The organism is Bradyrhizobium sp. SZCCHNR1017 (assembly GCF_032381375.1).
Lineage (GTDB): Bacteria > Pseudomonadota > Alphaproteobacteria > Rhizobiales > Xanthobacteraceae > Bradyrhizobium.
This window is the reverse complement of record NZ_JAUHIR010000006.1, coordinates 1-113955: the sequence shown is the minus strand read 5'-3', so window position 1 is coordinate 113955 and position 113955 is coordinate 1. Positions and strand designations below refer to the sequence as shown.

Sequence of the window (113955 nt, the reverse complement as noted above, 5' to 3'; positions counted from 1 at the left end):
ATGTCGGTCGCGCAGGCTACCAGAAGGGGAACGGTTTCATCCAACATGTTCGCATCGGCCTTGCAAGCCCGTCGGGCAGACTGGGCAGCTCGCCTTGGCTCGGGGGACGGAACAGGATGCCTTTGAAAGCAGCAGGGGCTGGGTTAGAAGCCTGGAGATGACCGACACGACGCAACCCGCACCCAGCCCAGCCGCTCCGGAGGCCGCGATTCTCGCAGGCCTCGGCAAGCGGCTGATCGTGCTGGTCGGCATGATGGGTGTCGGCAAGTCGACCGTGGGCCGGCGGCTCGCGGCGCGGTTGCGGCTGCCCTTCGTCGATGCGGACACAGAGATCGAGACCGCGGCCGGCATGACCATACCGGAAATCTTCGAGTCGCGCGGCGAGGACTATTTCCGCAACGGCGAGGCCAGGGTGATCGCCCGCCTGCTCGAAAATGGTCCGGCGGTGCTGGCAACCGGTGGCGGCGCCTTCATGCGCGAGGAGACGCGGCGGCGCATCCAGGAGAAGGCGGTCTCGGTGTGGCTCAAGGCCGATGCCGACGTGATCATGCGCCGCGTCCGGCGGCGGGCCGACCGGCCGCTGCTGCAGACCGCCGATCCGGAAGGCACGGTCGCTCGCCTGCTCGTCGAGCGCGAGCCGGTCTACCAGCTTGCCGATCTCACGATCTGCTCGCGCGATGTGCCGCATGATCGCGTTGTCGAGGACTGCATGGAGGCGCTGCAGGCGTTCTTCTCGCCACCGGAGACCGAGGCGGGGCCGGCCGGACCACAACCCGATCCAGTTCAACCCGATCCTCCGCAGGCGATGGGCGCGCTCCGATGACAGCACCACTGAAGCATTCCGATCCGATCATCGTCGACGTCGCGCTCGGCGAGCGCGCCTATGACATCGTCATCGGCCGCGGCGTGGTGGCTTCACTCGGCCAGCGGATCGCGGCACTGCGGCCCGGCGTGCGCACCGCCATCGTCACCGACCGTACCGTGGCCGCGCATTGGCTGAAGCCGGCCGAGGCGATCCTGGCGGAGGCGGGCATCCCGGCGTCCACGATCGTGGTCGATGAGGGCGAGGGCTCCAAGACCTATGCCGGCCTGGAGAAGGTCAGCGAGGCGCTGATCGCTGCCAGGATCGAGCGCAACGATCTCGTCATCGCGCTCGGCGGCGGGGTGGTCGGGGATCTCGCCGGCTTCGCGGCCGCCATCCTGCGCCGCGGCGTCGATTTCGTGCAGGTGCCGACCTCGCTGCTGGCGCAGGTCGATTCCTCCGTCGGCGGCAAGACCGGCATCAATTCGCCCCAGGGCAAGAACCTGCTCGGCGCCTTCCACCAGCCGGTGCTGGTGATCGCCGACACGGCCGTGCTCGACACCCTGTCGCCGCGCCAGTTCCGCGCCGGCTATGCCGAGGTCGCCAAATACGGCCTGCTCGGCGATGCCAGCTTCTTCGCCTGGCTCGAGGCCAACCATGCCGACATCGTCAAGGGCGGTGCGGCGCGTGAGCACGCGGTCGCGACCTCCTGTCGCGCCAAGGCGGCGATCGTCGCCCGCGACGAGCGCGAGACCGGCGACCGGGCGCTGCTCAATCTCGGCCACACCTTCGGCCATGCGCTGGAGGCCGTGACCGGCTTCTCCGACCGGCTGTTCCACGGCGAGGGCGTCGCGGTCGGCATGGTGCTGGCGGCGCAGTTCTCGGCCGAGCTCGGCATGCTGCCGCCCGACGACGTCGTCAGGATCGAGCGTCACCTTGCCGCGGTCGGTCTGCCGACCCATCTGCAGGACATCGCCGGCTTCGCCCAGGAGGGGATCGGCGACGCCGATCGGCTCTTGGCCTTGATGGCGCAGGACAAGAAGGTCAAGCGCGGCAAGCTCACCTTCATCCTGATGGAAGCCATCGGCCGCGCCGTCATCGCGAAGGACGTCGATCCGGCGCGCGTCCGCGACTTTCTCCAGGCCAAATTGCGCAGCAGAAGCTGATCCCGGGCTTTACGCCGTATTGAGCAGTGCCAACGGATCATCGGCGGCCTCCCTACAGAGCGACATCGGCGTCATGGACTGGTTCACACTCTCCGTCGTCATCCTCCTCCTCGCCGCCTCGGCCTTCTTTGCGCTGAGCGAGACCGCGCTGACCGGTGCCTCCCGCGCCTCGATGCTGCGGCTGTCGAAGCAGGGCAATCGCGATGCCGATGTGGTGTCGAGCCTGTTCGACATGCGCGAACGGCTGATCGGCGCCCTGCTGCTCGGCAACAACATCGCCAATATCGGCGCCTCCGCGCTGGCGACCGGTATTTTTACCGCCTGGTTCGGTGAGGTCGGCGTGCTCTACGCGACCGGCGTGATGACCGCGCTGGTCGTGATCTTTGCCGAGGTGCTGCCGAAGACGATCGCGATCAATGCGCCGGATCGCGTCTCGCTCGCGGTCGCCAGGCCGATGCGCGCGACTGTGTTCGTGCTCGGTCCGGTGCTTGCCGTGATCGAGGCGATCGTGCGCGGGCTGATGCGGCTGATCGGCTTCAAGGTCGGGGCCAATCAGCCGATCCTGTCGCCGACCGAACGCCTGCGCGGCGCGGTCGATCTGTTGCATCATGAAGGCAAGGTCGAGAAGCAGGACCGCGACATGCTCGGCGGCCTACTCGATCTGCGCGAATTGCAGGTGTCCGACGTGATGGTCCACCGCACCGAAATGGTGATGGTGAATGCGGACCTGCCGCAGGAGGAACTGGTGCGCGAGGTGCTCGCCACCGAGTACACACGCATCCCGCTGTGGCGCGGCACGCCGGAGAACATCATCGGCGTGCTGCATGCGAAGGACCTGCTGCGTGCGATCCGCGCCGCCGAGGGCGATGTGTCGCACATCGACGTTGCTTCACTGGCGCTCCCGCCGTGGTTCGTACCGGAGATGCGCTCCGTGTCGGAACAGCTCAAGGCGTTCCGCCGGCGCAAGACGCATTTCGCGCTCGTGGTCGACGAGTATGGCGAGGTCGAAGGCATCGTCACGCTGGAGGATATTCTGGAGGAGATCGTCGGCGACATCTCCGACGAGCAAGATGTGCAGGTCGCGGGTGTGCGCCTGCAGCCGGACGGGTCCGTCGTCGTCGATGGCTCAGTGCCGATCCGCGATCTCAATCGCGCGATGGACTGGACGCTGCCCGATGAGGAAGCAACGACAGTTGCCGGTCTCGTCATTCACGAGGCGCGTTCGATCCCCGAGCGCGGCCAGAGCTTCACGTTCCACGGCTTCCGCTTTCGCGTGCTGCGCCGGGAGCGCAATCGCATCACCGCGCTGCGTATCGTACCGGTGCCGCGCGGCGAAACCGAGGAGGCGCGGCCGCGCCGTGCGGGCACGGCGTTCTAATTGGAGATCAAGCCTCGCCCGGCGCCTTCGCATGCAGCGCGAGCGCGTGCACCGAGCCGGCAAGTTCCGCTGCCAATGCGGCGTTGATCAGGCGGTGGCGATCGACACGGCTCTTGCCGGCGAAGGCCTGCGACACAATATACACGCGGAAATGGGTCTCACCGCTCGGCTGATGGCCCACATGGCCTTCATGCAGATGTGATTCGTCTTGAACATCGAGGCTTTCGGGCGAGAAAGCTTCGCGCAACTTTTCGATGATAGCATCTCGGGTCCGCATGGTCTCTGGAAATACGCATCAAATTATTTTTCGTCAATCGGCGGTCCCTGCCTGAGGTATTCGCAATGTCAAGACTTGAAGCTTTTCGCGTTGCGTAGTCAAAGTCCGCCATGCCGATCGATTCAAACAAATTCTTCGACTCCATCCGCATCAAGCCCAAGAAGCAGGCTGCGCGGCAGCCGGTGGTGCGCGAGGAGGCCCAGCCCTGTCAGTGGCCGGACTGCAAGAACAAGGGCTCGCATCGCGCGCCCAAGGGACGCGAGAACGCGCGCGAGTATTGGCACTTCTGTCTCGATCACGTGCGCGAGTACAACCAGTCCTACAATTTCTTCTCGGGGATGAACGCCGAAGCGGTCGCGCGCTACCAGAAGGATGCGCTGACCGGACACCGCCCGACCTGGAAGATGGGTGCCAACACGTCGGCCAAGCGCGGCACCGGCAGCGCCGAGGGCGATCTCGGCGATGCCGCCGATCCGTTCAGCGTATTCGCCGAGATCAACGGCCGCGGCAGTTGGCGTCCGGATCCCCGCTCGGCTCCCAAGGCCGAGACGCGCAAGGTCTTCAACGCCGAGCGCAAGGCGCTGCAGGTGATGGGCCTCGGTCCCGACGCGACGCTCGAGGATGTCAAGGTCAAGTACAAGGCGCTGGTGAAGCAGCACCATCCCGATGCCAATGGCGGCGATCGCTCCACCGAGGATCGCCTGATCGAGATCATCAAGGCCTACAACTACCTGAAGACGGTGGTGAAGGGCTGACGCGCGGCAGCGCGCGAGGCTGCCGCACGGCGCGTTGAAGGTATCAGGGCTTCGGCCCGATATAGGCCGAGCTCGGCCGGATCAACCGCCCGGTGCGCTGTTGCTCGCGGGCATGCGCCGTCCAGCCGGCGGCACGCGCCACCGCGAAGATCGGCGTGAACGCCTGGCGCGGAATCTTCAGCGCATCGAGCAGGATGGCGGTGAAGAACTCGACATTGGTGTCGAGCACGCGCTCCGGATTCTTCTGCCGCAGCGCTTGGCGGATGTAGGCCTCCACCTCGCTCGCAAACGGAAGGTCGGTCCCGCTGCCCGCCAGCCGCTCGATCGCGCTCTTGAGCACGTCGGCGCGCGGATCGCGCACGCGATAGATCCGATGCCCGAACCCCATCAGCCGCTCGCCACGGCCGAGCGCCGCGTCGACCCACGGCCTGATGTTGTCGCGCGTGCCGATCGCGTTGAGCATTTCCAGCACCGGCTCCGGCGCGCCGCCATGCAGCGGGCCGGTGAGCGCGCAATAGCCGGCGGTGACTGACGCGAACAGGTCGGCCTGGGTCGAGGCGACGACGCGCGCGGCGAAGGTCGAGGCGTTCATGCCGTGATCGCTGACGGTGACGAGATACGTGTCCAGCGCCGCCACCTCGCCGCTCTCGGGCGTGTCGCCGCGGACCATCCGCAACGTGTCTGCGGCGTGACCGGCGTCTGGATCGGGCGCGATCGGCCTCGCTCCCTGCGCGCGCTGGACCAGGGCGCCGGCAATCACCGGGCAGGCGCCGACGATCGTGGCTTCGTCGTCGAGCCCGGGTTCGGACCGCAGTGCCGCGACGGCGGCGCGGAAGCCGTCGATGATCGACAGGCCGGAGGTCGCGGCGAGCAGCTCGGGCAGCCGGGCAAAGGCACGCTCGCGGGCACGGCCAAGGCTGGCGCGGACCTCGGCCTCGCCGACGGTGCGCTTCGTCGCCGCGCTCCATAGCCGGGCGGTCACGCCCTCGAAGCCGCTGGCGGCGGCGAGATCGGCCACGTGCGCTCCGGCGATGATGAGCTCCCCCTGCTGGCCGTCGACGTGGCTGAGCACGGTCTCGGCGGCGGCGATGCCGTCGAGGCCGATCGGGGTCTTGCCGAGCTGGATGGTCATGGCGAGGGTCTCCTTCGAGAATGATCACGCTGACAAGATCCGCCCAGTCGACAACTTGATCAATCTTGATTAAGCTGATCAATATGAAAAAAGACAGTGGGCTTTACCTATCTGCCCGTGAAGCTTCGGCAGAGCTCGCGATCTCGCCGGCCACCCTCTACGCCTATGTCAGCCGCGGACTGGTCCGCTCCGAGCCGTCTCCGAATTCGCGCAGCAACCGCTATCGCGCCGAGGACATCCGAGCCCTGAAGGAAAGGCGCGCACCGGCCCCCGAGCCGCGCGCCTTCCGCAGCTTCGATGCGGACCTCCCCGTGTTCGATTCCGCCGTGTCGACGATCACCGAAGCCGGTCCGATCTATCGCGGCGTCAATTGCGTCGACTTGGCCGTGCGCGGCACGCTGGAACATGCTGCGACGCTGCTGTGGGACGTGACCGCGCTCGATCCGTTTGCGCCAGGCAACCTTCCGGCCGTGTCGGAGGAGATGGGTTTCATCGCCGATGCTGCGCGGCGCGCGGCGCCGATCGACCGCGCCATCGCGGTACTGGCGCTGGCGACACATGCTGATCCCGCGGCTTTCAACCGCGCTCCCGACGGTCGGGCGCTGGTCGGCGCGCGCATCGTTCGGCTTGTGGTCGCAACCATGTTGAACCAGCCAGCGTCAGCCGATCCGCTCCATGTTCAGGTCGCGCGGAGCTGGGCGCCCGGACATGAACATGCGCCGGACCTGATCCGTCGCACCCTGGTGCTGCTGGCCGATCATGAGCTGAACGCGTCGACCTTCACCGTCCGCTGTGCGGCGTCGACGGGCCTCAGCCTCTACGATGCCGTCATCGCGGGTCTTGCGGCGCTCAAGGGACCGCAGCACGGCGGCGCCGGCGTCCTGGCGTCGCAGCTGGTGAAGGCACTCATCGATCGCGATGTCGCGCCGCTGATCCGCGAGCGGGTGGCGCTCGGCGAGCGCTTCGCCGGCTTCGGCCACGGCGTTTACAAGCACGGCGACCCTCGCGCCATCTCGCTCCTGGAGGCGCTGACGCGCGCCGGTGCGCCGCGCAAATTCACCCGCGAGGTGCCCGAGCGGATCGCGGAAGCGACCGGTGAATTCGTGAACATCGATTACGCGCTGGCCGTGCTGGTTCACAGCCTGCGGCTGCCCGCGGGAAGCGAGCTGGCGCTGTTCGCGATGGCGCGCTGCGTCGGCTGGATCGCCCATGCCTGCGAGCAGCTGCAGTTCGGCCGCCTGATCCGGCCGCGCGCCCGCTACACCGGACCCATCCCGGGGCGCGGCGCTACCCTGGAGACGCTCTAGCGACCGCCGTCCGCCTATTCCGCCGTGCCGGCCGCCAGCTGAGTTTCGCGTCGCTTCCGCACGAGCCACAGCACGAGCCAGACCACGATCGTGCCCGCGACAGTCGCGATGATCCAGGTGGACTTGGCGATATGGCTATGATGCGGAATGCCGCCATAACGGTGCAACAGCTGCACGGCGAACACTCCGGGCAGGACATGGGCGCCGGCCCACAGCACGATGGCAGGGATGTTCACGGCGTAGAAGCGGGGCGGAGGGATGTCGAGCGCGCCGGCCGTGATCGGTACGACGGCGCGGATCGGCGCGATAAAGCGGGCGAAGAAGATCGCCAGGGTGCCGAAACGGTGGAACAGGGCCTCGCTCTGCGCCACCAGGCGCGGATAGTTCGAGAACGGCCAGCTCGTCAAGATCTCGCGCTGCCTGCGATGGCCGACCCAGAACGCCCCGCCGTCCCCCAGCACCGCGCCCAGGATCGCCGCCGCCAGCACCCATTGCAGGGTCAGCTCGCCGCCCGGAATCAATGCGCTCAGCGCCAGGATGATGGTCGTGCCTGGAACCACCGAGCCCACGATCGGGATCGCCTCCAGCAGGGCGGCCAGAAACAGGGTGAGATAAGCCAGTCCCGCATGCGCTGAGACGAAGGCAATGAGGGGATCGAGCAGATGGGCCACGCGGTTCCTGTTGGTGCAGAGGGTGGGCGGGGAGCTCCTCGATAAGTAGGAACCCCGGCTCCGGGTGCCACGTCGAGATCCTGGGAAGAGCCGGTGGGCGGAAAGGTGGCACGATTCGCAGGGCAGCCTTTCGAAAACGGCCACTCATGCCTATCTCGATGATATAACGACGGAACTTTGATCAAGGCTTAGGCTTCTGCCCGCGCGTGCTCTCTGCTAGGCTGGCGTCGAAGCCCTTCAACCGCAGCCAAACATGAAATCTGGTTTCGGGAATGCCCGGGACCTCGGAGGATGAATGACGACCGCCGCTACGACCAATGCGCAGGAGATGACCGGTGTGCCCGACATGAAGGTGTCGGTGCGGCAGGTGTTCGGGATCGACAGCGACCTTGAGGTGCCGGCCTTTTCCGCAAGCGACCCGCATGTTCCCGAAGTCGACGCCGACTACCGCTTCGACCGCGCCACCACCCTTGCGATCCTGGCTGGCTTCGCCAAGAACCGCCGCGTGATGGTGACTGGTTACCATGGGACGGGCAAGTCGACCCATATCGAGCAGGTCGCGGCGCGACTCAACTGGCCCTGCGTGCGCGTCAACCTCGACAGCCATATCAGCCGCATCGACCTCGTCGGCAAGGACGCGATCGTGGTGAAGGACGGCAAGCAGGTCACCGAATTTCGCGACGGCATCCTGCCCTGGGCGCTGCAGCACAACGTCGCGCTGGTGTTCGACGAATATGATGCCGGCCGCCCCGACGTGATGTTCGTGATCCAGCGCGTGCTCGAAGTGTCGGGCCGCCTGACCCTGCTCGACCAGAACAAGGTCATCAAGCCGCACCCGGCGTTCCGTCTGTTCGCGACCGCCAACACCATCGGGCTCGGCGACACTTCGGGCCTCTATCACGGCACCCAGCAGATCAACCAGGGCCAGATGGATCGCTGGTCGATCGTCACCACGCTCAACTACCTCGCCCATGACGAGGAGGTCGAGATCGTGCTGGCCAAGGCCAAGCACTATCAGAACCCGCAGGGTCGCGACACCGTCAACAAGATGGTGCGGCTCGCCGACCTCACGCGCAACGCCTTCGCCAATGGCGATCTGTCGACGGTGATGAGCCCGCGCACGGTGATCACCTGGGCCGAGAACGCCGAGATCTTCAGTGACATCGGCTTCGCCTTCCGTGTGACGTTCCTCAACAAGTGCGACGAGCTCGAGCGTCCGCTGGTCGCGGAATTCTATCAGCGCTGCTTCAATGCGGAGCTGCCGGAATCCTCCATCAACGTGGCGCTGAGCTGACACACCGGCGTCGTTCTGGCCTCGGGCCGGGACCCATACGCCGCGGCCTCTCTCGTCGGGTGATGCGGGAGAGCGAGTGCGAACAAACGAACGCCGGTGGTTATCGGGCCTGGCGTTCGCCGGGACGATAGCCGCAGGAATCAGATGACCACACCGAGCAACAAGCCCCGTCCTGGCGTCAAGGAAGCACCGACCGAACCTTTCAAGAGGTCGGTCACGGGGTGCCTGCGCGCGATCGCCAGGGCGCCTGAGCTCGAAGTCTCCTTCGCGGCCGAGCGTCCCGGCCTCGCGCCGGGCAAGGCCCGGCTGCCGGAGCCGGCGCGCAAGATGACCAAGCGCGACGCCGCCGTCGTGCGCGGCCATGCCGACTCGATCGCACTGAAGCTCGCCTGCCATGATCCGAAGATCCATCGCAAGCTGATCCCGGGCAATCCGCAGGCGCGTGGCGTGTTCGAGGCGGTCGAGCAGGCGCGTGTCGAGGCGATCGGTGCAAAACGCATGGCCGGCGTCGCCAAGAATCTCACGGCGATGCTCGACGACCATTTCCATCGCGGCAAGTATGACGAGATCACCGACCGCGCCGACGCACCGCTGTCGGATGCGCTGGCGATGCTGGTGCGCGAGCGGCTGACCGGCATGGCGCCGCCGAACGCGGCGCGCAAGGTGGTCGATCTCTGGCGTCCGTTCCTGGAGGACAGGATCGGCCAGCGCCTCGATGAACTCGGCCGTTTCACCGAGGACCAGGCCAAGTTCGGCGACCTGGTTCACGATCTGCTCTCGGCGCTGGATCTCGGCGACGAGCGCAACGCGGATTCGGAAGAGGACGAGGACAACGACGACAATCGCGATGGCGACAATGAGCAGTCCGGCGCCGAGGGCTCGCCGGATTCCGACGCTGCCCAGGAGATGAGCGCCGACCAGGCGCAGACGACGTCGGACGAGATGTCGGAGAGCGCGATGGAGGCGGCCCAGGCCTCGGCGTCTGACACGCTCGACGACGGCGAACTCGGCGACGACGAGACGCCGGGCGAGGCGACGCGTCCGAACCGCGGCGGCGCCAACGAGCCGCGCGGCCCCGAATATCACGCCTTCGCGCCGAAATTCGACGAGGTCATTGCCGCGGAAGACCTGTGCGACCATGACGAGCTGGAGCGGTTGCGCTCCTATCTCGACAAGCAGCTCGCGCATCTGCAGGGCATCGTGGCGCGGCTCGCCAACCGGCTGCAGCGCCGGCTGATGGCGCAGCAGAACCGCGCCTGGGAGTTCGATCTCGAGGAGGGCATCCTCGATCCGGCGCGGCTGTCGCGCGTCGTCATCGACCCCTATCAGCCGTTGTCATTCATGCGCGAGAAGGAAGCGACCTTCCGCGACACCGTGGTGACGCTGCTGCTCGACAATTCCGGCTCGATGCGTGGGCGGCCGATCACGGTGGCCGCGACCTGCGCCGACATTCTCGCGCGCACGCTGGAGCGCTGCGGCGTCAAGGTCGAGATCCTCGGATTCACGACGCGGGCATGGAAGGGCGGACAGTCGCGCGAGGCGTGGCTTGCCGCCGGCAAGCCGGCCAATCCCGGCCGCCTCAACGACCTCCGCCACATCATCTACAAATCGGCCGATGCGCCGTGGCGGCGGGCGCGCAAGAATCTCGGTCTGATGATGCGCGAGGGGTTGCTGAAAGAGAACATCGACGGCGAGGCGCTCGACTGGGCGCACAAGCGCCTGCTCGGGCGTGCCGAGCAGCGCAAGATCCTGATGATGATCTCGGACGGTGCGCCGGTCGATGACTCCACGCTGTCGGTCAATCCCGGTAACTATCTCGAGCGGCATCTGCGCCACATCATCGAGGAGATCGAGACCCGCTCGCCGGTCGAGCTGATCGCGATCGGCATCGGCCACGACGTCACGCGTTACTACCGTCGCGCGGTGACCATCGTCGATGCCGAGGAGCTCGGTGGCGCCATCACCGAGAAGCTCGCCGAATTGTTCACGGAGACCCACGCCGCACCGCAGCCTGCGCCGGGGCAAAAGCGCAGGCTGCATTCGTAAGCGGCCGTCGGCCGGCTGCGTCCCTCCTCCGGCTCGGAGGAGGTGGGGGAGGGGGCTCCGCTAACGATGTCGCTGCAGGCGATTGCCGACCGCAGGCGCTTTCTTGCGCTGACCATCGGCGGAGTGTCGGCATTCGCATGGTCCAGGACGGCTGTTGCGCAGCTTGCGCCGGCGCCGGTTCGCAGACGCGTCACCATTGACGAGCACTCCGTCACATCGGCGGTCAAGATCGAGGTCAACGCGCGACCGCTGCCCTCGTTCGACCTCCGCGATCGGACGCATCTGCGCTTCGGGATGCTGCAATATCGCAGCGGCGTGGCGCTGACCTCGTCCTTTCCCGGCTTTGGCGGCCTGTCCGGCATCCGGCTCGATGCCAAGGGTGAACGCTTCCTCGCGGTCAGCGACAAGGGCGGCTGGTTCACTGGCCGCATTGCCTATTCCGGCCGCGAGATCGCGGGGCTCGCCGATGTCGAAGCGGCGCCGCTGCTTGGTCTGGACGGACGTCCCATCACCGATCGCGGTTGGTATGATTCCGAGTCGCTCGCGCGCGATGGAGACATCGTCTATGTCGGCCTCGAACGCGTCAACCAGCTCTTGCGCTACGACTTCGCCAAGGGTGGAACCGGCGCGCGCGGCGAGATCGTGCCGCTGCCGCCGGCCGCCAAGCGGCTACCCCACAACAAGGGACTGGAGGCGTTGGTGGTCGTGCCGAAGGGCCTGCCGCTCGCCGGCACCCTGATCGCGCTCTCCGAGCGCGGTCTGGACCCGAACGGCAATCTGCTGGCCTTCCTGATCGGCGGACCGGCCGCGGGACAGTTCAGCATCGTTCGCAGCAACGACTTCGACGTCAGCGATGCCGTGCTGCTGCCGTCGGGCGATCTTCTGGTACTCGAACGCAAGTTCTCGCTGTTCAACGGGGTCGGCATTCGAATCCGCCGGCTGACGCTGGCGCAGATTGCGCCGGGCGCGCTGGTCGATGGTCCGGCGATCTTCTCCGCCGATCTCGGCCAGGAGATCGACAATCTCGAGGGCATCGATGCGCATGTGACGCCGGAGGGCGAGACCGTGCTGACGCTGGTGTCCGACGACAACTTCTCGATGATCCAGCGCACGCTCCTGCTGCAGTTCACGCTGATGGAGTGAGCTGCGACACCGCTGCGGCGGCTCGCGTTGACCGCGGCTCGTCCATGATCGACACTCGCGGCCATCAGATCATCGCGTCAACGGTCACAACCTGGAACTCAGCATGAGCGCCCTGTTCACTCCGATCAAGCTGCGCAGTCTCGAACTCGCCAACCGCATCATGGTGTCGCCGCCCCGGCGGTCAATTCCAGGTAGCGTGCGAAGGTGGTGCCGCGTGTGGCGGGTCATGGCAAGCGATGTTCGCCGAGCGGTTAGCGACAGACCAGGATCTCAGTAGCACCTCCAAGCGCGCCGGAGTCTGGCGCCGGCTTGGCGCGTTGCTGATCGACATGGTGGCCATCGCGGCCATTCTGCAGGTCTGCGCGTTGGTCCTTTTTCCGCTGAGCCACGGCCGCGTTCAGTTTGCCGACGGCATCTATGCCATCAGCTGCAGGAAGCTTGACGCGATCCCGCCCGGGGTCGCCGTGCCCGCCGATCTCAAGCCCAACCGGATCGTCGATTGCACAAACAGCGTGTTCGGCCTGCCCTCTGCCCGCATGGTGCGGGTCGCGCAGGTCACGCGGGACGGTCCGTTCACCAAGGAAGTCCACGTCGACAGCATGCTCGATGCGGAGGGCACTCCGGTCAAGGGACTCTCGCTCGGGATTTTCCTGCTGCCGCTGTTGCTGGTTCTGCGCGCCATATTCGACACGGCCGCCGGCACGCCCGGCCGAAGGATTTGTCGTATTCGTCTGGCGAGCGCCGATTGCAGTGCAGTGACGAATGCCGCGGCCGGGCGGCGTTACGGCCTGCTGCTCTTGGTCGTGAGTCCAGCGCTGATCTGGTCGGTCGTGGTATCATTCCTGGACATCGCCGCGTTGCCGGCATCCTTGCTCATTGGCGTGACGCTCGCATCGTATTGTCCGCTGCTGATCGTCGGCCTCGCTGCATGGCGGCAAGTCTACATGCGAAGGGACAGCTGGTACGACCAGTTCGCAACCACTGCCGTCTATTGCGTTGATCGCGGGTGGGCAAGTGCCGAGCCGTCAACTCCGCTCTCGCCCGCGCCGTTGAGCCCGCAGCGGAGCTACCTTGCCCGGCACTGGTGCGGTGAGCTGTCCTTGCCCGTGTCGTACTGGGTCAACGGAGCACTGCTCGGGGTGATTGCGACGCTCGCGATCGAAGTCGTGACCGCGCTGGTCGCGCAGCAGGGATTCGATGCGCAGCCGCTGCCGGCGCTCGTCCTGATGTGCGTGATATGGCTCTGCATCTTGTTGTTCACGCTTTGGCAGACCGTTGGCATCTGGCGCTCGTCGACGCGCTATAGCGGTGGCGACAACGGCGCGTGGGGCGGCCTGGCGAAGATCATGGTCGCGCTCGGCGTCGGAATCTCGGTTTGGCATTTCTTCACGCAAGGCCTGCCGCGGATCGCAGGCATTGCCGAAATCGTCGCCGGCGACAGCTCTCTGGGACCGCACCAATTCAAGGTCCTCGCCTCTGGCGAAATGCTGGAATTCACCGGTGGCATCAAGTACGGCACGGCCAAGGAGCTCGAAGGTTTCCTGAACGCGATGTCGGAGGTCAAGACGGTGCGGCTCGATTCAGCCGGCGGCCGCATCCGCGAGGCGCAACGGATGTCCGACCTGATCAAGGCGCGCGGATTGTCGACCCTGGTCGAGAAGCAATGCCTGTCGGCCTGCACCATTGTCTTCTTGGGCGGCAAGGACCGCATCGTCGTGTCAGATGCACGGCTCGGTTTCCATCAGCCCTCCTATCGCGGAATCACCGCTGCCGAGCGCAGCCGGACCATAGCGATCGAGGAGGAGCGGCTGCAGAACCTGGGGCTGTCCCGCGCCTTTGCCGAACGCGCCAATATGGCGGAGCCGAGCTCGATGTGGTTTCCTGACCATGCCGAACTGCTCAGGGAGCATGTCGCGACCCGCCTCGTGCCTGCGACCGCAACTGCCGCGGCTGCGTCGGCAACGAAGGTTCGAACCATCGCGGTGGATGGCGCCGCCCCGAACAGCGAGCAGTCGGCCGCACCTGCCCCGCCGCGGCCCACGGTTTACCTGCCGCCGGACCTCGTGCAGCGACTCCAGTCGGAGAAACCTCCCGGTCGCTTTCCATCACCCATGACGGGCCTCAAATAGCCGCGAGCTGCGCTGACGTGTGCTCGCCCCTCAAACAGTCGGTGATTGTCGGCGTCTCATGACGTGCTAGACTTCGCAGACCACGTGCGGCGATGCCGACTCGTCTGGTCGTGTTTCGTCTCGCGTGACGATGAGCGCATCACGAAGATGCGCCGCAATACAAACGCGAGAGGAAAGCGCCATGGAAATCGGATATTTCACGATGCCCTCGCATCCGCCGGAGTGCGGATTGAAGGAAGGGCAGGAATGGGATCTGCAGGTCCTGCGGTGGCTCGACGAGCTCGGCTATCAGGAAGCCTGGATCGGCGAGCATCACACCGCGCCCTGGGAGCCGCATCCGGCGCCCGACCTGATTCTGGCGCAGGCCTTCCGTGAAACCAAGAACATCCGGCTCGGGCCGGGCGGCTTCCTGCTGCCCTATCATCACCCGGCCGAGCTCGCCAATCGCGTCGCGATGCTCGATCACCTCTCCGACGGCCGGCTCAATTTCGGCATTGCCGCATCCGGCCTGCCGAGCGACTGGGCGATGTTCAACGTCGACGGCATGAGCGGCCAGAACCGCGAGATGACGCGCGAGGCGCTGGAGATCATCCTGAAGATGTGGTCCGAGGACGCGCCATGGACGTACAAGGGCAAGTACTGGACGGTGACCAAGCCCGACGTGATGTTCGACTTCCTCAAGCCGCACATCAAGCCGGTGCAAGCGCCGCATCCGCCGATCGGCGTCGCCGGCCTGTCGAAGAACTCCGATACGCTGAAGCTCGCCGGTGAGCGTGGCTTCATCCCGATGAGCCTCAACCTCAACCCCGCCTATGTGTCGTCGCACTGGGACTCGGTCGAGGCCGGCGCCGCGAAGTCCGGTCGCAAGCCCAGCCGCAGCGATTGGCGGCTGGTGCGCGAGGTGTTCGTCGCCGATACGGACGAGGAAGCCTGGCGTTTGTCCTCCGGCGACATGATGGGACGGATGATGGGCGAGTACTTCCTGCCCCTGCTCGGTCATTTCGGCTTCAAGGACTATCTGAAGCACTCACCCGACGTGCCGGATTCCGACGTGACGGTGGACTATTGCGCCAGGCGCAACTGGATCGTCGGCTCGCCGGCGACGGTGACCGAGAAGATCGAGAAGATCTGGCATGAGGTCGGCGGCTTCGGTACGCTGTGCGTGTTCGGCTTCGACTACAAGCACAGGCCGGAAGCCTGGCACAACTCGCTGCGCCTGTTGAAGCAGGAGGTGATGCCGAGATTGAGCCACCTCAATGCCGGCCTCACCAAGGCCGCCTAGTCTCTCTTGGCGCCAGCATTCACCCTCCCTTTCGGGCAATGCTGGCGTCAAAAGAAATGTAGCTAAAATTTTCGCGCGAGTGCAGCTTCAGATTTGACGTTTGGGTGACGGTCTTGCCGTTAGGACGGATCCAGGCGTCGAGTCCGCCGCATGCGTGTGGCGGGTCTGACATTTGGGGGCAGGTCATGCGGTTTCGCGTCAGGAAGTTTGCCCATATCCTCGAACGCTCGGGTCTGGCTCTGGCGGGCGCCGCCTGCGGCGTCTTCGTCGGGGCCCATGTCGGCTCCAGCGTTCCGTTGCTGACCACGCAGGGCTTCCTGATCGTGATGATGCTGTCTGGGGCACTGGGCTTCTATCTCGGCATCGACACGCCGCAACTGCCTTTTCATCCTCATGAGGAGAACTCGCCGGAGGCGAAGATCGATACGGCCGAATTTCTGAGCGCCTTCGGGACCTTCCTCGCAACCCTCACGGCGTTCTTCGCCGTTGCCATCATCATCCTGCGCGAAGATCCGCACATCGTCTGGACGTCGCTGATCATGGTCGGCTGGATCATCGGCGTGATCATGCAGATCGTTTCCGGCGCGATCGCCCGCCTGCGGCGCTGATTTTCCCTGTTCAATTTTTGGGCTAACGCTGTCGCGAGTTTCATCTTGCGGCGGCGATTGCGATCGTGCGAGCCCCTGCATCAGGGGCTCGACCTGTGATGCCGCGTCGTTCGTGGGCGCATTGCGCGACCGACGCAGGTCCTGGCGACGTTTCCAAAGCGTTGCCCGCGGTCGTATTGGAGCCATTCTACAGCGCTGCGCGCGGACGATCCAACAGTCCATGCGCCCAGAGCAGGCATCACATCAGAAGCTGCATGGCGATATCGCGCACCTTGGCGCGCTTGATGCATCGCGGCCGGCAATGACATTTGGGAAGTTCATCATGTTGAAACGGGTGCTGCTGGGTGTGGTCATTGGCTGCGGACTGTCCGCGGCGCAAGCGGAGGAGCCGAAGGTCGGCGGCGTGGTCAACGCGGTGATCCAGCCCGAGCCGCCCGGCCTGATGCTGGCGATGGTCCAGAACGGCCCGACGCAGATGGTGTCCGGCAACATCTTCGAAGGCCTGCTGCGCTACAGCCCCAAGCTGGAGCCGCTGCCCGGCCTCGCCGAGGGCTGGACCATCAGCCCGGATGCCAAGGTCTACACCTTCAAGCTCAAGAAGGGCGTGACCTGGCACGACGGCAAGCCGTTCACCTCGGCCGACGTGCTGTTCTCGATCGACATGCTCAAGCAGACGCATGCGCGCGCTCGCAACAACCTCGCGATTGTCGAGAAGGTCGAGGCGCCGGATGATCTCACGGTGGTGTTCACGCTGAAGGAGCCGTTCGGTCCCTTCATCGGCATCTTCGAGGTCGGCTCGATGCCGATGGTGCCGAAGCACCTGTATGAAGGCACCGACTACAAGACCAATCCGAACAACAACGCGCCTGTTGGCACCGGCCCGTTCATGTTCAAGGAATGGCAGAAGGGATCCTTCATCCGGATGGTGAAAAATCCGAACTACCATGAGAAGGGCAAGCCCTATCTCGACGAGGTCTACTGGCAGATCATTCCCGACGCCGCCGCGCGCGCGGTTGCCTTCGAGACCGGCAAGGTCGACGTGCTGCCGGGCGGCTCGATCGAGAACTTCGACGTGCCGCGCGTCTCCAAGCTGCCGGGCGCCTGCGTCACCGGGGCCGGCTGGGAGTTCTTCTCGCCGCTGTCGTGGATGTGGCTCAACAACCGCCACCCGATCCTGGCCAACAAGAAGGTGCGCCAGGCCATCATGTATGCCATCGATCGCGACTTCGCCAAGGACGTGATCTGGAACGGCCTCGGCAAGGTCGCAACCGGACCTTCGGCATCGACCATCAAGTTCTATTCCGACGACGTGCCGAGATATCCGTACGACCCGGCCAAGGCCAAGGCGCTGCTCAAGGAGGCCGGCTACAAGGGCGAGAAGATTCGCATGCTGCCGCTCGCCTATGGCGAGACCTGGCAGCGCTGGGGCGAGGCGGTGAAGCAGAACCTTCAGGACGTCGGCATGAACATCGAGACGATTGCGACCGACGTGCCCGGCGGCAACCAGAAGATCATGGAGTGGGACTACGACATCGCCTTCACCTATCTGTATCAGTACGGCGATCCCGCGCTCGGCGTGTCCCGCAACTACATCACCTCGGCGATCGCCAAGGGCCAGCTCTTCAACAATGTCGAGGGCTATTCGAACCCGGAGGTCGACAAGCTGTTCGCGGAGGGCGCCACGGCGCCGACCGACGCCAAACGCAAGGAGGCCTATGACAAGGTGCAGAAGATATTGGCTGAGGACGTGCCCGTGGCCTGGCTGCTCGAGCTCCAGTTCCCGACCATCACCAAGTGCAAGGTGAAGAACCTGATCACCACCGGCATCGGCGTCAACGACGGGTTCCGAGACGCTTGGCTCGACAAATAGCGGTGCACTCCGGGGCGCGGCCATGATCCCCGCGCTCCGGTGTTTCGCTGTCCCGCCGAGCTGACCTTCACGGACCTTTCATGCTCTCCTTCATCGCCCAGCGCGTCGTGAAAGGCGTCATCGTCCTTCTCGCCATCATCGTGCTGAATTTCTTCCTGATCCGGCTGGCGCCGGGCGATCCGGCCGTGGTCATGGCCGGCGAGGCCGGTGCCTCGGACCAGATCTTCGTGACGCAGTTGCGCGAAAAATTCGGCCTCGACCGTCCGCTGCCGGAGCAGCTCCTCATCTACGTCAAGGGTATCGCCAGCCTGGATCTCGGCTTCTCGTTCCGTCAGCAGGCGCCGGTCGCCAGGTTGATCGCCGAACGATTGCCGGCGACCCTGCTGCTGACGCTCACGGCGTTCGCGATCTCGCTCGGTCTCGGCATCCTGTTCGGCGCGCTCGCCGCGCGCTTCGCCGGCACGATCCTCGATACTGCAATTACCGTGCTCGCGTTGATCTTCTACGCGACGCCGCTGTTCTGGATCGCGCTGATCGCGATCCTGCTGTTCTCGGTCTGGGTCGATTGGTTGCCGAGCTTCGGCTATGAAACGGTCGGTGGCGGCTATACGGGAGTCCGCCACGCGCTCGACGTCGTCGCACATCTCGCGATGCCGGCCGCGACGCTCGGCCTGTTCTTCATGGCGACCTACACCCGCATGACCCGCGCTTCGATGCTCGAGGTCAAGCGGCTCGACTTCGTCAAGACCGCGCGCGCCAAGGGCCTGCGTGACGGCGTCATCCTGCGCCGCCACGTGCTGCGCAACGCGCTGCTGCCGGTGGTGACGCTCGCCGGCGTCCACGCCGGAACGCTGGTCGGCGGCGCGGTATTGACCGAGACCGTGTTCGCGTGGCCCGGCATCGGTCGGCTGATGTATGACGCGCTGATCCAGCGCGACTACAATCTGCTGCTCGGTGTGTTCGTGGTCTCCTCGGCGATGGTGCTGATCTTCAACCTCGTCACCGACCTCGTCTATCGCCTGGTCGATCCGCGCATCGAGTACGCGTCATGAGGCAGTTCTGGCGAACCATGCTGCGCAGCCCGAGCGGCATCATCGGGCTGATCATTCTCGCACTGGCGATCGTCGTCGCGGTGGCCGGCCCGTTCTACTTTCCCAACTCGCCGTGGCGCATGGCGCAGCGGCCGTTCGTTCCGCCGTTCACGCTGTCGAAGGTCCCGCTCGGCACCGATGCGCTCGGCCGCGACGTGCTCGCCGGCCTGATCTTCGGCGCGCGCGTCTCGCTGCTGGTCGGCCTCGTCTCGACATTGGTGGCGTTGATCGTCGGCGTGCCGCTCGGCGCCATCGCCGGCTATTTCGGCGGCCGGGTCGATGACGCGCTGATGCGCTTCACCGAGTTCTTCCAGACCATCCCGAGCTTTGCGCTCGCGATCGTGCTGGTCGCGATCCTGCAGCCGTCGATCTATTCGATCGTCGCCGCGATCGGCCTCGTCAGCTGGCCGCCGGTGGCGCGCCTGGTCCGCGGCGAGGTGCTGAGCCTGCGGACCCGCGAATATGTCCAGGCTGCGGTCGTCACCGGCCAGAGCAATGCCTGGATCATCTGGCGCGAGATCCTGCCCAACGCGCTGTCGCCTGTCATCGTGCTGGCCTCGCTGATGGTCGCGACCGCGATCCTCCTGGAGTCCTCGCTGTCGTTCCTCGGCCTCGGCGATCCCAACCTGATCTCCTGGGGCTATATGGTCGGCGCCGGCCGCACCGTCATTCGTCAGGCGTGGTGGATCACCGTGTTTCCCGGCGTCGCGATCCTGTTGTCGGTGCTTGGCCTCAATTTGATCGGCGAGGGCCTGAACGATGCGCTCAACCCGCGCCTGTCGCGCGAGGGCAGGTGAGCCGTGGCTGATCCCGTCGTTGCCATCCGCAACCTCCGTATCGCTTTGCCGCCGGGCGCCGAGCGCGCCCACGCCGTCGACGGCGTCTCCTTCGATCTTACCGCGGGCAGGATCGTCTGCGTGGTCGGCGAATCCGGCTCGGGCAAGTCGATGTGCGCGCATGCGCTGCTCGGGCTGCTGCCCGATACGGTGAAAGTGGAGAGCGGCGAGATGCGCTTCGAGGGGCGCGACCTGCTTGCCGTCGATGAGGACGGCTGGCGCGATCTGCGCGGCCGCCGCATCGCGATGGTGTTCCAGGAGCCGATGACCGCGCTCAATCCCTTGATGCGGATCGGCGAGCAACTGATGGAGGTGTTCGAGGCGCATGATCTGCTGAGCCCCCGCGAGCGCCGCGACAAGGCGCTGGCGCTGGCGCGCGAGGTCGGCCTGCCCGATCCCGAACGGATCATCCGCGCCTATCCTCATCAGCTCTCCGGCGGCCAGCGCCAGCGTGCGATGATCGCGATGGCGCTGGCGCTCGAGCCTGCGGTGCTCGTCGCGGACGAGCCAACCACCGCGCTCGACGTGACGACGCAGGCGCAGATCCTCAAGCTGATCCGCAACCTGCAGGCCAGCCACAACATGGCGGTGATGTTCATCACCCATGATTTCGGCGTCGTCGCCGACATCGCCGACCAGGTCGTCGTTCTGCGCCATGGCAAGGTGGTGGAGGAGGGTACGGCCGCCGCCGTGCTCTGCCGGCCGCAGCACGACTACACCAAGGCGCTGCTCGCCGCCGTGCCGTCGTTCGACCCGCCGCCGCGGCAGTCACGCGAGGCTGCGCCTCGGGCGGTGGAGGTGATCGGCCTCGACAAGACCTATGTGACGCCGACCGGCTGGTTCCGCCCGAAGCGCGAGACGCGCGCCGCGCATGCGGTCAATTTCGCGATCCACCAGGGCGAGACGCTCGGACTCGTCGGCGAGTCCGGCTCGGGGAAGTCATCCGTTGCGCGTCTGGTGATGCGGCTGATCGAGGCCGATCGCGGCACGGTGCGGATCGGCGATGTCGATCTCACGGCGCTGGAGGGTCGCGCCTTGCGCGCGCAGCGTCACCGCATCCAGATGATTTTCCAGGATCCGTTCGCCTCGCTCAACCCGCGCCGCAAGGTCGGCCGCATCATTGCCGACGGCATGGTCGCGCGCGGCACGCCGCTCGACGCGGCGCTGAAGCGCGCCCAGGATCTGCTCGGCATGGTCGGGCTCGACGCCGGCGCCATCGGCCGCTATCCGCACGAATTCTCCGGCGGCCAGCGTCAGCGCATCGGCATTGCGCGCGCGCTCGCGCTGGATCCGGAGATCATCGTCGCGGACGAAGCAGTGTCGGCGCTCGATGTGTCAGTCCAGGCGCAGGTGTTGCGGCTCCTGGAAGATTTGAAGGCGCGCCTTGGTCTGTCGATGCTGTTCATCACGCATGACCTGCGGGTGGCCGCGCAGATCTGCGATCGGATCGCCGTCATGCAAAAGGGCGAGATCGTCGAGCTGAAGCCGACCGCGGCGCTGTTCGCCAATCCCGAACACGCCTATACGCGCGAGCTGCTCGCTGCCGTTCCCGGCCGCAAGCACGGTACGGCGTGATTTGCGTAAGCCGGCCGCCGGTCGGAACCATGGAGCATCGTGCCGGGTCGGGTTCAAATGCTTGCAACATCTTCGGCGTATTTGGATTATAATAAGACTGGACCCCGATGGGGCCGCAGGGTGGTCGCCCGAGCTGGTACGCGCCAAGACAGCGGGCTCGTGCTCCCTCTACCCGCGGCCTTCATTGAACCGTGCCGTGCTGCGCCAGTCTCGACAGGATGTCGCAGCGGCGTTCACCATCCCAACGAGGACTCTCATCATGTCGGAGCGCAAGCCAACGGCCGCCGTGCGCGAGGCTCAAAAAGCCTTCAAGCCGGCCGAGCCGACGAGAAGCGATTATGAAAAGGCGCAGAGCGCCTTCGATCAGAACCGCGAGCGACTGAAGGCCGAGCGATTGGCGCGTGAAGCGGCTGACGGCGCCGGCAAACAGCCGAAGAAGCTGGCGTGAACCGCCAGCCTCTTCCCGTCGATTTCGGCGGGCATGCCGTCGCTTGCTCAGCTGCGCGGGGGCGTAGCGGTAAGCTGGTCCCGCGGCCGTTCACGATCGGTGTGCGTCGAGGTCGTTGAGGGGAGCGCGCCCGGCCGCGCTGCGGGTACCTTCTTGACCGGCGCCGGCAGCAACCCTTCGCGGATGGCCTGCTTGCGCGCGACTTTGCGATGGCGCCTGATCGCATCGGATTTCTCGCGCGTCTTGCGCTCCGATGGCTTCTCATAGGATCTGCGGCGCTTCATCTCGCGGAATACGCCTTCGCGCTGCATCTTCCGCTTCAGGATGCGCAACGCCTTCTCGACGTCGTTGTCACGAACAAGAACCTGCAAAAGTGTCCTCCTTGTCTTCATCTCTATCGATGAAATTCGGTTGGCAAAGCCGAGCGGCGCTGCGGCGGGGCGAACGGCGCGCTCAGCAGAGCGGCGTCAATGAAACGTGTTGCTCACAATGTTATGAGTCACGATACGTGCGAGACACGGTGATCCCCTTCGTCGGAAGGCGGGAGCACGAGTGTCTCTCAGCCATCGATGGCCATGCCGTTACCGATGGTGCTGTGAAGATAGGGGCAATCTGCTGATATTGCCAGCGCGAGCCGACTCAACGGTTCCGGCCCTCGGCAAACTATATTTGCCGCGCGGCCTTGTAATCCCCGAGAAAATCTCTACCTTGAGGTAGTTCGATTAGCCGCTGTGCCTTTCTGAATGTGCCTGTGGGCTATTTCCAAAAGTCATCGCTCAGTTGAATGAGATCGCGTGATGGTCGCGCGGTGAATGATTTGGAGATAGACATGCAGGGTACGGTCAAGTGGTTCAATGGCCAGAAGGGCTTTGGTTTCATTCAGCCGCAGGATGGCGGGAACGACGTGTTCGTTCACATCAGCGCTGTTGAACGCGCTGGTCTCGCCGGTCTGGCTGAAGGCCAGAAAGTCAGTTTTGAGGTCAAGACGGACAAGATGCGCGGTAAAACCAGCGCAGAAAATCTCGCGCTGGTCTGATCGCACTGATCTGACGTCTCTGACGTCTTGGGCCATTTCACGGATGTACTGAAATGGCCGGTTTGCCCGCTCGATCCTGTATTGAGCGGGCTTTCTGCGTCTCGACGGTAACCCGCGTTTCCGGAAGGATCAGTCGATGGCCACCAAGAAGATGTCAGAACGCTCCCCCGAAAGCATTGCGCGGTCGGAGCGCCAGCGCGTCGCCGCCGAGGACGGGGCGAAGGCGCGCGCCGAATGGGATCAGCGCGCGACCGCGGTCCGCAAGAACATGGAGCGGCTGCGCGTGTTGCGGCTCGCCAAGGAAGCGGAAGCTGCGCAAGCGGGTTCTGACGCGGCGCCTGCGCCGAAGCGGCGGAAGAAGGTCGCTCGCTAGGGCGGTTTCGTCTCGCCTTCCGACGTCGGCTGCCCGGTGGAACTATCGGAACTTCAGATCCGTTGCCGGTGCTCGAACAGACGGGCGATCCATGCCTGATCATTACGTCTCAACCGCGTCCCGCGTACAGACCCGACCTTCGTACCGAGGAGGCTGACGTGGCCAAGTCGACAGCTACAGACGTTCGCATCGCCAAGGACGAGACGCAGCGTGGAGGCCAGACGATCGCATTCGCGCTCGCAATCGGCGCCACGCGGCAGGTCTGTCATCTCGAGACCTGCTTTTGCACCCGCAACCAGGCGTTCGCCTATCTGCAGCGAAACCGCACGGCGTTCGAGCAGATGGCGCGCGAGCAGTTCGCCCGTGGCGAGGTGACCGACGGCGTCATCCATCTGCGCATGATCTGAGGCGATCCGCCACACGCGGGCCTCTGAAGACGCTGCCCGACGCGCAACGCGCCGTTGCTGCTACTCCGCCTTCTGTTTGACCGGAAGCGGGACGCGCTCATAGGACGCGGGCAGATTGACGGGCCGGTAGTCCTGCGATTCCGCGATCCGCATCAGCACGCTCTCGTGGATGAACGCGCCCTCGGGAATGAAGCGCGGCTCGCAATTCGGAACGTACAATCCGAAATGCGCCTTGCGCTCCGGCCACTCCTTGTACGTCGCGCTCTTCGGCAGCCATTCCAGCAGCCGCCAGGCCGGCGTCATCGAATCGTGCAGGGGGCCCTGGACGCTCGGCGCCACATAGGAGAACGGACTGTTCTTGCGCTGCACGCCCCAGGCGAGCTGATTCACCGTGCGCGGATTGACCGTCAGCCCGGCCTCGACCGCCTCGTCGATCATCCACAGCAGCGGATATTTCGAAGCCGCCGACCGCACCTCGGGATAGCCGCCGCCGACGTCGGAATGCACGCCGGCGAACCACACCTGTTTGGCGTCCTGCGGTCGCGCCTGCGCCTTGTTGAAGCGGTTCGGCGTGAAGGTCTGCGGCATCCCCCACGGCTTCAGCCGGAACATGCAGCGGCGCTCGTCGATCGCCGCAGCCTGACGGAAGATCTTCACGCTCGGGTTCTCGATCGTGAAGGCGAGCTCCTCGAGGCTCGGCAGCGCAAACAGCCGGTCGGTGCGCGGCACGATCACGCTCGCCACCGTGTCCCACACGCCGACGAAATGGATCGTCGGCCAGCGCGTCGAGGTGATCCGCGCGAACTGCGCGGCCTGGTCGGCGCGGCTCTCCGGGATCGGCCCGTCCTCCTCGGTGCTCTCGAGCTCCTTGGTGATGCCGCGCCCGGCCTTCGGATTGTCGGAGGAGTACTTCTTGTAGGCAATCACGCCTGGGCCGACGAGATTGATCTGACCCGGCGAGATCAGCCCGATCTTGTGGATCAGCCCGGCCAGCACGCGCACGGTGTAGGCGCCCCGCGAGAAGCCGAACAGGAAGATGCGATCGCCGTCCTGGTACTGCGTGGCCAGGAAAGAGTAGGCGTTGATGACGTTGTCGTCGAGGCCGTAGCCCGTCGCGAGCCCCAGCACCATGTTGAAATTGGCCTTGAAGCGATGCCAGCTGTCGGGCTGCGTCAACGTGCCGACGCCGGGATCGTAGAACACGACCTGATGCGGTGTCGTCTTGTCGGTCTTGCGCAGGCACCGATAAAGCTTGAGCACGTTCGAGATGTTCTCGCTGATCTCGTTGCCGGTGCCGTCGCAGCAGATGACAATATTCTTCATGGCAAAGGAATGTCCGCAATAATGCTACCGCAACGAGTGTAGAGCATCCGGCTGGTGTTGGGGAGGTCGGTTCCCTATGGCACTTCGTCTGGGTCGCTGTTGCGCGCGGCGCGGCGGACATCGCGAAGTGACTGCGGGGCGCCGTTGTACGAACGGATGGTCACCCGACCAGTCCTGCCGCCCCACGCCTGCTGCCCGTGTCCAGAGTTGTCAGTTGGTCACGGCATCCGCAAGCAAAACGGCCGGATCTCTCGACCCGGCCGTTTCGACATCTCGTTCAGCTTGAAGCCGCGCCCGTGACGCGTCCGGCTTCTGCATCAATCCTGAATTTCGGCGCGCTCTCTCAGCTCGCCTTGGCGACCGGGGCAGCGTCCGCCGCCTTCTTCTCGATGGCGCGCTTCAGCTCCAGCGCGCGCGGCGACAGGGTCGCGGCGTTGGCCTTGAGCAGATAGGCATCGAGGCCGCCATTGTGGTCGACGCTCTTGAGCGCGTTGGTGGAGACGCGCAGGCGCACGTTGCGGCCGAGTGCATCCGAGATGAAGGTCACGTTGCACAGGTTCGGCAGGAAGCGCCGCTTGGTCTTGATGTTGGAGTGGCTGACCTTGTGGCCAACCTGGGGACCCTTGGCCGTCAGTTCACAGCGCCGCGACATGGCAATAAATCCTCTCTCATCCCCGCACCCTTCGTCCGCCTGTGTCGGCGGGCCGCGGGGGTCCAAAACTCGTCCAGCTCGTCTCTGGGAGATGCGGTCGTATAGGGGGGATGCGGCTTTTCGTCAAGGTTTTGAAGGCCGCAGCGAATAGAGGGAGCCGGGCCGGCGAACCCGAAGGGCGCGACCCGTGCATCCTCCTGGTCGGGCCGAAATCGCCAACCAGCAGAAAAGCAGGCGTATAATCAATAGTATAGCCGATAGTTTAGACCATATAAAGGGCGCATTCGGACGTGATGGATGGATATCCCGCGAACAGTCCGAAATGCCGGAATGGCGGCATGCTGGCGCGGTCGGAGGTTCGCGGCTCGGTTCCGGCAGAGCTGCGGATGACGGTCTGAGTGCTGTTCAGCTGCAAAGCGCTGGACAAACCGCCATTGTCGGACGGTTCGCGTTGTTTGAAGGCGTTTTTGGCTTAAGTAGCAAGGACGGCGCGTCGGATCGGTCCGGCGCTCAGGCAGGCGGATCGGTAGGATCATTCGTCACGTGACCATCATCTCGGTTCCCTCATTTCTCTCCTGTCGCCTGGCCGCGGCCGGGGCAGCGCTCTGCCTATTGTTGCCGGCGCAAAACGCCCAGGCGCAGGCTCGGTTGGACGCTCAATACGAGGCTTCCCTGGCTGGCATCCCCGTCGGCAAGGGCACCTGGGCGGTCGAGATCGGGGATGATCAGTATGGTGCCGCGGCTCAGGGCGGCACCGCCGGCCTGCTCAAGAGCTTCTCGCAAGGATCAGGCACCGGCTCGGTGCAGGGGCGCGTCGTCAACGGCGCCCTGGTCGGCCAGAGCTACCAGGCCTCGACCACGACGGGAAAGAAATCCGAGCAGATCCGCATCAATCTGCAGAACGGTACTGTGAAGGACTTCGCCATCGAGCCGGCGCCTCCGGTCGATCCCGACCGCATTCCGGTGACGGATGCCCACAAGCGTGGCGTGCTCGATCCGATGACGGCCTCTCTGGTGCGCGTGCCGGGCAACGGCGAGCTGCTGTCGCCGGACTCGTGCCGCGGCGCTGCGCCCGTGTTCGACGGCCGCATGCGCTACGAGCTCAAGCTCGACTACAAGCGCATGGAGAACGTCAAGGCGGACAAGGGTTATCGTGGCCCGGCGCTGGTCTGCGCGATCTACTTCACGCCAGTCGCGGGCTACATCCCGGACCGGCCGGTCATCAAATATCTGGCTCAGGCCCGCAACATGGAGATCTTCTTCGTGCCGATCGCCGGCACCCGTGTGCTGGTGCCGTTCAAGATGGTGATCCCGACCCCGCTGGGGACCGCGATGCTGGAAGCGACGTCGTTCATCACCCAGGCGGCGCCGCACGTCGCCAAGACCCAGTAGTGCGTCGTTTCGCTGCTCCTCCACATCGGAATCTCGTCGTTGCGGCACAGCCCCGTCAGCGGCCGTGGCGTGAAGGCCTGACGGCATGCCGTCCGCTATCGCTTGAATCCGATGGAGATTCGGGGTTCGCGCTGCATGATCTCCGGACTGACGGGCTCATGAGCTCCGATTTGTCGGGACCCCCTATGGATGCTGTCTGCTGCGCGTGAATCCGTTTGACTCTTCCCTGATTCTGATTCGACTCGGGACGCGCTGAACGCGCGCCAGTTCCATCGCGAAAGCGTTGCTTGTGGAGCCCGCGAAAACTTGATCTAGTGCTGGCTTGATGGCAGAGCGCGAGATGTTGCGGTGAACGAAGCCGGAAAGCCGACGGAGTCAGCGATTCCTTCGCGATTCGTTCTCAAGGCGTTCCGAAGCTTAAGCTGCGTCACTATATGCGTCACAATGTGAGACAGGGGTCAGCATCGCAGCCTCTCCAGACACACGATTATTCCGCATCCGTCGCGCGTGAACGGCGCGCTTCCAACGCCGGCTTCGAGACCCACATTTAACGAATGGCTTTTTCGTCCTCTTCGGCTGCCTCGCCTTTCGAGCGCACGTCCGACCGCGCTCCCGGAAGCGGCGTCACCGCCGTGCTCGGCCCCACCAACACCGGCAAGACGCATCTGGCGATCGAGCGCATGCTCGCGCATTCCTCCGGCATCATCGGACTGCCGCTGCGGCTGCTCGCGCGTGAGGTCTACAACAAGATCGCCGATCGCGTCGGCAGCGAGGCCGTCGCGCTGATCACTGGCGAGGAGAAGATCAAGCCGAAAAATCCGCGCTACTGGGTGTCGACCGTCGAAGCGATGCCCAGGGATCTCGACGTGTCGTTCCTGGCCGTCGACGAGATCCAGATCGCGTCCGATCTGGAGCGCGGCCACGTCTTCACCGACCGCATCCTCAATCGCCGCGGTCGCGACGAGACGCTGCTGCTGGGTGCTGCGACGATGCGCCCCATCATCGAGCGCCTGCTGCCGGGCGCGTCGATGGTGACACGGCCACGATTGTCGCAACTCGAATTCGCCGGTGATCGCAAGATCACGCGACAGCCGCGCCGGACCGCCATCGTGGCGTTCTCGGCCGACGAGGTCTACGCCATCGCCGAGCTGATCCGCCGCCAGCATGGCGGCGCCGCTGTCGTGCTGGGATCGCTGTCGCCGCGAACCCGCAACGCGCAGGTGGCGATGTTCCAGAACGGCGACGTCGACTATCTCGTCGCCACCGATGCGGTCGGCATGGGGCTCAATCTCGACGTCGATCACGTCGCCTTCGCGTCCGACCGCAAATATGACGGCTATCAGTTCCGCCGGCTCACGCCGTCGGAATTTGCCCAGATCGCCGGCCGTGCCGGACGCGCGACGCGCAATGGCACGTTCGGTACCACCGGACGTTGTGCGCCATTCGAGCCCGAGCTGGTCAATGCGCTCCAGAACCATGCCTTCGATACCGTGAAGGTGCTGCAATGGCGCAACTCCCGGCTTGATTTCGCGTCCTTGAGCGCGCTTCAGGTCTCCCTGGCGGTCGCGCCGGCGCATGAGGCGCTGACGCGCGCGCCGATTGCGGAGGATCTGCGCGTGCTCGATCACGCCGCGCGCGATGCCGAGGTGCGCGACATGGCTCACGGCGCGGCCGCGGTCGAGCGTCTGTGGGAAACCTGCCAGATTCCCGACTATCGCAGGCTGTCGCCGGCCGCCCATGCGGAGCTGGTGACCACAGTGTTCGGCTTCCTGATGCAGAAGGGGCGTATTCCGGACGCCTGGTACGCGGCCCAGGTCGATCAGGCCGACCGCGTCGATGGCGACATCGATACGCTGTCGGGGCGGATTGCACAGATCCGTACCTGGACCTTCGTGGCCAACCGGCCCGACTGGCTGCGCGACCCTGATTATTGGCAGGGGATTACCCGCGAACTCGAAAATAAATTGTCAGACGCCCTTCATGAACGGCTCACGGAGCGTTTCGTTGATCGTCGTACCAGTGTATTGATGCGGCGCCTGCGGGAGAACAGTGTTTTGAATACGGAAATCGGCAAGACCGGCGAAGTGATCGTTGAAGGGCACGCGATCGGCCGCCTGGATGGATTCACCTTCGCGCCCGACGCCGCCGAAGCCGGCTCGGAGGCCAAGGCCTTGCAGGCTGCTGCCCAGAAGGCGCTGGCCGGCGAGATCGAGGCGCGCGCCGAGAAGCTGTCCAGCGCGCCCGACGAGCACATCGTGCTCACCGCCGACGGCACGGTGCGCTGGACCGGCGACGCGGTCGCCAAGCTGGTCGCGGCCGACGACGCGCTGCATCCGCGCCTGCGCATCATCGCCGACGAGCGGCTGACCGGTGCTGCGCGCGACAAGGTCCAGGCGCGGCTCGATCTGTGGCTGAAGACGCATATCGAGAAGCTGCTCGGCCCGCTGTTCGAGTTGTCCAAGGCCGAGGACATCACCGGCATCGGCCGCGGCATCGCGTTCCAGCTGGTGGAGGCTCTCGGCGTCATCGAGCGCGCCAAGATCGCCGCCGAGATGAAGGATCTGGACCAGCCGTCGCGCGCCACCTTGCGCAAGTATGGCGTCCGCTTCGGTGCCTACCACATCTACGTCCCGGCGCTGCTCAAGCCCGCCGCGCGCGCGCTCGCTGCGCTGCTGTGGGCCGAGAAGCAGGGCAATGTCGACATGTCCGCGCTGACCGGCGCGCAGCATCTGGCGAGCTCGGGCCGGACCTCGTTCCCGGTCGACAAGGCGCTGCCGCGCGATGCCTATCGCGTGCTCGGCTACAAGCAGGCGGGCGAGCGCGCCGTGCGCGTCGACATCCTGGAGCGGCTGGCCGACCTGATTCGTCCCGCCCTGGCCTGGCGCGACAATGCACCGGGCGAAAAGCCGGCCGGCGCCTTCGACGGCCGCGGCTTCGTGGTGACGCAGGCGATGACCTCGCTCACCGGCTCGGCCGGCGAGGACTTCGCCTCGATCCTGCGCGCGCTCGGCTATCGCATGGAGAAGCGCCCGCCGCTGCCGCCCAAGCCGATTGAGAAGCCCGTCGAGGCTGCTGCCGCCGCGGGAGCCGCTGCGGAAGCCGCTCCGGCTGAGCCGGCAGATGCGCAGGCCGTGCCGGGCGAGGACCTCGCAGTTGTCGCCGGCGAGCCGGCCGACGAGCAGGTTCCCACCGTCGCGGAGGCCGCCGTCGCTCCGGTGACCGAGCAGACCGTCGCCGTGCCCGCGGTGGTCGGTGAGGAGCAGGCGGAAACCGCGTCGGTGTCGGCCCTGGCATCGCTGCCGACCGTCGATTTCGTCACGCCGGATGTGGCGGACGAGGCGTCCGTGGCCGAGTCGGCTGCCGAAAGCGTCGTCGCCGAGGCGGAAACCGCCGTCGCTGCGGATGCGCCGCAGGCCGAAGCCGCCCAGGCCGTCGCGAACGAGGCAACGAGCATCGGCGACGCGTCGGCTGAAGCTGCCGCGCCGGAAACTGCTGCTGGATCGACCGCTACCGAGGCTTCTCCCGCCGAGGCCGCGCCTGCTGCCGAGCCCGTCCTGGTCGAGGTCTGGCGGCCGGGCGGGCGCTCGGAGGAGCGCCGGCCGCGCCATGACCATCATCATCGCGGCCGGCCCAACCGTCCGCAGCATGAGCGCGGGCAGGCTGCCGGCGGCGGCCAGGCACCGGCCGGGACCGCTCCGGCCGAGGGCGGCGAGGCACGCGAGCGCCATCACCGCGGCCATGGCCGGCGCGACCGGATGAAGGAGTTCGGCAAGGACTTCCGCAAGGGCCCGCCGGAGGCTGGTGCGGCTCCACCAGCCGAGGGCGCATCGGCACCGGCGCGCGAGGATCGCGGGCCGCGCCGCGATCATGATGCCAAGGGGCGCGACCAGAACCGGGATCGCAACAAGGGTGGCAAGTTCGGCGGTGACCGCGAGGGGCGCGGCGGCCGCGACTTCGGCAAGGGTGGCCGCGACAAGCGCGACAGCGGCCCGGCGCTGCGGCCCTACGCATCGAGCAGCGGCGGCGGCCGGGATCGCGACCGTCCGGTCGATCCCAATTCGCCGTTCGCCAAGCTCGCCGCGCTCAAGGAGCAACTCGCGGGGAACAACCGCAAGGACTGAGCGGCAAGATCGGTTGGCAAGATTGGTTGGAAGGACAACGCCGACGTCCGACACCCCGTCAGAGCGCCAGCGCCTCGACAGATGGCTGTGGCATGCGCGGCTGGTGAAGGCGCGCACCAGCGCCGCGGCGCTGGTGTCGTCGGGGCATGTCCGGGTCAATGGTGTGCGCGAGACCTCGCCGGGCCATGGGGTGAAGACCGGTGATGTGCTGACCATCGCGCTCGATCGCAGCGTGCGCGTGCTCAAGGTGACCGGCTTTGCCGAGCGTCGCGGCGACGCTGCCTCGGTGCGCGGACTGTACGATGATCTGGATGGCGGACGATCCTGATCGATTGCGCCGGAGCAATGTCCGGTTCAGTTCTTCGCCCCGCTTCACTTGCGGCACATCACGTCCTGCGCTAGTCCAAGCCAGCCGAATTGTCGATCCGTTCCGGAGCCTTGGATGACTTACGTCGTCACCGAAAACTGTATCAAGTGCAAATACACCGACTGCGTTGAGGTCTGCCCGGTAGACTGCTTCTACGAGGGCGACAACATGCTGGTCATTCATCCGGACGAATGCATCGATTGCGGCGTGTGCGAGCCGGAATGCCCGGCCGACGCGATCAAGCCGGATACCGAGCCGGGGCTGGAGAAGTGGCTGGGCGTGAACGCCGAATATGCCAAGTCCTGGCCCAACATCACCCAGAAGAAGGACCCGCCGGCCGACGCCAAGGAGCACGACGGCGAGGATGGAAAGTTCCAGAAATATTTTTCGTCGAAGCCCGGCGCCGGAGACTGACGGTCGTCTCGCCACCTGCGCGTCACCAGCGCGCCCCGGCCTGCGGGGCGCCATCGCGCCGATCGAAATCGTTGCGCGGAAACAATGGCCTAGAACACCTCATGCGGTGAGCGGGAACCGCTGCATGAGTTGTTCTATTCCGGCACGTTGCACTTAACCCTAACTTCGTGGATCCGTCACAATACCGCCCCTGCGGCCTCTAAATCATTGATTTTTGCGGCAAATGTGCTATATATAGCACATTCTCAGAGCCGAACCCGGCCATGCGTAACCTTTTTTGGCCGCCCTTTTAGGTTCCCGCAACATCAAACAGGGGCGTGGCAGTTCCGCGCGCAGGCTGTGTCACAGAAAACGCGTAAAAAGAGTGCTTCCAAGAGTACAAAAAAAGCCGCCGCGGCCAGCCGCAGCGTTTCCAAGGGCCGTGCCCGGGCTCCTGTAAAGGAGATTCGGGCTGCCGCGAAGGCCTCGGCTGCCAAGTCCACCAAGAACAAAAGAAGCGCAATGCCTGAAAAGACTGCCAAGACTGCCGCGAAAGCATCCGCCGCGAAGACCACTCTTGCAAAGGACTCTGTTGCCAAGGCTGCGCCTGCCAAGGCCGCCGCTGCGCCCAAGGCTGCCACCAAGACCGCCGTTCCCGCGGCCGCTGCCCCTGTTGCCAAGCCCGCCGTCGCCGCCAAGCCGGCTGCTCCCGCCGCGGCCGCGCCGCGCGTCGAGGAAAAGAAGCTGCCGACCCAGCGCCAGGGCTTCAAGACCAACGAATTCGTCGTCTATCCGGCTCACGGCGTCGGCCAGATCCTGGCCATCGAGGAGCAGGAGATCGCGGGCGCCAAGCTCGAGCTGTTCGTCATCAACTTCATCAAGGACAAGATGACGCTGCGGGTGCCGACCGCCAAGGTCGCCAATGTCGGCATGCGCAAGCTGTCCGACCCGGCGCTGGTGAAGAAGGCGCTGGAGACCCTGAAGGGCCGCGCCCGCGTCAAGCGCACCATGTGGTCGCGTCGCGCCCAGGAATACGAAGCGAAGATCAATTCGGGCGACATCGTCGCGATCGCGGAGGTCGTGCGCGATCTCTACCGTTCGGAGTCGCAGCCCGAGCAGTCCTACAGCGAACGCCAACTCTACGAAGCGGCGCTCGACCGTCTGTCGCGCGAGATCGCCGTCGTGCAGCACTCGACCGAGACCGAGGCCGTCAAGGAGATCGAGACGCAGCTCGCCAAGAGCCCGCGCCGCGGTGCCAAGACCGAAGCCGATGCGGTCGCCGAAGGTGATGCCGACGCCGAGGGCGATGATATCGACGGCGACGATACCGCCGTGGCCGACGAGGCCGCCTGATCGACCGTTTGCACGTTTTCCAATTAGTTGCTTAGCGAAGCCCGGCCGCGAGGTCGGGCTTTTTGCTTTGCGCGTTTCGCCGCGACTCTCGCGTGGTTGGGCAGATGATAGCGGATTGTCGGCCAAAGGCCGCTCCATCACATAGAAGGCCGCAACCGTAGCCCGCTCGCGCCCCGCGCAGCCCGACCGGAGCGGCGATACCGGCGCGCTGGCGCAGCTCAAGCAGATGACCGCCAAAATCGAGCGGCGCGCGCCAGTGTTCGGCGAAGCGCAACCTGCGCGACGACCGCCGTCAGGCTGGCCGTTCTGAGCAGATCATTTCCGAAGTCGTGGGCCGGCTGCTGAAGGCCCGTTCGCGTCCGCTCACTCCACCACGATCTTGACCCGGTCGCGGACCTTGACCTGGGCGCGGGCGTCGAGGCCGTTGAGAACGCGGAAACGCTCGACCGGGCGGTCGACGCCGGTCATGCGGTGCGCAAGCGATTCGACGGTGTCGCCCGGCTGCACGGTGATCACCTTGATGCGCAGCGGCCGCGCCGACTGGATCTCCTCCAGGCTGAGCCGGCGGAACGAGTTCACCGTCTCCCGCGCATTGCGCTCGCTCTCGGTGGATTTCTGCCGCGAGGCGAAGATGAAGCGGTAGACGTCGCTGCCGACGCGCAACGCGTAGACCTTGAACTGCCAGGGATCGCCGCTCGCCGTGGTCGAGGCCGCCGGGAAGCCGTTGATCGTCAGCTCCTCGGTCGCCGACTTGTCGACGTTCTCCATCCAGCCGGAATTCAGATAGTCGCCGAGCGTCTGCTGGGCCGGCACGCGCACCACGTCGAAGCGCATCGCCTGCGCGCCGCCTTCGCGCACGCCGATCACCGCCTGCGCGGTGTTGTCGAGCGTGAAGTTCTCCGGCGCCTGGAAGGTGAAGCCGAGCTTCGGATGCAGGAAGCGCCGGCCGCGCACGAAGCCCTCGCTCGGGTCCTCGCCGTAGACGATGTTGTCGACTGCAGCCAAGTAGGTCTCGCGGTCATGCTCCCTGGCCTCGGGGGAGACGTATTGCTTGGCGATGGCGGCGGCGTTCTGCACCCGCTCCGGCGTCGCCGGATGCGACGACAGGAAGTCCTGCGCGCGCGGGTCGATTGCGACTTTACCGGCCTTCAACTCGGCATTGCGCTCCATCGAGCTCAGGAAGCGCGCCGCGCCGTAGGGATCGAACTTCGCCTTGGCGGAGATGCCGACGCCAATGCCGTCGGCCTCGAACTCCTGAGTGCGCGAGAAGCTCGCCATCGTCAGCTTGGTCTTGGCGAGCGCCAGCGCCGTCAGGTCCGGATCGTTGCCCATGTCTGAGACGACGCGGGTCACCACGGCGGCCTGCCGCGCCTGGTCCTCGCGGATCGCGGCATGGCGCGCCAGCACGTGCGCCATCTCGTGGCTCAGCACCGACGACAATTCGGAGGTGTCGTTGGCGAGCGCAATCAAGCCGCGTGTCACGTAGAGCTGGCCGGTCGGCAGCGCGAAGGCGTTGACCGCACCGGAATTCAGGATCGTGACCTTGTAGCCCTGGTCGGGGCGATCGGACACGGCCACGAGCCGGTCGACGATCTTGCCGATCAGGCCCTCGAGCTGGGGATCCTCATAGGCGCCGCCATAGGTTGCGAGAATGCGCTCGTGCTCGCGATCACTCGCCGGCGTCGTCTGCACCATCGCCGGCTTCGGCCGCGGCGTCGGCATCGGCGCCGTCGCCTGCTGCAACTTGCCCATGTCGCTGCAACCGGCCAACGCCAGTCCCAGGCACAGCAGCGCCGGTGCGATCCGCGAACCGCAGTTCATCACCGTCATGCGCTTTCGAACAGACAGGTTCACGTCGCTACTCACGTACCTCAGCGGTCAATTCCCGCTCAAAATCTCGATCTGGGCAGTCTGTGTCAGTTCCAGTCTCGGACCCGCATGCGCCTCAACCCAACCGCGCACGCGAACCTGCCGATTCGCAAGTGATTTGACGTCGATACCGGCACCTTCCAATACCGCCATCATACGCTTTGGAATAATCACCGCGAAGCCCCGTGTCCAGCTACGAGCGAAGTTCAGATAAGTTGTTGTCCCCGTCTGTCGTACGGACAACACCTTCCCTTCGACAACCGTAAATAGCCCTACGCGAGACAAAATATCGTCTGGACTTTCCGTGTTTTTTATGACGGTCCCAATCTTCCAGAGGCCGCGCCCGGCGCTGCGTGCCTCGGCTTCCGCCGCGCCCAGGCTGAGGGCGCAATCCCGGTCGGGCAGGTCGACCCCGCGCAGCACGGCGCCCTGCCGGAGCAGCTCGCTCTGCACTGGCTGGTCCGCGCCGGCCACGAACGCGAAGGCCCGCTGCCGGCCATAGCGGTCAGGGGTGTCGTCCTCTCCGCGCAGCACGACGTCGCGGCCGCGCAGCAGCACGCCCAACGCATCCATCGACGTCACGCGCTGCTCCTCCGGCGGCACCTCGATGCCGGCGAGCCTGACCTCGCGACCGTCGTCGAGACGGAAGCTGCGTGCATCGATGATCTCGCTGACGTGGCCTTCGCCGAGCTCCGCGAACATGCACGGTGTGGCGTGACTCGCCGACATCATCGCGATGGTCGCGACGCTCGCGCCGAGCGCGATCAGCCTCCGTCTGCTCCGCATCCTGCGCTCTCTCGTCATGCTGCATCATCGCACGAAATTTCCATTCCACTGAGCGGAAAGCGGCGACCGGCGACGCTTTTGCTGAGCGTGCTGAGCGCTTGCCGCATGCGAAAGCGTGGGCCATGATGCGAACTATCAAAGAGGCCGTCGCCATGTAGCGACGCGCCCGGCAGGGAGGATATCGATGAGCAGAACCATCCGCGGCGCGGCGGCGTCGTTGTTCATGCTGGCGTCGGCGCTGACGTTGTCCGCAGGCTTGGCGCATGCGCAGAGCAAGCCGCCGCTGAAGATCGGCGGCATTCTCGACATGTCGAGCCTCTACGCCGACATCACCGGTCCCGGCAGCGAGACCGCGGCGAAGATGGCGGTGGAGGATTTCGGCGGCGAGGTGCTGGGCCGCAAGATCGAGGTGATCGCGGCCGACCATCTCAACAAGGCTGATCTCGCCGCCAACATCGCGCGCGACATGCTCGACAACCAGGACGTCGAGATGATCTGGGATGTCGCAGCCTCCGCCACCGCGCTGGCCGCCGGCGAGATCGCCAAGGCGCGCAACAAGATCATCATCTTCAATGGCCCCGGCTCTGTCAGGCTCTCCAACGAGGCCTGCGGCCCGTACACCGTGCACTACGTGTTCGACACTTTTGCGCAGGCCAACGTCACGGGCCTGGCGGCGGTGAAGTCTGGCCTCGACACCTGGTTCTTCCTGACCGCGGACTACGCGTTCGGCCAGGATCTGGAAAAGGACACCACCGCCGTGGTGGTGAAGTCGGGCGGCAAGGTGCTCGGCAGCGTGCGTCATCCGCTCAACACCTCGGACTTCTCCTCCTTTCTGCTGCAGGCGCAGGCCTCCAAGGCCAAGGTGATCGGGCTCGCCAATGCCGGCGGCGACACCATCAACGCGATCAAGCAGGCCGCCGAATTCGGCCTCGCCAAGGGCGGCCAGAAGCTGTCGCCGCTGCTCGCCTTCGTCTCCGACATCGACAGCGTCGGGCTCGAGACGGCGCAGGGGCTGCTGGTCGCGGAAGCGTTCTACTGGGATCTCAACGACGACACCCGCGCCTTCACCAAGCGCTTCATGGAGCGCACCAAGCGCGTGCCGACCTCGGCCCAGGCCGGCGTCTATTCCTCCGTCACGCACTATCTGAAAGCCGTGAAGGCCGCGGGCACCACGGATGCGGACGCCGTCATGAAGCTGATGCGGGCGACCCCGATCAACGACATGTTCGCCAAGGGCGGCCGCATTCGCGAGGATGGCCGCATGGTGCACGACATGTATCTGTTCGAGGTCAAGAAGCCATCGGAATCGAAGAGCAGGTCCGACGACTACAAGCTGCTCGCGACCGTGTCTGGCAACGAGGCGTTCCAGCCGCTGGAAGCGTCGCGCTGCCCGCTGGTGAAGAAGTGACGGCCGGGGCGACGGCATTCCGGGGCGCGCCTGCGCAAGGCGCAAACGCTGCCGCGACATCCGTCGTTCCGGGGCAACGCGCAGCGTTGAACCCGGAACCTCGATGTGAGTCCATCAGCTCGGGATTCCGGGTTCGACGCTGACGCGTCGCCCTGGAATGACGGAGACATAACACCGGGAAACAACAAGGAGCGCCGGCCATGACCACCAACACCACAGTTCTGCAGCACCTCGAGTCCGGCCTGCTCACGATCACGATGAACCGGCCGGAGCGGCGCAACGCGCTCAACAGCGACTTGACCAAGGGCCTGGTCGAGGCGGCGCATCGTGCGGCCAATGATCCGGATGTGCGCGCGGTGCTGCTCAAGGGCGCCGGCGGCACGTTCTGCGTCGGCGGCGACGTCAAGGCGATGGCCGAAGCCAAGACCGCGCCCTCGTTCGAGACCAAGGTGACGACCTTGCGCGAGCGCATGGAGGTGTCGCGGCTGCTGCACCAGATGCAGAAGCCGGTGGTGGCGCAGATCGACGGCGCGGCCGCCGGCGCCGGCCTGTCGATCGCGCTGGCCTGCGATCTGCGGGTGGCCGGCGAGTCGGCCAAGATCACGACGGCCTTCGCCAAGGTCGGGCTGTCGGGCGATTTCGGCGGCACCTATTTCCTCACCCAACTGCTCGGCAGCGCCAAGGCGCGGGAGCTGTATCTGACCTCGCCGGTCCTGACGGCGCAGGAGGCGCTCACCCTGGGCATGGTCACCAAGGTCGTGCCCGACGCCGAGGTCGAAGCGGCCACGCGCGCGCTGGCGATGTCGCTGGCGCAGGGGCCGAGCGTGACGCTCGGCTACATCAAGCGCAACATCAACAATGCCGAGACGATGACTCTGGAGGCCTGCTTCGACGCCGAGGCGATGCATCACTCGCGCTGCAGCGACACCGAGGATCACAAGGAGGCGGCGAAAGCCTTCGTCGAGAAGCGCGCGGCGGTGTTTCAGGGCCGATAGCTCCGCGTTCTCCGTCATTGCGAGCGCAGCAATCCAGGGTTATGGCCTGAGCTCTGGATTGCTTCGCGTCGCTCGCAATGACGCCGCGGGCTTGTGTGAACAGGGGATTCCGCAAAGAGGGCTGCGATGGCTTACCTCCACCTCCGTCAGATCTGCCTTGTCGCGCCCCGGCTCGAGCCGGTGGCCTCGGACATCGCCGCGATCATGGGGCTGGAGGTCTGCTACCGCGATCCGCATGTCGGCAAATACGGGCTGGAGAATGCGCTGCTGCCGGTCGGGCCGATCCTGCTCGAGGTGATCGCGCCGACCCGCGAGGACACCGCGGCGGGACGCTTCCTGGACAAGACCGGCGGCCGCGGCGGCTACATGGCGATCTTCGCCTGCGATGATCCCGATGGCCGTGCCGCCCGTGCCAACGAGATGGGTGTGCGGACCGCCAACGTCATCGATCATCCGCCCTATCACGGGGTGCAACTGCATCCCCGCGACTGCCGCGCCGCCTTCATCGAGCTCAATCACACCGAGGGCAGCGACGATGTGCTCGGCCCGTATCCGCCCGCCGGGCCGGATTGGACGCGAGCGATCCGCAGCGACGTGACGTCGGCGCTGACCGAGGTGGTGCTGCAGAGCCCCGCGCCGGCTTCACTTGCCGCGCATTGGGGGCGCATTCTCGATGTGGTGCCGACGGCCGGCAGCGATGGTGTTGAGCAGTTGTACTTGCCGAACGCCCGTATCCGTGTCGAACCCGGCGAGCGCGAACTGATGAGCGCGCTGACCTTCCGTGTCGCCGATATGACGTCCGTCAGCGACGTCGCGCGTGCGCGCGGATATGCGGTGTCAGACGGCGACTTCGAGATCGGTGGCGTGACGTTTGCGCTCACGGCGTGAGATTCGTGCCTGGAGGCAGTCTGGCGGCGGGCTCGGTGTACCTCGCCCCGCTTGCGGGGAGAGGTCGGATTGCATCGTCAGATGCAATCCGGGTGAGGGGGTACAGGTCCAACCTCTGGCACCACCCGTGCGTCTGCCCCTCACCCCAACCCTCTCCCCGTAAGAACGGGGAGAGGGAGCGCAGCGTAGATCGCGGTGTTAGTTGGCATTTCCAACGGCGATCGCTCACCGGCCCTTGAAGTTCGCGAAGCGGCGCTCTTCGGTCGCCTTGACGCCTTCCTTGAAATCCTCGGTCGCGCGCAGCCGGGTCTGTTCGGCGAGCTCGTGCTCGGTTGCTGCCATCACACGGTCGGCGAGATTGGCGCGCATCGTGGCGCGGGTCGACAGCAGGCCGAGCGGCGAGCATTCGGCGATTTCCGCGGCGAGCTTCATCGCAGCCGTCCGCACCTGGTCCTGCGGCACGCATTCATTGGCGAGGCCCATCCTCAGCGCTTCCTCGCCGGTGACGCGGCGGCTGGTGTAGAACATCAGCTCGGCGTTGTTCTTGCCGACCAGTTCCGGCAGCGTCACCGTCAGCCCGAAGCCGGGATGGAAGCCGAGCTTGGTGAAATTGGCGGAGAAGCGCGCTTCCGGACAGGTGACGCGGAAGTCGGCCGAGACGGCGAGGCCGAGCCCGCCGCCGATGGCGGCGCCGTGCACGGCGGCGACCACCGGCTTCTTGCAGCGGAAGATCCGCACCGCCTGCATGTAGAGATGGTTGATCGCCCCGAGGCTGTCGGCCGGATCGCCTTTGGCGCCGGCCGCTTCCTGCGCCTGGCGTGCCGGATCGGTGAAATTGGCGCCGGCGCAGAACGCCTTGCCCTGCGCCGCCAGCACCGAGGCGCGGATCTCGATGTCGCGGTCGAAGCCTTCGAGCGCGTCGGCGATCTGGTTGATCAGCGCAATGTCGAAGAAATTGAGCGGCGGCCGGCGAATCTCGATCAGGCCGACATGGCCGTGGATCTCGACGCCGATGTCAGGGAAGTGGGTCATGGTGGGTCTCCGATTCTGCTTCTCCAGCGTCATTGTGAGCGCAGCGAAGCAATCCAGACTGTTGGTGCGGTCCTGGATCGCTCTCTGCGCTCGCGATGACGGAGCTACTTCCCCGCGCGTGCGGCTGCGATGATCGCGGCGTGTCGTCGACCCTCACCTTAATCCCAGCCCGCGCGCGATGATGCCGCGCAGCACCTCGGTGGTGCCGCCCTGGATCGTCAGCTTCGGCGCGGTCTGCATCGCAAAGGTCAGCTGGTTCTCCAAGGTTTCGCGATTTCCTGCGTTCTCCTCGACGAACGCGGCGAGGTCGCGGACGCGGTGCGGCAGCTGCTGCTCCCAGATCGTGCCGACGTCCTTGACGATCGAGGCCTCGACCACCGGCTCCTTGCCGGCCTGCAGCATGCCGGCGACCGACACCGACATCCGCCGCATCGTGTGCAGCTGAGCCACCAGCCGGCCGATGCCCTCCGCGCTGCGCGTGTCGGGGTTGGGACCGACCGCGCGCACCAGCTCGGTCAGCACGTAATAGGTTTCGAGGAAGCGCTCCGGTCCCGAGCGCTCATAGGCGAGCTCGGAGGTCGCTTGCTTCCAGGCGCCGTCGATCTCGCCGAGCTGATGATCGTCCGGCACGAAGGCGTCGGTGAAGACGACCTCGTTGAACTCCTTCTGCCCGGTGATCTGCCCAATCGGGTTCACTTTGATGCCGGGCGTTTTCATGTTCACCAGGAACTGCGTCAAGCCATGACGCCTGTTCTCCTTGGTCGACGGCGAGGTGCGGAAGATCGCGATCATGTAGTCGGCCATGTGCGCCGACGTGGTCCAGATCTTCGAGCCGTTGATCAGCCAGCCGCCCTCGGTCTTCGTCGCGCGTGTCTTGGCGGCGAACAGGTCGGAGCCCGAGTTCGGCTCGCTCATGCCGATCGCGAAGCACAGCTCGCCGCGGCAGATGCGCGGCAGGATGTCCATCTTGATATGCTCGGGCGCGTAGCGCAGCAGGATCGGCCCGCTCTGCCGGTCGGCGACGAAGAAGCGCCTGACCGGCGCGTTGGCGACGCGCATTTCCTCGGTCACGACGTAGCGCTCCAGGAACGAGCGCTCGTGGCCGCCATATTGCTTCGGCCAGGTCATGCCGATCCAGCCGCGCGCGCCGACGCGGGCTGCAAACTCGCGCGCGTCGGCGTCCTCGCGCTTGGGCTGGTACGGGTTGAAGGTGCCGGCCGCGATCTCATCAGCGAGGAAGGCGCGCACCTCCTTGCGCAGCTCCTCGCATTCCCTCGGCAGCCGGATCGGATCGAAACGAAGTGCGCTCATGCAACAATCCTCTTCGTGGTCAGCGCGAGGCGACCAGCGGCCACAGCTCATCGGCGCCGCGCGCAGCGACGCGCTTGCCGAGCTCGACGGCCCAATGACTCTCGGAGCCGAAATCGTCGCGCCAGGCCAGCGCGCGCAGCGAGAAGCGGTGCAGGATGTGCTCGGTGGTGAAGCCGATGGCTCCGTGGACCTGATGCGCGATCGCCGCGCCCTTCTCGGCGGCCTCGGCGCAGCGGATCTTGGCCGCGGCGGCTTCGAGAAACACCGCCTCGTCGAATGCGGCGGCCCGCGCGATCGCATCCGCGGCGGATGTCGCGGCCGCGCTCGCGGCGGCGCTCTCACCGGCCAGCCGTGCCAGGTTGTGCTGCACCGCCTGGAATTTGCCGATCGGCTTCTCGAAGGCGACGCGCTCACCCGCATAGTTGACGCTGATCGCGAGCAGCCGATCCAGCGCGCCGGCGATCTGCAGTCCGCGGGCGACGCCGCCCATCAGCATCAAGGTGGTGGCGTCGAAGCCGGCCGGTGCCGGCCGGCATGCCAGCGGCATGATCTTGTCGAACGTCACCGTGTCGCTGGGATCGTTGGCGAGGTTGAGGCCCGCGTCGATGCGCAGCCGCGCGGTCTCGACCAGCGCGATCGACACGCCGTCTCCGCCCTCGGCGAGCACGGCAACGTGCTGCGCCGTCCTTGCGAACGGCACGCCGCGGGCACGGCCGGACAAGGTGCCGTCAGTGTCGAGTGTGATCCGGTCTCTCGGATGAGCCGGCGCGATCGTCATGGCGCCGTCGGGGGAGGCAATGCCGCCTTGTTGCAGCAGCCAGCCCGCGAGCAGCGTCTCGGCCAGCGGCACCGCAATCGCAAAACGGCCGGCGGCATTGATGATCTCAAAGCCATCGGCGAGGTCAGTGCCGGCGCCGCCGAACTCCTCGCCCACCCAGGCGAGCGTCAGGCCGGCCTCGCTCAGCGCCCGCCACAGCGGCGCCGTCCAGCGGCCGTCCTTGTCGTGGTTGATCGTCTGCGGGTCGGCGAGATCGGCGAAGATCCTTTCCGCGGTCGCAACGACGATGTTCTCAGCTTCCGCCACAGCGCTCCTCGCCCTCGTTGTCGTCGGTCTCGGCGCGCCATGTCCTGCGCGCGCCGGCGATGTTTTGTCGGCATGATGAGCGCAAGCGACGGCCCTGACAAGCGTAGCCCGCTGCAGGGCCCCGTCCGCTCGCCGCATGGAGGCGAGCGATTTCCGCGCTGCGGAGATTGTGCCGATTTTGCAGATGCAGCGATGTTGGCTAAGAAGAAGCAAGGCAAACAGGGAGGTGCGGAATGGCTGAAGGTCTGTGCGCGGTCGTGACGGGGTCGGCGTCCGGCCTCGGAGCCGCGACCGCGTTGCTGCTGGCGAAGGCCGGCATGCGCATCGTCGTGAACTATTCGAACAGCAAGAGTGAAGCCGAGCAGACCGCTGATCTCTGCCGCAAGGAAGGAGTCGAGGTCGTCGTCATTCAAGGCGACGTGTCGCGCGATGAGGATTGCCGCAAGATCGTCGCCGCCGCTGCGGCTTGGGGCCGGCTGGATGCCCTCGTCAACAATGCCGGCACCACCAAGCACGTGCCGCACGATCAGCTCGATGGCCTTTCGGCGGAGGATTTCCAGCGCATCTTCGCAGTCAACACCATCGGCCCCTTCCAGATGGTGCGCGCCGCGCGGCCGCTGCTGGAAGCGGCGGCCAAGGCGACGGCGCGTGCGTCCGCGGTCGTCAACGTCTCGTCGGTAGCCGGCATCAGCGGCATCGGCTCGTCGGTCGCCTACGCCGCCAGCAAGGGCGCGCTGAACACGATGACGCTATCGCTGGCGCGCGCCCTGGCGCCTGCGATCCGCGTCAACACCGTCTGCCCCGGCTACATCGATACGCCCTGGTTCACCAAGGGCCGCGGCGAGGCCGGTGCCAAGCAGGTGCGCGATGCGGTGGTCGCGCGGGTGCCGCTGCGCGCGGCTTCATCCGCTGAGGACATCGCGCAGCTCGTGGCGTTCCTGGCGAGCCCGGCGTCAGGCCACATGACCGGCGAGGTCGTGCGCATGGATGCGGGGATGCATCTGTTGGGGTGAAATCGTCATGGCGAGCGGCCGCTGTGGTCGCTCGCGATGACGTGGCGCGAGGCCGTTACCGATTGAAATCGCGGATCGTGCCGCTCGCGACCAGCCTGTTCCAGATGAACAGCACCACGATCGCGCCGAGGGTTGCGGTCACGTAGCCCGCGCCCTGGTCGGGGCTGTAATGGCCGATGGCCTGCCCGATCGCGGTGGCGATGAACGCGCCGACGATTCCGAGCACGATGGTCAGGATGAAGCCGGAGGGATTGTTGGGACCCGGCGATAGAAGCCGCGCCAGGAAGCCGGCGACCAGCCCGACGATCAGAATGTGCAGCATGAGTCTCGTCCTTCCCGTCAACGATCGCGGAGCGTCAGATCCGGCCCGCCAACTCATGCTCGGTCGGCAGCCGCCCGTCCGGCGTGAGCTGATCGATCACTTTCGGCAGGTACTGGCTCAGCCCGTTCAACAGCTCGTCGCGCGACAGCCCGCTCTGCGCGGTGAGCTGATCGATCTGATCGGCGCCGAGCGCATTGGCGAGATCGCCGGGCGAGATCGGCTTGTTCTCGCCGGGGGAGACCCAGGAGTTCGCGGTGTCGCCATGGCCCTTGTCCTGGAACTGGCGCAGGAGATCGCCGAGCCCGCCCGACAACACGCTGCCGGCCGCGCCGCCCGCAAGCAGACCGCCCAGGCCGCCGGCGATGATGTTGCCGAGGCCGCCACTCAATCCGCCACCAAGCGCACCGCCGAGCGGTCCGCCTTGATTCCCGGTCGGCTGGGGCGGCGGGACTGGCGCAGGCGCCGCGTTCGGCTGCTGTCCATTCTGCGAGAAATGCTTCACCGCTTTCCACGCCAGCAAAGCGAGGATCGCCATCGTCATCGGCGACATGCCGCCGTTCTTCTGCGTGGTCGGATGACTCGGCCCGCTCGGGCCGTTCTGCATGCCGTTGAGGATATCGAGTAGACCCATGACCTGCTCCTGCGCCCCGCGCCGACAAACCTATGGGCTTGCACGCGGCGTTACAAGCCGCGGTCAGATTCGTCGCACAGGGGAACGTGTCGCGCGCGGCTCAGTTCCGGGCTTCGGCCCGTTTCGGCGCCTTGGCTCCGGGCGGTGCGGCTGCGGCCTGGCTCGGGCCGGTGAACATCCGCTTCAGCTCGTCGAGCTTCTCCGACAGGACCGGAAAGTTGCAGGAGAACGAATCGCGGCGCCAGCCGTCCTTGGCGCATTGCGCTGCCTTGATGCGGGCGCGTGCCTCCACGTTCGACGTCGGCGGCGGCAATCCGCCCTGCGCGGTCGCGGCCGGGGGCTTGTTCGGCCGTTGCGGCGGCGGGGCCGGCATGGCCGGCTTCGGCGGCTCGATCGCGGCCCGCGCCGTCATGTCCCGGAGCGAGGGCTGGAGGTCCTGCGTTTGCGGCCGCGACATCATCGCCGAGCTCATGTTGGCGTGGCGCTGGCGCTCGAGGTATTGCGTATACTGCTGGTCGATGAACTTCTGCTCTTCGGCCGTGGGATTGGGGCCGGCGATGTCGAAGCTGCGATCCTGCATGAAGTCGTAATAGACGTAGCCGCCGCCCGGCTTCCGTCTCCCGGCAAATTTCGCGTTGCATTGCGCCAGCGCCGCCGTCTTCTCCTCCTTGGAGGCGGACTTCTCGGCAGCGTCGGCACACTCCTCGAAATCCGTCGGGGAGCGGCTCCACCATTCCGCATGCGCGCGTTGAGGTTGCACGGCAGGCAGGCAGGTGATCGCTGCAAAGACCAGTACTGGCAGGCGGGGTGGGTACACGAACGGTAATCCTCAGCGGCTCCCCGCCTCAGATGACGGGAGATTGTCGCCATTTTGCGGCGGGGTGTGACTCCAATGCTGCGTAAATTGAGACTTTCTTCTTTATCTGCCGTGGTTCCGTGATCTCGTTGCCACAGTCGGGCCGGCAATGACGGCAGCGCCGTTCGTGAATCGCGCCTTGCTGTGGCGCCGGAACGATACGCAGCATTTTTCCACCATTTTCATCCCGCCGTAGTTGACGAAACTAATCTTGACGTTGGAAAGATTGGTGTTGACGAGACCGGGCAAGCGCTTCTATGAATATCTTGACAATGGAAAGATGAGCTGCGCCGCCCGGTGCGGAGGAGAGGCTGCGATGAAAGTGTTCCTCACGGTCAAGCTGGCGCTGTTGCCGTTCGTCGCGTTCTGGACCCTGCTGGCCTGGCATCAGCCGGCATGGGCGGTGTGGTCCGCGCTGGCCCTGGCGCTCGCCGCCAACGTCTGGCGAGCCTCCCGGAGCGAGCTCGCGCTGCTGGAGCTCGGAAGCCTCGCCCTTTTCGTCGTGCTGGCGATCGCCAACGACGTCGCGCCGAATTGGACGGCCGGCAACGCGCTGTGGCTGTCCTTCGCAGGGCTCGGCCTCATCAGCTTCGCTTCGCTCGTCGTCGGCCGTCCCTGGACCGCGGACTATTCCCGCTCGGCCTATGCCGACAGCGCCTCGACGCCCCAATTCCACCTGATCAACATGATGATGACCGGGCTCTGGGGCGTCCTGTTCCTGGTCCTCGGCCTGTGCCGCTGGGCCGGCGTCGCCTCCTGGATCGCGACGATGATCGTCGTCGGCGGCGCGCTGATCTCGATCTTCGGCCCGCGCTTCGCAATTCGCCAGGCCTTGCTGCGCATGCGGGCCGCGCGCGAGGAGTGCCATTGGCCGGCACCGGGCTTCACCCCCGCGGCCGGCGTCGACTGCGACGTCGCGGTGATCGGCGCCGGAATCGGCGGGCTGACGGCCGCCGCCCTGCTCGCGGAGTCCGGGTTGAAGGTGAAGGTGTTCGATCACCACGTGGTGCCGGGCGGCTTCTGCCACACTTATCTTCGCAAGGCTCACCACGACAACAAGCCGGTGCTGTATCGCTTCGATGCAGGGCCGCACGATTTCTCCGGCGTCTGGCCGGGCGGGCCTGTCGACAGCGTGCTGCGCCGGCTCGGCGTCGCCGACCGCATCCAGTGGCGGCGGGTCACCCACTCCTACCGTCTCGCCGGCCGCCGCGTCGACGTGCCAGCGGACTGGCGTGCTTATGTCCGACTGCTCTGCGAGATGTTTCCCGCCAGCGCGGACGGGCTCACCCGGCTGTTCGACACCATCCATGCCATTTTCGAAAGCATGTACGCGACGGGGCAGGGTCGCAGCGGCATTCCCGGCATGCCCGCCACATTGGAGGAGATGCTGGCCTTCCCGCGCAAGCATCCGCAGGCGTTCAGGTGGATGAACCGGCCGTTCGACGAGCTCGTCGCCGCCCATGTCTCCGATCCCGAACTCATCGCCTATCTCAATGCGCTGTCGGGCTATCTCGGCGACGGCAGCGAGACGCTGAGCTGCGCCCAGATGGTCCCGATCTTCGGCTACTATTTCAAGGGTGGCTTCTATCCGGTCGGCGGCTCCGGCCGCCTCGCGGACGTGCTCGCCGAGGCGGTCACCGCCAGGGATGGCGAGGTGCATCTGAAATCCAGGGTCACCCGCATCCTGGTCGAGGAGGGCCGCGCCGTCGGCGTCGTGCTCGGCAACGGCCGCACGGTCCGCGCGCAGGCGGTGGTCTCGAATGCCGATCTCGGCCGTACCTTCACCGAGCTTCTGAGTCCCGACGATCTGCCCGCCGGTTTTCGCGAGCGTGCCCGCACCCTCGCGCCGGCGACGTCGTGCTTCTCGGTGCATCTCGGCCTCGACATCGTGCCCGACATCGCGCCCGCCACGCATCTCGATACGCCGATGGGAATCGGCCTTGCCGTGATGTCCAAGCTCGACCCGTCGGCGGCGCCCGAAGGCCATGCCACGATGACGATCATCACCCTCGTGCCGCACGATCAGGCCACGCGCTGGTTTCCGGGCGAGGGCGGCGACGACTGGAAGGCGTGGCGGCGCTCGCCGGACTACGAGGCCCGCAAGCAGCAGCTCGGCGATGCCATGGTTGCCGCTGCCGCGACCGTCATTCCCGACTTGTCCAGGCATATCGTCTATCGGACCGACGCCAGCCCGGTGACCTATGCACGCTATGATCTCGCCAGCGCCGGCGCGATCTATGGCGTGGCGCAGTCGCGACGGCTGAAGGGCGCGAAGGCGCCGGTGCGCAATCTCGTCATCGCCGGCGGCGGCAATGCCGGAGCGGGCGTCGAGGCCGTGGTGATCTCGGGCGCGGAGGCGGCCGAGGCGCTGGTGCCGGGTCTGCTGGCGCGCGCATCGGCAGTCGCGTCGGACGCGGTGACGGCGCGGCCGCGGGCGGCCTGAGCGCGGCGCCTGCCGCAGCTCGGGCGTATCAAGGCGTATAGAGGTAGCGCAGCAGGGTGCGGCCGACGGTCTCCAGGCTCTGCGCCGAGCACTGCTCGATCGTATCCTGCGTGGTGTTGAAATAGGGCTCGTAGTCGAAGTCGATGACGAGGAAGCTCGGAATGCCGGCCTGCTGCAGCGCCGTGTGGTCGTCGCTGATCGGATACGCCGTGGGCTCCGGCGAGAACGCCGATGGCGCGATACGGCTGCCGATGCTCCAGAACCTCTTGACCTCGGGCAACGCCGAGGCCAGCGACGACGGCTCCGGCTGCAGCTTGAGATCCTTGTCGCAGACCATGTCGAAATCGACTGCCTTCTCCGGCTTGTGCGTCGGATAATAGGTCTTCAGGTTGGCCGCGAAATGCGGCGAGCCCAGCGGGCGCCAGGTCGGATCGCCGGCGCCGAGCGATTTCGGCCCCTCCTCGCCGTCGAAGAAGATCATGTCGATGCCGACGTCGGGCTTCGGCGACAGCGACAGCACGCGTGCGGTCTCGAGCAGCAGCGCCACCGCCGAGGCGGAGTTGTTGGCGCCCGGCATCGGTGCGTCCGGCGATTTGGGATCGCGATAGGCCTTGATGATGCTGTCGTAATGGGTGGCGACGATGACGCGCCGCGGGTTCTGCACCTGGAAGCGGGCGATGATGTTGGTCAGCGGGATCGCCTTGCCGTCATCGCCCTTGGCGGTGAAGCTCTGCGTGAGCACGGCGTCCGGCGCGCTCTTGGCCATCGCTGCCTTGATGTAGTCGATCGTTTTCTGATGTCCCGGCTCGCCCATCGATCGCGGCGTGAACCGCAGCAGATCGGCGATGACAGCCATTGCGCGCTGACCGTCCCACAATTCGATCTGCGCGTCCGCGGCGTAGGCGGTCGGCGACATCAGCAGCAATACGGCCGCTGTCGCGGTGGCGGCGAGGCGAGGCCAGAACTCAGTCATCCGCAAAGCTCTTCAATGATGAAAATCAGGACGTCTTCTTGCCGAAGGGAATGAACAGGATGCCGGCGCAGCCAGCCAGCGCCACGGCGAAATAATAGGTGATCGCGCGCGAGCCGATCGTCGGAATCAGCGCGAACGTCGTGACGAGCGTGCCGACGACGTTGCCGATGGTCGAGACGCCATAGACCAATCCGGCGACACGGCCGGCCTCGCCGGCCGAGCGCGTCAACAGGCTGACGGCGATCGGCGAGAAGGTGCCGAGCAGGGTCAGCGGCACCAGCAGCAGCGCGGTCGAGGCCATCAGCGTCGCCATCGGCCCGTCGCCGATACTGTCGAGGATGTCGGCCATGACGGTGTCGGCGGTCGCCGGCACCAGCGCCATGTAGGCGGCGGCGATCAGGATCATGGTGCCGATGGTGCGCGTCGTCGGCTGCCGGTCGACGATGGCGCTGCCGGCGAAATAGCCGATCGCGAGCGCGCACAGCACGGTCGAGATCAGGCTGGCCCAGGCGCCGATGCCGCTGCCGAAATACGGGTTGAGGTAGCGGCTGCCGAGCATCTCGAAGCCCATCAGCACGCAGCCGACCAGGAACGAACAGAGATAGATCGCCAGCATGCCGGCGCGGGACACCGGCGCGCTCATGGCAGCTTCTTGTTGTGGCGCTCGATGCTCTTCAGCGCCTCGACCGGCGCGAAGTCGTCGGTCAGCACCTTGGCCTTGGCGTCGATCACCTGGCCGTTATCGATGTCGATGCGCTTGCGCTGCGCCAGCATGTCGGCGAGCTTGTAGCGGAAGCCGAATTCCTTGTCGCGCTCCTGCGCGATGGCGGCGAGATCCTCGGGCTTCCGCTCGTCGCCGGGATAGGCGACCATCACGATGTTGCCGCCGGCCTCGTAGAAGTCGACCTGCGGGAACACGCTGTGGATGGTCTTGACCGCGGCGTCGAACAGCATGGTCGACGGCTCGACGTTCTGCGCCACCACGCCGCCCTCGGCGAGATGCTCCTTGACGAGCTGGTAGAATTCCTTGGTCAGCAGGTGGAACGGCACGAACGGTCCGCGATAGGCGTCGATCAGGATGATGTCGTAGCGCTCCTTGGATTCCTGCACGAACAGCCGGCCGTCGCGGTTGGCGACGTGGAAGTTCGGCTCCTCCTTGATGCCGAAATATTTCTTGGCGAGCTCCAGCACGGTCGGATCGAGCTCGACCGACGTCACCTGCACCTTGGGCAGGAAGCGGTGCAGGTACCAGGCGGTGCGGCCGCCACCGAAGCCGATCTCCAGGACCGAGCCGACATTCTTTGCGTACATGACGCTCGCGGTCATGAAGCGGGTATAGTCGACCGGCAGATCGAGCTCGTCCTGGGTGTTGTAGACGCTCTCGGTATAGATGCGCCGGTTGTGACCGAACGTCATGCTGCGGTAGGGCGCCTGCTCATAGACATAGATGTTGTTGTAGAGCGACTCCTTCGACTCCAGCAGGTGGCGGGTGTCCTGCGCGCTTGCGGCGGCGATGGAGAGGAAGCTCGCGAACACGCCTGAAATGACCGACCGGATGAGCATCGACTTGTCTGTGTCCCTCGGCTGAAATGGGCAGGCGCGCTGGATCGAGCGGACCTCGTGGCGCCGGACGCCTGGCCGGCCACGAGATGCGCTCAGGCACGACCAATACGGCAATCCCGAGGCCGGGTTCCGGATTGGCGCCGTTCTCTTAGACCATCGGCTGCCGTCCGGATAGTCAAACCGCCCCTCCCAAACGGGGGTGTGATCGGGCATGAGCGGCCCCGCTCTAACCGGGATCGCGCGGCTGCGTTCCCGTCGCCGTCCCCTCAGGGGACCCGAACATCGTTGTGCCCCGGTCGGCCGCCCGGTCCAGGCTCCGACCGGAGAGGCTTCCGGTCGGTGGCGGGGTCTGCTATGGAGGCGGCGAAGCAGGTGCACTTCGGTGCAGGCTCCGGTCCCGTAGCTCAGCTGGATAGAGCGGCGGTTTCCTAAACCGTAGGTCGCATGTTCGAGTCATGCCGGGATCGCCATCTGCCGCAGCCTTGCACGCGCAGACAATCTCCAGATCAAACCCAGGGCGCGCCTGATCCGGCCCGTTCGGGAATCGGGTGGAGCGCTTCGCTGCCATCGAGGAACTTCTCCGAGTGAGACGGCGGCCTGAGCCCCGTCCGCGCGGCGCGCGCAATCGCCGCCGAGATGCATCACCCTGGAGAGCTTTCCATGCATACGACCATCGAGCCGGGCATCCTCTATTTCGGGACGCCGGTCGTCCTCATCAGCACCGTCAACGAGGACGGCGGCTTCAATCTCGCGCCGATGTCGTCGGCATTCTGGCTCGGCTGGCGCTGCATGCTGGGCCTCGCCGCCGGATCGAAGACGCCGCAGAACATGCGCCGCACCGGCGAGTGCGTGCTGAACCTGCCGTCGGTCGATCTCGTCGCCGCCGTCGATCGCCTGGCGCTGACCACGGGATCGGACCCGGTGCCGGCGATGAAGCAGCGCAAGGGCTACCGCCACGTGTCCGACAAGTTCGCCGCCGCCGGGTTGACCGCAACGGCGTCGGAAACCGTTGCGGCTCCGCGCGTCGCGGAATGCGCGGTGCAGCTCGAAGCCCGCATCGAGTCGGTGCATGGCATCGCCGACGACGACGCGATCCTGAAGGGGCACATCCAGTGCTTCGAGGTGCGGGTGCAGCGGGTCCATGTCGATGAGGCCATCCTGATGGACGGTACGCGTGACCGCATCGACCCGGACAAATGGCGGCCGCTGATCATGAGCTTCCAGCAGTTCTATGGCCTGGGCGCGCGCCTTCACGAGTCGCGGCTGGGCACCATTCCGGAGGCGGCCTATCGCACGCCCGACGTCGAGCGCGCCCGCGAGGCGGCCATGCGAATGGAGGTGGCGGCAGGCTGAGCCGGCTCGGCCTGGAGTCTCGCCTGGAATCGCCCGGCCGCACGTTGAAGCTTGCATTCGAGTGCGAGAGGTGGGGACATCATGGGGGCTGTGGCTGTCGACCGGCTGCTGATCGAGGCGGCTGATCATTACAATGCGGGGCGCGCCGGTCCGGCCAAGGCGCTGTGCAGCGACATCCTCCAAGCGGTGCCGGATCATCTGCCGGCGTTGCATCTGTCCGCGATCCTCGCCTTCGCCGACGGCGGCATGGCGGAGGGTGCGGAGCTGCTCGGGCGCGTCTTCGCCCGCGATCCCCACCATGCGCCGGCCTATGTCACGCTCGGCGATGCGCTCGCCGTGAAAGGCGAGCGCAAGGGCGCCGCCGATGCGTTCGCGCGCGCAGCGGCTTTGCGGCCGCTCGATGCGGCGATTCACAGCAGGCTCGGCAGCGCGCTGCTCGAGCTGTCGCGCTTCGCCGAGGCCGAGGCCGCCTATCGCCACGCGCTGGCGCTCGATCCGGCGCTGTTGCACGCGCGCTGGAATCTCGCGCTCGCCTTCAACCGGCAGGGGCGGCTTGCCGAGGCGGAAGCAGCCTATCGCGCGTTGCTCGAGCGCGAGCCCTCCTATCCCGGTGCATGCCGGGCGCTGGCGCATGTGCTCGCCGACCAGGCCAGATATGACGAGGCCGTGCCGGCCTATCTGCATGCGCTGGCGGCGCAGCCGGCCGATGCGGGCCTCCACCTCGCCCTCGGCGACGTGCTCTACAAGCAGCGCGCCTTTGCCGACGCCGCGGTCCAGTATCGTCAGGCCTGCGATCTCGCGCCCGGCGATGCCAATGCCGCGCGATTGCTCGGGCACGCGCTGCATGAGGCCGACCGCCCGGCCGAGGCCGTCGAGGCCTATCGGCGCGCCGCCGTGCTCGATCCCACCGATGTGGTCGTGCTCAGCAATCTCGCGGCCTGCCTGTGCGGGACAGGCCAGCTCGATGCGGCGATTGCCGCCTGCGAGCACGCGCTGGCGCTGCAGCCCGATCACGCCCCGGCGCATACCAATCTGGGCATCATCCATGAGATGCGCGGCGAGACCATCGAGGCCGTCGCGGCGCATCGCCGCGCCGTCGCCTCCGATCCCGGTTACGCCAAGGGTCACGCCAACCTCGCGGTGGCGCTGCGCAACGCCGGCGACATCGACGCGGCGCTGGCCGCCTCGCATCGTGCGATCGCGCTGGCGCCCGACAATGCGCTCGCCCGCTACAATCACGCGCATTTCCTGCTGATGTGCGGCGACCTCGTGAACGGCTTTGCGGAGCATCGCTGGGGCCGCGACTGTCCGGACCTCTCCGCGGGCATGCCGCGCTTCGACGCGCCGGAATGGCAGGGCGCGCCGCTCGACGGACGCACGCTGCTGCTGTTCGCCGAATATGGCATCGGCGATGCGCTGCAATTCGTGCGCTACATCGATCGCGTCAGGATGATGGGGGGGCCGGTCGTGCTGCAAGTGCAGCCGGCGATCGCGCCGCTGCTGCGCCGTCTGGAGGGCGTGACCGTGGTGCCACGCGGCGCGCCGCTGCCGCCATTCGACCTGCAGGCGCCGCTGATGGATCTGCCGCGCATCTTCGGCACCACGCTGGAGACGATCCCGGCCGAGGTGCCGTATCTCGCGGCCGATCCGATCAAGATGGCCGCGTGGCGCAACGTGCTCGGGCGCGCGCCGTCGTTGAAGGTCGGCGTCGTCTGGGCCGGCAATCCCAGGCACAAGGGCGACCGCCAGCGCTCGCTCACCGCGCAGGCGGTGCTGCCGCGGCTGGTGATGCCGGGCGTGCAGCTCTATTCCTTGCAGAAGGAGCCGCGGCCGGATGATGCGCTAGGGCTCGCCGAGCTTGGCACCGACGTCATCGATCTCGCGCCGCTGCTGAGCGACTTCGCCGAGACCGCGGCCGCGGTTGCCGCGCTCGATCTCGTCATCTCCGTCGACACGTCGGTGGCGCATCTCGCCGGCGCGCTCGGCCGTCCGGTCTGGGTGCTCTTGCCCTATGCGCTCGACTGGCGCTGGTTGCGCGATCGCGCCGACACCCCGTGGTATCCGACCATGCGGCTATTCAGGCAGGAGAAGCCCATGGCTTGGGACGGTGTGCTGGCGCGGACGGCAGGGGAGCTTGCGCGGCTGGCGGCAGGTGAGCGCGGGCCGTCGTTGCCCGGGCTGGTATGAGGCGGTGAGCGATGTCGAAGGCTGACAGGGCCTGACGCTTATCGCATGGCCATGCGTGCGAGACCGGTCTGATCCGAGCGCGTGGACGGAGACGACAATCGCCACAAGCTGAAGAGCATCGGGAGTTGGAAAACGAAGCTGATCGCCGCAGCGCCCGCCAGCACCTCGAAACGTTGTGCCTCGATCAGGGCCTTGGCGCTCGGGACCACGTGGACCAGGCCGTCGGCGACGTAGACAAGCGCAACGGTCCGCCAGATGTTGGCGGACAGCCAGCCCATCCTGAAGGCGTGATCGAACAGCGCGAGCAATCCGCCGAGCGCGAGCGTCGAGCTCGCCATGTGAGACGGCGTGTCGTAGAAGCCGGGCTCCAACGCGGCCTGGACGAACCAGAGTCCGTAGACCACCGCGACGATCTTCAGCAACATCAGTTCGTTCCTAGGCTCGCGAGCTTGTCGTCTGCCTCCGGGCAACCGATCGGATTGCGCCCCCTTGATCGGAGCAGGCACGCGCGACATCGAGCCTACGATGCGTGTCACGAAGGCTCTGTTAATCGGCTCGCTTGGATTGTCCTGAACGAGCCGTTTTGCTCGCGCCCTTGATCCAGGTCCGTGATGCAAGGGCCGGGCGCGGTTGCGGACATGGTGAAGGACCGCGTAGCCGGCCTACTGCTCCGCCAGCAACTCCCTCACCCTCGGCACCACCACCTTGCCATACAGCTCGATGCTCCGCATCAGTTTCGCATGCGGCAGCGGACCGGCTGAGTATTTCAGCTGAAACCGCGACAGGCCGAGCGCCTTGATCGTCGCGGCGATCTTCTGCGCCACGGTCTCCGGCGAGCCGACATAGAGCGAGCCGTGATCGGCCTCCTGGACGAACTCGTCGCGGCCCATCGGCGGCCAGCCTCGCTCGCGGCCGATGCGGTCGCGCATGGTCTTGTAGTCCGGCCACAGCTCCTCGCGCGCCACTTCGTCGGTGTCGGCGACATAGCCCGGCGAATGCACGCCGATCGGCTTCGTCTCGCGGCCGAACTGCTTGAGCGCGCGATGGTACAGCTCGACATAGGGCGCGAACCGTTTCGGGTCGCCGCCGATGATCGCGAGCATCAGCGGCAGCTCGTAATGCGCGGCGCGCACCACGGACTCGGGACTGCCGCCGACGCCGATCCAGGCCCTCAGCCGTCCATGCTCGACCGGCGGATAGACCAGTTGATCCCTGAGCGGCGGGCGCAACCGGCCCTGCCAGGTCAGTGGCTGCTGCGACAGCAGGCTGACGAACAGATCGAGCTTCTCCTCGAACAGCGCCTCGTAGTCCTTGAGATCGAAGCCGAACAGCGGGAAGGACTCGGTGAACGAGCCGCGGCCGAGGATGACCTCGGCGCGGCTGTTCGACACCGCGTCGAGCGTCGAGAAGCGCTGGAACACGCGGATCGGGTCATCCGAGCTCAGCACCGTCACCGCCGAGCCGAGCTTGATCTTCGTGGTGCGCGCGGCGATCGCCGCCAACGCCACCTCGGGCGCCGAGATCGCGAAATCGCCGCGATGGTGCTCGCCGAGCCCGATGAAATCGAGCCCGAGCTGGTCGGCGAGCACCGCCTCCGCGACAACGTCGCGGATCACCTGGGCATGGGCGGCCATCGCGCCCTCCGCGTTGCGGGTGACGTCGCCGAACGTGTCCAGGCCGAATTCGATCGCTGTGCTCATGTCTCATTCCGTTGCGTCGGGCCGTCATACGGCCTCTGCTCGTCAGCTGGAAGGGGCCGCACCGGATTGCAAGCGGAGGAAAGCGAAACACAAGGTTTCCGTGAGCTTGAGCGCATCACGAGAAGGTTGGGCCGTCGCCATTCTCCGTCATTCCGGGGCAATCGTCGATGCGCAGGCGCGGAGCGGCTGCGTGTTGACGATTGAACCCGGAATCTCGAAGTCGTTCAGAATGGACGCAAGACAATATCGAGATTCCGGGTTCAAGGCCTCTCGGCCTTGCCCCGGAATGACGGTGGTCGTGATACCGGGCGGATCAGACGGTCCGGACGACCGGCAAAAATTTTTCTTTCGTTTTTCCAGAAAGTGTGCTCTACTGCGCCCATCCTGCCTCATCGATGAGGGGCGTACGCGCGGTCGTCACGAGACGCGAGGCAGGGATGCGGTGGCCGTAGCGGGTCGCAGCGCGGTGTCGCGCCGACGAACGATCCGATGCGGACAGTCAAGTCGCGTGGTCCTGGCCTCCCGATGCTGAGGTCAAGCCGGATGATGGTGCGGAAGCGCATCACGCCGACGATGGGGGCAACACAGCCGGTCCCCAGGGAGAGCGCGAAGCAGCTGTTAAGACCATCGCGCAGGGAAGGCCGGGATGTCCCAGCCGAACCTGTGGTTCCTGCCGCCTGCATTTTTTTCGCAGGCGGGCCATGGGGGCGGCGAGCTCCCGGTCTTCCCTGCGCCCTCACGTTTCAGAGGGCACGCGATCCGGACAAAGCTCGGGCTTGAGCGGCCGCGAGGGTACGAACCCATGGCCTCGGCTGATGCGATTGCCGCCTGCGCCTCTTGCGCGGTCATGCCATGCCAAAAAATGGGCGTGTGAGCCGGTGACGCATCACGTAGGCTCAAGGCACCTCTCACCCGGACACACGCACATGGCGACCGGCAGCGACTATCAGATCTTCGAGGCAGGCGACGTCGTGCTGCAATCGGGCGTGACGTTCCCGTCACTGCGGCTCGCCTACAAGACCTATGGCACGCTGAACGCGGCCAAGGACAACGTCATCTTCTATCCGACCTCGTTCGGCGCCCAGCACGTCGACACCGAGTGGCTGGTCGCGCCCGGCGGCGCGCTCGATCCGAGCAGCTACTTCATCATCATTCCGAACCTGTTCGGCAATGGCCTGTCGTCGTCGCCCTCGAATACGCGCGAACTGTTCGGCGACGCGCCGTTCCCGTCGATCAGCTATCACGACGCGGTCGCGGTGCAGCGCCGGCTCGTGGAGGAACAGTTCGGGATCAGCCGGATCGCGCTGGTCTATGGCTGGTCGATGGGCGGCATGCAGGCCTATCACTGGGCCGCGCTCCATCCGGACATGGTGGAGCGTGCGGCGGTGGTGTGCGGCAGCGCGCGCTGCTCGCCGTATAACCATCTGTTCCTGGATGCCGTGAAGGCGGCGCTGACGGCCGATCCCGCGTTCCGCAACGGCCGCTTCGTCGAGAAGCCGGTCGCCGGCCTGCGCGCCATGGGCCGCATCTATGCCGGCTGGGCGATGTCCTATGAGTTCTACCGCGACGAGGTCTGGCGCGAGCAGGGTTTTGGCTCGCAGGAGGACTATCTCGCCGCGACCTGGGACACCGCCTTCGCGCATCGCGACGCCGATAATCTGCTGGCGCAGATCGCGATCTGGCAGGGCGGCGACATCAGCAATTGCGCGGCGTTCGGCGGCGATCTCGATCGGGCGCTGTCGGCAATCGCCGCGCATATGCTGCTGATGCCGGGCCGGACCGACCGCTATTTCGACTGGCGCGACAATGAGCGCGAACTGCCCGGGCTGGTCAACGCGCGCTCCGCCGTGCTGCGGCCGATTCCGTCGATCCACGGCCACCGGGCCGGCAATCCCGTCCGCATCCCGGCCGATCGCGACTTCATCAACGCCAACGTCTCCGCCCTTCTCCAGAGCTGACACCCGAGCTCGACATGACCGACGTGCCCACCGACGAATTCGCGCCCCGTCCGAAGCGGCTGACACCGCCGGTGCTGCAGCAGCTCTGCACGCGCTCCAACATGCAGGGCGTGCTACGCACGCTCAGCCATTACGGCGCGATCATCGGCGTGGGTGCGCTGATCGGAGCGATCGCATCGACGCATGGTGTGCTCTGGGCGCTGTCCTTGCTGCCGGTGCAGGGCGTGCTCATCGCGTTCCTGTTCATGGCGGTGCACGAGACCGCACACAAGACCGCCTTCGACAGCCGCAGGCTCAACCTCGCGGTCGGCTATCTCTCCGGCTTCCTGATCGGACTGCCTTATGAATATTACTGCCTGTTCCATTGGGAGCATCACCGCCACACCCAGGATCCCCTGCGCGATCCGGAGCTGATCGTCGGTCCCAAGCCGCGCTCCGAGACGCAACTCGCGATTGCCTATTCCGGCCTGGTCCAGGTGGCCGGCCGTCTCAGGCTGCTGCTGAAGCATGCGGTGACCGGCGAGGTGACGGTTCCGTGGGTCCCCGCGGGCCGCCGGGCGATCGTCGTGCGGGAGGCGCGCGCCTATGTCGCGGGCTATGCACTGCTGCTCATCGCCTCGCTGGTGCTGCACAGCGCGCTGCTGCTGTGGGTCTGGGTGCTGCCGCTGCTCGTCGGACAACTCATCCTGCGGCCCTATCTCTACGCCGAGCACACCGGCTGCGATCATGCGAGGAGCGCCTTCCAGAACACGCGGACCACCCTCACCACGCGGTTTGTGCATTGGCTGGCCTGGAACATGCCGTATCACGTCGAGCACCATGCCTATCCGGCGGTGCCGTTCCATGCGCTGCCGAAGCTGCACGCGATCGTCGACGGCGAGATCAAATATCGCGGGCAGGGATACGTCGCCGTGACGCGGCAGACCTGGGCGTGGTTTCGCGCGCAGTGGAAGGAAACGAAGTCTCATCCATGATGAGTTTGGATCCGAGTTATCGCCGCTCGGCCGGTGCGCTCCCTCTCCCGCTTGCGGGGGAGGGCTGGGGTGGGGGCGCCACAACGGCAGTCTTTCCAGAGCATCCCCCACCCGCATCGCATCTCTCGATGCGATGCGACCTCCCCCGCAAGCGGGGGAGGCGCAGACCGACCACGTCGCCAGGGATGTCAGCAAGCCATCGTGCCCGACCGGTGCGCGTCCTCCCGGCACGCCCCTTGTGGGAGAAGTGCAGTGATTGGCGTCGTGTTGATATGGTCGCAGCGACGCTGGCTCACCGCCATCGCTCGCGCATCCGCGCGCCGAGATCGATGCGCGGCCCGGAGCGCGCATATGCCGACCCCGGCTGCGCCCGCGGCCAGCTCGTGCGTTCGAACAGCGGCACCAGCGCCTCCGGAATGAACCGCGTGCGCGAGGCATAGACGTGACGATCGCCGCGCACCGGCTGGCCGTGGACGAAGAACCGCTGCGGCACCAGGAGATGCAGATCGTCCTTGGCGCGGGTCATTGCGACATAGAGCAGCCGCCGTTCTTCCTCCAATTCGGCGCTGGAGCCGGCGCCGAGATCGGACGGCATGCAGCCGTCGACGACGTTGAGGACGTGCACGGAATTCCACTCCATGCCCTTGGCGGAATGGATGGTGGAGAGGATCAGATAGTCCTCGTCGAGCAAAGGCACGCCGGACTGATCGGAGGTGGCGTCGGGCGGGTCGAGCGTCAGCTCGGTGAGGAAACGCTCGCGCGACGGATAGCCGCTCGCGATCTGCTCGAGCTGCAGCAGGTCGGCGGTTCGCACCTCCGCATCCTCATGAACGCGCTCGAGATGCGGCTGATACCAGTGCCTGATACGCTCGATATCTCCGGGCCATTCCGAGACGCGCAGCTGCTCCAATGTGCGCACGAACGCGGTCCAGTCATCGCCGGCGCGCGCCGGTGCGGACTGCTCGCACAGGCGCGCGATCGGATCGGCACTGGCGCTGATGGCATCGAGCAGACGCTGCGCCGACGCCGGGCCGATGCCCGGGATCAGATGCAGCACGCGGAAGCCGGCGATGCGGTCGCGCGGATTGGCCACGAAGCGCAAGCAGGCCAGCACGTCCTTCACGTGGGCGGCATCGAGGAACTTCAGCCCGCCGAACTTCACGAACGGGATGTTGCGGCGCGTGAGCTCGAATTCCAAGGGACCGCTGTGCGACGACGTGCGGAACAGCACGGCCTGTTGCTTCAGCACGATGCCTTCCTCGCGCTTCGCCAGCACCTGCTCGACGATGTAGCGCGCCTGATCGGTCTCGTCGCTGACGGTCACGAGCTGCGGCTTGCGCGAACTCGTGCGGTCGGTCCACAGATTCTTGGTGAAGCGCTCCCGCGCCAGCCCGATCACGCCGTTGGCCGCCGTGAGGATCGGCTGCGTCGAGCGGTAGTTGCGGTCCAGCGTGATGATGTCGGCGCGCGGACTGAACTGATCGGGAAATTCCAGGATGTTGCGCACGGTGGCGGCGCGGAAGGCGTAGATCGACTGCGCGTCGTCGCCGACCACCGTCAGTCCCGCGCCGTCGGGCTTCAAGCCGAGCAGGATCTGCGACTGCAGCCGGTTCGTGTCCTGATATTCGTCGACCAGCACGTGGTCGAAGCGATCGCCGATCTCGCGCGCGATGGTTTCGTCCGCCATCATCTGCGCCCAGTACAGCAGCAGGTCGTCGTAGTCGAGCACGGCATTGGCCTGCTTGGCTTCGACATAGGCGGCGAACAGGCCCTTCAGCTCGCCGGCCCATTCCGCGCACCACGGAAAATGCCGCACCAGTGCCTCGTCGAGCGGCATGTCGGCGTTGACGCAGCGCGAATAGATCGCAAGGCAGGTACCCTTGGTCGGAAAGCGTCGCTGCGTGTTGGACAGGCCGCGTTCGTGCCGCACCAAATTCATCAGGTCGGCGGAATCCTCGCGATCGTGGATCGTGAACACAGGGTCGAGGCCGACGCGCTCGGCGTAGTCGCGCAGCATCCGCGCGCCCAGGCCATGAAACGTGCCGGCCCAGGTGAGCGCGGCCGTGATCGGCTCGGCCTTGCCGCCCAGCACCTTGCGGGCGATGCGCTCGACCCTGCGGCTCATCTCGCTCGCCGCGCGGCGCGAGAACGTCATCAACAGGATCCGGCGCGGATCGGCGCCATTGACGAGCAGATGTGCGACGCGATGCGCGAGCGTGTTGGTCTTGCCCGAGCCCGCGCCGGCAATGATCAGCAGCGGCGGGCCGGGCGCGGCGCAGGCACCGCCATGCTCGACGGCGCGGCGCTGCTCCGGATTGAGATCGTCGAGATATGTCGCAGCCGTGGCCTGCACGAATCGTCCCTCAGCCTGCAAGAATCAGTGATTTGCGCCGCATGTGCAACGCGATGGCCCGGTCGCGGCAGCGTTTTACATGATTCGCAACCGGTCTTTTTTGTCACGGTTGCCCACAGAGCGTCTGCCAGCCGCTTGCGCTGGCGCGCGTGCACTCCTATCCAATCAGCCCCGTCACGAATCTCGGAAGAACACCGTGTCGAATTTTGCCTCCATCATCGCTGCTGAGCTCTCAGTCAAGGATGCCCAGGTCCAGGCCGCGATCGACCTGCTCGACGGCGGCGCGACCGTGCCGTTCATCGCGCGCTATCGCAAGGAGGCGACCGGCATGCTGGACGACACGCAGTTGCGTACGCTGGAGGAACGGCTGCGATATCTGCGCGAGATGGATGCACGGCGCACCGCGATCATCGAGAGCATCAAGGCGCAGGGCAAGATGACGCCCGAGATCGAGCTGGCGCTGGCGACCGCCGACACCAAGGCCCGGCTCGAGGACATCTATCTGCCGTTCAAGGAGAAGCGCCGCACCAAGGCGCAGATCGCGAAGGAAGCCGGGCTCGAGCCGCTCGCCGACATGCTGATCGGTGATCCGATGAAGGCGCCGGAGGTCGAGGCCAAGGCCTTCATCAAGAAGGATGGCGACAACCCGGTCAAGGACGTCAAGGCCGCGCTCGACGGCGCCCGCGCGATCCTGGTCGAACGTTTCGCCGAGCATGCCGACCTCGTCGGCTCGCTGCGCGAGGAGATGTGGACCCGCGGCGCCGTGAAGTCGTCCGTTCGCCATGGCAAGAAGACCGAGGGCGCCAAGTTCGCTGATTACTTCGATTTCTCCGAGCCGTTCACCAAGCTGCCGTCGCACCGCATCCTGGCGATGCTGCGCGGCGAGAAGGAAGAGGTGCTGCAGCTCGATTTCGGCGATGGCGAGCCGGAGGATTCGAAGGACCCGTCGCTGTATGAGAACCGTATCGCCGTGACCTTCGGCATTTCGCGCCAGGGCCGCCCGGCCGATCAGTTCCTGTCGGACTCCGTGCGCTGGGCCTGGCGCACCCGCATCAAGACCTCGCTGGCGCTCGATATCCGCATGCGGCTGTGGCAGGAGGCGGAGAAGGAGGCGGTGCGCGTGTTCGCCGCGAACCTGCGCGATCTGCTGCTCGCAGCTCCCGCCGGCGGCCGCGCCACGCTCGGGCTCGATCCGGGCTTCCGCACCGGCGTCAAGGTCGCGGTCATCGACCGCACCGGCAAGTTCGTCGATCACGCCACGATCTATCCGCACGAGCCGCAGCGGCAGTGGAACGAAAGCATGCTGACCCTGGCGCAGCTCTGCGTGAAGCACGGCATCGATCTCGTCGCGATCGGCAACGGCACGGCGTCGCGCGAGACCGAGAAGCTCGTCAACGATTTGATGAAGCTGAAGCCGGATCTCAAGCTGACCAAGGCGATCGTGTCGGAAGCCGGCGCGTCGGTCTATTCGGCCTCGGAGTTCGCTGCGAAGGAATTCCCCAATCTCGACGTCTCGATCCGCGGCGCCGTCTCGATCGCGCGCCGCCTGCAGGATCCGCTCGGCGAACTCGTCAAGGTGCCGCCGGCCTCGATCGGCGTCGGCCAGTATCAGCACGATCTCAACCAGTATGAGCTCGCCCGCGCGCTCGATGCCACCGTCGAGGACTGCGTGAATGCCGTCGGCGTCGATCTCAACACCGCCTCGGCGCCGCTGCTGGCGCGGGTGTCGGGCATCGGCGAGAGCCTGGCGCAGAACATCGTCGCGCATCGCGACGCCAATGGTCCGTTCCCGACCCGCGACAAGCTCAAGGAGGTGCCGCGGCTCGGACCGAAGGCGTTCGAGCAGTGCGCCGGCTTCCTGCGCATCCGCGATGGCGACAACCCGCTCGATGCCTCCGGTGTCCACCCGGAATCCTATCCGGTCGTGAAGAAGATTCTCGAGACGACCAAGAGCGACATCAAGGTGCTGATCGGCGACACCAAAACCTTGAAGACGCTTAATCCGGCGAAATTCGCCGACGAGCGCTTCGGCGTCCCGACCGTGACCGACATCATCAAGGAGCTGGAGAAGCCCGGCCGCGATCCGCGCCCGGAGTTCAAGACCGCGACCTTCCAGGAGGGCGTCGAGAAGATCACCCATCTCAAGCCCGGCATGATCCTGGAGGCGACTATCACCAACGTCGCGGCGTTCGGCGCCTTCGCCGATATCGGCGTGCACCAGGACGGCCTGATCCACATCTCGGCGATGTCGGAGAAGCGCATCAACGATCCGCGCGAGGTGGTGAAGCCGGGGCAGGTCGTGAAGGTCAAGGTGCTCGACGTCGATGTGCTGCGCAACCGCATCTCGCTGACGCTTCGGCTGTCCGATCCGCTGCCGGCCAAGGGCGAGAAGCGGACCAGCGCACGCCCGCCCGCGGGGCGCATGACCTCGCGTGAGGAGAAGCCGTCTGGCGGCGGCGCGTTCGCCGCGGCGATGGCCAAGGCCGCAGAGCGGCGCAAGGGCGCCTGAGGCGAATGGTGACGAGGCGCCGCGGAGGGAATGTCTCGTCTGCGGCGTCATTTCTGGGGCGCCATGGCATTCGGCGTCGTGTCGTTGCGGTCTTCCCTATCTCCGCGGCCAGGCTTACCTTGGGCGGCGAGTTGTGAGTGGGGGCCGCGCATGACGAACCGGACCGTGATCATTGCCGGCGCGACTGGGCTGGTGGGACGGGAGCTGCTTCGCGGTCTGCTTGCCGACCCGGCCGTGGATCATGTGCATGTCGTCGGCCGCCGCGCGCCGCCTGACCATTCGCCCAAGCTGACGGCGCATGTCGTGGATTTCACCGCGCTGCCGTCCCTGCCGCCGGCCGACGAGCTCTATCTGGCTCTCGGGACCACGATCAAGGTGGCCGGAAGCCAGGCCGCCTTCCGCGCCATCGATCACGACGCCAACCTCGCCGTCGCCAAGGCCGCGCTCGCGAGCGGCACCAGGCGCGTTGGTCTGGTCAGCGCGATGGGCGCCGACAGCAGGTCGCGCGTCTTCTATAGCCGGGTGAAAGGCGAGCTCGAGGACGATCTGACCGCGTTGCCCTTCGAGGGACTGGTGATCGCGCGGCCTTCGCTGCTAGTCGGCCCGCGGGCGGAGCTCGGACAGCCGAGTCGTCCGGGCGAGGAATGGGGCAACAGGCTGAACAACATCATCGGCTTACTGATCCCGGCGAACTACAAGCCCATCGCGGCGGCGGACGTCGCCAACGCGCTGCTGATGGCTGTTCCTACGGTTGCCGGCAAGCGAGTGATGCTGTCAGGGGCCATGCGCCGATGATCGAGCCTGCCGCTCTTGCGTAGCGGCCCGGTCTCGCTATTTACGGTAAATCGAAATCTGATATCGCGCCGCGCCTCAGGCCCGGATCGACTGGTCGACGGCGCTCCGTAGTTTTACGGCTCTCTCGCATGCGACTATCAGCGAGTGAATGGCTGGAGCGGGCAAGACGGGAATCGCATCTTAACATCTTAACCATATCTCGCTGTTAGTTGTGCATCGAGGAAAAACAGCCCGGTGTTTTATGCGCAGACAGCTGCTTGAATTTTGTTTCTTGGCATTGGTGGGAACCCTGCTCGGATCCCAAGCGGCGACGGCGTCTCCGCGAATGGTGTCGCTGGTCTACAACTCGCAGATTCAGAACCCGCAGCAGGTCGGGTCGGACGAATTTCGCGTGAAGCTGCAGGCGTTGGCCGGCAAGCGGCTCATCATTGATGAGCGTGCGGGCAACGCATTCGGCAGCGAGGCGGCGGTGCTGGCTGCAACCCGGAGCGGCGCAGTGGACGTGGCCGTGGTGTCCGGCGGCATCGCCAGCGCGGTGGTCCCCGAGCTTGGCGTCTTCGACATCCCGTTCCTGTTCCGCGACACTGCGCATGCCAAGGCGGTTGCGCAAGGGCCGGTCGCCGCCGCGATCGGCGCCAAGTTCGCCGACAAGGGACTGGTGCTGCTGGCGCTGGGCAAGCAGGGCTTTCGCAATCTCACCAACTCGAAGCGCCCGGTCCGTACCGTCGATGACGTCAAGGGACTCAGGATCCGCGTGATCCCCAATCCGGTCTACCAGATGACTTTCAAGGCGCTCGGCGCCGACGTGATGCCGATGGATTTCCCGCTGGTCTATGCCGCGCTCAAGGACGGTCGGCTCGACGGTCAGGAAAATCCGGTTGCCACCATCGCGGCCAATCGCTTCGACGAGGTGCAGAAATATCTGACGCTCACTGGGCATTTCTTCGCGCCGATCGCCTTCGTCGCCAACCGCGCGATGTTCGACCATCTCGATGCGGCGGATCGTGATGCGCTGGTTGCCGCCGCCAAGGCGGCTGCGGAGGTCACCTGGCAGGCCCAGCTCGATGCGCAGAAGCTCGATGAGTTGCGCAAGACCGGCATGGAGGTGATCGAGACGTTCGACCGCAAGACCTTCGTCGATGCGGTCAGGCCGCTCGATGCCGACTTCGAGAAGCGCTTCGGCAAGGAGCTGCTCGCCACCATCAGGTCCACTCCGTGAAACAGCCGGGCAAATCGATGAAATTGTCTTCTCTGATGTCTTGGATCGGCGTCCGCCCGCGCATCTTCGGCGGCTTCGCCCTGATCCTGAGCTTCCTGGTGTTGCTTGGCGGCTTCGCCATGGTCCAGGTCGGCCGCATCGGCGGCACCGTGGATGAACTCGTTACCAGCGCGGCCGGGGACGCCGGCATGTCGCAGGTGCGTGCCGCGCTGCTCGGCGCCAACGGCGCGGTCGAGAGATTCGTCCGGACCTGGAACGTCGGTGACAAGGATGCGGCCAGCAAGGCCATCGACGCCGTCGGCGGTCTCGCCGATCAGGTCGAGAAGCAGTCCGGCGGACTGAAGGTGCTGGCTGACGGCGTTGGGCCGGTACGGAACGCGCTGGCGGCCTACCGCTCGTCGTTCGCTGCCGCAGCCGAGGCCGTGGACCGCCTGCGGGCGGCGACGACCAAGACCGACGCATTGGGCGCCGTTGCCGGCATCAACATGGGCGGCATCCAGGTTGCCCTTGCCAATCGTGTGGGCAGCGAGCCGCTGATGAATCCGTTACGTCTGGCCAGCGTCGTCGACGCGGTTCGCATTGCGGTGATGCGCTATACCAACACGTTATCGAATGGCGATGCCGACGATGCCAGGCTCACCTTCGTCTATGCGAAGCTCGCGATTGCCGATACGGAGGGCGAGATCGCGGGTGTCGATGATGCCAAGCTGAAGGCGCTGGTTGCTGCGCTGAAAGAGGCTCTCACGGCGGATGCCGCCGCGCTCGAGGAGGTGATCAAGGTGGCCGCTGACCTGCGCGCCAAGCAGGCGGAGCTCGCCAAGGCGAGCGCCTCGATCGATACCCAGGTCAGCCAGATCAACCGGCAGCTTGGTACCGCGCGTGCAGAGCAGGCCGCGAGGACCGGCGTCGCGGTCGAAGATACCAAGCAGACCGTGATCGTGACCGCAGCCGCAGCGGTGATATTCGGAGCGGTGCTGGCTTGGCTGATCGGCGCCAGCGTGTCGACCCCGATCCGCGGCATGACCGACCGCATGCAGTCGCTGGCGGCCGGCGAATTGGATCAGCCGATTCCCGGCGGCGAGCAGCGCGACGAGATCGGCCGGATGGCGCGCGCCGTGGAGATTTTCCGTGACAACGCGCTTGCCGTGCGCCGCATGGAGCAGGAGGCTGCGGCACAGCGTGAAGCTGCGGAGGCCGAGCGCGCCCGCATGATGTCCGATCTGGCTGGTCGATTCGAGCAGGGCATGCAGGGTGTCATCACCGGCGTCGGCGGGCGTGCGACTGAGATGGGCGAGAGCGCCAGCGAGCTGGCGCGCGTCGCCGAACGCGGCCGTGGCCTTGCGGAAGCGGTCGCCAGCCGGGCCGAGCAGGCCTCCGTCAATGTGCAGACCGTGGCCTCGGCGACCCAGGAGCTCGCGGCCTCGATCAGGGAGATCTCCTCCCAGGTCCAGCGCTCGGTCACGGTGTCGACCCGGGCGACGCACGAGACGCAGCGGACATCCGAGCTGATCGACGGGCTGTCCAGCGCGGCGGAGAGGATCGGCACCATCGTGCAGCTGATCCAGGCGATCGCGAGCCAGACCAACCTGCTGGCGCTCAACGCCACCATCGAGGCGGCGCGCGCCGGCGAGGCCGGCCGCGGATTTGCGATCGTCGCGAGCGAAGTGAAGAACCTGGCGTCGCAGACCGCGCAGGCGACGGAGCAGATCTCGAGCCAGATCGCGACCATCCAGAGCGCGACGCAGGAGACGGTCGGCGCGATCGCCCAGTTCGGCACGACCGTGCGGGAGATTGCCGAGATCTCCAATGCGATCGCCGCCGCGGTTGAGCAGCAGGGGGCGGCGACCAGCGAGATTGCCCGCAACGTCGAGCAGGCGGCCAGCGGTACGGCGGCGGTCACGCAGGAGATCGGCGACGTGCGCAACGTGGCCGGGCAAACCGATGCCGGCGCTGAAGCTGCGCTGGCGGCGGCCGCGGCGCTGCAGCAGCAGGCCGCTTCGCTGAAGAGCAATGTCGCCGACTTCCTGCAGACGATCCGAACGGCGGCGTGAGCCGCAAACCGGTGGCGAGTGGAGTTGACGCAGGGGACGCAGGCTCACACTCTGGCGCATGACCGAGCACCAGCCGCGTTCCCTTGCGTTTCCCGTCGACGGCGCGGACATCGTGTCCGCGCTGTTCATGGCCCCGCCGCGGCCGCGCGCCTGTTTCGTGTTCGCCCATGGCGCGGGCGCCGGCATGACCCACGTCTTCATGAACCAAGCGGCCGCAAGCCTTGCCGCGCGCGGCATCGCGACGCTCCGCTTCCAGTTTCCCTATATGGAGAAGGGCAGCAAGCGCCCTGATCCGCCCGCGCTCGCTCACGCCGCGGTGCGGGCTGCCGCGGCGGAGGCCGCGCGGCTCTGTCCGGGGCTGCCGCTCGTAGCGGGCGGCAAGTCGTTCGGGGCGCGCATGACGTCGCAGGCGCAGAGTGCAGCGCCGCTGCCAGGCATAGCCGGGCTCGCCTTTCTCGGCTTTCCGCTTCACCCCGCCGGCAAGCCCTCCATCGCGCGCGCCGATCATCTCGATGCGATCGAGGTCCCGATGCTGTTCCTGCAGGGGACGCGCGACAAGCTGGCGGAGATGGAGCTGCTCGCGCCCGTCGTGAAGCGGCTGGGACCGCGTGCGACCTTGCATTGGATCGATCAGGCCGACCACGCCTTCCACGTGCCTGCGCGCTCCGGCCGGAATGATCGGGCCGTCATGGAGGACCTGACGAAGGCGTTTGCGGCGTGGCTGGAGACTCTCGAAGCGTGTGCCGGCTGACGCGCCTAGCGCCTCCTTCGGAGAAAAATGGCATGAGAACAAAAACAGAACTTTTCTGTCACCGGAGGTTGAGGCATAGTCATATTGAAAGGTAGGGAGGGGGTTCGATGAAGTCAGCAGTGGTGGCGCTATCGGTGTGCGCGCTTGGCGTGCTGATGATCTCTGCAGCTCCATCGCTCGCCGATGCCAGGCTGACCGGCATGGTGGTCGTGAAGGGAACTTGCCAGAAGCTCATCGTCGCGGGAAAGGATCGCAGCTCGGAATGCAAGGGCGCGCTGCTCAATACCGACTATGACGATCAGCGCACCGGCTTCTACTTCACCTTGCTCGACGGCAGCGTGGTCACGTTCTCGAACCGCGGCGATCTGCAAGAGCAACCGGGGCCTGACAAGTTCGTCACGCCGGTCGACATGATGATCATTGGCCAAAGTCGCAAGACGATCAACAAGGTGACGGCCAAGGGGCAATGCCGCCACGGCAATCCATTCAAGGGACCCGACCTGCTCGAATGCACAGCCGACAGCGAGATCGGCCGTTTTGAAGGGCTATTTCTGTCCAATGGCGAGAAGCCGGTGATGCAGACCTTCTGAGGCCGTGACCCCTGCGCACAAGCAGGATGGGCCAGCAGGAGAGTTCGTCGCGGCGTCGCCGGTCGTCACCCGCCATCGTACAGTCCACGCGACAAATCCGGCCCGCTCGGCAATATCCACTTTGTCAGAAGATCGCGATGAGAAAGACAGCTTCATCCGTTTGGCTGCTGGCCCTCGGCGCGGCGAGCCTGCCGGCCATGTCGGTCCGTGTAGAGGACGGATTGAAGGAGATCGAGACGTTTCACGGCCCCTGCAGGAAGCTCACGGTCGCGGCAAAGGACCGGACCGCCGATTGCAAGGGCGTTTAGCTCAATACGCGTTACCGTGACGGACGAGGAGGCTTGGAGCAAGACGCCCGGCCTCTGAGGCTGCGATCTCCCGACTCCCGAAAATTTGGCGCGACATCAAGCGCGAAATATTGCAACAAGTCGGCGTCGTGGGTGAGGCCGGGTGTGCGGGTCGCCAGATCTTGGAGAGTGTGATGTTCCGATACGTTGGCGTCGTCCTGGGGCTGCTCTGGAGCCTCGTATCGATCAGCACCGCGCTGGCCGACGACGCCAAGCTCCGGATCGGCGTTCTCCGGCTGTCCTCGTCCGCGCCAGTGTTCATCGCGTTGGACAAAGGCTACTTCCGCGAAGCTGGACTGGACGTCGAGCTGAAGTTTTTCGATGCAGCGCAACCGATCGCCGTGGCGACGGCCACCGGCGACGTCGACGTCGGGGTGACCGCCTTCACCGCAGGACTGTATAACCTCGCAGGCAAGGGCGCGTTGAAGATCATCGCCGGCATGAGCCGTGACCGCCCGGGCTTTCCGCTGATTGGCTACTTTGCCAGCAACAAGGCCTATGAGGCAGGTCTCAGGACGCCGAAGGACATTGCCGGCAAACGCGTGGCGATGACCCAGGTCGGGTCGAGCTTTCACTATTCGGTGGGGCTGCTGGCCGATAAATATGGCTTCAAGCTCGCCGACGTGAAGATCGTGCCGCTGCAGTCGATGTCCAACATGTCGGCGGCCATCAAAGGGGAAACCGTCGACGCGGCGCTGATGCCGGTTTCGGTGGCGCGCAAGCTGATGGAGGAGGGCGCCGTCAAGCATCTTGGCTGGGTCGGCGACGAGACGCCGTGGCAGGTCAGCGGCGTGTTCGCGGGGCCGAAGACACTTGCCAACACGGCGCTGGTCGGCAAGCTGCTGGCGTCGCTTCAGCGCGCCGAGCGCGAGTATCATGATGTCGTGCTCGCCTCGGTCAAGGACGGCACCGCCGCCATCGACGACAAGACCAAGCCGTTGCTCGAGATCATCGGCAAGTACACGAACCTGCCGGTCGAGCAGGTCGTGGGCAATTGCGCCTACATCGATCCCGACGGCAAGCTCGATGTGAAGAACATCGAGAGCCAGATCAAATGGCTGCAGGCTCAGGGGTTCGCCGACCAGGGCTATGATGCGGCCGCGATCATCGCCAAAGACTTCGTGAAGCCGGATTGATGAAGGCAGGCGCAGCGCGGGCCTGCAGCGGGATCGCCTGATATGGACCTGATCGCCGAGACCATCAGCCACCGTTTCGACGCGCTCGATGTGCTCGACCGCGTGTCGTTCACGGTCGGAGCCGGCGAGGTGGTCGCCCTCGTTGGGCCGTCCGGCTGCGGCAAGAGCACGCTGCTGGCAATCCTCGGAGGGTTGTTGCAGCCAAGCAAGGGACAGGCGGTGCTGCGCGGAGCTCCGCCGCCCGGCAGCCTCAATCCCCTGACGTTCGTGTTCCAGGACTTCGCGCTGCTGCCGTGGGCAAGCGTCGCCGACAATGTTGCCTTTCCGCTCCTCCATACATCCCTGTCGACGCAGCAGCGCGCCGCCGCCGTCGACGATGCGTTGCGGCGAACCGGCCTGGCAGACTTCCGGACCGTCTATCCCAAGCAGTTGTCGGGCGGCATGCGACAGCGGGTCGGGATTGCCCGGGCGCTGGCGGTCCGCCCGGCGATCCTGCTGATGGATGAGCCGTTGTCGGCGCTGGACTCGCAGACCCGCGAGCTGCTGATGGAGGACTTCGTCGATCTGCTCGCCGACGGCACCATGGGCGCGGTCTATGTCACGCATAATCTCGAGGAGGCCGTGCGGCTCGCCGACCGCATCGTCGTGCTGTCGCGTCGTCCCGGCCGCATCCGGAAGGTCGTCAGCGTCCCGGCGACGCGGCGCAGCCGCGGCGATGCCGGAGTACGCGCGCAACTGCTGGACCTGCAGAACGAGCTCTGGGGGCTGATCCGGACCGAGGCAATCGATGCCGAGCGCGAGGTTCAGAATGCTTGAACGCTCCCCGGCCGGAACGCCTGAGGTCGTCGGCAAGCAGAGCCGGAAAGTGCCGTTCCGGGGCGGCGGCTTCACGCCAGCCGCAAGCCGATGGGCCGGCTGGCTCGCGCTCGCGGCGGCTCTCGGCCTGTGGCAACTCATCGGCAGCCTCGCACTGGTCAACCCATTGTTCCTGCCGGCGCCGCTGACGATCTTGCGCGCCCTGTATCGATTGGCCGAAAGCGGCGCGCTCTGGCAGCATGTCTCGGCATCGTTCGTGCGCATCGTATCCGGCTGGGCGCTCGGCACGGCCACCGGCATCGTCGTCGGCTTCGCGATCGGCCTCTGGCGCATTGCGCGCAGCATCGGCATCACTTTCGTCTCTGCGCTGTTTCCGATTCCGAAGATCGCCGTGCTGCCGCTGCTGATTCTTTGGCTCGGCATCGGCGAGCAGCCGAAGATCGCGACGATCGCGCTGGGCGTGTTCTTCTCGACCACGATCTCGGTCTATAGCGGCGTCGATGCGGTGCCGCGCAACCTGATCCGCATGGCGCAGAGCTTCAACGTGCCGTTCCCGACCATCGTCCGCCGCGTGATCTGGCCCGGCGCGCTGCCGTCGATCCTCGCCGGTTTCCGCATCACCGCGTCGGTCGCGCTGATGCTCGTGGTTTCGGCGGAGATGATCGGCGCCGAGACCGGCATCGGCACCTTCGTGCTGCAGGCCGGCAATCTGATGCAGACCGATCAGCTGATGGCGGGGATCCTGATCCTGTCGCTGTTCGGTCTCGCCGTCGGCCGGCTGATCAGCATGCTCGAAGCGCGGCTCCTGCGCTGGCGTTGATCCGGCGGTGTCAGGCGTTGCCGCGGTCTTCCCGGAACAAGTCGAGCTTCTCCTGCACCGGGCGATCCGAGAACGAGAACAGTACCGCATCCTCGTCCGGCTCATGGCTGACCCATTGCCAGCTCGGAACGACGAACAGGTCGCGCGGGCCCCATTCGAAGGTCTGGCCGCCGATGCGGGTGCGGCCCCTGCCTTCGATCGCGGTGAACACGGTCGCGTCGGTCGAGCGATAGCGCGCAGTCTTGAAGCCCTTCGGCAGCAGCTGGATGAAGGTGCCGATCGTCGGCATCGCGAAATCACCGGTCTCCGGGTTGGAGAATTTCAGCTTCAGCCCGTGGCAGGCGTCCCATTCCTCGCTCCGCCTCGCGTTCTCCAGCGCCTCGCGTGTATAGGCGTAGGGATAGTTGAAGATCGGCGATGTCCTGGATTTGCGCTTCGCATCGACCGGCAGCAGATTGTGGCCGTAGCGGGCGAAGCTGTCGCCCGCGGGGCGCGCGACCTTCTGCTGGTCCTCCTGCGCGCCTTGCGCGAACGACGCGTCGAGAAACTGCACCAGGGGAATGTCGAGGCCGTCGAGCCAGAACATCGGCTCGGTGGTCTCATTGCCGTGATCGTGCCAAGTCATCGACGGGGTGATGATGAAGTCGCCCGGCTCCATCAGGGTGCGCTCGCCCTCGACGGTCGTGAAGGCTCCCTTGCCTTCCAGCACGAAGCGCAATGCGGACTGGCTGTGCCGATGGGCGGGCGCAACATCGCCTGGGATCACCATCTGAACGCCGGCATAGAGCGAAGTGGTGATCTTGGACTGCCCGCGCAGTCCCGGATTCTCCAGGATCAGCACGCGCCGCTCGGCTTCCTTCGCCGTGATCAGCCGCCCGGCCTCGACCATGTAGTCGCGGATCGCCGCGAACTGCCACAGATGCGGGCGGCAGGCGCTCTTCGGCTCGGGCGTGATGAGATCGCTCATCACGGTCCACAGCGCCGTCATGTTTTCGCCGTCGATCTTCTTGTAGAACGCCTCGCGCTCCGGTGTCGAAACCGCGGCCATGCGCGCCTCCCATGATCAGATGTCGTTCTTGATTGACAGTATACTGCCAATTTGATTACCGTCAAATACAACCAGAGCTGTCGCATCGGGAGGACTGCCATGATGAAGCTGCACGGCTATTTCCGCAGCAGCGCATCCTATCGCGTCAGGATTGCGCTCAACCTCAAGGGTCTCACGGCCGAGCATCTGCCGCATCACCTCCGCAAGGGCGAGCAGCGCGCGCCCGCCTATCTCGCGCTCAACCCGCAGGGTCTGGTCCCGGCGCTCGAGGACGACAGCGGCGCCACGTTGATCCAGTCGCTTGCGATCATCGAATGGCTCGACGAGACTCATCCCGAGCCGCCGCTGCTGCCGAAGGATTCGTTGCGACGCGCCCAGGTCCGCGCCTTCGCGCAGGTGCTCGCCTGCGACACCCATCCGGTGCAGAACCTGAAGGTGCTGGCGCGGCTCCGGGAGCTCGGCCTGCCCGAGGACAAGGTCGCGGCCTGGGCCGGCTGGGCCAACCGCGAGGGGCTCGCTGCCTGCGAAGCGCTGATCAAGCATGAGCCCGGCCCATTCTGCTTCGGTGCGGCGCCAACCTTGGCCGATCTCTGCCTGGTGCCGCAGCTCGGCAATGCACGCCGCTTCGGCGTCGATGTCGCAGCGTTTCCGCGCCTGCTGCAGGCCGAAGCCGCGGCGAAGGCGCTGCCGGCCTTCGCCGCTGCTGCTCCGGAGCGTCAGCCCGATGCCGAGTAGGCCGGCCGACATCACCATGGACGCAGTCTACACCAAGCCGGGCTATCTGTTCCGGCGGATGCAGCAGATTGCCGTGTCCATCTTCGTTGAGGAGTGCCGCGAGTTCGACCTGACGCCGGTGCAATATGCGGCGCTGGTCGCGATCCAGACGCACCCGGGCATCGATGCCACCAGGCTGTCGGCGGTGATCGCCTTCGACCGTTCGACGCTCGGCAGCGTGATCGAGCGGCTGGAGAGCAAGGGCCATATCGAGCGCAGGCCGTCGGCCGAGGACAAGCGCGTCAAGCTGCTTTATCTGACCAGGGCGGGCGGAGCCCTTCTCCGTGCGATCATGCCGGCGGTCGATCGCGCCCAGGCCCGCATGCTGGCGCCCCTGAAGGCCCCGGATCGCAAGATGCTGATGGCGCTGCTGGCGCAGCTCGTCGATCTCAACAACGAGGTGTCGCGGGTGCCGCTGCGCGCCGAGGATGCGCTGGAGCATCTCGGCAAGACCGGCTGATCGCGGAACTCCGCGGTTGTCGGGCGCAAGGCGTAGGCTCACAGCCGCATCACCGCCTGACGATCGATCTTGCCGGTGCCCGTCTTCGGCAATTCGTCGATGAAGACGATCTCGCGCGGATATTTGTAGGGCAGCAGTTTCGCCTTCACGTAGTCCTGCAGCGCCTTGACGGTCGGGATTTGGTCGGGGGATCCGCCGTTGGTGACCACCACGGCCTTCAGGCTCATGCGACGATCCGGCAGCTCGTGCGCAAACACGGCGCATTCTCTGATATCGGGATGCTCGGCGAGGCAGAGCTCGACCTCGAGCGGATAGACCCATTGGCCGGAGATCTTGACCAGGTCGTCGGCGCGGCCGCGGAAGAAATGGAAGCCGTCGGCATCGCGCACGAAACGGTCGCCGGTGTAGATCCAGCCGCCATCGCGGATCGTCTCCGCGGTCTTGTCCGGACGGTTCCAGTAGAGCGGCGTATTGGAGTCGCCGCGTACCCAGAGAATGCCCTCTTCGCCGTTGGCGACCTCGCGTCCTTCGCCGTCGCGCAGCGCGATCTCGTAGCCGGGAACGCGCAGTCCGGCGGCGCCGAGCTTCTTGCGGTCCTCGCGGTTCGAGAGATAGACGTGGAGAACCTCGGTCGAGCCGAGACCTTCGACGATCTCCAAGCCGGTCAGGCTCTTCCAGCCGTTGAAGACCTCGGCCGAGAGCACCTCGGCCGCGGAAACCGCGAGCCGCAGTGACGAGACGTCGGCCTGCTTCGCACCCTCGGCCTTGGTGAGCGCGGTGTAGAGCGTCGGCAGGCCGAAGAACACGGTCGGTCGGAAGCGGCCGATCGCATCGAAGATGGCGGCGGGTTTCGGCTGGCCGGGCAGCAGCAGCGTCGTCGCTCCGGCCGAGAATGGAAAGGTGATCGCATTGCCGAAGCCGTAGGCGAAGAAGATCTTGGGCACCGAGAAGCAGATGTCGTCCGGCTTGAGCCGCAGCACGTTGCGGGCGAACGCCTGCTCGCTATAGGCCATGTCGTGCTGCAGATGGACGATGCCCTTGGGGCGTCCGGTCGAGCCGGACGAATACATCCAGAATGCCATCTCGTCGCGGTGGGTGTCGGCCTCCGCCAACTGATCGGTGAAGTTGGGCAGCCACGCATCGACCGCGACCGTCGTTGCGACGGCGGTGGCCGGCGCCTCGCCATTGACGACGACCAGTGTGCGCAGCGCGGTCTCGGCGCAGGCCTGTGCATCGAACCGTGCGGCAAACTCGGCGTCGGCGACCGCGATCTTGGCGCCGGAATCAGCGAGATAGAATTGCAGCAGATCCGGCGGCGTCAATGTGTTGATCAGCAGCGGCACGAAGCCGGCGCGCACTGCGCCGAAGAACGCGGCCGGATAGGCCGGTGTATCGTCGAGGAACAGCAGGACCCGGTCGCCGCGGCTGAGCCCGAGCGCGGTGAAGCCGTTGCCCCAACGGCAGGCGTCGGCACACAGCTCGGCATAGCTGCGCTGGCCGGCCGGACCGATCAGCGCAGTCTTGTTGGCGTTGCCCTTGGCGAGGTTGTCGAACAGCACGCGGCTGGCATTGTAGCGGGCGGGAATTGCGAAGCCGATCTCGCGCGCGCCGGCGCTGTCGCGCGGAACCTGGTCGGCGATCTCTCTCGTCATGCGCGTGCTCCCGTGTTCCGAGATGCCTCGTAGCGGGCCATGAACTGCGGAGCCATCGCGCGCAGCCTGGTATCATCGATGCGCCCGGACCGGGTGATGTAGCTGTAGGCAAAATCCAACAGGCTGAGCGTCATGTGAGCCGGGAAGGACTCATACCAGTCGCTGCTGGTCCGGGCCGCCGTCACCAGCTTCTTCACGATCGGCTGGCGCTCGGCCTGATAGCGGGCGAGGCCGTCCGAGAGGCTGGTCTCGGCATCGAGCGCCTTGGCGAGCGCGATCGCATCCTCGATCGCCAGCCGCGTCCCCGAGCCGATCGAGAAGTGCGCCGTATGCAGCGCGTCGCCGATCAGCACCATGTTCCGGTGCCACCAGTGCTCATTCCAGACCCAAGGGAAATTGCGCCATACCGATCGGTTGGAGACCAGCGCGTGACCATCGAGCGTGGCGGCGAACACCTGCTCGCAGACGCGCCGGGATTCATCGACCGACATCTCGGCGAAGCCATGGGCGTGCCACGTGGCGCGATCGCATTCCACCAGGAACGTGCTCATGTCCGGCGAATAGCGATAATGGTGCGCGTTGAAGCTGCCGCGGTCGGTCGCGACGAAGGTCTGCGACAGCGTGGCAAAGGTCTTCGACGTGCCGTACCATGCGAACTTGTTGCTGGAGTAGGAGACGGAGAAGCCGAAATCGCCTTCGAAGCTGCGGCGAACCAGCGAGTTCAGCCCGTCGGCAGCGACGATGAGGTCGTAGCCTGCGAGCTGGTCCAGCGACTGGATGGTCGTGCCGTAGCGGGCGACGACGCCCACGCTCTCGGCGCGGGCCTGCAGCAGCTTCAACAGCTCGAGCCGGCCGATCGCGGAAAAGCCGACGCCGTCGATCTCGACAGTCTCGCCGCGCAGATTGAGCGTGATGTTGCGCCAGCTCTCCATGTGCGGCGCGATCGCGTCCACGGTGTCGGGATCGTCGGCGCGCAGGAATTCGAGCGCCTGATCGGAGAACACGACGCCAAAGCCCCAGGTCGCCCCGGCCGGATTCTGCTCGAACAGATCGACCACGGCGGCGGGGTGCCGCTTCTTCCAGAGATAGGCGAAATACAGCCCGCCAGGGCCGCCGCCGAGCACGGCGATGCGCAAGGGCGTCCTCCACATTGACAGTATACTGTTTATTTTGGATCGGAGAATAATCCCTCATCTCGATCGAGGCCAGGGAAATCTTATTGCTGGAAATCGGGCCGGCGGCCGCAAGTCATCCCGACCGGCCTCTGCCGAAGATCGCGTCGAGCGCGGCGAAATATGTGCTTTCGACCAGCTCCGGCGCATGCTGGCCGAGCGCCTCCATCTTCACGCCCGAATTGATCTCGAGCACCTGCCAGCGTCCATCGGCCAGCACGAGGTCGACCGATGCGTAGCGGATGCCGATGACGCGCGCCGCCGCGGTGGCGAGTGCGGCACAGAGGTCCCGCTGCGCGCCTGGTTCGAGCAGCACGGGCTGAGCTCCGAATTCGAGATTGTGCCGCCAGCTCAGCAGGCGCTGTGCGCCGCGCGGCACGACGGCGCGCAAGGCCGACGCGTCAAATTCCGCATCGAGGCGCCGCAGGAGCTGGGCGTGCCCCGTGGCCGGAGTGGCCGCCAGCGCGAGGGCGAGCAGCGGCTGCAGGCCGTCGCCGGTCACGATGGGGCGCTGCTTGCGGTAGACGATCAGGGACGCGTCATCGAGCTGCACGACACGGACTTCGTCGACGATGTCCATGAGCGGCGCGATCGCGACATTCGCGCCGGTCTCGAAGATGCTGTTCACTGCGCGCAGCAGGTCATCCTTTCCCGCGACGCGGACCACCGACCGTCCCGAGGTACCCTCGTTGGGCTTGACCACCAGCCCGCGCGGATGCGTTTCGAGCAGCGCCAGCGCGGCCTCGGCCGTCCGCGCGGGCTGGCCGCCAAGGGCCGGCGCCAGAAAGAATGCGTGTGGAACCGCGGCAATCCCGTCGGCTCTCAGCAGCGCCGAGGTCGCCGCCTTGTCGCAGGCCAGTCTGTGCGCCACCGCACTGTTCAGGCCGAGATCATAGCCGAAGATCAGGTGACGCCGGGTGGCATCCTCGAGCACCAGCAGCCAGCCGTCCTCCCGCACGTCGAGCGCGATGCCTCGTTCGGCGCAGTAGCGGGTGATGGCGGCGAGCTGGGCCTGCGGATGGTTAATCATTGCTCAAGGATTGGGCCAGGGATGCGGAATTAAAGTGCTGGAAAATCGGAATATCGGCAAGTAAATTACCCATATCGTTTGTGTACGAACGAACAGCCGATCGAGGCGAATCCGGGCATCAGCCGGCATGCATTTGATCGTGATCAATGGTGCGTCCATGCGGGTTGATTATTCGCTGTTTTCACGTACATCAGGCGCCGAAATCGCTGGATCTATAGGGGTTTTGCGGTCCTGCCTCCGTCACGACTTGTTTCTTCCAACTTCAGCCCACGTGAAAAAACAAACGACATGAGCGCGTTCTATAAAGAGAAAGTTCTTTCCGTTCACCACTGGACGGACACCCTGTTCTCCTTCCGAGCCACCCGCGATGCGGGCTTCCGCTTCCAGAATGGTCAGTTCGCGATGATCGGCCTCGAGGTCGAGGGCCGCCCGCTGCTGCGCGCCTACAGCATGGCCAGCGCCAATCACGAGGAGGAACTCGAGTTCTTCAGCATCAAGGTGCAGGACGGTCCGCTGACCTCCCGGCTGCAGAAGATCAAGGAAGGCGACACCATCCTGGTCGGCCGCAAGGCGACCGGCACGCTGATCCCCGACAACCTGCTGCCCGGCAGCCGGCTGCTGCTGCTGTCGACCGGCACTGGTCTTGCCCCGTTCGCCAGCCTGATCAAGGACCCCGACGTCTACGAGCGGTTCGAGAGCATCGTGCTGGTCCATGGCTGCCGCCAGGTCGCCGAGCTCGCCTATGGCGAGAGCGTCGTCGCGAAGCTGCGCGAGGACGAGTTGTTCGGAGAACTGCTCGACGGCAAGCTGCAGTATTATCCGACCGTCACACGCGAGCCGTTCCGCAACCGTGGCCGCATCACCGACCTGATCTCGTCGCAGCAGCTGTTCAACGATATCGGCCAGCATGAGCTCGATATCGCCAAGGACCGTATCATGATGTGCGGCAGCCCGGCGATGCTGGAGGAGCTCAAGACCATGTTCGAGTCGCGCGGCTTCCTCGAAGGCAGCGGCAACGAGCCGGGCCATTTCGTGATCGAGAAGGCCTTCGTCGAGCGCTGAGCCGTCGACCCTTCGTCTCGACTTTTCTGAAAGAGCGCCTCGACGCAATCGGGGCGCTCTTTTCGTCGGCAATATCCTCCTTGCGCGTTTCGAAGCGGCTGTGCGATTTTCGGCAGCAAGACCGGACCTGCAGACGTCCGGCGCGACACAGGGAGGGGACTTGGATTGCCCGAGCGGCGGCCATCCCCGATACAATAAGGGGTACGGCCATGGATTCCATCGTTCGCAGACAGACGCTCGGTGACCTCCTGCGGCGGAGCGCGGCGCGCACGCCGGGAAAGACGGCCGTGATCTGCGGCGAGGTCAGCTGGACCTACGCCGAGTTCAACGCCATCGTCGACCGCCTCGCGGCCGGCCTCGCCACCCGCGGTGTCGGCAAGGGCGAGCGCGTGGCCATCCTCGCCCGCAATTCGCATGCCTTCGCGGCCTTGCGCTTCGCGCTGGCGCGGCTCGGCGCCGTGCTGGTGCCGATCAACTTCATGCTCAAGCCCGAGGAGGTTGCCTACATCCTCAAGCATGCCGGCGCGCGGCTGCTGGCGACCGACAGCGGCTTTGCCGGCGTGGCCCGCGCCGCCAAGACGCTGGTGCCGGCGGTCGAGCAGATGATCTGGCTGCCGTCGGAAGGTCCGAGCGAGCGGCAAAGCGACATGATCGACTTTGCGGAGCTCGCGGCGTCGACGGCGACGGTGCCTGCCGTCGAGATCGCCGGAAGCGACGTCGCGCAGATCGTCTACACCTCTGGTACGGAGTCGCTGCCGAAGGGCGCCATGCTCACCCATGACGCCGTCATTTGGCAGTATGTGAGCTGTATCGTCGATGCTGGCATCGCCGCCGATGACGTCACCCTGCACGCGCTGCCGCTGTATCATTGCGCGCAGCTCGACGTGTTCTTCGGCCCTTCGATCTATGTCGGCGCGACCAACATCGTCACGGCGTTTCCGACGCCCGACAATCTGCTGCCGCTGATCGCGAAATATCGGATCACATCGTTCTTCGCGCCGCCCACCGTCTGGATCTCGATCCTGCGCTCGCCGCTGTTCGAGACCACCGACGTATCCACTTTGCGCAAGGGCTATTACGGCGCCTCGATCATGCCGGTCGAGGTGCTGCGCGAGCTGGCGCAGCGGCTGCCCAAGGTGCGGCTGTGGAATCTCTACGGCCAGACGGAGATCGCTCCGCTGGCGACAATGCTCGGACCCGAGGATCAAGTGCGCAAGCCGGGCTCTTGCGGTCGCGCCGTGCTCAACGTCGAGACCCGGGTCGTCGATGACGACATGAATGATGTCGCACCAGGCGAGGTCGGCGAGGTCGTGCACCGCTCGCCACATCTGATGCTCGGCTACTTCCATGACGACGAGCGTACCGCCGCCGCCTTCCAGGGCGACTGGTTTCACTCCGGCGATCTCGCGACCATCGACGACGAGGGCTACATCACCATCGTCGATCGCAAGAAGGACATGATCAAGACCGGCGGTGAGAACGTCGCCAGCCGCGAGGTCGAGGAGGCGCTCTATCTGATCCCGGAAGTGTCGGAGGTCGCCGTCGTCGGCCTGCCGCATCCGCGCTGGGTCGAGGCCGTTGTGGCGATGGTCGTGGTCAAGTCCGGCTGTGAGCTGACCGAGGAGGCCGTGCTTGAGCAGGCTTCGGCCACGCTGGCCTCGTTCAAGACGCCGAAGCGGATCGTGTTCGTCGATGCGCTGCCCAAGAACCCCAGTGGCAAGCTGCTGAAGCGGCAGTTGCGCGAGACGCATTCGGGGCTGTTTGCGCAGGGGTAAGCGGCTGCCGTCGTCGAGCAACGCGTAGCGGCGCCGGGAGTCCCGGAGGCCGGCCCGGCGCTGCGGCTCGATCCCGCAGCGCGGCAGTCGATAGAAGGCGGCTATCGACGTTGTGATATGATCGATGGCCGATTGCGCGCGCTTGTGTAACGATTGCTTCGCGATACGCGTAGTATGGTGACACCAGACCTCCCACGCGCCGCCCCGAGGCCTTCCATGGATACGCTGCTGCTCCCGTTTTCGCCGCGCTTCATCGTCCTGACGATCTGCGCCACGGCGACCGCTTTGCTGCTGATCCTCGGCATCTACGATCGCAAGATCTTCGATCTCGTCCTGATCCCGCTGTTGATCTTCGGCGCGCTCACCCTGCTCGGCGTGCGCGACCTCATGCAGAAGAGCCATGCGGTGCTGCGCAACTACCCGATCGCGGCACACCTGCGTTTCCTGCTCGAGGAGATGCGGCCTGAGATGCGGCAGTATTTCTTCGAGAGCGAGAAGGACGGCATGCCGTTCTCGCGCGACACCCGTGCGGTGGTCTATCAGCGCGCCAAGATGGTGCTCGACAAGCGCCCGTTCGGCACCCAGGAAGACGTCTACCGCGAGGGCTATGAATGGATGCACCATTCGATGTCGCCCAAGCCGCGTGCGGAAGAAAAATACCGCATCACCATCGGCGGCCCCGACTGCGCAAGACCCTATTCCGCCTCGGTGTTCAACATCTCGGCGATGAGCTTTGGCGCCCTGAGCCCGAATGCGGTGCGCGCACTCAATGGTGGCGCCAAGCGCGGCGGCTTCGCGCACGACACCGGCGAGGGCGGCTTCAGCCCGTACCATGCCGAGATGGGCGGCGACATCATATGGGAGATCGGATCCGGCTATTTCGGCTGCCGCCGCCATGACGGCACGTTCGACCCCGACGCGTTCGCGCGGGTCGCAGCCGCCGAGCAGATCAAGATGGTTGAGCTCAAGATCAGCCAGGGCGCCAAGCCCGGCCACGGCGGCGTGCTGCCGGCGGCGAAGGTGTCCGAGGAGATCTCCAAGATCCGCGGCGTCGCGATGGGCGAGGACTGCATCTCGCCGGCGGCGCACCGCGCGTTCTCGACGCCAATCGGGATGATGCAGTTCATCGGCGAGATGCGGCGGCTGTCGGGCGGCAAGCCGGCCGGCTTCAAGCTGTGCATTGGCCATCCCTGGGAGTTCCTTGCGATCTGCAAGGCGATGCTGGAGACCGGCATCTATCCCGACTTCATCGTGGTCGACGGCAATGAGGGCGGCACCGGCGCGGCGCCGCTGGAGTTCATGGACCACCTCGGCATGCCGATGCGCGAGGGCGTCAATTTCGTGCACAATGCGCTGGTCGGGCTGAACGTCCGCGATCGTATCAAGATCGGCGCCTCCGGCAAGATCGCCACCGCCTTCGACATGGCGCGCGCGATGTCGATCGGCGCCGACTGGTGCAACTCGGCGCGCGGCTTCATGTTCGCGCTCGGCTGCATCCAGTCGCTGAGCTGCCACACCGACCGCTGTCCGACGGGCGTCGCGACGCAGGATCCGACGCGCGCCCGCGCGCTGGTCGTTCCGCACAAGATCGATCGCGTCTACAACTATCATCACGCGACCCTGCATGCGCTGGCCGAACTGCTCGCCGCAGCCGGCCTCGAGCATCCGCAGGATCTGCGGCCCATCCACTTCTCACAGCGGACGTCGACCACCGATGTCTCCTCCTTTGCCAAGCTGTATCCATCGCTGCGGCCGGGCGAACTGCTCGAGGGCACCCAGGACGTCCGCTTCCGCGACGCCTGGGCGATGGCGCGAGCCGATACGTTTGCGGCGGTGCAGTGAAACGCCTTGCGAGATCGTTCTTGGGAACCTTCCGGCTCCAATTCCATCTAAGCCACGTGTACTCAGCTTGGATGATCGACAATGCCTTGGACCACAGCGACCACAGTCTCCGCGGCGACGAGCGGCGAGGATGACCTGATCCGACGGGCGAAGGCCCGCGACGAGGCGGCCATTCGGGCCATCCTGCAGGCCAACAACCGCCGCCTGTTCCGGATCGCCCGCGGCATCCTGCGCAACGACAGCGAGGCGGAGGACGTCGTGCAGGAAACCTATGTCCGCGCACTCACCCACCTGGACGCGTTTCGCGGCCAGTCCAGCCTGTCGACGTGGCTGGTTCGCATCGCGATGAACGAAGCGATGGGGCGGCTGCGCGGGCGGCGACCGGCGCTGCAACTGGAAGCGGAGCGAGAGAACAAGCCTCGGGCCGAGGTGATCCAATTTCCCGCCACGTCGAGCGATCCGGAGAAGTCGGTGGCACAGCGCCAGATCCAGGCCGTCGTCGAGCGGGCGATCGATGAACTGTCCGAGCCGTTTCGCCTGGTGTTCATCGCCCGCGTGATCGAGGAGATGAGCATCGACGAGACGGCGGACTTGCTCGGATTGAAGCCCGAGACCGTGAAGACGCGCCTGCATCGCGCCCGCGGCATGTTGCGCGAGAACGTCGAAAAAGAGATCGGTCCCGTCCTTCTGGACGCGTTTCCCTTCGCCGGCCCGCGTTGCGAGCGGCTGACCGAGGCCGTGCTCGATCGTCTTCGACGTCCGACCTGAAGATTCTCGGGAACGTCGGCTCCCGCTTTTCATCCAATCCCTGTGCAGCCATTCACCCGCCGGCCACGAGGTCCGGCGGCACAGGAGATGAGAACCATGTTCAAGCATATCGGTACAATCGCCCTCGCGCTCTGCCTCACGAGCAGCGTCGCCCTGTCGCAGGGCGCCAAGCTCAGCGATCCGCAGATCGCGCATATCGCCTACACCGCCGGCGAAATCGACATCAAGGCGGCGAAGCAGGCCTTGGACAAGTCCGGCAGCAAGGAGATCAAGGAGTTCGCGCAAGGCATGGTGCGGGACCACGAGGCGGTCAACAAGCAGGCCCTCGCCCTGGTCAAGAAGCTGAAAGTGACGCCGGAAGACAACGACACCAGCCGCGCGCTGTCGAAGCAGGCGAGCGAGAAGCTCGACGAGCTCAGCAAGCTCAAGGGCGCGGCATTCGACAAGGCCTATATCGCCAACGAGGTCGCCTACCACAAGACGGTGAACGGCGCGCTGGAGACGCAGCTCATTCCGTCCGCAACCAACGCCGAGCTGAAGGAGTTGCTGCAGACCGGCCTGAAGCTCTTCCAGGGCCACGAGCAGCACGCCGAGCATGTCGCGGCGGATCTGAAGTAGGACGATCCGATGCTGTCGGGACGCATCACTCTCGTGAGTGTGGTTGTGCTCGCCGCCATGAGCGTTCCGGCGCGCGCTGCCACGATCCGGATCTTGGTGGACAAGCTCGAATTCTCGCCGGCCGCGGCTTCGGCCAAGGTCGGCGATACCGTCGAATGGGTCAACAAGGATGCGCTGGCTCATACGGCCACGGCGCGGGATGGCGCCTTCGATGTTACTTTGCCGCCGAGCAAGACGGTGAGCTCGGTCCTCAAGAAGGCGGGCACGGTCGACTACTACTGCCGCTTTCATCCCAACATGAAGGCGACACTGACCATCGCGCCGTGACGCCGTTGGCCTCAATGCGGGTTCTCCAGGCTGAAGGTCTCGGACTGCTCGTCATAGGCGAACAGCTCGGCATAGCGGCCCCATGACACGATGGTGTGCAAGGTCTCGTCGGCGTAGTGCTCGGACATGTAGTCCTCGAGCTCGATGCGGAAGCGGGCGGCGGGGGCGGCGTGCGAGGGGCGGTCGTCGAGCACGCGGCGGATCAGCCCCATCAGCGGCACGTTCTCCATCAAATGCTTCGCGAACAGCTTCTTGCGCTCGTCGGTCTCCTGATGGGCGAACCGCCGTCCGGCCTCGGTCAAGGTCAGGTCGCCTTCGCTGAGCTGGGCGAAGCGCAAGAGCTGCAGCGCCTCGGCCAGCGGAAAGATCTCGTCGACCTCGAGCTGCAGATGGCCCGCCAGCACCGGCAGGTCGGCATGCCCATTATAGGGTTCGCCGGCGAGCGTCTCGATCAGGCCGGAGATCGAGTTCGACGACACGTGGTTGAGCACCATGCCGACGCCGGCGCTGGCGGTGCTCGGCAGCTTCGGCTCGGGCCGCTGCGTCATGCGGGCGTAGAGACTGTCGACGAGCTGGCGGAACGCGGGATCGAGCCGGTTGCGCGGATGCGGCAGGTCGATCCTGAACTCGGCGGCGACGCGGCCGGGATTGGACGAGAACACCAGGACGCGGTCGCACATCAGCACCGCTTCCTCGATGTTGTGCGTCACCATCAGCACCGACTTGATCGGCAGCCGGCCGTCGGTCCAGAGATCGACGAGGTCGGTGCGCAGCGTCTCGGCGGTCAGCACGTCCAACGCCGAGAACGGTTCATCCATCAGCAGGAGATCAGGATGCACGACGAGCGCGCGGGCAAAGCCGACGCGCTGGCGCATGCCGCCGGAGAGCTCCTTTGGAAAAGCGGATTCGAAACCGTCGAGACCTATCAGGTCGATCGCGGCCAGCGCGCGTTTGCGCCGCTCGGCACTGTCGACACCGAGCGCCTCCAGGCCGAGCTCGACGTTCTGCAGCACGGTGAGCCAGGGAAACAGCGCGAACGACTGGAACACCATGGCGACGCCAACAGGGGGGCCGGCGATGATCTCGCCGCGGCATCGTGCTTCGCCTGAGGATGGCGACACCAGGCCGGCGATGATCCGCAGCAGGGTCGACTTGCCCGAGCCGGAGCGCCCGAGCAGGCCGACGATCTCGCCGGCTCGGATCGTGAGGTCGACCTTCTCCAGCACGACGAGATCCTCGCCGCTGCCCTTCGGGAAGAGCCGGCTGACGCTCTTGATCTCGATCAGCGATGTGTCCTTGACCTGGTCGCGCATGATGATCTCTCCCGGTCAGCCGAGCCGCAGCCGGCGCTCGCCGAAGGCATACAGCGGCCGCCACAGCAGCCGGTTGAACAGAGTGACGAGGATGCACATCACGGCAATGCCGAGTACCACGCGCGGAAAGTCGCCGCGCTCCGTCGCCGCCGCGATGTAGGCGCCGAGGCCAGACGCCGTCAGATGCGTGTCACCCCAGCTCGCGACCTCGGCGACGATCGCCGCGTTCCATGAGCCGCCCGAGGCGGTGATGGCGCCGGTGATGTAATAGGGGAAAATTCCGGGCAGCACGACCTTGAACCACCAGCGCCAGCCGGTCAGGTGCAGGCTCGCGGCCGCCTCGCGCAGGTCGGTCGGGAAGGCGCTGGCGCCGGCGATGACGTTGAATAGGATGTACCATTGCGTGCCCAGGATCATCAGCGGGCTCAGCCAGACATTGGCGTCGAGGCGAAAGCGCACGATCAGCACGACGAACACCGGGAAGGCGAGGTTGGCCGGGAAGGCGGCGAGGAATTGCGCCAGCGGCTGGATGCGCTCGGCGAGCTTCGGCCGCAGCCCGATCCAGACGCCGACGGGCACCCATATCAGCGAGGTCAGCGCGATCAGCACGGCGACGCGAATGAGTGTGATCAGGCCGTAGCCGATCGCGCCGAGGACATCGGCCGGTGACAAGGTCGCCGAGAGATAGAGGGTGGTCTTCCAGCCGGCATAGGCGCAGCCGAGGATGACCACGGCAAGCCAGAGAGCGTCGACCATCTGCGACGGCGGCGCGTGGCGCACGGAGCCGCTCCAGGCTTTCGGCCAGTTGATTCGCAGGTTCGAGAAGGTGCGGTTGAGCGCAGCGAACGGCATCGACAGTGAGCGCAGCGCACGCGTGCGCCGGAACAGATCGAGCATCCAGGAGGTCGGCGGATTGCCGGAGGCGGTCTGCTCGAAGCGGAACTTGTCTGCCCAGGCCACGATCGGGCGGAACAGCAACTGGTCATAGGCGGTGATGACGAGCAGCATGGTCAGCAGCGCGGCGCCGATCGCCGCCAGATCCTTCTGCTGAATTGCAAGTGCAACGTAGGAGCCGATGCCGGGCAGGGTGACGGTGGTGTTGCCGACCGTGATCGCCTCCGACGCGACGACGAAGAACCAGCCGCCGGACATCGACATCATCGCATTCCAGATCAGGCCGGGCATCGCGAAGGGGACGTCGAGCCGCCAGAAGCGCTGCCAGCCGGAGAGGTGGAAGCTGCGCGTCGCCTCCTCCAGATCCTTCGGCACGTTGCGCATCGACTGGTACATGCTGAAGGTCATGTTCCAGGCCTGGCTGGTGAAGATCGCGAACACGCAGGCGAGCTCGGCGCCGAGCACCTTGCCCGGGAACAGGTTCATGAAGAACACGACGGTGAAGGTCAGGAAGCCGAGGATCGGCACCGATTGCAGGATGTCGAGCAGCGGGATCAGCACGATCTCGGCGCGCCGGCTCTTGGCCGCGAGCGCCGCATAGACGAACGTGAAGACGAGCGAGCACACGATTGCGAGCAGCATGCGCAAGGTGGTGCGCAGCGCGTAGAGCGGCAGGTTGGACGGATCGAGCGAGACCGGCGCTGTGTCCAGGGCCGACAGCGGCAGCGTGGTCTGCTCGCCGCCATAGACGATCAGGACCATCGTCCCGACCACGATGATCAGCGCAACGACGTCCCAGACATTGGGGCGCACGGCGTCGCGCAGAACGGTGGTCCGGAGGTCCTGAAGCATCATCCGCGTGTCTCGTCTCGTCGTCCGCAGCCCTCGGTCATGGCTGCGGACGTGTCCTCGTCGTGGCGCTGGGGCTGGCTCGCGCCGGCAGGGCGGCCGGCCGAATCCGCACCCTAGGTGCGCTGTGTGATGATTTGATTTCAAGTGGCGGCCGGGTATCCGGCCTCTTGGCCCGGCCTATCAAAGGATACGCAGGCCGCGTCTTCACGTTCCCGCGACATCGGCTGTCCGGGGTATGCCTGATCGCGCGCCGCTCGCTCGATCTGCGCCTCCGCCGCGTGCGAGGGAGGTCGCATCGCATGGCAGATGCGGTGCGGGTGGGAGAATGCTCCGGCGGGACGGCTCGTGTGCGCCCCACCCCGGCCCTCCGCCGCCGGCGGGGGCGGGGCGCACTGTCGTTGCGGCGACAGCACGGGTTCAACTACCCCACATTCGGCTCGCCGCCCTCCGGCGCGAGCCTGGTCGCCAGGATCTTGTCGATGCGCCGGCCGTCGAGGTCGATGATCTCGAAGCGCCACCCTTGCAGCTCGAAGCTCTGGCCGACCTCGGGCACGCTGCCGAAGTGCTGCAGCACCAGGCCGGCGACGGTGTGATAGCCGCGATGTGGCGGCACCTCGATGGCGAGGACGTCGGCGAACTCGTCGAGCGGCATCCAGCCGGAGACCAGCAGCGAGCCGTCGTCGCGGCGGACGCAGGCGGGCTCCGGCGGACCTTCCTCCGAGGAGAACGCGCCGACGATCGACTCCAGGATATCCGCCGCGGTCACGACGCCTTCGAACGCGCCGTATTCGTCGTGGACCAGCCCCATGTGCACGGGGGCGACTTTCAGGATCGCGATCACGTCGCGCGCATCGACGGTGGAGGGAATGATCGGCACCTCGCGCACCAGGCTGCGCAGGTCCGGCGTCTCGTCGCGCAGATAGGCCGCCAGCAGGTCCTTGGCCTGGAGCACGCCGATCGGACGGTCGCGCTCGCCGTCCGACACCGGCAGGCGCGAATGCGGGCTCTTGGCGAGCAGCTCGCGAATGGTCTTGGGATCGTCGTTGAGGTCGACGACGTCGACCTCGGGGCGCGGCGTCATGATGGCGCCGACCGGGCGGTCGCCGAGCCGCATCACGCCCGCGATCATCTCCTTCTCGCCCGGCTCGAGCACGCCGGCAGTCTCGGCCTCGCGCACCAGATGATGGATCTCGGCCTCCGAGACTTTCTCCTCGGCCTCGCCGGAACGGCCGAGCAGCGTCAGGATCAGCTTGCCGGAAAGGTCGAGCAGCACGACCAGCGGCAGCGAGACCTTGGCGAGTACCTGCATGGCCGGCGCGACGCGGACGGCAATCGCCTCGGGATCACGCAGCGCGAGCTGCTTCGGCACCAGCTCGCCGACGATCAGCGTGGCATAGGTGATGATGGTGACGACCAGGCCGACGCCGACGATGTCGGCGACGGAAGCCGACAGGCCGAGCTCCAGCAGCGATTGCGTCAGACGCTGGCCGAGCGTGGCGCCGGAGAACGCGCCGGAGAGCACGCCGACCAGGGTGATGCCGATCTGCACCGTCGACAGGAATCGCCCCGGGTCGGACGCCAGCGTCAGCGCCCGCCGCGCGCCGGACACGCCTTTCTCGGCCAGCATGGCCAGCCGGGCCGGCCGCGACGAGACGATCGCGAGTTCGGACATCGACAACAGCCCGTTGACGACGATGAGGACGACGATGATGGCGAGTTCGACTGAGAGCATTTCGACCTGTGAGCGCCCGAAGGGGCGGGGAATGGAGACAGGTCCTAGCATATGGGGACGGCAAGCGCCCAATGCCGCATTGCGGTGGGCGCATGGGGGACTGCACCCTGGCGGCAGGTCAGCTTGGCGCACCGACGGGCGCATCATCCTCCGCTGTCGACCCGGCCTTGAGCCGGAACGACACCCATTTGTGGCGCGAATTGTGGCTCTCATCGGCGCTCGACTGCAGGCCTCGACGGCGGCGCAGCCTGTCGCCCTCAGAAATCCCCGTGCAACCGCCCGGAGAAGATCGACACCGGGCCGCGGTCGGCGTTGTAGGCGGGGTTGCTGACGAACTGGTAGTCCGCCGTGAAGGTCAGGTATTTGTTGATCGAGTAGGCGTAGTAGGCCTCGATGATGTTCTCGCGCCGATAGTTCAGCGCACCATCGCCGATCAGCGGGCCGAGGCCACCGGCGGCGAGGAAGGCGCGGTGGTCGCGCGACAGCCCGTTGGTCACGCCGGCGAGGCCGATCGTATCATCGGGACGGCCCCAGCGCGTGCCCTTGATCGAGGTGCCGAACGACAGGCTGTTGTCGATGTCGGTGAAGGCCATGATCTCGGTCTTGCCGTCGTTCCAGCTCCAGCGACCGAAAAGGCCGAGCTCGTCCGACAGCGCCTGGTCGAAAGAGACAACGTAGCCGTATTTGGGGCGGCCGCGGCGGGTCTGGGTGATGTCGGCATTGAGCGCGGGATTGTCCAGCGTCTCGCGGTAGCTGCCGGAGAAGGTGTTGTTGAAGAAGCCGATGGTGCGCAGGTGGCCCGGCTGCGAGAACAGCTGATAGCGCGTCTCCAGCTCGACGACATAGCTGCCGCGCCTGAACACGTTCGTGTCGAAATTGTTGGAGTTCGAGGTGGCGTCGACCAGGAAATAGCCGGCGCGCAGCGCCCAGTTCTTCTGGTTCAGCTCGGCGGTGGCGCCATAGGTCAGGCCGAGCTTGTCGGCGGCGTAGTCGAAGGCGCCGGGCGCCCAGATCGACCAGTTCATGAAGTCCTTGCGCGCATCCTTGGCGTAGGCGTTGCCGTCGAACACGTCGAGCACCGGAAATTTGCCGATCTGCACCGTGAGACGCGAGATGTCCTGCTTGCCGGAGAGCTGCAGCTGGCCGCTGCCGAGCTGTTCCTGCTCGCCGCCGAAGCCGAAGGTCTGGCGCAGGAACAGCCGCGAGGTGTTGTAGTGCGGATAGGGGAAGTCGGACTTCTGCGCTTCGCCATTGGGGAAGCCGCCGAGTCCGACGGTGTTGCTGAGGCCGAAGCCCTGCAGCAGCTCGGGATTGTAGTAGACCTCGCCGCCGTCCCACAGCCGCGCGTTGATGTACAGGCTGTTGCTCCAGGTCTCCTGGAATTGGCGCGCGGGTGTCAGGCTGTTGGCGCCGGTGTAGGCGGCGCGGAACGCCGGATAGCCCTGGCCGATCACGGTCGCCTGGCCGTGGATCTCCCAGCGGTCGGATTCGGGATCGGACGGATCGCTCTTGAGCTTCAGGTCGGGACCGCTGGCGAAGTCGAGCTTGCGGTTGAGCCCGACCCGCAAGGTCTGGAAGTCGAGCTGCGAATTGTAGCTGGCGCCGTTGGAGAAGCGGACGCCACCGTTCTCGAAATGGCTGTAGAGATATTCGAGGCGCCAGCTCCAATGCGGCGCAAAGCTGCGTTCGATGCCGGCGCCGGCGGCCCAGCCGAGCCGCGTCGTCAGCAGTTTCTCGGTGTCGCCGGCTGCATTGGTGTTGATGAAGCGGCCGCCGGTCCAGGCAAGGCCGCCGGTGGCATAGACCAGCCAGTCGCCCCTGATGTAGCCGACGCGGCCGCGGGCGGTGGCGAGATAGTCCCACAGCTCCGAGACGTTCGAGCCGGGCGTGCCGAGCATCGCGACGGTGTGGTTGGAGGTGAGATAGTTGGGAAAGCTGAAATCGCCCTCGAGCCCGAGCAACAGCCCGGAGCGGGTGACCCAGTTGTAGCCGGCCTGAACGCCGCCAGTGAGACCGCTGAAAGGGCTGCCGCTGCTGACCGTGCCGCTCGGGTCGGTCAGGGTCGCCCGGCCGTGGTCACGTGTATAGCCGGCATGGACGCCGACATAGACGCCGGTCCAGTCGAACACCGTCTGCGTCATCCGGGCCTTGACCGGCAGGTCGGCGGCAGCGGCGGGGGCAGCGAGCGCGGCGATCATGGCGCCGGCCGCGATCATTTCCCGGGTGCAGTTCGAACGGATCATGGCGGCGGATTCCCAAGGCAAGGCAAACGACACAGGCAACGTCACAACTGATTGCCCGCGCACAGTCACGAGAAGATTACGGAGTCGTCGATGTTCGATCGGAAGTGTGGATGACACGCGGCAATTTAGGGATGATTTATATTGCGATTAATTCGCAACAGCAAGCGTCGAGCGATCTCACCTGGTTTCTGATCGAGGGTGTGGCGTCCATGCAACAATCAGCCCGCCCGGGCGGCCGGGCGGGCTGTCGAGACCGCAGATCGGGGCAGGTAGACGCCCGGCCTTGGCGAATTTGGCGAGGCGAGCCTTGGCCGCGGTTGGGCGGGGCGCGACGAACGCCGCAGCATCAATAGCCGCAGGCCCTCACGCGGCCGACATACTGGCCGTAGACGTCGTACTGCGGCACCCAGCGGCAGTACCGATAGCCGCCGCCATAGTAGTAGCCGTCGTTGCTGGCGGCGATGGCGCTGCCGACGACGGCGGCGCCGACGAGGCCGGCACCGACGCCCCAGCCCCAATGGTGATGATGGAAGCCGTTGGCCGCGGCAGGCGTCGACGTTGCGGCGATGCTGCCGGTCACGGCGAGAGCGGTCAGCGCGAGGACGGCAATCTTGGTCTTGATCGACATGGTGAAGGCTCCTGTTTGTTGTTGCGGCGGCCGGCGTCGGCCGCTTGCCAAATTGGACGGAGCCTTTTCGAAACCGGTTCGAATCGCCTGATCGCGATCGACGCCGTTCGAAGATTCATCAGAAGATCCAGAGTGTTATCTCTGGCTCAGCCGCCCGGCAGGGGGCCGCGGCGAAGCGTGTTCACGTCGAAGTTATCGATGTCCGCCAGCAGCGCACAGAACGCCCGCGCGCCGTGGTCGAGCACGCGCTCGCCCTTCTCCGCCGACGCCTGCGTGGCATCGCCGACCGCGCCGCTCGCATTCAGGTCCTGCGTCTGCCAGGCCATCGGCGCCGGCCGCTGCGTCGAGAGCACCTTGTAGGTCGTTTCCATCTCAGCGCCGCGCGAGGAGAATGCGGCGATCGCATCGCTGCGCACCAGCGTGGGATGGCGGGCCAGCATGATCGAGGTCTCGACGGCGCCGCCGTGAATGCCGTGCCGCAGCTCATCGGGCGAGAACAGGCCGTCGGGCGCACCGAAGCGCGACCACGACGTCGTCACCACCAGCATGCGGTGATCAGCGCGCAGATCCTGTGCGACCAGGGTCATCGCGGCACTGTTGCCGCCATGGCTGGTGACGATCACGAGCTTCCTGATCCCGGCGCGCGCGACGCTGTCGCCGAGCGCACGCCAGCTCCGCAGCGCGACCTCGGTCGGCATGGTCAGCGTGCCCGGATAGTCGATATGCTCGGTCGAGATCCCCACTGGCTGCACCGGCAGGACCGTCACCGGCAGCGACGGCGGCAGCAGCGCGCGCACCTGGGCGAGATAGGCCTCGGCGATGTAGACGTCGGTGCCGAGAGGCAGGTGCGGGCCGTGCTGCTCGGTGGCGGCGAGCGGCAGCACTGCGATCCAGCGCGCGCTCTCGGGCGTTCCCGCCTCGGGCGTTGCCAAAGCGGGCCAGTGCAGCTCGGTCCAGTCGCGGGGCGGCAGGGTCATCGCGCGGGCAGTTTCCTTCGTCCGTGGGGCAGGGTAGGTATCACCCGAACGATCTTAACATGTTCAGCCAGAAAGAACCGGGGAGACCAGACATGGCGCAGGCGCTTCTGCCGCGAACGTTAATGGCGGCATTGCTGGTCCTCGGCGGGACTTTGGGCGGGACGATTTCGGCGGCCCACGCCCAGACCCTGGACAAGGTCTCGTTCGGCACCAACTGGGTTGCCGAGGCCGAGCATGGCGGCTTCTTCCAGGCGGTCGCCGACGGCACCTACAAGCGCTACGGTCTGGACGTGACGATCGTGCCGGGCGGTCCGAACGAGAACAACCGCATGCTGCTGATCTCGGGCAAGATCGAGTTCTTCATGGCCGCGAACACGCTGATGTCATTCGACGCGGTCGCCAACAACGTGCCGGTGGTGTCGATCGCGGCGATGTTCCAGAAGGACCCGCAGGTGTTCCTGACCCACCCGGAGTCCAGGATCACCAAGCTCGACGAGCTGAAGCCGCTCACCCTGTTCGTCTCCAAGGAAGGCATCTCCAGCTACTATCAATGGCTGAAATCGGAATACGGTTTCTCCGAGAAGAACGTCCGCCCCTACACGTTCAATCCGCAGCCCTTCATCGCCACGCCGCAGAGCGCAATGCAGGGCTATGTCACGTCGGAGCCGTTCGCGGTCGAGCGCGCCGCCGGCTTCAAGCCCGGCGTGATCCTGCTCGCAGACAACGGCTTCAACACCTATTCGACCCTGATCGAGACGCGGCGCGACCTGATCGAGAGCAAGCCGGACCTGGTGCAGCGTTTCGTCGATGCCTCGATCATCGGCTGGTACAACTACATCTACGGCGACAATTCGGCGGGCAATGCGCTGATCAAGAAGATGAACCCGGAGATGACCGACGACCTGCTGGCCTATTCGGTCGCCAAGATGAAGGAGTACGGCATCGTCGATTCCGGCGACAGCGTGGAGAAGGGCATCGGCGCCATGACGGAGGAGCGCATCGCCAGCTTCTTCGACAAGATGGTGCGGGCCGGCGTGGTCAAGTCGACGATCGACTATCGCAAGTCCTACACGTTGCGTTTCGTCAACAAGAGCGTCGGCATCGATCTCCGGCCGAAGAAGTAGGACGCTTGAGCGGCACTTTCAGCAAATGAGCTCCCCCCTTTCGTCCGAGCGCGCCGTCGCGACCGCGGTACGCCTGCGCGGCGTCACCAAGGTGTACGAGTCCGGCGTCGCCGCGCTGGGGCCGATCGATCTGACCATCGCCAAAGGCGAGTTCGTCTCGCTGCTGGGCCCCTCCGGCTGCGGCAAGTCGACGGCGCTGCGGCTGATCGCAGGCCTCGCGCGCCCGAGCGGCGGCGCGGTCGATGTCGCGGCGTCCGCGTCCGAGACGCATCCGGGCCATCGCATCGGCTTCGTGTTCCAGGAGCCGACATTGATGCCCTGGACCAGCGTGCGCGACAATGTCGGATTGCCGTTGAAGCTTGCGCATGTCCCGGCCATGGAGGCGCGGCCGCGGATCGATGCGGCCTTGGCGCAGGTCGGCCTGTCGGATTTTGCCGATGCGTTCCCGCGCGAATTGTCCGGCGGCATGAAGATGCGCGCCTCGCTGGCGCGGGCGCTGGTGACGCGGCCCGACATCCTGCTGATGGACGAGCCGTTCGCGGCCCTCGACGAGATCACGCGCTTTCGCCTCAACAACGACCTGCTGGCGCTGTGGCGCAGCCTGAACATGACCGTCCTGTTCGTCACCCATTCGGTGTTCGAGTCGGTCTACCTGTCGCAGCGCGTGCTGGTGATGACGGCGCGGCCCGGCCAGCTCAGTGCCGAAATCCGGATCGACGTCGACTCGCGCGATGATGCGTTCCGGGCCTCGCCGGACTACGCCGCATACTGCCGTCGCGTGTCCGACGCGTTGGCGCCGGCCTACACCGGAGTGCATGCGCTGTGAGCGGTGCCTCCGAGCGAGCGACATCCGTTGCGGGCGAGCGGCTGGCGAGCCTCGCCTTTCCGGCCTTGGTTTTCGTCGCAGCGATGACGGCGTGGGAGTTGGTGGTGCGCGTCAACGGCATCCAGCCCTATGTGCTGCCGGGGCCGCTGCTCATCCTGAAGACGTTGGTTGCCGACTGGGACATTCTGGCGCAGTCGCTGCTGACGACACTGGTCACCACGCTCGAAGGCTTCATCGCCGCCGCGCTCGGCGGCATCGCGCTGGCGCTGTTGTTCAACCAGTCGAGATGGCTGGAATGGGCGCTGTTTCCCTATGCCGTGGTGCTGCAGGTCACCCCCGTGATCGCGGTCGCACCGCTGCTCCTGATCTATCTGCCGCAGCAGACCGCGGTGGTCGTATGCGCCTGGATCGTCGGCTTCTTCCCGGTGCTGTCCAACACCGCGCTCGGGCTCAACTCGGTCGATCGCAATCTCGCCGGCCTGTTCCAGCTCTACGGCGCCTCGCGCTGGCAGACCTTGCGCTATCTGAAATTGCCCGCCGCTCTGCCCTACATTCTCGGCGGTCTGCGCATCGCCGGCGGCCTGTCGCTGATCGGCGCCGTCGTCGCCGAGATCGCCGCGGGCAGCGCCGGCGCGGGCTCAGGGCTCGCCTATCGCATCGCCGAATCCGGCTATCGTCTCAACATACCCCGCATGTTCGCAGCGCTGGTGCTGCTGTCGGTCGCCGGGATTGTCATCTATGGCTTGCTGGCGCTAGTTTCGCACCTCGTTTTGCGGCGCTGGCACGAGAGCGCGCTTGGAAAGGACAACTGATGGCGGCCACTTCGTCTGACAAGATCGATGTTCTGATCTATGGGCCGCTGCGGCCGATCCTGGAGAAAGGGTTCCCGGACGGCTTCACCGTGCACCATGCGACGACGCAGGCCGATCTCGAAGCGCTGCCGGCGGACGTGAAAGGGCGGATCCGCGGCGTCGCCGTGACCTTCCACACCGTGAAGACCGATGCCGCCGTGATGGCGATGCTGCCGAAGCTGGAGATGATCGCAAGCTTCGGCGTCGGCTATGACCATATCGCGGCCGCCCATGCCGGCCAGCACGGCATCATCGTCACCAACACGCCGGACGTGCTGACCGAGGAGGTCGCCGACGTCGCGCTCGGCCTGCTGATCGCCACCTGCCGCGAGTTCATCAAGGCCGATCGCTTCGTGCGCTCCGGCGAGTGGACGTCGAAGCCCTATCCGCTGAGCGTCGGCTCGCTGCGCGACCGCACCGTCGGCATGGTCGGCATGGGCCGCATCGGCCAGGCGATCGCGCGCCGGCTCGAAGCCTCGCTGGTGCCGGTGGTCTATCACTCGCGCAACCCGGCGGCGGGCGTCACCAACAAGCACTATCCCGACCTGCTCGCGATGGCCAGGGACGTCGACACGCTCATCGTGATCGTGCCCGGCGGCGCCGGCACCAACAAAATCGTCAACGCCGAGGTGCTGAAGGCGCTGGGGCCGCGGGGCGTCGTCGTCAACGTCGCCCGCGGCTCGGTGATCGACGAGCAGGCTTTGGTCGAGGCGCTGAAGTCCGGCACGATTCTCGGGGCCGGCCTCGACGTGTTCGAGAAGGAGCCGGTGGTGCCGGACGCGCTCAAGGCGATGGACAATGTCGTGCTGCTGCCACACATCGGCTCGGCTGCCATCGTAACCCGCAACGCGATGGATCAGCTGGTGGTCGACAATCTCAAGGTCTGGTTTGCCGGCAAGCCGCCGCTGACGCCCGTTCCGGAAACGCCGGTGAAAGGCCGCTGATGAAACGCTCGCTCCCAATGCTGATCGCGCTGCTGTCGTCAGTGGCGAGCGTCCCTGCCGTCGCGCAGGACGCCGCCGGCCTGAAGAAAGCGATGATCGGGCAGTGGGAGCTTGCGACCACCGAGCGCAGCAAGACCTGCGTCGTGACCCTGAAGCCGGACGCGGCGCCGCGCGGGCAGAAGCTCGAGCTGGAGCCGAGCTGCGCCGCCGCGCTGCCCTTCACCAAGGACATCGCCGGCTGGAACGTGAAGGGCCTCGACATCGTCAGTCTCCAGGCCGCCAATGGCGAAGCGGTGATCGACTTCACCGAGGTCGAGGCCGGCATCTTCGAGGGACTGCGCCAGGGCGAAGGCGTCTACATCCTGCAGAACCTGGCGGCGGCGCGGTCGCTGGCGAAATCGATGGACCAGATGATCGGCGACTGGGCCATGGTCCGCGGCAATGGCGCCACGATCTGCAGCCTGGTGCTGACCAACAACGACGCCGGCCACGACAACTTCCAGGTGTTCGTGAAGCCGAAATGCGACCCCATGATCGCAGCGTTCGCGCCGAGCCAGTGGCGGCTCGAGCACGGCCAGATGATGCTGATGTCCGACCGCGGCGAGACCTGGCGGTTCGAGGCGGACGACAATGCGCAGTGGCGGCTGGTGCCCGACAGCGCCAATCCGCTGATCATGCTCAGGCAGTAGGACGAGACGCGCGCCGTTGAGCGCCCTTGCCGTGCGGCGGGCAAGCTTCTTCCGGCATCGGATTTGGTTAACGGCCGGTTACACGCCTGTTCCACTGATTGGAACTTGTTGTTTACGCATCTTGCGTCTGATGGTTGTACTCCATCGAGGGGGACCGCCATGCGTGAGTTGTTGCGCCGGTTCAACAGGTCGCTGCCGTCGTTCAGCCTCAACGACAAGATCTCTGCGGCTGCGGCCGCGTTCGCCGTCCTGGTGATGCTGTCGACACTGGGCGCGCTGTCGGCGCTGCGCGAGCAGCGCCTGTTCTACGATCGGCTCGAAGCGCTTTCCATTGCAGCCCGCAACATCGAGCGCACCAACGCGCTGATCTACGCGGTCGTGATGGAATCGCGCGGCATCTACATGTCGTTGGACCGCACCGTCGCGCGGCGCTACGCCGATTCGCAGCTTGCGAAGATCGCGCAGCTGAGCAAGGTGGTTGACGAATGGGAAAGCCGGGTCACAGATGACGACGCCGCGCTGTTCGCCCCGTTCAGGAAGCGGATCGATCAGTTCGTCGCATTCCGCACCGAGATGGCGCGGCAGACGATCTCGGTCGGATCGTCGGCGGCGCGCGAGCTCGGCGACAATGACGAGAATCGCGCGGTGCGCACCGCGCTCAACGAGGACCTCGAGAAATTGTCGCGGCTCTATGCCGACCGCACCCGCGAGCTCGGCGAGGCGGCCGACGCGCGCGGCATGGCCGCGTTCTATCTGGGCGCGCTCGGGGCGGTGATCATCGTGCTGATCGCGGCCGCGGCGCTGGCGCTGCGCTGGGGCGTGCTGATGCCGCTGCTGGACATCGCCCGCGTCACCGACCGCATCGCGGCCGGCCGCATCAAGCTCAAGATTCCCCATGCGCGGCGCCATGACGAGATCGGACGGGTCGCCCATGCGGTGGAGACTTTCCAGAACGGCGCCTTCCGGATTCAGGAGCTCGAGCAGCACGAGGTCGAGATCGAGCGCCAGCACGCCGACATCCTGCGCGAGCACGAGCGGCTGGAGCAGGGCGCGCTCAGCAACCAGCAGCGTCTGGATGCCGCAGTCGCCAACATGGCCCAGGGCCTGATCATGCTCGACAGCTTCGGCTATGTGCTGATCGTCAACGAGCAGTACCGCAAGCTCTACGGCCTTCCTGCCTCGGTTGCGAAGCCCGGTGCGCATGTACGCGAGATTCTCGCACATCGCGCCAAGCTAGGCCTGCTGCGCGAGAAGCCGTCGGAGTTCCTCGCCGCGCTACGGGAGCGCCTGAAGGAGCGAAGGGCCGAGATCGTCGAGGTCGAGCTCGCCGACGGCCGCATCATCCGCATCTCGGAGCGTCCGATGGACGGCGGTGGCTGGATCGCCACTCATGAGGATTTCACCGCGCAGCGCCGTGCCGAGCGCAAGCTCGCGCGCGCCGAATATTTCCTCGCCGCATTGCTGGAGAACATCCCGCAGGCGGTGCTGGCCAAGGATGCGCAGTCGCTGCGCTACATGTTCGTCAATCGCGCCGCCGAGCGTCTGTTCGGCGTGCCACGCAGCGACATCATCGGCCGCACGCCGGGCGAGCTGTTCTCCGCGCCGACCGGCGCAATCCTCGAGGAGGCCGCCCGCGACCAGCTCGCAGAGCATGGCGACGATGAGCCGCGAGCCCATAGCATCCTCACACCCGGGAACGGTCCGCGCGACATCGTCGTGCGCCGGCTGCCGGTCTCGATCGGCGAGGGCGAGCCGAGATATCTCCTCAGCATCATCGAGGACCGCACCCAGGCTCAGCGCGTGGCGGCATGATGCGCCGCGTGGCAAGGCCGTGGCTTGCCCTGCCTTGACGTCGCCTTGATCTGCATCAAGAACGGCCGCGCCGGGCGGACTAGCGTGCCCGGAACGGAGGCTTGTCCATGATCCGACGTCTGGGGATTCCCTTTGCTACCCGCCTCGGCGCTGCGGCGCTGCTCACGCTCGCCGTCGTCGCGCCGGTGCATCAGGCTGCCGCGCAGGACGTACTCGGCGGAGCGATCCTCGGCGGCGCCGGCGGAGCGATCCTGGGCGGCGCGATCGGCGGCGGCCGGGGCGCTGCGATCGGCGCCGTGATCGGGGCCGGTACCGGAGCTGCAATCGCGGCCGATGGCGAGCGCCGTCGTGGCGGCTATTATTCCTATCGCAATGGCTGCTATTTGCAGCGCGGCGACGGCTCATGGGTCCGCGCACACCCGCGCTACTGCTACTAAGTCTTATCGGTCGGCTGAATTGACCGCCTGGCGGCGCAACGAACGCGCGGCCGGTGGCTTTGTCGCGCGCTCCAGCGCGTTGATGACGCGCGGATCCTCGCAATGCGCGACGTTGAAGCGCATCATCGTCGCGGCGGATTGCGCCGCGCTGAAGACGTCGCCGGGCGCGAGCACCACGTGTTCATCGAGCGCGGCCTGGGCCACCTCGATTGCCGTACAGCCGTCCGGCAACCTGCACCACAGATGAAAGCCGCCGCGCGGCATCAGCCATGGGGCGATACCGATGCGCTGCAGCCGTGCCGCCACGCGCGGCCGTGCTCGCCCAAGCCGTGCGCGCAGCTCCTCGACGTGCTTGCGGTAGCTGCCGCTGGTCAGCACCTGGGTCAGGGTCTCCGCGGCGAATTGTCCGGGACCGCCGAAGCCGGTCGCGATCTGCAGGTCGATCAGCGGTTCGATCCAGTCCGCGCGCGCCGCGATGTATCCGCAGCGCACCGAGGCCGACAGTGTCTTGGAGAAGCTGCCGACCAGGATCACCCGCGTCAGCCCGTCGAGTGCGGCGAGCCGCGGCGACGGCTCGGGTTCGAAATCGCCGTAGATGTCGTCCTCGACGATGATCGTGTCATGCGCCGACGCGGCGTTGAGCAGCCGGTGCGCCGTCTGCAGCGACAGCGTCGCCCCAGTCGGATTGTGCAGGCCGGAATTGGTGATGTAGAGCCGCGGGCGCTCGGCCGCGAGTATCGCCTCGAACTGCGCGATGTCGGGTCCGCCCGGCGTCATCGGCACGCTGATGATCCGCGCCTGATGCGCGCGCAGCAGCGCGAGGAAGTTGAAATAGCAGGGATCGTCGACCAGCACGGCGTCGCCGGCACGCAGCAGCATGCGGCAGATCAGGTCGATCGCCTGCGTGCCGGACGAGGTCAGCACCAACTGCTCGCTGAACGCGTCGATGCCGATGCCGGCAAGGCGGCCCTGCAGCAGCCGTCGTAGCGCCGGCGATCCTCGCGCTCCGCCATAATCGCTCAGAACAGGGCCGGCGCTGCGCGCCAGCGCGCGGACCGCGCGCCGCAGCGCGTCCTGCGGCATCCACTCGGCCGGCAGCCAGCCGCAGCCGGGCGTCAGCGTTCCCGGTCCGGCGTCGAGCGACTGCCGCGACACCCAGAACGGGTCGACCGCGCGCGGACGGCGCGGCTCGCGATCGGCGAGGGCCAGCGGCGGCAGCGCCGTGTCGGCGACATAGAAGCCGGAGCCGCGCCGGGCACGGATCACGCCCTCGGCGGCGAGCCGGTCATAGGCCTCGACCACCGTGGCCGGCGACACGCCCATCGCCGCGGCGAAGGCGCGGATCGAGGGCAGGCGCTGGCCGGCGCTGAGCGCGCGCGTCGCCAGACGCTGCCGGATCGCATCGACCACGGCGATGGTCCGCGAGCCGCCTCGGCGGGAATCGGGCGTCCCTGGTCCCAAGTGTGTTGCCCTTTGCATCAGTACAGATTGTCAAAATTGTATCGGTCTGTCGCTGCCGCAACAAGCCCGATCGGGCTATGGGATCTGCAAGGAGGAGCCGTGCATGAAGGGATCGATCGAAGGCTGGGGGAGCGGCATCATCGGCATGACGATCTTCAGCGGCTCGCTGCCGGCGACGCGGGCGGCACTGGAGGGTTTTTCGCCGCTGTTCCTGACGGGCGCACGCGCGACGCTCGCGGCCGTGCTGGGCGCGCTTTGTCTCACGCTGTTGCGGCAGCCGCTTCCCGGCCGGCGCGACCTGATGTCGCTGGCGGTCGTGTCGCTCGGTGTCGTCATCGGCTTTCCGCTGCTCACCGCCCTGGCGCTCCAGCACATCACCTCGGCCCATGCGATCGTGTTCGTCGGTCTGCTGCCGTTGTCGACCGCCTTGTTCGGCGTGCTGCGCGGCGGCGAGCGGCCGCGCCCGTTGTTCTGGCTGTTCGCAGCACTTGGCGCTGCGGCGGTCTCGGGCTTCGCCCTGTCGCGGGACGGCGTCGCGGCGCCGATCGGCGATCTCGCGATGATCGCTGCGATCGTCGTCTGCGGCCTGGGCTATGCCGAGGGCGCCATGCTCACCCGCCGGCTCGGCGGCTGGCAGGTGATCTCGTGGGCGCTGCTGTTGTCTGCACCGCTGATGCTGTCGATGGCGGTGCTGACGCTGCCCGGCGCGTCACACGACATCACGGCCGCGGCGTGGCTGGGCCTCGCCTACGTCTCCGTCTTCAGCATGTTCGTCGGCTTCGCCTTCTGGTACCGCGGGCTCGCGCGCGGCGGCACTGCGACGGTGGGCCAACTGCAACTGCTGCAGCCCTTCCTCGGCCTCGGTTTCGCGAGCCTGCTGCTGCATGAGCCGGTGTCGGCAACGATGATTGCCGCAGCCGGAATCGTCGTCCTCTGTGTGGCAATGGCGCGCCGCTGGGCATGAGCCGTCGGCGGCTATTTGCGATGATAGAGTCCAGTGAAGCTGACGCCGGCACCGCCGCAATCATTGTTGTCCTCGACCAGCAGAAGCGCGCCGATTCGCTGCAGGCGCACGCGGCACTCGTCGCCGGCATTCGGCCGCTCGAACGGTGTGCTGCCGTCGTCGACGAAGGCGATCAGGCCGCCCTTGGGCTCTGCCGTCGCGCCGAGCGATCCGTTGCGCAACTCGCGCCCGGCCGGCAACACCTGATCGCCTTCGATCCTGAGCCGGTTGCCGGCCTCCTTCCTGATCGTCAGTCCCCCTCCAGGGTGCTCCCAGCTTCCGGACCAGTCGGCCGTCGCCGGCGCGGCCATCGGCTCGACAGCGGTGAGGGCTGCGCGCGGCAACCAGCCGGTGGTCCAGATCTGGGCCTTCGCATGCGGCTGCTGGTAGCTGACGCAGACGAAATCGCCGCGGGTCCTTCCGATCAGCACGAGGTCGTCGCGGACGAGGTAAGCCTTCTTCCGGCAGGCGTCGGTCGCAGCGGGACAGCCTGCGGCCTTGAAGTCATCGTCATAGGGGCTCTTGACGAAGTTCACGCGTGGCTGGCCGCTCACTTTGGCGACGACGAGCGGCCGCGCATCGTCCCAGCCGATGCCATTGCAAATGGCGGGATCGTTGGCGTCGTAGGCAGCCGCCGCCGTGACGGTCAGGACGCTCAGGATCAGTCCGATGAAGGGCGCGCGCATCCGTCATTCCTCTCCACGCTTCGCCCGCATTAGCCGGCGCGGGAAGACGTCCGGTTCAAACCGGCCCGACGTTTCGTCCATCCCGCGGCGATCTTTTGGCAGCTCCGACCGCAGCACGCTGCATGCGTCGTCTCGTCGGCGTCGCGCCTTCACATCACCCCGATGCTCTTCAGGCTGGTGTGGCCATTCCTTCCGACGATGATGTGGTCGTGAACCGTGATGCCCAGCGGCTTGGCGATCTCCACGATCGTCTTGGTCATCCGGATGTCGGCCTGCGACGGCGTCGGATCGCCCGAAGGGTGATTGTGCATGAGCGTAGCGCCGCAGCTATGTAATTGAAGAATAACGGATTTGGCAGGCCGACCATCAAGCGGGGGACGGAGAGTGGGGACGGTAGTGCACGCCAAATCGTGATCATCACGCCTGATCAGGCCCAGTCATCGGTGATCGTCCTGGCGCACGGCAGGACACCATGTTTCTCTTGTCCCAAGCATCGAGTTCGCCAACCGGATATAGGACCGCTTTCCCGATTTTGACGAAGGCGGGTCCGACGCGCATCGCTCGCCAGTTGCGAAGGGTCCCGACGCTGACCGCGCCACGGTAGCGCTCCGAGACTTCCTCTGGCGTCAGATATTTTCGATCGTCCATTGCCGCACTCCCGATCACGCGACCATGAATTCAGTAATTCACGGTCCTGACCGCTCTCGGAAGCTGGATGCATTGTCGATAGTGAAAGAGAAGGCTAACGGCCACGCAAAGGCGTATCGTCCACGTCAACCCGAGATCGAGCCGAATATTTCGACGAGATCGAGCACGTGAAAATCACGAAGGACATGCTCGAGCCGAAGGACCTCCGGAAGATCCTTCTCGTCAGCCCGGATCGAGCTCGGAACTCGGACCCGCGGCGTTTTCACAGAGTTAGGGTCAAAAGCGACCGTCACAGCGCAATCGCGTTTTGGTCCGCTTTCCCTCCAACACCGGACGCAGCCGGCGTCGGTGGCAAGGTCAGAGATGGACCAGAAGCGGAAGTATCCGCGAGAGTAGCGGATGCCTGAGGCATTTGCCGCGCTCCAGAAGTCGAGTAAAAATCCAATCAGAACTCGTAGCCCTTCTGACCGATGGCTTGCCAGTTGCACCAACTTGTGCTCGGGGGCATGTTTTTAGAGTCCTACGCCACTTGTACGGTTCTCTATCTGAGCCAACAATCGGGAGGCACGAACAAGGTCTTGCGTACCAAACCCTTCGGTGAATTCGCCAAAAATCGGAGCGAGCAATTGAACCGCGTCTATCTCGCGGTTTGTCGCCGCCCAATGAGCGGCGAGGTCGGTGGCGATCCGAAGCGCGAAAGTTAACGCGCCGATAGCGCGAGCTTCAGCCAGCGCCTCCTTTAATAGCTTTTCAGCGCGGACTGTTTCGCCATCCTCAAGAAGGATAGATGCATTGACTCGCTGAAGTTCCGAGCGGCACCAGCGCTCGCCCTGCCTTTCCTGATAGTCGATGGCGCGCGTGACGGCGTCACGCGCTTGCGCGATCCGCCCTTGCCGCAGATAAGCACGAGCGAGGAAAGCCAGATAGCTGCCGATCCGCATCAGAAAGCGGCATTCGATCAGTTCGTCAATCGCGGCCCGAATATCCTCCACCGCGCGCGGATCGCTGCGCAATTCGCGCAGGCAGGCGGAGAAATAGCGCTCGACCGAAACCCAGCGCCAGATGCGCTCGCGTTCCAGATTGCGACGCAGGCGTTCCGTGAACATATCGAGCGCGTCAAGATCGCCGATTTCAAGCGAGATAGGAAGTGCGGCGAGCCCAAGTGCGTTCGACTGCGACACCCAATGGCCACCGCGGTCCGCAGCATCAACGGCCTCACGCGCCAGTCGAGCGGCGTAGTCGGCCTGCCCCTGCATCCACACTACAAAAGGCATGTTGGTGCGGACGGTGATGAAGCGGTAGACCTCATTCGCATCCTTGCGCGAACGCCCCCGGACTAGCGAATGGGTTGACGCGAGACGATCGAGAACCGGGCGGCTTTTGCTTAATTCGCCGGCGAAGGCGTGGGCCCAGGCCAGGGCCTTGTCGGCTTCGGATGTCGCCGTCGAATCGGGGTCTCGGTCGGCCAGCGAGGTGGCCTCCTCGAGATAAGTGATGGCACGTGCGATCTCGCCGATCTGGAGCAGATAGAACGCAAAACCCGTCAGCGCGCGCTGCTGAAGGTCGACACTGTCAGCACGCCTTGCGAATGCGATTGCGTCAAGCCAGGTGACTTCGTTCTCGTTCGAACTCTTGCGGGCGTAGAAGAGGCTCCATCCGAGGGCACAGGCGAGCTTTGCCTTGGACAGATCGTCGCATGGAACGCGCTTGGCCAACGCGAGTGCGACCTCCAACCGCGCTTGCGCCTCCGACAGGATGGAGGTCTCCGACCACAGGGTGATCGCAGCAACCGCAAGCCTGATTCCGAGGATGTCATCGCCCTGCTCGCCGAACGACCATGAAAGCGCACTTCTCAAATCGGCAATGCGGCCAAGGTAGCGCTCGGTCCAATCGGTCGGCTCGCGCCATTTCCAATCCTCCTCGGATTGCTCGAACAGCGCAGCCATGCGCTCCGCATGGCGGCGCATCGCCCCGCTGCACGCCGGATCGCCCCGACGCCGCTCGGCGGCATAGCGACGCGTGCTATCGAGCAGCCGGTAGCGCAGGCTCGCGCCCCGCGCCTGCGCGCTCAACAGTGATTTGGCGACGAGACTGCCGAGTGCGGTCGCGACGTCGATCGGCGTGAGACCTGCCGCTTCCGCGACGAAGACCGCATCCTCGTGCTCGAACCCGTCACTGAACACTGACAGCAGGGCGAAGAGCCTGGCTTCCGTCTGCGACAGCAGCCGGTAGCTCCAATCGATCGTTGCCATCAGGGTTTCATGGCGCGGCGGCCCGGCGGCGGCCCCGGTCGCGCTAAAGCCAAGCCTCTGATCGAGGACGACCAACAGCTCCCGCGGGGTGAACCTGCCGATCTGGGCGGCAGCCAATTCGATGGCTAGGGGAAGCCCGTCCAGCGAATGACAGACCGCTGCGATGGCGTCGCAATCCTCGTCGACGAACTCGTAATCCGACCATTCGGCGGCGCGTCGAACGAACAACTCCACCGCCGGGAATCTGACGGCCTGATCCACCGACAGCCCAAGGCCTGAACTCGGAGCAGATAGAGAGCCAAGCCGCACGACGTGCTCAGTGGTGGTGCCGAGCGGCTCGCGACTCGTGGCAAGCAGCCGGGATGGCGATGTGTCCGTCATGAACTTGCTGGCAAAGATCGTGGCGGCTGGCAGCACATGCTCGCAATTGTCGAGGATGAGCAGCATCTGCCGCGGCCTCAGATAGTCGAGGACAGCAGCCAGCCCCATGTCCGTATTGCCTCGGATACCGAGTGCCGTCACGAGCGCCGCGCCGAACAGGGTAGGATCGGAGATTGTCGCGAGATCGATGAAGCAGACGCCGTCGCGATACCTTGACACGAACGCCTGGGCGACGGCCAGGGCTACGGTCGTCTTACCGATCCCTCCTGCGCCGGTCAGGGTCACGTGCCTGTCCTCGGCGAGCAGATCGGCGATTTCAACGATATCGGCTTCGCGGCCGACGATGCCGCGCGGCGATGGCGCATGCGAAAGCGGGAGCGGATCGGCCAGCGCAGGCTCCCCCTCGATCTCGCCGATGCCGACCCGGACATCGGCGATGAACTTGTACCCACGCCGCGCCACGGTCGCGATGTAGATGGGCTCGATCTGGGTATCTCCCAGCGAGCGCCGCAAGCTCCACATATTGACCTTAAGATTGCTGTCGTGGACGAACGTGCCCGGCCAGGCTGCCGCCATCAGCTCGTTCTTGCTGACCAGCTCGCCGCGGCGCTGCACCAGCAGCCGCAAGAGCTCGAAGGCGCGTCCGCCAATCTTGACGGGGCGCTCGTCTAGAAGAAGCAACTGACGGCCGGGGACCAGTCGAAACGGGCCGAAGCTGAATGTCAGCTTCTGTCGAGGTGCGCCCCGTTGCCGTCTGGCCGTCCGCATTTCGCATTGCCAATCGATCGAAGAGATCGCTTGGTATTATCATGCACTGCAAACTTGTTGAAGTGAGCCGTTCTGACTTTCACGACCGCTGCGCAAAACCACGCGGGTGTGGCTATTTTTTTGGCTTGCGAAGAACCGCTGTGCTCACAATCTCGACGCATCATTGGTCGGAACCTCGGCGAACCACCCTCTCACACCCACTTCAACCGGGGAGCGGAGCTGCGGAGTTGACGAGCGCCTGCGAGCGCAGCTCGCGCCAGAAATCGACGGGGACGACTTCCTCGAGCGCGGCGCGATCCTCGGCAATGCGGCCTGGACGGCTCGCGCCGGGAATGACGGCAGCCACCACCGGGTTAGCCAGCACGAACTGGAGGCCCGCCGCCTTCATGCTGATGCCGTAGCGGTCGGCGATTGCCTTGATCCTCCCCACCTTGTCGATGATTTCCGGGGGCGCCGGCGCATATTCAAAATTCGGGCCGCCGACGAGCGCGCCCGAACTGTAGGGGCCGCCGACGACAATCGCGAGCTCATGCTCCGCAACCATCGGGATCACACGCTGAAGCGCCCTCGCATGGTCGAGCAGCGTGTAGCGGCCCGCGAGAAGGAAGCCGTCGGGGCGCGGCTCTTCCAGCGCCAGCAGCAGTTCGATCGGCTCGACCCGGTTGACGCCGAGGCCCCACGCCTTGATCACGCCTTCGTCGCGTAGCCGGTCGAGCGCCTTGAACGCCCCCTTGCGTGCGCTTTCGAACACCGAAAGCCATTCGTCGCCGTAGAAGTCCTGCGCCACGTCATGCACGAAGGCGATGTCGATGTGGGAGGTCGCGAGCCGCTTCAGACTGTCTTCGATCGAGCGCAGCGTCGCGTCTTCGGAATAGTCGTTCACAATCTTGTTCGGACGCCCGTATTTGAACACATCCCCCTTCTCGCCGAGGTCGCGGGCGCCGACATCCTCGATCTCGTCCAGGATCAATCTTCCGACCTTGGTGCTGACGACATAATCGCTTCGCGGCCGGTCGGCGAGCGCGGCGCCCATGCGGATCTCGGCAAGACCCGCGCCATAGAAGGGCGCGGTGTCGAAATAGCGGATGCCGTCGTCCCAGGCCGCACTCACCGTCGCGAGCGCTTCCTGCTCCGGGATGTCGCGAAACATGTTGCCGAGCGGCGCCGCGCCGAAGCCCAATCTTCCCGGCAGAATATTCTTGAGGGCCATGTTGCGTGTCCTCGTCTGCGACAGGCAAGTCCGCCCGTGCGCGGCGCCGCCCGTCTCATTCGGTCGCGGAGGTATCCGCGCTTCTGATGAAGGCCGCGACCTCGCGCGGATGCGACAGCATCACCGCGTGGCCGCTTTTGATCTCCGTCACCTTCGCGCCCGAGCGCTTGGCCATGGTGCGCAGCCAGGTCGGCGGGATAATGTGATCCTCCATCGTGACCATGTAATAGGTCGGCTTGGTCTTCCAGGCCACGCGGTCGACCTTGGACTGCACCGCCTGCAATCCAAACGGCAATTGCGCCGCAGCCATGAAGCGCGCGGTCGCAGCGTCGACGCCGCCGGCGAAAGAGGTCGGGAATTTGTCGCGGTCGACGAAGATCAAGTTGCCTTCGACGACGAGCGGACCCTTTTGCTCGCCGGCGGGCACTGAGCCTTCCGACAGCGTGCTGACAGACTCTCCGGCGTCGGGAGCATATGCCGCGAGATAGACAAGGCTCTGAACCTTCGGATTGTCGCCGGCCTCCGTGATGACCATGCCACCATAGGAATGTCCGACGAGGATGACCGGATGCCGCGCCTTGGCGATCACGCGTTCGGTCTCCGCGACATCGTCACGAAGCGAGATCGTCGGCTGCTGGACGACGAGCACTTCATAGCCCGCATTCGAGAGAATGTCGTAGGTGTCCTTCCAGCCCGAGCCGTCGACGAAAGCGCCGTGGACAAGGACGATGGAAACGGTCTTCTCGGCGGCCACCGCGGGGACGGCCGTTGCGATCGACATTGCAACAAGCGCGGAAATAAGCGGCTTCATAGCAGGCTCCGATCCTTGATACGGCGACATTGCCGTTTGATGAGCTTCATTAGCGCAGCTGAGAAGTTGCGGTATTCCCGATTCCTGCGCGACGATGGACGCATCTTGCTCATCTTCGATGAGAGCAGCTTTCGAAGCGGCGGTGCGCGTGCTCCAACCTTTTGCTTTGCTTGCCTTTTACTTCTTTTAACCGTGCCGCCTCTGGACTTCGCTATCGGTCCTTGTGAGAAATTCAGGATCGGCGTGGCAGCGGGCCGGGGCTGCACTCATTTACCGGATGGAATGATCGCTCTCTTGCGATACGGGGCCGGGATTCGCCGCAACTTGCGGAGGTCGTGATGGCACTCGTGACTCATGGAGATCAGAAGTACCAGAACAGCGAGAAGCTCGCGGCGGCCAACGATTGGCCAGGGCTGAGCATCGAACATCGCAAGTTCGAAGCGGGGCGCCAGGCGACGCCGGTGCCTATCTGCACCGAACTGGTAATGCTACTGTCCGGCGGCGGGATGGTGTGTCGCACCGGCAACGGTGAAGTCCAGAAAAGCCTCGCGCGCCCCGGCATGAGCTACCTCGTTCCGGTCGGGACGCAGGAGAGCCATCTCGAGCTTTCGGACCGGATGGAGTGTCTTCACCTCTACCTCCCGCCGGCGCTGCTGGACCAGAGCGCGCTTGCGGACTTCAATATCGATCCGGCAAGGATCGAGATCGCCTACGCCCACGGTCTGACGGACCAGGTGCTCTTCCACATCTGCTCGCCGCTTCGGGATCTGCTTCATCGTCCGCGCCAGTCGACTGACGCGCTGTTCGTGGAGGGAATTCAAGTCGCGCTTGCAGCGCATCTCCTGGGCAACTATACGATCGACCGCTGGCGTGCGCCCGACAGGTCTCCGTCGCTCGATCCACGGCGCCTGCAGCGCGTGCTCGATTATATCGAGTCGTCTCTGGGAGACGAAATCAGACTCGAGGATCTGGCGGCTCAGGCCTGTCTCAGCCCCTATCATTTCTCCCGGCTGTTTCGCGAGGCGACGGGATTGTCACCGCACCGATACGTGACCGATCGGCGCGTCCAGGCTGCGCGGCACGAGCTCGCGCGCAACCGACTGTCGCTGGTCGAAATCGCCCTGGAGTTCGGTTTTGGCTCGCAAGCAAACTTCACGCGCGTCTTCCGCAAGGCCGCAAGCCTTACGCCGGGGCAGTATCGCGAGTTGTGCTGCGGCCAGATCGAGGTGAATGCCGATCGTTCCGATGCGGAGTACCGCAGGGATTGCTCATGATCCCGCAGGATTCGGAAATACGGTTCTGGGCCGCGCGGGTAGTGTCGTTGCGGCGCTCTTCGACTTTATGGATACCTCCAGGAAACGAATCATGACTCAACACGTCCTGTTTATCGTCAGCAACGCAGCGGTGATCGGCCCGCAAAATCGTAAGACGGGCTTCTTTTTCGCCGAGGTCGCGCATCCGTTCGATGTTCTTGACAAGGCAGGCATCGCCGTTGAGTTCGCTTCCTTGAGAGGCGGATGGACGCCCTACGATGCCTACGACGAGAAAGATCCTGCGGAAAAGGCCTTTCTTGAAAGCAAGGCTTTTCGCCGCCTCAATCGCAGCCGCAAACTTGCCGAGGTGGATGCTGCGGATTTTGATGCCATTCTCGTGCCCGGCGGGCTCGGGCCGATGGTCGACATCCAGCGTAACCCCATCGTTCAAAATGCAGTCGTGCGCGCCTGGAGCACGGGAAAATTCGTGACGGCCGTTTGTCACGGTCCGTGCGCGCTTCTCGGGGTGGACCTTGGCGATGGCAAGCCATTCGTGCAGGGCAAGAAGCTGACTTCGTTCTCGAAGAAGGAAGAGTACGACTACGCGCGCGAAGATGTTCCCTACGAACTTGAGGACGCCCTGCGGGCAGAGGGCGCCGAATATACGTCCGTGGCAAACTGGGAACCTCACGTTGTCGTCGATGGACGTCTCATCACCGGCCAGAATCCCGCCTCAGCCGGGCGCCTGGCAAAAGAGCTGCTGGCAGCACTGAGAAAATCATAAGACAGGCAGCCGAACATCGCCTGGCTGAACTGAAGCCAGCAGTCACTCTGAAAAGTTTTGGTCGATCGCGATGCCGTCGAAGATTACTGCTCTTCTGGTTGCTCACCCCGGCAAAAGCGATGAGCTGAGAGAACTTCTGGTCGGCCTTGCGCCGCATTGCAGGGCAGAGCCCGGTAATCTGCGTTGGGACGTTTGGCGCGACACTTCGAACGATCATCGTTACGTCCTTGATGAGCTCTACCGAGATATCACTGCGGTCGAAGCACATCGCGCCTCGCAACATTACCAGGCCTACTTGGCCAGGGTTCCCGAACTGGCCGAACGTACGGCAGTAATCGCGGAATCCGTAGACGTGAGATAATCGGGTTTGAGGAACGACGTACCGTATAAAGGAGTTGCCATGCGCCTTTCTTGCGCGACTCTCATCGCCTTAACCATTGTCAGCGCACATCCATCGCTCGGGAGGTCCACGGCTTCTGCATGTGGACCGGGGGCAACGCCCGCTCATCGTTGCGGGCCAATGCCCGGCGGCAGCGTAGGCGATTTAACCGTTCATTACCGCACGGCCGCCATCAGCGGCGTGAACGTGTTCTACCGCGAAGCTGGGCCAGCAGATGGGCCCGTCGTTCTCCTTCTGCACGGCTTTCCGACGTCCTCACACATGTTCCGCAATCTGATTCCGAATCTAGCCCACCGATACCGTATCATCGCGCCGGATTACCCCGGCTTCGGGCAAAGCGATGCGCCGGATCGCAACCGCTTTTCCTATAGTTTTGCGAACTATGCCGAGATGATCGACGCCTTGCTGAATCAACTCGGAGCGAAACGCTACACCATGTACGTCATGGATTACGGCGCACCGGTCGGCTATCGCCTCGCCCTCAAGCATCCGGAGCGCGTGACTGCCCTCATCATCCAGAACGGCAACGCTTACGAAGAAGGATTGCGGGAAGCTTGGGACCCGATCAAGGCGTATTGGAGGGAAGGAACGGAGGAGCGGAGGAATGCGCTTTCATCCCTCGTCTCTCTCCGCGCGACTAAATTCCTATACACCGATGGCGTCCGCGATCTGACGCGCATAAGTCCTGACAATTGGGTGCAAGACCAAGCGCTGCTGGATCGTCCCGGCAATAAGGACATTCAGCTCGACCTGCTCTACGACCACGCGACCAATATCCCGCTTTATCCGGCGTTCCAAGCGTTTTTCCGCGAAAGGAAGCCGCCCGCTCTAATCCTCTGGGGCAAGAACGACAAGGTCTTCGCTGAAGCCGGCGCACATTCCTATTTGCGCGACTTGCCAGACGCCGAGTTACACATCCTCGACACCGGTCACTTCGCACTTGAGGACCAACTCGACGTGATGGCGCCGCTGATCAGCGACTTCCTCGACCGAACGAATGAACGGCCCTGACGCAAGACTTTCGCACGAACTTAAAGGTAGCCGATCTATCACGACGCCCCACAACACGAAAGGAATTCCTGTGAACTATTTGGCATCTCTGCTGGCAATGTGCGCGCTCGCTATCACGTCGAACTCCGCGGGAGCTCAGCAACAGAAAACGACATCGGTCGTCCTTGTGCACGGCGCGTTTGTCGATGGCTCAGGCTGGCAAGCGGTATACGATCTCCTTAAAAAGGGCGGATACGAAGTGCTGGTGGTCCAGAATCCGACCATCACGCTCGAGGGTGACGTCGCCGCCACGGAAGCCGTGATCGCAGCAGCCAAATACCCTGTTGTGCTGGTTGGCCACTCGTATGGCGGCATGGTGATCACACAGGCTGGCGACAATCCGAAGGTCAAGAGCCTGGCTTACATCGCGGCCTTTGCGCCGGACGCTGGCGAATCTGCCGCATCCCTGAATGACTGGCCGGCAGAGCCTGGCGAGGCGAAGGCGCCCCTGCTGCCGCCGCAAGACGGTTACCTGCTGGTCGATCCCGTGAAGTTCCCGACTTCCTTTGCGGCGGATTCCCCTGCGGCGCTGACTGAGTTCATGGCGGCCGCGCAAGTGCCATGGGGACTGAAAGCCGTCGAAGCCAAGACCACAAAAGTGGGCTGGAAGGCAAAGCCGAGTTCCTTCCTGATCCCGTCTCAGGACCGCATGATAACCCCCAGTTCACAGAGAAAGATGGCTAAGCGAAGCGGTGCGCGAGTGGAAGAAATAAATAGCAGCCACGCAGTGATGCTGTCTCATCCGCGGGAGGTGGCCGCGTTCATCGAGTCTGCCGACCGGTAATCGACGCAAAACGGATCAACTTATTCGAGGCCTAGCGACGTTAATGAAGACGGCGGGTTGTGTGCCGATGGGTCAGCGCAGGATGCATCAACCTCGGGGCGCGCGAAGGATTATGGCCTTCGTACGCCAAGCCCGTCGTACAGCTCGTCTATCCGCAACCAACGAAGCGCGGGCGCAGGTTGTTTGTCCTCTCAGCGATGCCCAGACAGATCGCAATTCTGATCGCGCATATGCTCAGCCCAGCGCTGCAAATACATTCAGCAACTGGATTGATTAGAACAGGCTGGGGTGCGTCATTCGCTGGCAGAGTGCCTTCGCGAGTTGCGGCTATAGCGTGTGGAAGCAGCTGCTTAGTATCGTCTGGTGATAGTAACCGATTGCTGGTCTAATTCGCCAAAATTTCTCTATACCGTCCGCGTGGGCTAAGGAGCCGTTGAACAAAGTGCGGATGTCTTTGGACCAAAACCAGTCTTTCGCCGGGGATGCTGCCGCTGATCGGCTTTGGGTCGATTCCGTTGAAAAAGTCGGCAGTAGTTTCGTCGTGAACGCCATCTGTTTCGAGGACGAATTGGCGCGGTGTGGTTCACGCGGGCGTCAGCGCGGGCATCGGGATCAGCTTGGCCATCTTACGAAGGTTCTGAGCGGCTGCAGCGA

Annotated in this window: 103 protein-coding genes and 1 tRNA gene (1 of these 104 only partly in view); 66 read left to right on the top strand and 38 right to left on the bottom strand. The window is 65.6% G+C overall.

What is annotated here, in order from left to right; all coding sequences use genetic code 11:
• A protein-coding gene (locus QW863_RS16930) for a histidine kinase (protein WP_315715424.1) crosses the window boundary here: on the bottom strand, positions 1-2 show a 2-nt sliver of it. Its footprint begins 145 nt before the window's first position; just 2 of its 147 coding nucleotides fall inside the window; the start codon is cut by the window's left edge — 2 of its three bases fall inside, at positions 1-2; the stop codon falls past the left edge of the window.
• A gap of 155 nt (positions 3-157) precedes the next feature.
• On the opposite strand from QW863_RS16930, the gene QW863_RS16925 reads away from it, so the two are divergent.
• The 3 genes from QW863_RS16925 (at position 158) to QW863_RS16915 (ending at position 3346) form a co-directional block, all read left to right on the top strand.
• Positions 158-823, top strand: a complete 666-nt coding sequence (locus QW863_RS16925) for a shikimate kinase (protein WP_315715223.1) — start codon at positions 158-160, stop codon at positions 821-823.
• Positions 820-1968 carry a 3-dehydroquinate synthase gene (gene aroB, locus QW863_RS16920; protein WP_315715224.1) on the top strand — a complete coding sequence of 383 codons (1149 nt, stop codon included), beginning with the start codon at positions 820-822 and terminating at the stop codon, positions 1966-1968. Before QW863_RS16925 ends, aroB begins: the two co-directional genes overlap by 4 nt.
• Before the next feature lie 73 nt (positions 1969-2041).
• Complete coding sequence (locus tag QW863_RS16915; protein WP_315715225.1) at positions 2042-3346, top strand: HlyC/CorC family transporter; 1305 nt, start codon at positions 2042-2044, stop codon at positions 3344-3346.
• A gap of 7 nt (positions 3347-3353) precedes the next feature.
• On the opposite strand, the gene QW863_RS16910 is transcribed toward QW863_RS16915, so the two are convergent.
• A complete protein-coding gene (locus QW863_RS16910) occupies positions 3354-3623 on the bottom strand; it encodes a BolA family protein (RefSeq protein ID WP_315715226.1) in 270 nt (89 codons plus the stop codon).
• A gap of 110 nt (positions 3624-3733) precedes the next feature.
• Between QW863_RS16910 and QW863_RS16905 the strand changes: the two genes are divergently transcribed.
• Positions 3734-4378 carry a J domain-containing protein gene (locus QW863_RS16905; protein ID WP_315715227.1) on the top strand — a complete coding sequence of 215 codons (645 nt, stop codon included), beginning with the start codon at positions 3734-3736 and terminating at the stop codon, positions 4376-4378.
• Positions 4379-4421: 43 nt separating this feature from the next.
• Here QW863_RS16905 and QW863_RS16900 read toward each other — a convergent pair whose 3' ends face one another.
• Entirely contained in the window at positions 4422-5510 is a 1089-nt protein-coding gene (locus QW863_RS16900) for a citrate synthase/methylcitrate synthase (RefSeq protein ID WP_315715228.1), read from the bottom strand.
• Positions 5511-5593: 83 nt separating this feature from the next.
• On the opposite strand from QW863_RS16900, the gene QW863_RS16895 reads away from it, so the two are divergent.
• Positions 5594-6817, top strand: a complete 1224-nt coding sequence (locus QW863_RS16895) for a citrate synthase family protein (RefSeq protein WP_315715229.1) — start codon at positions 5594-5596, stop codon at positions 6815-6817.
• Positions 6818-6831: 14 nt separating this feature from the next.
• On the opposite strand, the gene QW863_RS16890 is transcribed toward QW863_RS16895, so the two are convergent.
• On the bottom strand, positions 6832-7488 hold the full coding sequence (locus tag QW863_RS16890) for a DedA family protein (protein WP_315715230.1): 657 nt from the start codon (positions 7486-7488) through the stop codon (positions 6832-6834).
• Positions 7489-7783: 295 nt separating this feature from the next.
• Between QW863_RS16890 and cobS the strand changes: the two genes are divergently transcribed.
• From cobS to QW863_RS16835, 11 genes are all read left to right on the top strand, one after another.
• The gene (gene cobS, locus QW863_RS16885; RefSeq protein ID WP_315715231.1) at positions 7784-8782 is read left to right on the top strand and encodes a cobaltochelatase subunit CobS; all 999 of its coding nucleotides are present in this window, start codon (positions 7784-7786) and stop codon (positions 8780-8782) included.
• A gap of 144 nt (positions 8783-8926) precedes the next feature.
• Positions 8927-10828 carry a cobaltochelatase subunit CobT gene (cobT, locus tag QW863_RS16880; protein ID WP_315715232.1) on the top strand — a complete coding sequence of 634 codons (1902 nt, stop codon included), beginning with the start codon at positions 8927-8929 and terminating at the stop codon, positions 10826-10828.
• 66 nt (positions 10829-10894) lie between these two features.
• The gene (locus QW863_RS16875) at positions 10895-11971 is read left to right on the top strand and encodes an esterase-like activity of phytase family protein (protein ID WP_315715233.1); all 1077 of its coding nucleotides are present in this window, start codon (positions 10895-10897) and stop codon (positions 11969-11971) included.
• Between the two features lie 236 nt (positions 11972-12207).
• On the top strand, positions 12208-14100 hold the full coding sequence (locus tag QW863_RS16870; RefSeq protein WP_315715234.1) for an RDD family protein: 1893 nt from the start codon (positions 12208-12210) through the stop codon (positions 14098-14100).
• Positions 14101-14281: 181 nt separating this feature from the next.
• Positions 14282-15382, top strand: coding sequence for an LLM class flavin-dependent oxidoreductase (locus QW863_RS16865; RefSeq protein ID WP_315715235.1), 1101 nt, complete (start codon positions 14282-14284; stop codon positions 15380-15382).
• A 185-nt stretch (positions 15383-15567) separates the two neighbouring features.
• Positions 15568-15990: a hypothetical protein gene (locus QW863_RS16860; protein WP_315715425.1), complete on the top strand. Its 423-nt coding sequence runs from the start codon at positions 15568-15570 to the stop codon at positions 15988-15990.
• 322 nt (positions 15991-16312) lie between these two features.
• Positions 16313-17860 (top strand): ABC transporter substrate-binding protein, encoded by a 1548-nt coding sequence (locus QW863_RS16855; protein ID WP_315715236.1) that lies wholly within the window; start codon positions 16313-16315, stop codon positions 17858-17860.
• Between the two features lie 80 nt (positions 17861-17940).
• Positions 17941-18912 (top strand): ABC transporter permease, encoded by a 972-nt coding sequence (locus tag QW863_RS16850; protein ID WP_315715237.1) that lies wholly within the window; start codon positions 17941-17943, stop codon positions 18910-18912.
• Positions 18909-19748: an ABC transporter permease gene (locus QW863_RS16845; RefSeq protein ID WP_315768026.1), complete on the top strand. Its 840-nt coding sequence runs from the start codon at positions 18909-18911 to the stop codon at positions 19746-19748. The genes QW863_RS16850 and QW863_RS16845 overlap by 4 nt, the downstream gene beginning before the upstream one ends.
• Before the next feature lie 3 nt (positions 19749-19751).
• Positions 19752-21362 (top strand): ABC transporter ATP-binding protein, encoded by a 1611-nt coding sequence (locus QW863_RS16840; protein ID WP_315715239.1) that lies wholly within the window; start codon positions 19752-19754, stop codon positions 21360-21362.
• A gap of 259 nt (positions 21363-21621) precedes the next feature.
• On the top strand, positions 21622-21810 hold the full coding sequence (locus tag QW863_RS16835; RefSeq protein WP_315715240.1) for a hypothetical protein: 189 nt from the start codon (positions 21622-21624) through the stop codon (positions 21808-21810).
• A gap of 47 nt (positions 21811-21857) precedes the next feature.
• On the opposite strand, the gene rpsU is transcribed toward QW863_RS16835, so the two are convergent.
• Entirely contained in the window at positions 21858-22181 is a 324-nt protein-coding gene (gene rpsU, locus QW863_RS16830) for a 30S ribosomal protein S21 (RefSeq protein ID WP_315715241.1), read from the bottom strand.
• A 458-nt stretch (positions 22182-22639) separates the two neighbouring features.
• Here rpsU and QW863_RS16825 point away from each other — a divergent pair, with 458 nt between their 5' ends.
• The 3 genes from QW863_RS16825 to QW863_RS16815 all read left to right on the top strand — a co-directional run bounded on the left by QW863_RS16825 (position 22640) and on the right by QW863_RS16815 (position 23626).
• Positions 22640-22846, top strand: a complete 207-nt coding sequence (locus tag QW863_RS16825; RefSeq protein WP_315715242.1) for a cold-shock protein — start codon at positions 22640-22642, stop codon at positions 22844-22846.
• 136 nt (positions 22847-22982) lie between these two features.
• Positions 22983-23219 carry a transcriptional regulator gene (locus QW863_RS16820; protein ID WP_315715243.1) on the top strand — a complete coding sequence of 79 codons (237 nt, stop codon included), beginning with the start codon at positions 22983-22985 and terminating at the stop codon, positions 23217-23219.
• Between the two features lie 158 nt (positions 23220-23377).
• A complete protein-coding gene (locus QW863_RS16815; protein WP_315715244.1) occupies positions 23378-23626 on the top strand; it encodes a hypothetical protein in 249 nt (82 codons plus the stop codon).
• Between the two features lie 60 nt (positions 23627-23686).
• On the opposite strand, the gene QW863_RS16810 is transcribed toward QW863_RS16815, so the two are convergent.
• Both QW863_RS16810 and rpmB read right to left on the bottom strand, forming a co-directional pair.
• Complete coding sequence (locus tag QW863_RS16810) at positions 23687-24949, bottom strand: DUF2235 domain-containing protein (RefSeq protein WP_315715245.1); 1263 nt, start codon at positions 24947-24949, stop codon at positions 23687-23689.
• A 343-nt stretch (positions 24950-25292) separates the two neighbouring features.
• Positions 25293-25601 carry a 50S ribosomal protein L28 gene (rpmB, locus tag QW863_RS16805; protein ID WP_172114511.1) on the bottom strand — a complete coding sequence of 103 codons (309 nt, stop codon included), beginning with the start codon at positions 25599-25601 and terminating at the stop codon, positions 25293-25295.
• A gap of 615 nt (positions 25602-26216) precedes the next feature.
• On the opposite strand from rpmB, the gene QW863_RS16800 reads away from it, so the two are divergent.
• The 5 genes from QW863_RS16800 (at position 26217) to QW863_RS16780 (ending at position 33227) form a co-directional block, all read left to right on the top strand.
• Positions 26217-26993 carry a DUF3108 domain-containing protein gene (locus tag QW863_RS16800; RefSeq protein ID WP_315715426.1) on the top strand — a complete coding sequence of 259 codons (777 nt, stop codon included), beginning with the start codon at positions 26217-26219 and terminating at the stop codon, positions 26991-26993.
• Between the two features lie 554 nt (positions 26994-27547).
• Positions 27548-31114 carry a helicase-related protein gene (locus tag QW863_RS16795; protein WP_315715246.1) on the top strand — a complete coding sequence of 1189 codons (3567 nt, stop codon included), beginning with the start codon at positions 27548-27550 and terminating at the stop codon, positions 31112-31114.
• Positions 31115-31136: 22 nt separating this feature from the next.
• Positions 31137-31442 (top strand): RNA-binding S4 domain-containing protein, encoded by a 306-nt coding sequence (locus tag QW863_RS16790; protein ID WP_315715247.1) that lies wholly within the window; start codon positions 31137-31139, stop codon positions 31440-31442.
• Between the two features lie 114 nt (positions 31443-31556).
• Positions 31557-31895 carry a ferredoxin FdxA gene (gene fdxA, locus QW863_RS16785; RefSeq protein ID WP_315715248.1) on the top strand — a complete coding sequence of 113 codons (339 nt, stop codon included), beginning with the start codon at positions 31557-31559 and terminating at the stop codon, positions 31893-31895.
• Between the two features lie 501 nt (positions 31896-32396).
• Entirely contained in the window at positions 32397-33227 is an 831-nt protein-coding gene (locus tag QW863_RS16780; RefSeq protein WP_315715249.1) for a CarD family transcriptional regulator, read from the top strand.
• A 363-nt stretch (positions 33228-33590) separates the two neighbouring features.
• Here QW863_RS16780 and QW863_RS16775 read toward each other — a convergent pair whose 3' ends face one another.
• Together QW863_RS16775 and QW863_RS16770 are read right to left on the bottom strand one after the other, a co-directional pair.
• Positions 33591-35057 (bottom strand): M48 family metalloprotease, encoded by a 1467-nt coding sequence (locus QW863_RS16775; RefSeq protein ID WP_315715427.1) that lies wholly within the window; start codon positions 35055-35057, stop codon positions 33591-33593.
• Positions 35058-35105: 48 nt separating this feature from the next.
• Entirely contained in the window at positions 35106-35900 is a 795-nt protein-coding gene (locus QW863_RS16770; protein ID WP_409998719.1) for a thermonuclease family protein, read from the bottom strand.
• Between the two features lie 205 nt (positions 35901-36105).
• On the opposite strand from QW863_RS16770, the gene QW863_RS16765 reads away from it, so the two are divergent.
• The 3 genes from QW863_RS16765 to QW863_RS16755 all read left to right on the top strand — a co-directional run bounded on the left by QW863_RS16765 (position 36106) and on the right by QW863_RS16755 (position 39173).
• On the top strand, positions 36106-37290 hold the full coding sequence (locus QW863_RS16765; RefSeq protein ID WP_315715428.1) for an ABC transporter substrate-binding protein: 1185 nt from the start codon (positions 36106-36108) through the stop codon (positions 37288-37290).
• Positions 37291-37490: 200 nt separating this feature from the next.
• On the top strand, positions 37491-38285 hold the full coding sequence (locus QW863_RS16760; RefSeq protein ID WP_315715251.1) for an enoyl-CoA hydratase: 795 nt from the start codon (positions 37491-37493) through the stop codon (positions 38283-38285).
• A 126-nt stretch (positions 38286-38411) separates the two neighbouring features.
• Complete coding sequence (locus tag QW863_RS16755) at positions 38412-39173, top strand: hypothetical protein (protein WP_315715252.1); 762 nt, start codon at positions 38412-38414, stop codon at positions 39171-39173.
• Between the two features lie 225 nt (positions 39174-39398).
• Here QW863_RS16755 and QW863_RS16750 read toward each other — a convergent pair whose 3' ends face one another.
• From QW863_RS16750 to QW863_RS16740, 3 genes are all read right to left on the bottom strand, one after another.
• Positions 39399-40205: an enoyl-CoA hydratase/isomerase family protein gene (locus QW863_RS16750; RefSeq protein ID WP_315715253.1), complete on the bottom strand. Its 807-nt coding sequence runs from the start codon at positions 40203-40205 to the stop codon at positions 39399-39401.
• Positions 40206-40358: 153 nt separating this feature from the next.
• Complete coding sequence (locus QW863_RS16745; RefSeq protein WP_315752289.1) at positions 40359-41516, bottom strand: acyl-CoA dehydrogenase family protein; 1158 nt, start codon at positions 41514-41516, stop codon at positions 40359-40361.
• Between the two features lie 19 nt (positions 41517-41535).
• On the bottom strand, positions 41536-42600 hold the full coding sequence (locus QW863_RS16740) for an acyl-CoA dehydrogenase family protein (RefSeq protein ID WP_315715255.1): 1065 nt from the start codon (positions 42598-42600) through the stop codon (positions 41536-41538).
• A 233-nt stretch (positions 42601-42833) separates the two neighbouring features.
• On the opposite strand from QW863_RS16740, the gene QW863_RS16735 reads away from it, so the two are divergent.
• On the top strand, positions 42834-43613 hold the full coding sequence (locus QW863_RS16735; RefSeq protein ID WP_315715256.1) for an SDR family oxidoreductase: 780 nt from the start codon (positions 42834-42836) through the stop codon (positions 43611-43613).
• A gap of 55 nt (positions 43614-43668) precedes the next feature.
• On the opposite strand, the gene QW863_RS16730 is transcribed toward QW863_RS16735, so the two are convergent.
• From QW863_RS16730 to QW863_RS16720, 3 genes are all read right to left on the bottom strand, one after another.
• A complete protein-coding gene (locus QW863_RS16730; protein ID WP_315715257.1) occupies positions 43669-43935 on the bottom strand; it encodes a GlsB/YeaQ/YmgE family stress response membrane protein in 267 nt (88 codons plus the stop codon).
• Between the two features lie 34 nt (positions 43936-43969).
• A complete protein-coding gene (locus tag QW863_RS16725; protein ID WP_315715258.1) occupies positions 43970-44566 on the bottom strand; it encodes a YidB family protein in 597 nt (198 codons plus the stop codon).
• 100 nt (positions 44567-44666) lie between these two features.
• Positions 44667-45368 (bottom strand): hypothetical protein, encoded by a 702-nt coding sequence (locus tag QW863_RS16720; RefSeq protein WP_409977942.1) that lies wholly within the window; start codon positions 45366-45368, stop codon positions 44667-44669.
• 370 nt (positions 45369-45738) lie between these two features.
• Here QW863_RS16720 and QW863_RS16715 point away from each other — a divergent pair, with 370 nt between their 5' ends.
• The gene (locus tag QW863_RS16715; protein ID WP_315715260.1) at positions 45739-47865 is read left to right on the top strand and encodes an NAD(P)/FAD-dependent oxidoreductase; all 2127 of its coding nucleotides are present in this window, start codon (positions 45739-45741) and stop codon (positions 47863-47865) included.
• 28 nt (positions 47866-47893) lie between these two features.
• Here QW863_RS16715 and QW863_RS16710 read toward each other — a convergent pair whose 3' ends face one another.
• The 3 genes from QW863_RS16710 to QW863_RS16700 are packed head-to-tail and all read right to left on the bottom strand — an operon-like array spanning position 47894 to position 50401.
• A complete protein-coding gene (locus tag QW863_RS16710) occupies positions 47894-48838 on the bottom strand; it encodes a M28 family peptidase (RefSeq protein WP_315715261.1) in 945 nt (314 codons plus the stop codon).
• Between the two features lie 25 nt (positions 48839-48863).
• Positions 48864-49481 (bottom strand): fused MFS/spermidine synthase, encoded by a 618-nt coding sequence (locus QW863_RS16705; protein ID WP_315715262.1) that lies wholly within the window; start codon positions 49479-49481, stop codon positions 48864-48866.
• Positions 49478-50401, bottom strand: a complete 924-nt coding sequence (locus tag QW863_RS16700; RefSeq protein ID WP_315715263.1) for a fused MFS/spermidine synthase — start codon at positions 50399-50401, stop codon at positions 49478-49480. The genes QW863_RS16705 and QW863_RS16700 overlap by 4 nt, the downstream gene beginning before the upstream one ends.
• Positions 50402-50794: 393 nt before the next feature.
• Here QW863_RS16700 and QW863_RS16695 point away from each other — a divergent pair.
• The 3 genes from QW863_RS16695 (at position 50795) to QW863_RS16685 (ending at position 53941) form a co-directional block, all read left to right on the top strand.
• Positions 50795-50871, top strand: a tRNA-Arg gene (locus QW863_RS16695).
• A gap of 190 nt (positions 50872-51061) precedes the next feature.
• On the top strand, positions 51062-51754 hold the full coding sequence (locus QW863_RS16690; protein WP_315715264.1) for a flavin reductase family protein: 693 nt from the start codon (positions 51062-51064) through the stop codon (positions 51752-51754).
• 81 nt (positions 51755-51835) lie between these two features.
• Positions 51836-53941 carry a tetratricopeptide repeat protein gene (locus QW863_RS16685; RefSeq protein WP_315715265.1) on the top strand — a complete coding sequence of 702 codons (2106 nt, stop codon included), beginning with the start codon at positions 51836-51838 and terminating at the stop codon, positions 53939-53941.
• Between the two features lie 38 nt (positions 53942-53979).
• Here QW863_RS16685 and QW863_RS16680 read toward each other — a convergent pair whose 3' ends face one another.
• Together QW863_RS16680 and QW863_RS16675 are read right to left on the bottom strand one after the other, a co-directional pair.
• Positions 53980-54366, bottom strand: coding sequence for a hypothetical protein (locus QW863_RS16680; protein ID WP_315715266.1), 387 nt, complete (start codon positions 54364-54366; stop codon positions 53980-53982).
• A gap of 237 nt (positions 54367-54603) precedes the next feature.
• Positions 54604-55641: an LLM class flavin-dependent oxidoreductase gene (locus QW863_RS16675; protein ID WP_315715267.1), complete on the bottom strand. Its 1038-nt coding sequence runs from the start codon at positions 55639-55641 to the stop codon at positions 54604-54606.
• 926 nt (positions 55642-56567) lie between these two features.
• Between QW863_RS16675 and QW863_RS16670 the strand changes: the two genes are divergently transcribed.
• Complete coding sequence (locus QW863_RS16670; RefSeq protein WP_315715269.1) at positions 56568-57599, top strand: alpha/beta fold hydrolase; 1032 nt, start codon at positions 56568-56570, stop codon at positions 57597-57599.
• Positions 57600-57613: 14 nt separating this feature from the next.
• Positions 57614-58573, top strand: a complete 960-nt coding sequence (locus QW863_RS16665) for a fatty acid desaturase family protein (RefSeq protein ID WP_315715270.1) — start codon at positions 57614-57616, stop codon at positions 58571-58573.
• Positions 58574-58865: 292 nt separating this feature from the next.
• Here the strand turns inward: QW863_RS16665 and QW863_RS16660 are convergent, their stop codons facing one another.
• Positions 58866-60926 (bottom strand): ATP-dependent helicase, encoded by a 2061-nt coding sequence (locus tag QW863_RS16660; RefSeq protein ID WP_315715271.1) that lies wholly within the window; start codon positions 60924-60926, stop codon positions 58866-58868.
• A gap of 196 nt (positions 60927-61122) precedes the next feature.
• On the opposite strand from QW863_RS16660, the gene QW863_RS16655 reads away from it, so the two are divergent.
• From QW863_RS16655 to QW863_RS16610, 10 genes are all read left to right on the top strand, one after another.
• Positions 61123-63435, top strand: coding sequence for a Tex family protein (locus QW863_RS16655; protein WP_315715272.1), 2313 nt, complete (start codon positions 61123-61125; stop codon positions 63433-63435).
• Between the two features lie 150 nt (positions 63436-63585).
• Entirely contained in the window at positions 63586-64230 is a 645-nt protein-coding gene (locus QW863_RS16650) for an NAD(P)H-binding protein (protein WP_315715273.1), read from the top strand.
• Between the two features lie 325 nt (positions 64231-64555).
• Complete coding sequence (locus QW863_RS16645; RefSeq protein ID WP_315715274.1) at positions 64556-65449, top strand: TRAP transporter substrate-binding protein; 894 nt, start codon at positions 64556-64558, stop codon at positions 65447-65449.
• A gap of 35 nt (positions 65450-65484) precedes the next feature.
• Complete coding sequence (locus tag QW863_RS16640; RefSeq protein ID WP_315715429.1) at positions 65485-67500, top strand: HAMP domain-containing methyl-accepting chemotaxis protein; 2016 nt, start codon at positions 65485-65487, stop codon at positions 67498-67500.
• A 58-nt stretch (positions 67501-67558) separates the two neighbouring features.
• Positions 67559-68251 (top strand): alpha/beta family hydrolase, encoded by a 693-nt coding sequence (locus tag QW863_RS16635; protein ID WP_315715275.1) that lies wholly within the window; start codon positions 67559-67561, stop codon positions 68249-68251.
• 107 nt (positions 68252-68358) lie between these two features.
• Positions 68359-68841 carry a hypothetical protein gene (locus tag QW863_RS16630; protein ID WP_315715276.1) on the top strand — a complete coding sequence of 161 codons (483 nt, stop codon included), beginning with the start codon at positions 68359-68361 and terminating at the stop codon, positions 68839-68841.
• A gap of 137 nt (positions 68842-68978) precedes the next feature.
• Positions 68979-69149, top strand: a complete 171-nt coding sequence (locus tag QW863_RS16625; protein WP_315715277.1) for a hypothetical protein — start codon at positions 68979-68981, stop codon at positions 69147-69149.
• Between the two features lie 173 nt (positions 69150-69322).
• Complete coding sequence (locus QW863_RS16620; RefSeq protein ID WP_315715278.1) at positions 69323-70324, top strand: ABC transporter substrate-binding protein; 1002 nt, start codon at positions 69323-69325, stop codon at positions 70322-70324.
• A gap of 42 nt (positions 70325-70366) precedes the next feature.
• Positions 70367-71140 (top strand): ABC transporter ATP-binding protein, encoded by a 774-nt coding sequence (locus QW863_RS16615; protein WP_315715279.1) that lies wholly within the window; start codon positions 70367-70369, stop codon positions 71138-71140.
• On the top strand, positions 71133-71960 hold the full coding sequence (locus tag QW863_RS16610; RefSeq protein WP_315715280.1) for an ABC transporter permease: 828 nt from the start codon (positions 71133-71135) through the stop codon (positions 71958-71960). The genes QW863_RS16615 and QW863_RS16610 overlap by 8 nt, the downstream gene beginning before the upstream one ends.
• A 10-nt stretch (positions 71961-71970) precedes the next feature.
• Here QW863_RS16610 and gtdA read toward each other — a convergent pair whose 3' ends face one another.
• Entirely contained in the window at positions 71971-73008 is a 1038-nt protein-coding gene (gene gtdA, locus QW863_RS16605) for a gentisate 1,2-dioxygenase (RefSeq protein WP_315715281.1), read from the bottom strand.
• 102 nt (positions 73009-73110) lie between these two features.
• Here gtdA and maiA point away from each other — a divergent pair, with 102 nt between their 5' ends.
• Positions 73111-73743 (top strand): maleylacetoacetate isomerase, encoded by a 633-nt coding sequence (gene maiA / locus QW863_RS16600; protein WP_315715430.1) that lies wholly within the window; start codon positions 73111-73113, stop codon positions 73741-73743.
• Positions 73733-74242, top strand: coding sequence for a MarR family transcriptional regulator (locus tag QW863_RS16595; protein WP_315715282.1), 510 nt, complete (start codon positions 73733-73735; stop codon positions 74240-74242). Before maiA ends, QW863_RS16595 begins: the two co-directional genes overlap by 11 nt.
• Before the next feature lie 38 nt (positions 74243-74280).
• Here the strand turns inward: QW863_RS16595 and QW863_RS16590 are convergent, their stop codons facing one another.
• From QW863_RS16590 to QW863_RS16580, 3 genes are all read right to left on the bottom strand, one after another.
• Positions 74281-75894 carry a benzoate-CoA ligase family protein gene (locus tag QW863_RS16590; RefSeq protein WP_315715283.1) on the bottom strand — a complete coding sequence of 538 codons (1614 nt, stop codon included), beginning with the start codon at positions 75892-75894 and terminating at the stop codon, positions 74281-74283.
• Positions 75891-77030 carry an FAD-dependent monooxygenase gene (locus QW863_RS16585; RefSeq protein WP_315715284.1) on the bottom strand — a complete coding sequence of 380 codons (1140 nt, stop codon included), beginning with the start codon at positions 77028-77030 and terminating at the stop codon, positions 75891-75893. The genes QW863_RS16590 and QW863_RS16585 overlap by 4 nt, the downstream gene beginning before the upstream one ends.
• Before the next feature lie 112 nt (positions 77031-77142).
• The gene (locus QW863_RS16580) at positions 77143-78096 is read right to left on the bottom strand and encodes a RimK-like protein (protein ID WP_315715286.1); all 954 of its coding nucleotides are present in this window, start codon (positions 78094-78096) and stop codon (positions 77143-77145) included.
• Positions 78097-78384: 288 nt separating this feature from the next.
• Here QW863_RS16580 and QW863_RS16575 point away from each other — a divergent pair, with 288 nt between their 5' ends.
• The 6 genes from QW863_RS16575 to QW863_RS16550 all read left to right on the top strand — a co-directional run bounded on the left by QW863_RS16575 (position 78385) and on the right by QW863_RS16550 (position 84488).
• Complete coding sequence (locus QW863_RS16575; protein WP_315715287.1) at positions 78385-79158, top strand: ferredoxin--NADP reductase; 774 nt, start codon at positions 78385-78387, stop codon at positions 79156-79158.
• A 209-nt stretch (positions 79159-79367) separates the two neighbouring features.
• Positions 79368-80933 carry an acyl-CoA synthetase gene (locus tag QW863_RS16570; RefSeq protein WP_315715288.1) on the top strand — a complete coding sequence of 522 codons (1566 nt, stop codon included), beginning with the start codon at positions 79368-79370 and terminating at the stop codon, positions 80931-80933.
• A 216-nt stretch (positions 80934-81149) separates the two neighbouring features.
• Entirely contained in the window at positions 81150-82775 is a 1626-nt protein-coding gene (locus QW863_RS16565; protein ID WP_315715289.1) for an FMN-binding glutamate synthase family protein, read from the top strand.
• An 81-nt stretch (positions 82776-82856) separates the two neighbouring features.
• Positions 82857-83543, top strand: coding sequence for an RNA polymerase sigma factor (locus tag QW863_RS16560; RefSeq protein WP_315715290.1), 687 nt, complete (start codon positions 82857-82859; stop codon positions 83541-83543).
• A 96-nt stretch (positions 83544-83639) separates the two neighbouring features.
• On the top strand, positions 83640-84161 hold the full coding sequence (locus QW863_RS16555; protein WP_315715291.1) for a DUF4142 domain-containing protein: 522 nt from the start codon (positions 83640-83642) through the stop codon (positions 84159-84161).
• Positions 84162-84170: 9 nt separating this feature from the next.
• On the top strand, positions 84171-84488 hold the full coding sequence (locus QW863_RS16550; protein ID WP_315715292.1) for a cupredoxin domain-containing protein: 318 nt from the start codon (positions 84171-84173) through the stop codon (positions 84486-84488).
• Positions 84489-84499: 11 nt separating this feature from the next.
• Here QW863_RS16550 and QW863_RS16545 read toward each other — a convergent pair whose 3' ends face one another.
• The 6 genes from QW863_RS16545 to QW863_RS16520 form a co-directional block, all read right to left on the bottom strand.
• Positions 84500-85801, bottom strand: coding sequence for a nitrate/sulfonate/bicarbonate ABC transporter ATP-binding protein (locus QW863_RS16545; protein ID WP_315715293.1), 1302 nt, complete (start codon positions 85799-85801; stop codon positions 84500-84502).
• 15 nt (positions 85802-85816) lie between these two features.
• Complete coding sequence (locus tag QW863_RS16540; RefSeq protein ID WP_315715294.1) at positions 85817-87550, bottom strand: ABC transporter permease subunit; 1734 nt, start codon at positions 87548-87550, stop codon at positions 85817-85819.
• Between the two features lie 418 nt (positions 87551-87968).
• Positions 87969-89279, bottom strand: coding sequence for a hemolysin family protein (locus QW863_RS16535; RefSeq protein WP_315715295.1), 1311 nt, complete (start codon positions 89277-89279; stop codon positions 87969-87971).
• Positions 89280-89536: 257 nt separating this feature from the next.
• On the bottom strand, positions 89537-91522 hold the full coding sequence (locus QW863_RS16530; RefSeq protein ID WP_315715296.1) for a carbohydrate porin: 1986 nt from the start codon (positions 91520-91522) through the stop codon (positions 89537-89539).
• Positions 91523-91868: 346 nt separating this feature from the next.
• Positions 91869-92150 (bottom strand): hypothetical protein, encoded by a 282-nt coding sequence (locus QW863_RS16525; RefSeq protein ID WP_315715297.1) that lies wholly within the window; start codon positions 92148-92150, stop codon positions 91869-91871.
• A 146-nt stretch (positions 92151-92296) separates the two neighbouring features.
• Positions 92297-93127 carry a creatininase family protein gene (locus QW863_RS16520; RefSeq protein ID WP_315715298.1) on the bottom strand — a complete coding sequence of 277 codons (831 nt, stop codon included), beginning with the start codon at positions 93125-93127 and terminating at the stop codon, positions 92297-92299.
• A 122-nt stretch (positions 93128-93249) separates the two neighbouring features.
• On the opposite strand from QW863_RS16520, the gene QW863_RS16515 reads away from it, so the two are divergent.
• The 7 genes from QW863_RS16515 to QW863_RS16485 all read left to right on the top strand — a co-directional run bounded on the left by QW863_RS16515 (position 93250) and on the right by QW863_RS16485 (position 99810).
• The gene (locus QW863_RS16515) at positions 93250-94251 is read left to right on the top strand and encodes an ABC transporter substrate-binding protein (RefSeq protein WP_315715431.1); all 1002 of its coding nucleotides are present in this window, start codon (positions 93250-93252) and stop codon (positions 94249-94251) included.
• 25 nt (positions 94252-94276) lie between these two features.
• Entirely contained in the window at positions 94277-95077 is an 801-nt protein-coding gene (locus QW863_RS16510) for an ABC transporter ATP-binding protein (RefSeq protein WP_315715299.1), read from the top strand.
• A gap of 83 nt (positions 95078-95160) precedes the next feature.
• Positions 95161-95889: an ABC transporter permease gene (locus QW863_RS16505; RefSeq protein ID WP_315715432.1), complete on the top strand. Its 729-nt coding sequence runs from the start codon at positions 95161-95163 to the stop codon at positions 95887-95889.
• Positions 95889-96872: a 2-hydroxyacid dehydrogenase gene (locus QW863_RS16500; protein WP_315715300.1), complete on the top strand. Its 984-nt coding sequence runs from the start codon at positions 95889-95891 to the stop codon at positions 96870-96872. Before QW863_RS16505 ends, QW863_RS16500 begins: the two co-directional genes overlap by 1 nt.
• 92 nt (positions 96873-96964) lie before the next feature.
• Entirely contained in the window at positions 96965-97561 is a 597-nt protein-coding gene (locus QW863_RS16495) for an AprI/Inh family metalloprotease inhibitor (protein ID WP_315715433.1), read from the top strand.
• A 159-nt stretch (positions 97562-97720) separates the two neighbouring features.
• Positions 97721-99373 (top strand): PAS-domain containing protein, encoded by a 1653-nt coding sequence (locus QW863_RS16490; protein WP_315715301.1) that lies wholly within the window; start codon positions 97721-97723, stop codon positions 99371-99373.
• A 107-nt stretch (positions 99374-99480) separates the two neighbouring features.
• Positions 99481-99810, top strand: a complete 330-nt coding sequence (locus QW863_RS16485; protein WP_315715302.1) for a hypothetical protein — start codon at positions 99481-99483, stop codon at positions 99808-99810.
• Between the two features lie 3 nt (positions 99811-99813).
• Here the strand turns inward: QW863_RS16485 and QW863_RS16480 are convergent, their stop codons facing one another.
• On the bottom strand, positions 99814-101289 hold the full coding sequence (locus QW863_RS16480; RefSeq protein ID WP_315715303.1) for a PLP-dependent aminotransferase family protein: 1476 nt from the start codon (positions 101287-101289) through the stop codon (positions 99814-99816).
• A gap of 85 nt (positions 101290-101374) precedes the next feature.
• Here QW863_RS16480 and QW863_RS16475 point away from each other — a divergent pair, with 85 nt between their 5' ends.
• Entirely contained in the window at positions 101375-102235 is an 861-nt protein-coding gene (locus tag QW863_RS16475) for a DMT family transporter (protein WP_315715304.1), read from the top strand.
• A gap of 11 nt (positions 102236-102246) precedes the next feature.
• On the opposite strand, the gene QW863_RS16470 is transcribed toward QW863_RS16475, so the two are convergent.
• The 6 genes from QW863_RS16470 to QW863_RS16445 all read right to left on the bottom strand — a co-directional run bounded on the left by QW863_RS16470 (position 102247) and on the right by QW863_RS16445 (position 109030).
• Positions 102247-102960 (bottom strand): hypothetical protein, encoded by a 714-nt coding sequence (locus QW863_RS16470; RefSeq protein ID WP_315715305.1) that lies wholly within the window; start codon positions 102958-102960, stop codon positions 102247-102249.
• A 149-nt stretch (positions 102961-103109) separates the two neighbouring features.
• Positions 103110-103304, bottom strand: coding sequence for a JAB domain-containing protein (locus QW863_RS16465; protein ID WP_315752322.1), 195 nt, complete (start codon positions 103302-103304; stop codon positions 103110-103112).
• 73 nt (positions 103305-103377) lie between these two features.
• Complete coding sequence (locus tag QW863_RS16460) at positions 103378-103608, bottom strand: helix-turn-helix domain-containing protein (RefSeq protein WP_083938734.1); 231 nt, start codon at positions 103606-103608, stop codon at positions 103378-103380.
• A gap of 512 nt (positions 103609-104120) precedes the next feature.
• Positions 104121-107009 carry an ATP-binding protein gene (locus QW863_RS16455; protein ID WP_315706375.1) on the bottom strand — a complete coding sequence of 963 codons (2889 nt, stop codon included), beginning with the start codon at positions 107007-107009 and terminating at the stop codon, positions 104121-104123.
• Between the two features lie 202 nt (positions 107010-107211).
• Positions 107212-108219, bottom strand: coding sequence for an aldo/keto reductase (locus QW863_RS16450; RefSeq protein ID WP_015669967.1), 1008 nt, complete (start codon positions 108217-108219; stop codon positions 107212-107214).
• 55 nt (positions 108220-108274) lie between these two features.
• On the bottom strand, positions 108275-109030 hold the full coding sequence (locus tag QW863_RS16445) for an alpha/beta hydrolase (protein WP_315768013.1): 756 nt from the start codon (positions 109028-109030) through the stop codon (positions 108275-108277).
• A gap of 338 nt (positions 109031-109368) precedes the next feature.
• On the opposite strand from QW863_RS16445, the gene QW863_RS16440 reads away from it, so the two are divergent.
• From QW863_RS16440 to QW863_RS16415, 6 genes are all read left to right on the top strand, one after another.
• Complete coding sequence (locus QW863_RS16440; RefSeq protein ID WP_015669965.1) at positions 109369-110304, top strand: helix-turn-helix domain-containing protein; 936 nt, start codon at positions 109369-109371, stop codon at positions 110302-110304.
• Between the two features lie 91 nt (positions 110305-110395).
• A complete protein-coding gene (locus QW863_RS16435) occupies positions 110396-111067 on the top strand; it encodes a type 1 glutamine amidotransferase domain-containing protein (protein ID WP_315706374.1) in 672 nt (223 codons plus the stop codon).
• Positions 111068-111137: 70 nt separating this feature from the next.
• Positions 111138-111428 (top strand): putative quinol monooxygenase, encoded by a 291-nt coding sequence (locus tag QW863_RS16430; RefSeq protein ID WP_315706373.1) that lies wholly within the window; start codon positions 111138-111140, stop codon positions 111426-111428.
• A 159-nt stretch (positions 111429-111587) separates the two neighbouring features.
• Positions 111588-112478 carry an alpha/beta fold hydrolase gene (locus QW863_RS16425; RefSeq protein WP_015669963.1) on the top strand — a complete coding sequence of 297 codons (891 nt, stop codon included), beginning with the start codon at positions 111588-111590 and terminating at the stop codon, positions 112476-112478.
• A gap of 97 nt (positions 112479-112575) precedes the next feature.
• Positions 112576-113301, top strand: a complete 726-nt coding sequence (locus tag QW863_RS16420) for an alpha/beta hydrolase (RefSeq protein WP_042340409.1) — start codon at positions 112576-112578, stop codon at positions 113299-113301.
• A gap of 433 nt (positions 113302-113734) precedes the next feature.
• Positions 113735-113955: hypothetical protein (locus QW863_RS16415; protein ID WP_315718642.1), on the top strand; the 221-nt coding region annotated here is incomplete at its 3' end.

Bases quoted from the DNA above. Each gene is read 5' to 3' on its own strand.
- QW863_RS16925 (WP_315715223.1), top strand. From the start codon at position 158: ATGACCGACACGACGCAACCCGCACCCAGCCCAGCCGCTCCGGAGGCC.
- aroB (WP_315715224.1), top strand. From the start codon at position 820: ATGACAGCACCACTGAAGCATTCCGATCCGATCATCGTCGACGTCGCG.
- QW863_RS16915 (WP_315715225.1), top strand. From the start codon at position 2,042: ATGGACTGGTTCACACTCTCCGTCGTCATCCTCCTCCTCGCCGCCTCG.
- QW863_RS16910 (WP_315715226.1), bottom strand. From the start codon at position 3,623: ATGCGGACCCGAGATGCTATCATCGAAAAGTTGCGCGAAGCTTTCTCG.
- QW863_RS16905 (WP_315715227.1), top strand. From the start codon at position 3,734: ATGCCGATCGATTCAAACAAATTCTTCGACTCCATCCGCATCAAGCCC.
- QW863_RS16900 (WP_315715228.1), bottom strand. From the start codon at position 5,510: ATGACCATCCAGCTCGGCAAGACCCCGATCGGCCTCGACGGCATCGCC.
- QW863_RS16895 (WP_315715229.1), top strand. From the start codon at position 5,594: ATGAAAAAAGACAGTGGGCTTTACCTATCTGCCCGTGAAGCTTCGGCA.
- cobS (WP_315715231.1), top strand. From the start codon at position 7,784: ATGACGACCGCCGCTACGACCAATGCGCAGGAGATGACCGGTGTGCCC.
- cobT (WP_315715232.1), top strand. From the start codon at position 8,927: ATGACCACACCGAGCAACAAGCCCCGTCCTGGCGTCAAGGAAGCACCG.
- QW863_RS16875 (WP_315715233.1), top strand. From the start codon at position 10,895: ATGTCGCTGCAGGCGATTGCCGACCGCAGGCGCTTTCTTGCGCTGACC.
- QW863_RS16870 (WP_315715234.1), top strand. From the start codon at position 12,208: ATGTTCGCCGAGCGGTTAGCGACAGACCAGGATCTCAGTAGCACCTCC.
- QW863_RS16865 (WP_315715235.1), top strand. From the start codon at position 14,282: ATGGAAATCGGATATTTCACGATGCCCTCGCATCCGCCGGAGTGCGGA.
- QW863_RS16860 (WP_315715425.1), top strand. From the start codon at position 15,568: ATGCGGTTTCGCGTCAGGAAGTTTGCCCATATCCTCGAACGCTCGGGT.
- QW863_RS16855 (WP_315715236.1), top strand. From the start codon at position 16,313: ATGTTGAAACGGGTGCTGCTGGGTGTGGTCATTGGCTGCGGACTGTCC.
- QW863_RS16850 (WP_315715237.1), top strand. From the start codon at position 17,941: ATGCTCTCCTTCATCGCCCAGCGCGTCGTGAAAGGCGTCATCGTCCTT.
- QW863_RS16845 (WP_315768026.1), top strand. From the start codon at position 18,909: ATGAGGCAGTTCTGGCGAACCATGCTGCGCAGCCCGAGCGGCATCATC.
- QW863_RS16835 (WP_315715240.1), top strand. From the start codon at position 21,622: ATGTCGGAGCGCAAGCCAACGGCCGCCGTGCGCGAGGCTCAAAAAGCC.
- QW863_RS16825 (WP_315715242.1), top strand. From the start codon at position 22,640: ATGCAGGGTACGGTCAAGTGGTTCAATGGCCAGAAGGGCTTTGGTTTC.
- QW863_RS16820 (WP_315715243.1), top strand. From the start codon at position 22,983: ATGGCCACCAAGAAGATGTCAGAACGCTCCCCCGAAAGCATTGCGCGG.
- QW863_RS16810 (WP_315715245.1), bottom strand. From the start codon at position 24,949: ATGAAGAATATTGTCATCTGCTGCGACGGCACCGGCAACGAGATCAGC.
- rpmB (WP_172114511.1), bottom strand. From the start codon at position 25,601: ATGTCGCGGCGCTGTGAACTGACGGCCAAGGGTCCCCAGGTTGGCCAC.
- QW863_RS16795 (WP_315715246.1), top strand. From the start codon at position 27,548: ATGGCTTTTTCGTCCTCTTCGGCTGCCTCGCCTTTCGAGCGCACGTCC.
- fdxA (WP_315715248.1), top strand. From the start codon at position 31,557: ATGACTTACGTCGTCACCGAAAACTGTATCAAGTGCAAATACACCGAC.
- QW863_RS16780 (WP_315715249.1), top strand. From the start codon at position 32,397: ATGCCTGAAAAGACTGCCAAGACTGCCGCGAAAGCATCCGCCGCGAAG.
- QW863_RS16775 (WP_315715427.1), bottom strand. From the start codon at position 35,057: ATGACGGTGATGAACTGCGGTTCGCGGATCGCACCGGCGCTGCTGTGC.
- QW863_RS16770 (WP_409998719.1), bottom strand. From the start codon at position 35,900: ATGACGAGAGAGCGCAGGATGCGGAGCAGACGGAGGCTGATCGCGCTC.
- QW863_RS16765 (WP_315715428.1), top strand. From the start codon at position 36,106: ATGCTGGCGTCGGCGCTGACGTTGTCCGCAGGCTTGGCGCATGCGCAG.
- QW863_RS16760 (WP_315715251.1), top strand. From the start codon at position 37,491: ATGACCACCAACACCACAGTTCTGCAGCACCTCGAGTCCGGCCTGCTC.
- QW863_RS16755 (WP_315715252.1), top strand. From the start codon at position 38,412: ATGGCTTACCTCCACCTCCGTCAGATCTGCCTTGTCGCGCCCCGGCTC.
- QW863_RS16750 (WP_315715253.1), bottom strand. From the start codon at position 40,205: ATGACCCACTTCCCTGACATCGGCGTCGAGATCCACGGCCATGTCGGC.
- QW863_RS16745 (WP_315752289.1), bottom strand. From the start codon at position 41,516: ATGAGCGCACTTCGTTTCGATCCGATCCGGCTGCCGAGGGAATGCGAG.
- QW863_RS16735 (WP_315715256.1), top strand. From the start codon at position 42,834: ATGGCTGAAGGTCTGTGCGCGGTCGTGACGGGGTCGGCGTCCGGCCTC.
- QW863_RS16730 (WP_315715257.1), bottom strand. From the start codon at position 43,935: ATGCTGCACATTCTGATCGTCGGGCTGGTCGCCGGCTTCCTGGCGCGG.
- QW863_RS16725 (WP_315715258.1), bottom strand. From the start codon at position 44,566: ATGGGTCTACTCGATATCCTCAACGGCATGCAGAACGGCCCGAGCGGG.
- QW863_RS16715 (WP_315715260.1), top strand. From the start codon at position 45,739: ATGAAAGTGTTCCTCACGGTCAAGCTGGCGCTGTTGCCGTTCGTCGCG.
- QW863_RS16710 (WP_315715261.1), bottom strand. From the start codon at position 48,838: ATGACTGAGTTCTGGCCTCGCCTCGCCGCCACCGCGACAGCGGCCGTA.
- QW863_RS16705 (WP_315715262.1), bottom strand. From the start codon at position 49,481: ATGAGCGCGCCGGTGTCCCGCGCCGGCATGCTGGCGATCTATCTCTGT.
- QW863_RS16700 (WP_315715263.1), bottom strand. From the start codon at position 50,401: ATGCTCATCCGGTCGGTCATTTCAGGCGTGTTCGCGAGCTTCCTCTCC.
- QW863_RS16690 (WP_315715264.1), top strand. From the start codon at position 51,062: ATGCATACGACCATCGAGCCGGGCATCCTCTATTTCGGGACGCCGGTC.
- QW863_RS16685 (WP_315715265.1), top strand. From the start codon at position 51,836: ATGGGGGCTGTGGCTGTCGACCGGCTGCTGATCGAGGCGGCTGATCAT.
- QW863_RS16680 (WP_315715266.1), bottom strand. From the start codon at position 54,366: ATGTTGCTGAAGATCGTCGCGGTGGTCTACGGACTCTGGTTCGTCCAG.
- QW863_RS16675 (WP_315715267.1), bottom strand. From the start codon at position 55,641: ATGAGCACAGCGATCGAATTCGGCCTGGACACGTTCGGCGACGTCACC.
- QW863_RS16670 (WP_315715269.1), top strand. From the start codon at position 56,568: ATGGCGACCGGCAGCGACTATCAGATCTTCGAGGCAGGCGACGTCGTG.
- QW863_RS16665 (WP_315715270.1), top strand. From the start codon at position 57,614: ATGACCGACGTGCCCACCGACGAATTCGCGCCCCGTCCGAAGCGGCTG.
- QW863_RS16650 (WP_315715273.1), top strand. From the start codon at position 63,586: ATGACGAACCGGACCGTGATCATTGCCGGCGCGACTGGGCTGGTGGGA.
- QW863_RS16645 (WP_315715274.1), top strand. From the start codon at position 64,556: ATGGTGTCGCTGGTCTACAACTCGCAGATTCAGAACCCGCAGCAGGTC.
- QW863_RS16640 (WP_315715429.1), top strand. From the start codon at position 65,485: ATGTCTTGGATCGGCGTCCGCCCGCGCATCTTCGGCGGCTTCGCCCTG.
- QW863_RS16635 (WP_315715275.1), top strand. From the start codon at position 67,559: ATGACCGAGCACCAGCCGCGTTCCCTTGCGTTTCCCGTCGACGGCGCG.
- QW863_RS16630 (WP_315715276.1), top strand. From the start codon at position 68,359: ATGAAGTCAGCAGTGGTGGCGCTATCGGTGTGCGCGCTTGGCGTGCTG.
- QW863_RS16625 (WP_315715277.1), top strand. From the start codon at position 68,979: ATGAGAAAGACAGCTTCATCCGTTTGGCTGCTGGCCCTCGGCGCGGCG.
- QW863_RS16620 (WP_315715278.1), top strand. From the start codon at position 69,323: ATGTTCCGATACGTTGGCGTCGTCCTGGGGCTGCTCTGGAGCCTCGTA.
- QW863_RS16615 (WP_315715279.1), top strand. From the start codon at position 70,367: ATGGACCTGATCGCCGAGACCATCAGCCACCGTTTCGACGCGCTCGAT.
- QW863_RS16610 (WP_315715280.1), top strand. From the start codon at position 71,133: ATGCTTGAACGCTCCCCGGCCGGAACGCCTGAGGTCGTCGGCAAGCAG.
- gtdA (WP_315715281.1), bottom strand. From the start codon at position 73,008: ATGGCCGCGGTTTCGACACCGGAGCGCGAGGCGTTCTACAAGAAGATC.
- maiA (WP_315715430.1), top strand. From the start codon at position 73,111: ATGAAGCTGCACGGCTATTTCCGCAGCAGCGCATCCTATCGCGTCAGG.
- QW863_RS16595 (WP_315715282.1), top strand. From the start codon at position 73,733: ATGCCGAGTAGGCCGGCCGACATCACCATGGACGCAGTCTACACCAAG.
- QW863_RS16590 (WP_315715283.1), bottom strand. From the start codon at position 75,894: ATGACGAGAGAGATCGCCGACCAGGTTCCGCGCGACAGCGCCGGCGCG.
- QW863_RS16580 (WP_315715286.1), bottom strand. From the start codon at position 78,096: ATGATTAACCATCCGCAGGCCCAGCTCGCCGCCATCACCCGCTACTGC.
- QW863_RS16575 (WP_315715287.1), top strand. From the start codon at position 78,385: ATGAGCGCGTTCTATAAAGAGAAAGTTCTTTCCGTTCACCACTGGACG.
- QW863_RS16570 (WP_315715288.1), top strand. From the start codon at position 79,368: ATGGATTCCATCGTTCGCAGACAGACGCTCGGTGACCTCCTGCGGCGG.
- QW863_RS16565 (WP_315715289.1), top strand. From the start codon at position 81,150: ATGGATACGCTGCTGCTCCCGTTTTCGCCGCGCTTCATCGTCCTGACG.
- QW863_RS16560 (WP_315715290.1), top strand. From the start codon at position 82,857: ATGCCTTGGACCACAGCGACCACAGTCTCCGCGGCGACGAGCGGCGAG.
- QW863_RS16555 (WP_315715291.1), top strand. From the start codon at position 83,640: ATGTTCAAGCATATCGGTACAATCGCCCTCGCGCTCTGCCTCACGAGC.
- QW863_RS16550 (WP_315715292.1), top strand. From the start codon at position 84,171: ATGCTGTCGGGACGCATCACTCTCGTGAGTGTGGTTGTGCTCGCCGCC.
- QW863_RS16545 (WP_315715293.1), bottom strand. From the start codon at position 85,801: ATGCGCGACCAGGTCAAGGACACATCGCTGATCGAGATCAAGAGCGTC.
- QW863_RS16540 (WP_315715294.1), bottom strand. From the start codon at position 87,550: ATGATGCTTCAGGACCTCCGGACCACCGTTCTGCGCGACGCCGTGCGC.
- QW863_RS16535 (WP_315715295.1), bottom strand. From the start codon at position 89,279: ATGCTCTCAGTCGAACTCGCCATCATCGTCGTCCTCATCGTCGTCAAC.
- QW863_RS16530 (WP_315715296.1), bottom strand. From the start codon at position 91,522: ATGATCCGTTCGAACTGCACCCGGGAAATGATCGCGGCCGGCGCCATG.
- QW863_RS16525 (WP_315715297.1), bottom strand. From the start codon at position 92,150: ATGTCGATCAAGACCAAGATTGCCGTCCTCGCGCTGACCGCTCTCGCC.
- QW863_RS16520 (WP_315715298.1), bottom strand. From the start codon at position 93,127: ATGACCCTGCCGCCCCGCGACTGGACCGAGCTGCACTGGCCCGCTTTG.
- QW863_RS16515 (WP_315715431.1), top strand. From the start codon at position 93,250: ATGGCGGCATTGCTGGTCCTCGGCGGGACTTTGGGCGGGACGATTTCG.
- QW863_RS16510 (WP_315715299.1), top strand. From the start codon at position 94,277: ATGAGCTCCCCCCTTTCGTCCGAGCGCGCCGTCGCGACCGCGGTACGC.
- QW863_RS16505 (WP_315715432.1), top strand. From the start codon at position 95,161: ATGACGGCGTGGGAGTTGGTGGTGCGCGTCAACGGCATCCAGCCCTAT.
- QW863_RS16500 (WP_315715300.1), top strand. From the start codon at position 95,889: ATGGCGGCCACTTCGTCTGACAAGATCGATGTTCTGATCTATGGGCCG.
- QW863_RS16495 (WP_315715433.1), top strand. From the start codon at position 96,965: ATGATCGGGCAGTGGGAGCTTGCGACCACCGAGCGCAGCAAGACCTGC.
- QW863_RS16490 (WP_315715301.1), top strand. From the start codon at position 97,721: ATGCGTGAGTTGTTGCGCCGGTTCAACAGGTCGCTGCCGTCGTTCAGC.
- QW863_RS16485 (WP_315715302.1), top strand. From the start codon at position 99,481: ATGATCCGACGTCTGGGGATTCCCTTTGCTACCCGCCTCGGCGCTGCG.
- QW863_RS16480 (WP_315715303.1), bottom strand. From the start codon at position 101,289: ATGCAAAGGGCAACACACTTGGGACCAGGGACGCCCGATTCCCGCCGA.
- QW863_RS16475 (WP_315715304.1), top strand. From the start codon at position 101,375: ATGAAGGGATCGATCGAAGGCTGGGGGAGCGGCATCATCGGCATGACG.
- QW863_RS16470 (WP_315715305.1), bottom strand. From the start codon at position 102,960: ATGCGCGCGCCCTTCATCGGACTGATCCTGAGCGTCCTGACCGTCACG.
- QW863_RS16460 (WP_083938734.1), bottom strand. From the start codon at position 103,608: ATGGACGATCGAAAATATCTGACGCCAGAGGAAGTCTCGGAGCGCTAC.
- QW863_RS16455 (WP_315706375.1), bottom strand. From the start codon at position 107,009: ATGCGGACGGCCAGACGGCAACGGGGCGCACCTCGACAGAAGCTGACA.
- QW863_RS16450 (WP_015669967.1), bottom strand. From the start codon at position 108,219: ATGGCCCTCAAGAATATTCTGCCGGGAAGATTGGGCTTCGGCGCGGCG.
- QW863_RS16445 (WP_315768013.1), bottom strand. From the start codon at position 109,030: ATGAAGCCGCTTATTTCCGCGCTTGTTGCAATGTCGATCGCAACGGCC.
- QW863_RS16440 (WP_015669965.1), top strand. From the start codon at position 109,369: ATGGCACTCGTGACTCATGGAGATCAGAAGTACCAGAACAGCGAGAAG.
- QW863_RS16435 (WP_315706374.1), top strand. From the start codon at position 110,396: ATGACTCAACACGTCCTGTTTATCGTCAGCAACGCAGCGGTGATCGGC.
- QW863_RS16430 (WP_315706373.1), top strand. From the start codon at position 111,138: ATGCCGTCGAAGATTACTGCTCTTCTGGTTGCTCACCCCGGCAAAAGC.
- QW863_RS16425 (WP_015669963.1), top strand. From the start codon at position 111,588: ATGCCCGGCGGCAGCGTAGGCGATTTAACCGTTCATTACCGCACGGCC.
- QW863_RS16420 (WP_042340409.1), top strand. From the start codon at position 112,576: ATGTGCGCGCTCGCTATCACGTCGAACTCCGCGGGAGCTCAGCAACAG.